The 113,499-nt window shown below is 73.2% G+C and carries 94 protein-coding genes, 2 tRNA genes, 1 other RNA gene, 1 pseudogene and 1 riboswitch (1 of these 99 only partly in view); of the genes and pseudogenes, 31 read left to right on the top strand and 67 right to left on the bottom strand.

Features of this window, described 5'->3' with window-relative positions:
• Both ACZ5WK_RS24895 and ACZ5WK_RS24890 read left to right on the top strand, forming a co-directional pair.
• Positions 1-344, top strand: partial view of an HNH endonuclease signature motif containing protein gene (locus ACZ5WK_RS24895; RefSeq protein WP_465550186.1) — the end only. 418 nt of this gene lie to the left of the window's left edge; only the last 344 of its 762 coding nucleotides appear in the window; its start codon lies off the left edge, out of view; the stop codon is at positions 342-344.
• Positions 345-507: 163 nt separating this feature from the next.
• Positions 508-582 (top strand) — tRNA-Leu (locus ACZ5WK_RS24890).
• 66 nt (positions 583-648) lie between these two features.
• Here the strand turns inward: ACZ5WK_RS24890 and rdgB are convergent.
• From rdgB to ACZ5WK_RS24870, 4 genes are all read right to left on the bottom strand, one after another.
• Positions 649-1,254 carry an RdgB/HAM1 family non-canonical purine NTP pyrophosphatase gene (rdgB, locus tag ACZ5WK_RS24885; protein WP_465550184.1) on the bottom strand — a complete coding sequence of 202 codons (606 nt, stop codon included), beginning with the start codon at positions 1,252-1,254 and terminating at the stop codon, positions 649-651.
• Between the two features lie 20 nt (positions 1,255-1,274).
• The gene (locus tag ACZ5WK_RS24880) at positions 1,275-1,664 is read right to left on the bottom strand and encodes a hypothetical protein (protein WP_396322707.1); all 390 of its coding nucleotides are present in this window, start codon (positions 1,662-1,664) and stop codon (positions 1,275-1,277) included.
• Positions 1,665-1,827: 163 nt separating this feature from the next.
• The gene (rph, locus tag ACZ5WK_RS24875; RefSeq protein ID WP_405359964.1) at positions 1,828-2,553 is read right to left on the bottom strand and encodes a ribonuclease PH; all 726 of its coding nucleotides are present in this window, start codon (positions 2,551-2,553) and stop codon (positions 1,828-1,830) included.
• 227 nt (positions 2,554-2,780) lie between these two features.
• Positions 2,781-3,161, bottom strand: coding sequence for a PTS sugar transporter subunit IIB (locus ACZ5WK_RS24870; protein WP_396322709.1), 381 nt, complete (start codon positions 3,159-3,161; stop codon positions 2,781-2,783).
• 254 nt (positions 3,162-3,415) lie between these two features.
• Between ACZ5WK_RS24870 and ACZ5WK_RS24865 the strand changes: the two genes are divergently transcribed.
• The 4 genes from ACZ5WK_RS24865 (at position 3,416) to ACZ5WK_RS24850 (ending at position 9,563) form a co-directional block, all read left to right on the top strand.
• The gene (locus ACZ5WK_RS24865; protein ID WP_465550181.1) at positions 3,416-4,705 is read left to right on the top strand and encodes a PTS transporter subunit EIIC; all 1,290 of its coding nucleotides are present in this window, start codon (positions 3,416-3,418) and stop codon (positions 4,703-4,705) included.
• An 809-nt stretch (positions 4,706-5,514) separates the two neighbouring features.
• On the top strand, positions 5,515-6,792 hold the full coding sequence (locus ACZ5WK_RS24860) for a PTS transporter subunit EIIC (RefSeq protein WP_465550179.1): 1,278 nt from the start codon (positions 5,515-5,517) through the stop codon (positions 6,790-6,792).
• Between the two features lie 426 nt (positions 6,793-7,218).
• Complete coding sequence (locus ACZ5WK_RS24855; protein ID WP_465550217.1) at positions 7,219-8,280, top strand: LLM class flavin-dependent oxidoreductase; 1,062 nt, start codon at positions 7,219-7,221, stop codon at positions 8,278-8,280.
• A complete protein-coding gene (locus ACZ5WK_RS24850; RefSeq protein WP_465550177.1) occupies positions 8,277-9,563 on the top strand; it encodes an LLM class flavin-dependent oxidoreductase in 1,287 nt (428 codons plus the stop codon). Before ACZ5WK_RS24855 ends, ACZ5WK_RS24850 begins: the two co-directional genes overlap by 4 nt.
• A gap of 140 nt (positions 9,564-9,703) precedes the next feature.
• Here ACZ5WK_RS24850 and ACZ5WK_RS24845 read toward each other — a convergent pair whose 3' ends face one another.
• The 3 genes from ACZ5WK_RS24845 to ACZ5WK_RS24835 all read right to left on the bottom strand — a co-directional run bounded on the left by ACZ5WK_RS24845 (position 9,704) and on the right by ACZ5WK_RS24835 (position 12,395).
• Positions 9,704-11,047: a hypothetical protein gene (locus tag ACZ5WK_RS24845; protein ID WP_465550175.1), complete on the bottom strand. Its 1,344-nt coding sequence runs from the start codon at positions 11,045-11,047 to the stop codon at positions 9,704-9,706.
• Between the two features lie 212 nt (positions 11,048-11,259).
• Positions 11,260-12,006 carry an MBL fold metallo-hydrolase gene (locus ACZ5WK_RS24840; protein ID WP_465550173.1) on the bottom strand — a complete coding sequence of 249 codons (747 nt, stop codon included), beginning with the start codon at positions 12,004-12,006 and terminating at the stop codon, positions 11,260-11,262.
• Positions 12,007-12,203: 197 nt separating this feature from the next.
• Positions 12,204-12,395 carry a MerR family transcriptional regulator gene (locus ACZ5WK_RS24835; RefSeq protein WP_465550171.1) on the bottom strand — a complete coding sequence of 64 codons (192 nt, stop codon included), beginning with the start codon at positions 12,393-12,395 and terminating at the stop codon, positions 12,204-12,206.
• 183 nt (positions 12,396-12,578) lie between these two features.
• Here ACZ5WK_RS24835 and ACZ5WK_RS24830 point away from each other — a divergent pair, with 183 nt between their 5' ends.
• Positions 12,579-13,046, top strand: coding sequence for a type II toxin-antitoxin system PemK/MazF family toxin (locus tag ACZ5WK_RS24830; RefSeq protein ID WP_465550169.1), 468 nt, complete (start codon positions 12,579-12,581; stop codon positions 13,044-13,046).
• A 4-nt stretch (positions 13,047-13,050) separates the two neighbouring features.
• On the opposite strand, the gene ACZ5WK_RS24825 is transcribed toward ACZ5WK_RS24830, so the two are convergent.
• From ACZ5WK_RS24825 to clpS, 7 genes are all read right to left on the bottom strand, one after another.
• A complete protein-coding gene (locus ACZ5WK_RS24825; RefSeq protein ID WP_465550167.1) occupies positions 13,051-14,019 on the bottom strand; it encodes a PLP-dependent cysteine synthase family protein in 969 nt (322 codons plus the stop codon).
• A 79-nt stretch (positions 14,020-14,098) separates the two neighbouring features.
• On the bottom strand, positions 14,099-14,377 hold the full coding sequence (locus tag ACZ5WK_RS24820; RefSeq protein WP_396322717.1) for a MoaD/ThiS family protein: 279 nt from the start codon (positions 14,375-14,377) through the stop codon (positions 14,099-14,101).
• 103 nt (positions 14,378-14,480) lie between these two features.
• Positions 14,481-14,600 (bottom strand): putative leader peptide, encoded by a 120-nt coding sequence (locus ACZ5WK_RS24815; RefSeq protein WP_327677307.1) that lies wholly within the window; start codon positions 14,598-14,600, stop codon positions 14,481-14,483.
• Positions 14,601-14,739: 139 nt separating this feature from the next.
• A complete protein-coding gene (locus tag ACZ5WK_RS24810; RefSeq protein WP_465550164.1) occupies positions 14,740-15,171 on the bottom strand; it encodes a M67 family metallopeptidase in 432 nt (143 codons plus the stop codon).
• Positions 15,172-15,237: 66 nt separating this feature from the next.
• Entirely contained in the window at positions 15,238-16,680 is a 1,443-nt protein-coding gene (locus ACZ5WK_RS24805) for an amino acid permease (protein WP_465550162.1), read from the bottom strand.
• 187 nt (positions 16,681-16,867) lie between these two features.
• Positions 16,868-17,443: a DUF2017 domain-containing protein gene (locus ACZ5WK_RS24800; protein ID WP_465550160.1), complete on the bottom strand. Its 576-nt coding sequence runs from the start codon at positions 17,441-17,443 to the stop codon at positions 16,868-16,870.
• A 59-nt stretch (positions 17,444-17,502) separates the two neighbouring features.
• A complete protein-coding gene (clpS, locus tag ACZ5WK_RS24795; RefSeq protein ID WP_148644646.1) occupies positions 17,503-17,796 on the bottom strand; it encodes an ATP-dependent Clp protease adapter ClpS in 294 nt (97 codons plus the stop codon).
• A 154-nt stretch (positions 17,797-17,950) separates the two neighbouring features.
• Here clpS and ACZ5WK_RS24790 point away from each other — a divergent pair, with 154 nt between their 5' ends.
• On the top strand, positions 17,951-19,267 hold the full coding sequence (locus ACZ5WK_RS24790; protein ID WP_465550157.1) for a nicotinate phosphoribosyltransferase: 1,317 nt from the start codon (positions 17,951-17,953) through the stop codon (positions 19,265-19,267).
• 154 nt (positions 19,268-19,421) lie between these two features.
• Positions 19,422-20,012 (top strand): isochorismatase family protein, encoded by a 591-nt coding sequence (locus ACZ5WK_RS24785; RefSeq protein ID WP_465550155.1) that lies wholly within the window; start codon positions 19,422-19,424, stop codon positions 20,010-20,012.
• A gap of 5 nt (positions 20,013-20,017) precedes the next feature.
• Here ACZ5WK_RS24785 and ACZ5WK_RS24780 read toward each other — a convergent pair whose 3' ends face one another.
• Complete coding sequence (locus ACZ5WK_RS24780) at positions 20,018-21,070, bottom strand: hypothetical protein (RefSeq protein ID WP_465550153.1); 1,053 nt, start codon at positions 21,068-21,070, stop codon at positions 20,018-20,020.
• A 255-nt stretch (positions 21,071-21,325) separates the two neighbouring features.
• Here ACZ5WK_RS24780 and ACZ5WK_RS24775 point away from each other — a divergent pair, with 255 nt between their 5' ends.
• Positions 21,326-21,889 carry a hypothetical protein gene (locus ACZ5WK_RS24775; protein WP_465550151.1) on the top strand — a complete coding sequence of 188 codons (564 nt, stop codon included), beginning with the start codon at positions 21,326-21,328 and terminating at the stop codon, positions 21,887-21,889.
• A gap of 667 nt (positions 21,890-22,556) precedes the next feature.
• Positions 22,557-23,000, top strand: coding sequence for an RNA polymerase sigma factor (locus ACZ5WK_RS24770; RefSeq protein ID WP_465550149.1), 444 nt, complete (start codon positions 22,557-22,559; stop codon positions 22,998-23,000).
• 54 nt (positions 23,001-23,054) lie between these two features.
• On the opposite strand, the gene ACZ5WK_RS24765 is transcribed toward ACZ5WK_RS24770, so the two are convergent.
• Entirely contained in the window at positions 23,055-23,624 is a 570-nt protein-coding gene (locus tag ACZ5WK_RS24765) for a DinB family protein (protein WP_465550147.1), read from the bottom strand.
• Between the two features lie 158 nt (positions 23,625-23,782).
• The gene (locus tag ACZ5WK_RS24760; RefSeq protein ID WP_465550145.1) at positions 23,783-24,205 is read right to left on the bottom strand and encodes a winged helix-turn-helix transcriptional regulator; all 423 of its coding nucleotides are present in this window, start codon (positions 24,203-24,205) and stop codon (positions 23,783-23,785) included.
• Positions 24,206-24,334: 129 nt separating this feature from the next.
• Here ACZ5WK_RS24760 and ACZ5WK_RS24755 point away from each other — a divergent pair, with 129 nt between their 5' ends.
• Complete coding sequence (locus tag ACZ5WK_RS24755) at positions 24,335-24,994, top strand: NAD(P)-dependent oxidoreductase (protein ID WP_465550143.1); 660 nt, start codon at positions 24,335-24,337, stop codon at positions 24,992-24,994.
• Between the two features lie 35 nt (positions 24,995-25,029).
• Here ACZ5WK_RS24755 and mycP read toward each other — a convergent pair whose 3' ends face one another.
• The 4 genes from mycP to ACZ5WK_RS24735 form a co-directional block, all read right to left on the bottom strand.
• Positions 25,030-26,214 (bottom strand): type VII secretion-associated serine protease mycosin, encoded by a 1,185-nt coding sequence (gene mycP, locus ACZ5WK_RS24750; protein WP_465550141.1) that lies wholly within the window; start codon positions 26,212-26,214, stop codon positions 25,030-25,032.
• A gap of 237 nt (positions 26,215-26,451) precedes the next feature.
• Entirely contained in the window at positions 26,452-27,900 is a 1,449-nt protein-coding gene (locus tag ACZ5WK_RS24745; protein WP_465550139.1) for a WXG100 family type VII secretion target, read from the bottom strand.
• Positions 27,901-27,943: 43 nt separating this feature from the next.
• Entirely contained in the window at positions 27,944-28,390 is a 447-nt protein-coding gene (locus ACZ5WK_RS24740; protein ID WP_465550137.1) for a hypothetical protein, read from the bottom strand.
• Positions 28,391-28,517: 127 nt separating this feature from the next.
• Complete coding sequence (locus tag ACZ5WK_RS24735) at positions 28,518-29,222, bottom strand: endonuclease V (protein WP_465550135.1); 705 nt, start codon at positions 29,220-29,222, stop codon at positions 28,518-28,520.
• A 200-nt stretch (positions 29,223-29,422) separates the two neighbouring features.
• Between ACZ5WK_RS24735 and ACZ5WK_RS24730 the strand changes: the two genes are divergently transcribed.
• Positions 29,423-29,749 (top strand): hypothetical protein, encoded by a 327-nt coding sequence (locus tag ACZ5WK_RS24730; protein WP_465550133.1) that lies wholly within the window; start codon positions 29,423-29,425, stop codon positions 29,747-29,749.
• A 33-nt stretch (positions 29,750-29,782) separates the two neighbouring features.
• Here ACZ5WK_RS24730 and ACZ5WK_RS24725 read toward each other — a convergent pair whose 3' ends face one another.
• Positions 29,783-30,514, bottom strand: a complete 732-nt coding sequence (locus ACZ5WK_RS24725) for an RDD family protein (protein ID WP_465550131.1) — start codon at positions 30,512-30,514, stop codon at positions 29,783-29,785.
• A gap of 78 nt (positions 30,515-30,592) precedes the next feature.
• Positions 30,593-32,050: an RDD family protein gene (locus ACZ5WK_RS24720; protein ID WP_465550129.1), complete on the bottom strand. Its 1,458-nt coding sequence runs from the start codon at positions 32,048-32,050 to the stop codon at positions 30,593-30,595.
• Between the two features lie 398 nt (positions 32,051-32,448).
• Between ACZ5WK_RS24720 and ACZ5WK_RS24715 the strand changes: the two genes are divergently transcribed.
• Positions 32,449-32,865 carry an SsgA family sporulation/cell division regulator gene (locus ACZ5WK_RS24715; protein WP_360196882.1) on the top strand — a complete coding sequence of 139 codons (417 nt, stop codon included), beginning with the start codon at positions 32,449-32,451 and terminating at the stop codon, positions 32,863-32,865.
• A 104-nt stretch (positions 32,866-32,969) separates the two neighbouring features.
• Here the strand turns inward: ACZ5WK_RS24715 and ACZ5WK_RS24710 are convergent, their stop codons facing one another.
• The 4 genes from ACZ5WK_RS24710 to ACZ5WK_RS24695 form a co-directional block, all read right to left on the bottom strand.
• Positions 32,970-34,373 (bottom strand): glycosyltransferase 87 family protein, encoded by a 1,404-nt coding sequence (locus tag ACZ5WK_RS24710; protein WP_465550126.1) that lies wholly within the window; start codon positions 34,371-34,373, stop codon positions 32,970-32,972.
• Between the two features lie 260 nt (positions 34,374-34,633).
• Positions 34,634-36,223, bottom strand: coding sequence for a glycoside hydrolase family 18 protein (locus tag ACZ5WK_RS24705; RefSeq protein ID WP_465550124.1), 1,590 nt, complete (start codon positions 36,221-36,223; stop codon positions 34,634-34,636).
• A 276-nt stretch (positions 36,224-36,499) separates the two neighbouring features.
• Entirely contained in the window at positions 36,500-38,095 is a 1,596-nt protein-coding gene (locus tag ACZ5WK_RS24700) for a sensor histidine kinase (RefSeq protein WP_465550122.1), read from the bottom strand.
• Positions 38,092-38,817, bottom strand: coding sequence for a response regulator transcription factor (locus ACZ5WK_RS24695; RefSeq protein ID WP_465550120.1), 726 nt, complete (start codon positions 38,815-38,817; stop codon positions 38,092-38,094). Before ACZ5WK_RS24695 ends, ACZ5WK_RS24700 begins: the two co-directional genes overlap by 4 nt.
• 200 nt (positions 38,818-39,017) lie before the next feature.
• Between ACZ5WK_RS24695 and ACZ5WK_RS24690 the strand changes: the two genes are divergently transcribed.
• Positions 39,018-39,569, top strand: coding sequence for a hypothetical protein (locus ACZ5WK_RS24690; RefSeq protein WP_465550118.1), 552 nt, complete (start codon positions 39,018-39,020; stop codon positions 39,567-39,569).
• 4 nt (positions 39,570-39,573) lie between these two features.
• Here ACZ5WK_RS24690 and ACZ5WK_RS24685 read toward each other — a convergent pair whose 3' ends face one another.
• Positions 39,574-40,104 carry a VOC family protein gene (locus tag ACZ5WK_RS24685; protein WP_465550116.1) on the bottom strand — a complete coding sequence of 177 codons (531 nt, stop codon included), beginning with the start codon at positions 40,102-40,104 and terminating at the stop codon, positions 39,574-39,576.
• Positions 40,105-40,307: 203 nt separating this feature from the next.
• Between ACZ5WK_RS24685 and ACZ5WK_RS24680 the strand changes: the two genes are divergently transcribed.
• A complete protein-coding gene (locus ACZ5WK_RS24680; RefSeq protein ID WP_465550114.1) occupies positions 40,308-40,853 on the top strand; it encodes an Lrp/AsnC family transcriptional regulator in 546 nt (181 codons plus the stop codon).
• 54 nt (positions 40,854-40,907) lie between these two features.
• Here the strand turns inward: ACZ5WK_RS24680 and ACZ5WK_RS24675 are convergent, their stop codons facing one another.
• From ACZ5WK_RS24675 to ACZ5WK_RS24665, 3 genes are all read right to left on the bottom strand, one after another.
• Complete coding sequence (locus ACZ5WK_RS24675) at positions 40,908-41,714, bottom strand: S16 family serine protease (protein ID WP_465550112.1); 807 nt, start codon at positions 41,712-41,714, stop codon at positions 40,908-40,910.
• 24 nt (positions 41,715-41,738) lie between these two features.
• Positions 41,739-42,389 (bottom strand): IclR family transcriptional regulator, encoded by a 651-nt coding sequence (locus tag ACZ5WK_RS24670; RefSeq protein ID WP_380316659.1) that lies wholly within the window; start codon positions 42,387-42,389, stop codon positions 41,739-41,741.
• 622 nt (positions 42,390-43,011) lie between these two features.
• Positions 43,012-44,844, bottom strand: coding sequence for a DEAD/DEAH box helicase (locus tag ACZ5WK_RS24665; protein ID WP_465550215.1), 1,833 nt, complete (start codon positions 44,842-44,844; stop codon positions 43,012-43,014).
• Between the two features lie 333 nt (positions 44,845-45,177).
• On the opposite strand from ACZ5WK_RS24665, the gene ACZ5WK_RS24660 reads away from it, so the two are divergent.
• Positions 45,178-45,651, top strand: coding sequence for an SsgA family sporulation/cell division regulator (locus ACZ5WK_RS24660; protein WP_465550109.1), 474 nt, complete (start codon positions 45,178-45,180; stop codon positions 45,649-45,651).
• Between the two features lie 126 nt (positions 45,652-45,777).
• Here ACZ5WK_RS24660 and ACZ5WK_RS24655 read toward each other — a convergent pair whose 3' ends face one another.
• From ACZ5WK_RS24655 to ACZ5WK_RS24645, 3 genes are read right to left on the bottom strand one after another with little or no spacing between them, the layout of a single operon-like run.
• On the bottom strand, positions 45,778-48,315 hold the full coding sequence (locus tag ACZ5WK_RS24655) for a rhomboid family intramembrane serine protease (protein ID WP_465550107.1): 2,538 nt from the start codon (positions 48,313-48,315) through the stop codon (positions 45,778-45,780).
• Positions 48,312-49,637 carry an alpha/beta hydrolase gene (locus tag ACZ5WK_RS24650; protein WP_465550105.1) on the bottom strand — a complete coding sequence of 442 codons (1,326 nt, stop codon included), beginning with the start codon at positions 49,635-49,637 and terminating at the stop codon, positions 48,312-48,314. The genes ACZ5WK_RS24655 and ACZ5WK_RS24650 overlap by 4 nt, the downstream gene beginning before the upstream one ends.
• On the bottom strand, positions 49,634-50,278 hold the full coding sequence (locus tag ACZ5WK_RS24645) for a class F sortase (protein ID WP_465550103.1): 645 nt from the start codon (positions 50,276-50,278) through the stop codon (positions 49,634-49,636). Before ACZ5WK_RS24645 ends, ACZ5WK_RS24650 begins: the two co-directional genes overlap by 4 nt.
• Positions 50,279-50,693: 415 nt before the next feature.
• Between ACZ5WK_RS24645 and ACZ5WK_RS24640 the strand changes: the two genes are divergently transcribed.
• Positions 50,694-52,001, top strand: coding sequence for a polysaccharide deacetylase family protein (locus tag ACZ5WK_RS24640; protein WP_465550101.1), 1,308 nt, complete (start codon positions 50,694-50,696; stop codon positions 51,999-52,001).
• 3 nt (positions 52,002-52,004) lie between these two features.
• On the opposite strand, the gene ACZ5WK_RS24635 is transcribed toward ACZ5WK_RS24640, so the two are convergent.
• Both ACZ5WK_RS24635 and ACZ5WK_RS24630 read right to left on the bottom strand, forming a co-directional pair.
• Entirely contained in the window at positions 52,005-53,441 is a 1,437-nt protein-coding gene (locus ACZ5WK_RS24635; RefSeq protein ID WP_465550099.1) for an MFS transporter, read from the bottom strand.
• A gap of 94 nt (positions 53,442-53,535) precedes the next feature.
• Complete coding sequence (locus ACZ5WK_RS24630; RefSeq protein WP_396322751.1) at positions 53,536-53,850, bottom strand: DMT family transporter; 315 nt, start codon at positions 53,848-53,850, stop codon at positions 53,536-53,538.
• 43 nt (positions 53,851-53,893) lie between these two features.
• Positions 53,894-53,959: riboswitch (guanidine-III (ykkC-III) riboswitch) on the bottom strand.
• Positions 53,960-54,195: 236 nt separating this feature from the next.
• Here ACZ5WK_RS24630 and ACZ5WK_RS24625 point away from each other — a divergent pair.
• Positions 54,196-54,270 (top strand) — tRNA-Cys (locus ACZ5WK_RS24625).
• 140 nt (positions 54,271-54,410) lie between these two features.
• Here ACZ5WK_RS24625 and ACZ5WK_RS24620 read toward each other — a convergent pair.
• The 6 genes and pseudogenes from ACZ5WK_RS24620 to ACZ5WK_RS24595 form a co-directional block, all read right to left on the bottom strand.
• Complete coding sequence (locus ACZ5WK_RS24620) at positions 54,411-56,738, bottom strand: xanthine dehydrogenase family protein molybdopterin-binding subunit (RefSeq protein WP_465550097.1); 2,328 nt, start codon at positions 56,736-56,738, stop codon at positions 54,411-54,413.
• 704 nt (positions 56,739-57,442) lie between these two features.
• A pseudogene (locus ACZ5WK_RS24615) lies at positions 57,443-58,024 on the bottom strand ((2Fe-2S)-binding protein); the annotation flags it as partial.
• A gap of 71 nt (positions 58,025-58,095) precedes the next feature.
• A complete protein-coding gene (locus ACZ5WK_RS24610) occupies positions 58,096-58,962 on the bottom strand; it encodes an FAD binding domain-containing protein (protein ID WP_396322794.1) in 867 nt (288 codons plus the stop codon).
• Between the two features lie 321 nt (positions 58,963-59,283).
• Positions 59,284-60,894 (bottom strand): beta-N-acetylhexosaminidase, encoded by a 1,611-nt coding sequence (locus ACZ5WK_RS24605; RefSeq protein ID WP_465550095.1) that lies wholly within the window; start codon positions 60,892-60,894, stop codon positions 59,284-59,286.
• An 84-nt stretch (positions 60,895-60,978) separates the two neighbouring features.
• Positions 60,979-61,260 carry a DUF3039 domain-containing protein gene (locus ACZ5WK_RS24600; protein WP_174315682.1) on the bottom strand — a complete coding sequence of 94 codons (282 nt, stop codon included), beginning with the start codon at positions 61,258-61,260 and terminating at the stop codon, positions 60,979-60,981.
• Between the two features lie 63 nt (positions 61,261-61,323).
• Positions 61,324-61,908 (bottom strand): YqgE/AlgH family protein, encoded by a 585-nt coding sequence (locus ACZ5WK_RS24595; RefSeq protein WP_465550092.1) that lies wholly within the window; start codon positions 61,906-61,908, stop codon positions 61,324-61,326.
• A 312-nt stretch (positions 61,909-62,220) separates the two neighbouring features.
• Between ACZ5WK_RS24595 and murA the strand changes: the two genes are divergently transcribed.
• Complete coding sequence (gene murA, locus ACZ5WK_RS24590; protein ID WP_465550090.1) at positions 62,221-63,561, top strand: UDP-N-acetylglucosamine 1-carboxyvinyltransferase; 1,341 nt, start codon at positions 62,221-62,223, stop codon at positions 63,559-63,561.
• Positions 63,562-63,634: 73 nt separating this feature from the next.
• Here murA and ACZ5WK_RS24585 read toward each other — a convergent pair whose 3' ends face one another.
• From ACZ5WK_RS24585 to ftsE, 8 genes are all read right to left on the bottom strand, one after another.
• Positions 63,635-63,916, bottom strand: a complete 282-nt coding sequence (locus ACZ5WK_RS24585) for an HU family DNA-binding protein (protein WP_030059737.1) — start codon at positions 63,914-63,916, stop codon at positions 63,635-63,637.
• A gap of 510 nt (positions 63,917-64,426) precedes the next feature.
• Positions 64,427-65,899: an NAD-dependent malic enzyme gene (locus ACZ5WK_RS24580; RefSeq protein ID WP_465550088.1), complete on the bottom strand. Its 1,473-nt coding sequence runs from the start codon at positions 65,897-65,899 to the stop codon at positions 64,427-64,429.
• A 338-nt stretch (positions 65,900-66,237) separates the two neighbouring features.
• Positions 66,238-68,541 carry a HelD family protein gene (locus ACZ5WK_RS24575; protein ID WP_465550086.1) on the bottom strand — a complete coding sequence of 768 codons (2,304 nt, stop codon included), beginning with the start codon at positions 68,539-68,541 and terminating at the stop codon, positions 66,238-66,240.
• Positions 68,542-68,726: 185 nt separating this feature from the next.
• Positions 68,727-69,108, bottom strand: a transfer-messenger RNA (tmRNA) gene (gene ssrA, locus ACZ5WK_RS24570).
• A gap of 108 nt (positions 69,109-69,216) precedes the next feature.
• Positions 69,217-69,693, bottom strand: a complete 477-nt coding sequence (gene smpB, locus ACZ5WK_RS24565) for an SsrA-binding protein SmpB (RefSeq protein ID WP_396322759.1) — start codon at positions 69,691-69,693, stop codon at positions 69,217-69,219.
• A gap of 70 nt (positions 69,694-69,763) precedes the next feature.
• The gene (locus ACZ5WK_RS24560; RefSeq protein WP_465550083.1) at positions 69,764-70,906 is read right to left on the bottom strand and encodes a S41 family peptidase; all 1,143 of its coding nucleotides are present in this window, start codon (positions 70,904-70,906) and stop codon (positions 69,764-69,766) included.
• 156 nt (positions 70,907-71,062) lie between these two features.
• Entirely contained in the window at positions 71,063-71,974 is a 912-nt protein-coding gene (gene ftsX, locus ACZ5WK_RS24555) for a permease-like cell division protein FtsX (protein WP_396322761.1), read from the bottom strand.
• A gap of 76 nt (positions 71,975-72,050) precedes the next feature.
• On the bottom strand, positions 72,051-72,740 hold the full coding sequence (ftsE, locus tag ACZ5WK_RS24550; protein WP_148644607.1) for a cell division ATP-binding protein FtsE: 690 nt from the start codon (positions 72,738-72,740) through the stop codon (positions 72,051-72,053).
• 349 nt (positions 72,741-73,089) lie between these two features.
• Here ftsE and ACZ5WK_RS24545 point away from each other — a divergent pair, with 349 nt between their 5' ends.
• Positions 73,090-73,284 (top strand): hypothetical protein, encoded by a 195-nt coding sequence (locus tag ACZ5WK_RS24545; RefSeq protein WP_396322762.1) that lies wholly within the window; start codon positions 73,090-73,092, stop codon positions 73,282-73,284.
• Positions 73,285-73,412: 128 nt separating this feature from the next.
• Here ACZ5WK_RS24545 and prfB read toward each other — a convergent pair whose 3' ends face one another.
• The 3 genes from prfB to ACZ5WK_RS24530 form a co-directional block, all read right to left on the bottom strand.
• A complete protein-coding gene (prfB, locus tag ACZ5WK_RS24540; RefSeq protein WP_465550080.1) occupies positions 73,413-74,528 on the bottom strand; it encodes a peptide chain release factor 2 in 1,116 nt (371 codons plus the stop codon).
• 79 nt (positions 74,529-74,607) lie between these two features.
• Positions 74,608-75,864: a serine/threonine-protein kinase gene (locus ACZ5WK_RS24535; RefSeq protein ID WP_465550078.1), complete on the bottom strand. Its 1,257-nt coding sequence runs from the start codon at positions 75,862-75,864 to the stop codon at positions 74,608-74,610.
• Between the two features lie 211 nt (positions 75,865-76,075).
• Positions 76,076-77,959: a serine/threonine-protein kinase gene (locus ACZ5WK_RS24530; protein ID WP_465550076.1), complete on the bottom strand. Its 1,884-nt coding sequence runs from the start codon at positions 77,957-77,959 to the stop codon at positions 76,076-76,078.
• Positions 77,960-78,385: 426 nt separating this feature from the next.
• Here ACZ5WK_RS24530 and ACZ5WK_RS24525 point away from each other — a divergent pair, with 426 nt between their 5' ends.
• Complete coding sequence (locus ACZ5WK_RS24525; RefSeq protein ID WP_465550074.1) at positions 78,386-81,235, top strand: FtsK/SpoIIIE domain-containing protein; 2,850 nt, start codon at positions 78,386-78,388, stop codon at positions 81,233-81,235.
• Between the two features lie 94 nt (positions 81,236-81,329).
• Here the strand turns inward: ACZ5WK_RS24525 and ACZ5WK_RS24520 are convergent, their stop codons facing one another.
• From ACZ5WK_RS24520 to ACZ5WK_RS24490, 7 genes are all read right to left on the bottom strand, one after another.
• On the bottom strand, positions 81,330-82,148 hold the full coding sequence (locus ACZ5WK_RS24520; RefSeq protein ID WP_465550072.1) for a hypothetical protein: 819 nt from the start codon (positions 82,146-82,148) through the stop codon (positions 81,330-81,332).
• A 156-nt stretch (positions 82,149-82,304) separates the two neighbouring features.
• The gene (locus ACZ5WK_RS24515; protein ID WP_465550070.1) at positions 82,305-82,859 is read right to left on the bottom strand and encodes a hypothetical protein; all 555 of its coding nucleotides are present in this window, start codon (positions 82,857-82,859) and stop codon (positions 82,305-82,307) included.
• 95 nt (positions 82,860-82,954) lie between these two features.
• On the bottom strand, positions 82,955-87,919 hold the full coding sequence (locus ACZ5WK_RS24510) for an NAD-glutamate dehydrogenase (protein ID WP_465550068.1): 4,965 nt from the start codon (positions 87,917-87,919) through the stop codon (positions 82,955-82,957).
• Positions 87,920-88,239: 320 nt separating this feature from the next.
• Complete coding sequence (pruA, locus tag ACZ5WK_RS24505; RefSeq protein WP_396322795.1) at positions 88,240-89,871, bottom strand: L-glutamate gamma-semialdehyde dehydrogenase; 1,632 nt, start codon at positions 89,869-89,871, stop codon at positions 88,240-88,242.
• A gap of 144 nt (positions 89,872-90,015) precedes the next feature.
• A complete protein-coding gene (locus ACZ5WK_RS24500; RefSeq protein WP_465550066.1) occupies positions 90,016-90,672 on the bottom strand; it encodes an HAD family hydrolase in 657 nt (218 codons plus the stop codon).
• Positions 90,673-90,748: 76 nt separating this feature from the next.
• A complete protein-coding gene (locus tag ACZ5WK_RS24495) occupies positions 90,749-91,258 on the bottom strand; it encodes a DUF6912 family protein (protein ID WP_465550064.1) in 510 nt (169 codons plus the stop codon).
• A 236-nt stretch (positions 91,259-91,494) separates the two neighbouring features.
• Entirely contained in the window at positions 91,495-92,565 is a 1,071-nt protein-coding gene (locus ACZ5WK_RS24490; RefSeq protein ID WP_465550062.1) for a patatin-like phospholipase family protein, read from the bottom strand.
• Positions 92,566-92,985: 420 nt separating this feature from the next.
• Here ACZ5WK_RS24490 and ACZ5WK_RS24485 point away from each other — a divergent pair, with 420 nt between their 5' ends.
• Entirely contained in the window at positions 92,986-93,567 is a 582-nt protein-coding gene (locus ACZ5WK_RS24485; protein ID WP_465550060.1) for an Rv3235 family protein, read from the top strand.
• 203 nt (positions 93,568-93,770) lie between these two features.
• Here the strand turns inward: ACZ5WK_RS24485 and secA are convergent, their stop codons facing one another.
• Positions 93,771-96,533, bottom strand: coding sequence for a preprotein translocase subunit SecA (secA, locus tag ACZ5WK_RS24480; RefSeq protein WP_465550058.1), 2,763 nt, complete (start codon positions 96,531-96,533; stop codon positions 93,771-93,773).
• A 251-nt stretch (positions 96,534-96,784) separates the two neighbouring features.
• Here secA and ACZ5WK_RS24475 point away from each other — a divergent pair, with 251 nt between their 5' ends.
• Both ACZ5WK_RS24475 and ACZ5WK_RS24470 read left to right on the top strand, forming a co-directional pair.
• The gene (locus tag ACZ5WK_RS24475; protein ID WP_465550056.1) at positions 96,785-97,351 is read left to right on the top strand and encodes a GNAT family N-acetyltransferase; all 567 of its coding nucleotides are present in this window, start codon (positions 96,785-96,787) and stop codon (positions 97,349-97,351) included.
• A gap of 190 nt (positions 97,352-97,541) precedes the next feature.
• Positions 97,542-98,735: a winged helix-turn-helix domain-containing protein gene (locus tag ACZ5WK_RS24470; protein WP_465550054.1), complete on the top strand. Its 1,194-nt coding sequence runs from the start codon at positions 97,542-97,544 to the stop codon at positions 98,733-98,735.
• 36 nt (positions 98,736-98,771) lie between these two features.
• Here ACZ5WK_RS24470 and ACZ5WK_RS24465 read toward each other — a convergent pair whose 3' ends face one another.
• Both ACZ5WK_RS24465 and hpf read right to left on the bottom strand, forming a co-directional pair.
• Positions 98,772-99,530 carry a response regulator gene (locus ACZ5WK_RS24465; protein ID WP_396322777.1) on the bottom strand — a complete coding sequence of 253 codons (759 nt, stop codon included), beginning with the start codon at positions 99,528-99,530 and terminating at the stop codon, positions 98,772-98,774.
• 250 nt (positions 99,531-99,780) lie between these two features.
• Positions 99,781-100,473: a ribosome hibernation-promoting factor, HPF/YfiA family gene (hpf, locus tag ACZ5WK_RS24460; protein ID WP_396322778.1), complete on the bottom strand. Its 693-nt coding sequence runs from the start codon at positions 100,471-100,473 to the stop codon at positions 99,781-99,783.
• Between the two features lie 429 nt (positions 100,474-100,902).
• Here hpf and ACZ5WK_RS24455 point away from each other — a divergent pair, with 429 nt between their 5' ends.
• A complete protein-coding gene (locus ACZ5WK_RS24455) occupies positions 100,903-101,640 on the top strand; it encodes a ComF family protein (protein WP_465550212.1) in 738 nt (245 codons plus the stop codon).
• On the opposite strand, the gene ACZ5WK_RS24450 is transcribed toward ACZ5WK_RS24455, so the two are convergent.
• From ACZ5WK_RS24450 to mtrA, 3 genes are read right to left on the bottom strand one after another with little or no spacing between them, the layout of a single operon-like run.
• Positions 101,637-103,514 carry an LpqB family beta-propeller domain-containing protein gene (locus ACZ5WK_RS24450; RefSeq protein ID WP_465550051.1) on the bottom strand — a complete coding sequence of 626 codons (1,878 nt, stop codon included), beginning with the start codon at positions 103,512-103,514 and terminating at the stop codon, positions 101,637-101,639. The two genes, ACZ5WK_RS24455 and ACZ5WK_RS24450, sit on opposite strands and share 4 nt — an antisense overlap.
• Positions 103,489-105,639 carry an MtrAB system histidine kinase MtrB gene (gene mtrB, locus ACZ5WK_RS24445; RefSeq protein ID WP_465550049.1) on the bottom strand — a complete coding sequence of 717 codons (2,151 nt, stop codon included), beginning with the start codon at positions 105,637-105,639 and terminating at the stop codon, positions 103,489-103,491. The genes ACZ5WK_RS24450 and mtrB overlap by 26 nt, the downstream gene beginning before the upstream one ends.
• Before the next feature lies 1 nt (position 105,640).
• The gene (gene mtrA, locus ACZ5WK_RS24440; protein WP_030061806.1) at positions 105,641-106,318 is read right to left on the bottom strand and encodes an MtrAB system response regulator MtrA; all 678 of its coding nucleotides are present in this window, start codon (positions 106,316-106,318) and stop codon (positions 105,641-105,643) included.
• Between the two features lie 288 nt (positions 106,319-106,606).
• On the opposite strand from mtrA, the gene ACZ5WK_RS24435 reads away from it, so the two are divergent.
• The 5 genes from ACZ5WK_RS24435 to ACZ5WK_RS24415 all read left to right on the top strand — a co-directional run bounded on the left by ACZ5WK_RS24435 (position 106,607) and on the right by ACZ5WK_RS24415 (position 112,181).
• Positions 106,607-107,821, top strand: coding sequence for a DUF7847 domain-containing protein (locus ACZ5WK_RS24435; protein WP_465550047.1), 1,215 nt, complete (start codon positions 106,607-106,609; stop codon positions 107,819-107,821).
• Between the two features lie 5 nt (positions 107,822-107,826).
• Positions 107,827-108,498, top strand: a complete 672-nt coding sequence (locus tag ACZ5WK_RS24430) for a DUF4129 domain-containing protein (RefSeq protein ID WP_465550045.1) — start codon at positions 107,827-107,829, stop codon at positions 108,496-108,498.
• The gene (locus ACZ5WK_RS24425; RefSeq protein ID WP_465550043.1) at positions 108,495-109,802 is read left to right on the top strand and encodes a DUF4350 domain-containing protein; all 1,308 of its coding nucleotides are present in this window, start codon (positions 108,495-108,497) and stop codon (positions 109,800-109,802) included. Before ACZ5WK_RS24430 ends, ACZ5WK_RS24425 begins: the two co-directional genes overlap by 4 nt.
• Positions 109,803-109,903: 101 nt before the next feature.
• Positions 109,904-110,833 (top strand): AAA family ATPase, encoded by a 930-nt coding sequence (locus ACZ5WK_RS24420; RefSeq protein ID WP_465550210.1) that lies wholly within the window; start codon positions 109,904-109,906, stop codon positions 110,831-110,833.
• Between the two features lie 37 nt (positions 110,834-110,870).
• The gene (locus ACZ5WK_RS24415; RefSeq protein WP_405365779.1) at positions 110,871-112,181 is read left to right on the top strand and encodes a DUF58 domain-containing protein; all 1,311 of its coding nucleotides are present in this window, start codon (positions 110,871-110,873) and stop codon (positions 112,179-112,181) included.
• Between the two features lie 26 nt (positions 112,182-112,207).
• On the opposite strand, the gene ACZ5WK_RS24410 is transcribed toward ACZ5WK_RS24415, so the two are convergent.
• Positions 112,208-113,200: an EamA family transporter gene (locus tag ACZ5WK_RS24410; protein WP_465550041.1), complete on the bottom strand. Its 993-nt coding sequence runs from the start codon at positions 113,198-113,200 to the stop codon at positions 112,208-112,210.
• Positions 113,201-113,499 lie beyond the last annotated feature (299 nt).

Here is a 113,499-nt window from a genome sequence, read left to right as displayed (position 1 = left end):
GCTTCCGCGGCGTCATTCTGGCCCTCGGGATGACCGACTGTGGCAGCTCCCGAACACTGGTCAGGGAGAGCATCGCCTTCCACCAGCGCGACACCGGTCACTTCACGGGGCAAGCACACAACAAGGGCCGGAAGACCGGGCCGCGGCGCAAGGCCGAGGAGCTGCTCGTGCAGCGTCCGCCGGGAAGCCACCGCGTGCCGGGCGACCGCCTCCGCGCCATGCTCGTACACATCGGGCACCCCGACATCTGCGAGATGTGCGGCGCCCCTCCGACCTGGCTCGGGCACGCCATGACCTTGGAGGTCGACCACATCAACGGCAACTGGCTCGACAACAGGCGGTAGAACCTCCGTCTCCTCTGCCCCAACTGCCACTCCATCACGCCCACCTACTGCGGGCGGAACAGGAGCCGGGACGCGCGCGCCGAGGGCATCGCGGCGTAGCGCGACCCTCGGCCGGGAAAGGTGCGGCCTGCGGCACAGTCAGCCGGTAGGCTAGAGCCGATGTGCGCCCGTACTCCAGCTGGCTAGAGAGGTGCGGTTTAGGTCCGCAGTGTCGTGGGTTCGAGTCCCACCGGGCGTACCGACTGAAATGGCCCGCCTGCCTTCAAATCGAAGGCAGGCGGGCCATCGTCGTTCCTGCCGCTCGTCAGCCCAGCAGTTCCTTCACCACCGGCACCAGCCCCCGGAAGGCCTTACCGCGGTGGCTGATGGCGTTCTTCTCGTCCGCCGACATCTCGGCGCACGTACGGCTCTCACCCACGGGCTGGAGGATCGGGTCGTAGCCGAAGCCGCCCTCACCGGCCGGCGCGGTCCGCAGGGTGCCGAGGAGGCGGCCCTCGACCACGCGCTCGGTGCCGTCCGGCAGTGCCAGCGCCGCCGCGCAGAAGAAGTGGGCGCCGCGGTGCTCCGCGTCGATGTCGGAGAGCTGGGCGAGGAGCAGGTCCAGGTTGGCGCGGTCGTCGCCATGCTTGCCGGCCCAGCGGGCGGAGAAGATGCCGGGGGCGCCGTTGAGGACGTCCACGCAGAGGCCGGAGTCGTCGGCGACGGCGGGCAGGCCGGTGGTCCGGGCGAGGGCGTGGGCCTTGAGGAGGGCGTTCTCGGCGAAGGTGACGCCGGTCTCGCGGACGTCGGGGATCTCGGGATAGGCGTCGGCGCCGACCAGTTCGACGTCCAGGCCGGCGTCGCCGAGGATGGCACGCAGTTCGGCGATCTTGTTCTGGTTGCGGGTGGCGAGGATCAGGCGGGTCGACATGAACCCACCCTAACCGGACGTCAGCCGGTGCAGACCTGGGTGAGGTTCCCCGCGGCGTCGCCGAGCGGCTTGAGGTCGGGGACCTGCTTGCCGTTGACCGCCTGCTGGACCTTGTCGACCTGGGTGTTGAGGTCGTTGATGGCCTTGACGACGTCGGTGTTCTTGGAGTTCTTGCCGAGCTGGTCGAGGTCGTTCTTCAGCTTCTGGAGCGCCTGTCCGGCGGCGGCCGCGTCGTTGCTCGCGTTGTTGTAGGCGTTGGTGACGTCGGCGATGTCGCCGGTGATGCGGACGGCGGTGTTGCCGCAGTCGAGCGCCTTCTGGGCGGCCGAGCAACTCACCACGCTGAGCGGGAGGATGGCGATCAGGCCGGCCACGGCGAGGGTGGCGGGGCGGGCGATGCTCTGGGGCATCCGGTCCTCCTGGGTGCGCGGGTTCCGTAAGGGGAGGACGCGCGGTGAGGGGTGCGCGGTTCCCGCATTCGGGTGCTGCGGGAACGGTAAGGGCTCCGGGCCCGGCCTGTACAGCGCCGGTGCCCGGAGCCCTCGGTTTTCGGAAGCGCGACCGGACCAGGTCTCAGGCCTCCAGGGCCTTGCGCTGGATCTCGTCGAGTTCGGCGCAGCCGAGGGTGCCGAGGTCGAGGAGGCGGTCCAGGAGGGCGCGGTCGAAGGGGGCGCCTTCCGCGGTGCCCTGGACCTCGACGAAGCGGCCGTCGGAGGTGCAGACGATGTTCATGTCGGTCTCGGCGCGGACGTCTTCCTCGTACCGGAGGTCGAGCATGGGGGTGCCGTCGATGATGCCGACGCTGACGGCGCTGACGCCGCCGGTGATGGGCTGGCCCTTGGCGCGGAGGATCTTCTTGTCCCGGGCCCAGGCGACGGCGTCGACGAGGGCGACGTAGGCGCCGGTGATGGCGGCGGTGCGGGTGCCGCCGTCGGCCTGGAGGACGTCGCAGTCGAGGACGATGGTGTTCTCGGCGAGGGCGCGGTGGTCGATGACGGCGCGCAGGGAGCGGCCGATGAGGCGGCTGATCTCGTGGGTGCGTCCGCCGATGCGGCCCTTGACGGCTTCGCGGTCGCCGCGGGTGTTGGTGGCGCGGGGGAGCATGGAGTACTCGGCGGTGACCCAGCCTTCGCCGCTGCCCTTGCGCCAGCGCGGGACGCCTTCGGTGACGCTGGCGGTGCACAGCACCTTGGTGTCGCCGTAGGAGATGAGGACGGAGCCTTCGGCGTGCTTGCTCCAGCCCCGCTCGATGGTGATGGGGCGGAGCTGTTCGGGGGTGCGGCCGTCGATGCGTGACATAGGAACCGAGCGTAGCCGCTTCTGCCGGGTGGTCCCGGTACGCCCCGACGGGTCCGGATCGGTGCCTGTGGGACCGGGTGGCGGGGTGCCGCCGGGGCTGCGGGTGTTGCCTGTCCGGGGTTGCGGGTGTTGCCCGTCCGGTGCGGCCGGGTTGCCCGGAAGTCCTCGGCCCGCCGCCCCTGGGCGGGGCCGGCGGGCCGGAGGGTGGTGAGCCGGGTGGGCTCAGCTCACATCATGTCTTCGATGTCGGCGGCGATCGGGTCGGCGTCGGTGCCGATGACGACCTGGATCGCGGTGCCCATCTTCACGACGCCGTGGGCGCCGGCGGCCTTGAGGGCGGCCTCGTCGACGAGGGAGGCGTCCTTGACCTCGGTGCGCAGGCGGGTGATGCAGCCTTCGACCTCTTCGATGTTGTCGATGCCGCCCAGACCGGCGACGATCTTCTCAGCCTTGCTGGCCATCTGTTGTTCTCCCTCTGTCTCGGCCCGTCGGCTGCTCTGCCGGGTGCCGTCCTGCGCTGTGCTCGGGTCCCCGGCCGAGGCTGGGGTGGGTGGCTGCCGGTGCTGACGCGGTTTCAGCGGCCGTCGCGCTGCACGGCAGCGCGACAAGCATCACCCGACCAGGACCGATCTGCCACGTTAGTCCACTTTTGGCCCATTCCGGCGCGCACGATCTGGATCTTCGTCCGAGAATGACGATCAGCGGGGCTTGCGCCCCGCCGCGCCCGGCCTGCGTCCCCAAGAGTGGTCTACACCAATATATGGGGTACTCCGATGAACGCGGGAAGGGCCCCCGGTGTTCCCGAGCCCCGCCCGACGGCCCAGGTGGCCAGCGGCCGGCAACTGCTCTCGGAGGGCGAAGGATGAGTTCGGCAGGCGCCACAGCCCCGCGGACCGTGTGGTGGCACAGCTTCTACGGCGGACTCCAGAAGATGGGCCGCTCGCTCCAGCTGCCGGTCGCGGTGCTGCCGGCGGCCGGCATCCTCAACCGGCTCGGACAGCCCGACGTCTTCGGCAAGGACGGGCTCGGCTGGGACAACATCGCGAAGGTCTTCGCGGCGGCGGGCGGCGCGCTGCTGGACTCCTCGCTCGGTCTTCCGATGCTGTTCTGCGTCGGCGTCGCGATCGGCATGGCGAAGAAGGCGGACGGCTCGACGGCGCTGGCGGCCGTGGTGGGGTTCCTCGTCTTCTACCAGGTGCTGCACGCCTTCCCCGAGGACTGCAAGGTGCCCACCGTCCTGGTCGGCAACCAGTGCGTGGACTACACCTCGGCGAAGGCCGCCGCCGCGACGTACCAGAACCCGGGCGTCCTGGGCGGCATCGTGATCGGCCTGATGTCGGCCTGGCTGTGGGTGCGCTTCCACCGCACCAAGCTGGTCGACTGGCTCGGCTTCTTCAACGGCCGCCGCCTGGTCCCGATGATCACCGCCCTGGTGGGCATGCTCGCCGCCTGCCTGGCCGTCTGGGCCTGGCCGCCGATCGACCGCGTGATGACCGACTTCAGCCAGGACCTGGTCGATCTGGGCTCAGGCGGCGCGGGGATCTTCGGCGTCGCCAACCGCGTGCTGCTGCTGATCGGCATGCACCAGCTGCTGAACACCTTCGTCTGGTTCCAGTTCGGCGAGTTCACCAAGCCGGACGGCGTGATCGTGCACGGCGACATCCCGCGCTTCCTGGCCGGCGACCCGACGGCCGGCCAGTTCCAGTCCGGCTTCTTCCCCATCATGATGTTCGCCCTGCCCGCCGCCGCGCTGGCCATCGCGCACTCCGCCAAGGTGCACCGCCGCAAGGAGATCTACGGACTGATGCTCTCGGTCGGCCTGACCTCCTTCATCACGGGTGTGACCGAGCCGATCGAGTACTCCTTCGCCTACGTCGCCCCGGTGCTGTACGCGGTGCACGCCCTGCTGACCGGTGCGTCGATGGCGATCACCTGGGGCCTGGGAGTGCACGACGGGTTCAGCTTCTCGGCCGGCCTGATCGACTACGTGATCAACTGGAGCCTGGCCACCAAGCCCTGGATGATCATCCCCATCGGGCTCTGCTTCGCCGCCGTGTACTACGCGCTGTTCCGGTTCATCATCGTGAAATTCGATATGAAAACACCCGGACGCGAGGACGAGAGTCAGGTCGAGGACGTGACTCGGGCATAAACCCAGCGTCACCACGAGCCCTCCGAAAAGGCCTTCGGACCATAGGCCCGAGGGCCTTTCGGCATATCCGGAACAGGCCGATGGTCCCGATACGGAAGTCCCGCCATCGGCGCGCCGGAAATTCGGCGACCCGGCCGGCCCGTGACCCGTCGCCCCGCCCCGGCACTGCGCGGGCGGGCTGGGTGGTAGCCGCTCGGCGCCCGCCCGCCGGCGCGGCTTCGGCGGGGGCGCCGGGTGGGGGAAAGATCGCCGCGGCGGCGCGGCGGGCCGGCCGGCAAATCCGCCGCAGCCGTTCCGCACGGGCGCCGCCACGGGTTTCTCGCGGCGAATGGGAGGGCGCGACGGAGTGCGGTGACAATCCCGGCGATGACCGGACGGCGGCCGGGGAGGTCGGATCCGCTCGCACCCTCCCCCGCCCGACCGCCCCGGCAGGCGGTCCGCACCCGGTCCCGCCCACTCCCGGGCCCGGCCGGGCCGCCCACGGACACCTCCGCCCGCCTCCGTCCGGTCTCCGCCGAACCGGCCACGGCCTGCGGCCGCCCCGCCGACCGACCCCCGCCGGACGGCCCGCTCTTTTTGTTGCGCAAATAGCCAAAATGCCAATCACGGCGGGTAATCATGATCGTCGATCCGCAAGTAGGTTTCGATTTCATAGCGCTTCTCACCAGCACCGCTTTCAGGGGTTCCCCCCCTTCTCCACCCGTGCTACAAAACTGGTCTACACCACGTGTGGTGTAGACCAGTTCGCGGTTCGGCCCCCTGTGCACCTACCCCCGACCGACCCGCCCTGCCGTTAGGAACCCACCCCCATGAGTCAGTCTGCGCAGGCACCGGCGCCCGCCGCGGCTCCGGCCACGCCAAGCCCCACCAAGAAGTTCGGCCAGAACCTGCTGCAGGGCCTGCAGAAGATCGGCCGCAGCCTCCAGCTGCCCATCGCCGTTCTCCCTGCCGCCGGTCTGCTGCTGCGCCTCGGCCAGGACGACGTGTTCGGCAAGGACGGCCTCGGCTGGAACAAGGTCGCCGCGGTGTTCGCCACCGCCGGTGACGCGGTCTTCGCCAACCTGCCGCTGCTGTTCGCGGTGGGCATCGCGATCGGCTTCGCCAAGAAGGCGGACGGCTCCACCGCGCTCGCCGCGCTCGTCGGCTTCCTGGTGTACAAGAACGTGCTGACCGCGTTCCCGGTCACGGAGGCCGTGGTCGCCGACGGCAAGTACACCGCCGCCACGTACCAGAACCCGGGCGTGCTCGGCGGCATCGTGATCGGTCTGCTCTCCGCCGTGCTGTGGCAGAAGTACCACCGCACCCGGCTGGTCGACTGGCTCGGTTTCTTCAACGGCCGCCGTCTCGTCCCGATCATCATGGCCTTCGTCGGCACCGCCGTCGGTGTCCTCTTCGCCCTGACCTGGGGCCCGGTCGGCGACGCCATCAAGAGCCTGAACGACACCCTGATCGGCGCCGGCGCGTTCGGTGCGGGCGCCTTCGGCCTGGTCAACCGCGGTCTGCTGCCCGTCGGCATGCACCAGTTCGTGAACTCCTACGCCTGGTTCCAGACCGGTGACTTCACCAAGCCCGACGGCACCGTCGTCCACGGTGACCTGACCCGCTTCTTCGCCGGCGACCCGACCGCCGGACAGTTCATGTCGGGCTTCTTCCCGATCATGATGTTCGCCCTGCCCGCCGCGGCGTTCGCCATCGCCCACACCGCCAAGCCGCACCGCCGCAAGGCCGTCACCGGCATGATGCTGTCGCTGGCGCTGACCTCCTTCGTCACCGGTGTCACCGAGCCGATCGAGTTCGCCTTCGTCTTCATCGCCCCGGCCCTGTACGTCATCCACGCGGTGCTGACCGCCGTCTCGATGGCCCTCACCTGGGCGCTCGGTGTGCACGACGGCTTCACCTTCTCCGGCGGCCTGATCGACTACGCCCTGGCCTGGAACAAGGCCACCGACCCGTGGATGATCATCCCGATCGGTATCGCGTTCGCCGCGCTCTACTACTTCCTCTTCCGCTTCGCGATCGTCAAGTTCAACCTCAAGACCCCCGGTCGCGAGGACGACGACGAGATCGAGGACGTCACCAAGGCCTGACGCCGAGGTACGACCCGCAGCACCCCCGGCCCCGCCCTGCCGCTCGCTCCCCCGAGCGGCAGGGCGGGGTCGTTCGCATGCCCCGCCCCTGTCGCGCCGTCCCTCGCCCCGTCCCTCCCTCCCCGTCCCATTCCCGGAGCCCCGCGGTGAGACGACGGTTGACGAACCGGCAGGGCCGCTGGTCAACTGAAGCGGTGAACGCCCGGCGCATCCTGGTCACCCGCAGCCACATCGACTTCGGTCGCGTGTGGTCGGCGGCGTGTTGCGCCTGACCTGACCGTTCCCCCGCCGCCGCCCGGCTGACGCCCCGCCGCGCCCCGGCCACGCTTCCCGTCGCACGTGACCGCCCGCCGCCCGGGCCGCCGCCGCGTGCCCGCCCGCACCGCGCTCACACCGCTCCCGTACGAGGAAAGTCAAGGCCTCGCCATGCCCCGCCAGTTGCACCTGTCCGCAGCCCTCGACAGCCCCGGCCGCTTCGACGCCGGGCACTTCGCCGCTCTCGCCCGCCTCGCCGAGCGGGCCGCACTGGACTTCGTCACCCTGGACGACTCCTACACCCCCGAACCGCAGCGGCTCGACGCACTCGCCACCTTCGCACGGCTCGCCCCGCGGACGCGCGGGCTCGGCCTGGTCCCGACCGTCACCACCACGCACACCGAGCCGTTCCACACCTCGATCGCCGTCAACACCCTGGACTGGGTGAGCGAGGGCCGGGCCGGCTGGCTGGTCGGGGTCTCCGACACCGAGGCGGAGGCCAGGGCCTTCGGCCGCAAGGACGTCGCCCCGGCCGACGTGCTCTGGGCCGAGGCCTCCGACGCCGCCGAGGTCGCCGCGCGGCTCTGGGACAGCTGGGAGGACGACGCGGAGATCCGCGACACCGCCACCGGCCGGTTCATCGACCGCGACAAGCTGCACTACGTCGACTTCGAGGGCCCGCACTTCTCCGTCCGCGGACCGTCCATCACCCCGCGCCCGCCGCAGGGCCGGCCGGTGGTCGCGGTGTCCGTCGCCGCGGCGGACCTCGCCCCGGACGCCTCCCCCGGCGGGCGTGCCCGGGTGGCGACGGCGATCCGCCACGCCGATGTCGTCCTGCTCGACGCCCCCGACCGGGCGACCCGGCTGACCGCCGCCACCGGACTGCGGCTGCGCTCGGGCGAGAGCCTGCGGATCCTCGCCCGGCTCGACGCCGCTCTCCCCGACGGGAGGGCCGTCGCCGCGCTGACCGCCGAGCTCGCCGAGGGGAGCGGCGGCGTCGACGGCTTCCACCTGGTGCCCGCCGACCCGGCCCGCGACCTGGCCGCCCTCGCCGACCGCGTCGTCCCGGCGCTGCGCGGGCGCGGGCTGTTCCGCGCCGGCTACACCGGTCGCACCCTGCGCGACCACCTCGGTCTGGCCCGCCCGGCCGGCCGCTACGCCCCCGCCGCCGAAGCGCCTGCCGCGCCGGCCGCCGCCACCGCTCTGACCAGCGCCTCCGAGGTGACCCGATGACGGACCGACCGCTCAAGCAGATCCACCTCGCCGCGCACTTCCCGGGCGTCAACAACACCACCGTGTGGACGGACCCGGCCTCGCGGAGCCAGATCGAGTTCGCCTCCTTCCGCCATCTCGCAGAGACCGCCGAGCGCGGGAAGTTCGACTTCCTCTTCCTCGCCGAGGGCCTGCGGCTGCGCGAGGTGAAGGGCCGGATCCACGACCTGGACGTGGTCGGCCGGCCCGAGTCGATCACCGTCCTGGGCGCCCTGGCCGCCGTCACCACCCACCTCGGCCTGGCCGCGACCGTCAACGCCACCTTCAACGAACCGCACGAGCTGGCCCGGCGGTTCGCCTCGCTGGACCACCTCTCCGGCGGCCGGGCGGCCTGGAACGTGGTCACCTCCTCGGACGCCTTCACCGGCGAGAACTTCCGCCGCGGCGGCTACCTCGACCGCGCCGACCGGTACACCCGCGCCGCCGAATTCGTCCGGCTGGCCCGGGAGTTCTGGGACGCCGGAGGCAAGACCGTCCGGCACCGGGGCCCGCAGTTCGACGTCGAGGGCCGGCTCTCGCTGCCCCGCCCGCCGCAGGGGCACCCGGTGGTCATCCAGGCCGGGGACTCCGACGAGGGGCGGGAGTTCGCCGCCGCCGCGGCCGACATCATCTTCAGCCGGCACTCCACCCCGGCCGCCGGCCGGGCCTTCCACGCCGACGTGAAGCGGCGGCTGGCCGCGTACGGGCGCAAGCCGGACGAGCTGAAGATCATGCCCGGCGTCACCTACGTGCTGGGCGACACCGACGCGGACGCCGCCGAGCGGGCAGGCGAGATCCGCCGGGCCCAGGTCGGGCCACTGACCACCATCGCCTACCTGGAGCAGGTCTGGGGCATCGACCTCTCCGACCACGACCCGGACGGCCCGCTGCCCACCGTCGACCCGGTGGTGGACAGCCCCCTCGTCCAGGGCCGGACCAGGATCGGCGACCCGCTGGAGACCGCCGCCGAGTGGCGTGCGGTGGCGGCCGCGAAGAAGCTCAGCAGCCGCGAGCTGGTGATCGAGGTGACCGGCCGGCAGTCCTTCATCGGCAGCGCCGGGACGATCGCCGCCCAGCTCGACGAGCACGTCCAGAGCGACGCGGCGGACGGCTTCATCCTCGTCCCGCACCTCACCCCGGGAGGGCTGGACGACTTCGTGGACCAGGTGGTGCCGCTGCTCCAGGAACGCGGGGTGTTCCGCACCGAGTACACCGGGACGACACTGCGCGACCACCTGGGCCTGCCGGTGCCCGGGCGGCGCTGAGGCGTACCGGCAGGAGGCCCGCCACGGACGCCGGGTCTCGGATCCGGCGCGCGGAACCGGCACTGGCCGACCCCGGTGGCCCGAACGGGTCGCCCCCTCCGCCCGGAGCCGGGCGGAGGGGGCGAGGGGGTACCGGGGTGTCAGGCGGAGCGGCGGCGGAGCAGCGCGAACGTGGCGGCGCCGGCACCGAGCAGCAGCGCGGAGGCGCCCGCGAACAGGCCGGTGTGGTCGCCCTCGGCGCCCGTGCTGGCCAGCCGCTCGGCCGGCTCGGGCGCAGCGGCCACGTTTCCGGACGAGCCGGGGGCGGCGGCCGGGGCACTCGGCGCGACCGCGGCGGCCGACGCGGCCGGGGCACTCGGCGCGACCGGCGCGACCGCGGCGGCCGGGGCGGCGGCGATGTCGGCGGCCGGCTTCGGCGCGGATGCGGGTGCGGTGCTCTTCGGCTTCGGCTCGGCCGGGGCGGCGGGGCCGGTGCCGCCCGCCTTCGCCCCGGTGTCCCGGGTGACCTGGACGGTCGCGCTGTCCGAGCACTCCGTGGTGCCGAGGAAGGGCCGGTCGAGCGGCTCGTTGACGAAGACGCAGGGCTGCAGCCGGGTCGGGCCGCTCGGCGTGCCGGCGGGGTAGCTCACCCGGACCCGCTTGGTCTCCGTGCTGTTGGGCGCGGCCGAGGAGTCGAGGCCGTCCAGGTAGAAGCCGACCTGCCCCGGGTCCGCCGCCCCGCGGGGCGCCGGGCGCAGCGCCGTCCAGCGGCCGTCGGTGCCGCGCACCTCGAGCTTGGCGTGCTTGTCGGTGAAGAGCACGTTGCCGAGGTTCACGTAGGCCGACGGGGTCGGGTTGCGCAGCACCGCGTCGAACTCGATGGGCGCGCCGCCGGCGACGGCCGTGTGCGGGACCCCGGTGATGGCGTTGGAGACCGTGCCGACCTTGATCTGGTGGGTGTCGGAGAGCGGCGGCTCGACCGAGTGGTCGAGCCACCAGCCCTTGACGCCGGTGCGGAAGCTGACGACCGGGCCGACGCCGCCGTTGCCGGCGCCGTCGTGGGGCTTGCCCATGGGCGCGCCGAGGCGCAGGCGGACGTCGGTTCCGCCCGGCGGGACGACGATCTTGCCCGCGACGCCCGAGAAGACGATCTTGTCCCCGTGGGTGCGGGACTCCAGCGCGATGTTCTCCCAGTCGCCGAGGGAGTTGACGAACCCGAGGCTGAGTGCGTCCCGCGGCGCCCCGAGGGAGGTCTCGACCGAGAGTTCCAGCGCGACGGCGAAGCCCTGGTCCCCCGGGTTGCCGATGGTCTCGGTGAACTCCACCGGCGCGCCGGCGGCGCCGATCACGGCCGGGGCGTGGACGGCGAGGCTGAGCGGCCCCGCGTCGGCGAACGCCGGCGTGGCGGTCACCGTGGCGCCGGCGACCAGCCCGGCGGTGACGACGACGGCCGGTACGACGCCGCGGATTCGGCGCAGGGCACGGTTGAGCTGCTTCTGACGCATGGCTGTTCCCCCCGGAACCTGCCCGGCCGGCGCGGACGCCTCCGGGCAGCACGATGTGGACGTACTGGTGACATGGGTGGTTGCCGGCCTGACAGGCCCGGCCGTTACGAGCGGCTTCCCCGCCGCTCACTTGGATAGACGTCCGGGGGGACGGGAGGTTGCGGGTGGTTCCGAAGATGTTTTCGTGACCGCGCGAACCGCCGCCGACCTGCTCAGATCTCGTACACCGCGCCGGCCCGGGCGATCTCGACGGGGCCGGTGAAGGCGGCGGCGGCGTCGCGGCGGTTGTGCTCGGCGTCGGTCCACGGCGGGATGTGGGTGAGGACGAGCCGGCGGGCGCGGGCGGCGGTGGCGTGCTCGCCGGCTTCGCGGCCGTTGAGGTGGACGGCCCGGTAGGTGTCGCGGCCGTCGATGTAGGCGGCTTCGCAGAGGAAGAGGTCGGTGTCGCGGGCGAGCTCGACGAGTTCGGCGCTCTCGCCGGTGTCGCCGGAGTAGACGAGGCTGCGGCCTTGGTGTCCGACCCGGAAGGCGAAGGCGTCGACGGGGTGGTTGACCTGGGCGACCTCGATCCGGAACGGGCCGAGGTCGAAGGTGCCGGGGGTGAGGGTGCGGAAGTCGAAGACCTCCTTCATCCCGGGGTTCTCCGGCATGTCGTAGGCGCGGGCGAGCCTCTCGGCGGTGCCGGCCGGGCCGTAGACGGGCATCGGGTCGGGACAGCCCTCGGCGCGGTAGTTGCGGGCGACCCAGTAGGCGCAGAGGTCGACGCAGTGGTCGGCGTGCAGGTGGCTGAGCAGGACGGCGTCGACCTCGTACAGGTCGACGTACTTCTGCAGGGCGCCGAGTGCGCCGTTGCCGAGGTCGAGCACGACGCGGTAGCCGTCGGCCTCCACGAGGTAGCTGGAGCACGGCGAGTCGGCGGACGGGAAGCTCCCCGAGCACCCCACCACGGTCAGTTTCATCCGAGCCCCTCCGCCCCGACACGTCCTGGCTGCCGCTGGTCATGACAGTGCGGGGCCGGTGAACCGGCCGGCAGCGCTGCCCTCGCGTGTGTCGAGGGTAAGGGCGGAGGGGCACTTTGCCCCCGTCTCCGTGCCGCGCTGTGGCTGGAATCACCAGAACGCCGGGGCGGCAGTTCGACGGGGGCCGGGGCGCCGGTTCAGCGGTGGCCCGGGCGCCGACGGGCCCAGGCCTTGATCGAGTCGGGATACCAGCGGGGGTGGCCGCCGCCGTCGACGACGTCCGGGTCGGGGAGCAGGCCGTGCCGGCGGTAGTTGCGGACGGTCTCCGGCTGGACGTTGATGTGGCGGGCGATCTCGGCGTACGACCACAGGTCGGTGCTGCGGCTCACGGGGGCCTCCGGGATGCGTGGGGGCGTGCGTGGTCAGCTTTTCCGGCGCTCGGGGGCGGCTTTACGGCAGATCGGACTCTGTGGTCATTCCGTGACGAACCGGGAGCAGGGTTCGGATAAATGCTCAACCGTCACGGTGGCCACGGTGGTGGGGGCGGGCGCGGTCCCGGTACGGTTCGCCGCATGACTGGCATCTGGGTGGTCCTGGCCGTGGCGGGCGTCGCGGTCCTGGCGTTGGTCGTGTCGGCCCTGGTCCGCCGGGCGCGCGGGGCGTCGGCCCCGGCACCGTCCCGTCCGGCCCCGCGCCCGCGTGAGCGGGCGTCGCGCGGGCAGGCCCCGGCACCGCAGGAGATCTGGTGGGCGCAGGTGCCGTTCGAGGACGGTCCGGGGACGAAGGACCGCCCCTGCCTGGTGCTGCGGGTGAACGGCCGCACCGCGACCGTCGCGAAGATCACCAGCAAGCACCACGCCGACCGTCCGGGGGTCCTGCCGCTGCCGCCGGGCTCGGTGGGCGACCGCCAGGGCCGGACCAGCTGGCTGGAGACGGACGAGCTGCGCGAGGTGGCGCTCGCCGACTTCCGCCGCCGGGCCGGCGTGGTGGACCGGCAGATCTGGGCCCGCGCGCAGCGGGCGATGTCGGCCGGTCGGTGAGGCGTCAGGCCCAGAGCTGGCCCTGGAGCGCCTCGACCGCGGCCTCGGTGGACTCGGCGGTGTAGATGCCGGTGGACAGGTACTTCCAGCCGCCGTCGGCGACGACGAAGACGATGTCGGCGCGCTGCCCGGCCGCGGCGGCCTTGCGGCCGGCGCCGAGCGCGGCGTGCAGGATGGCGCCGGTGGAGACGCCGGCGAAGATGCCCTCCTGCTGGAGGAGTTCGCGGGTGCGGCGGACGGCGTCGGCGGAGCCGACCGAGAAGCGGGTGGTGAGCACCTCGGCGTCGTACAGCTCGGGGACGAAGCCCTCGTCGAGGTTGCGCAGGCCGTAGACCAGGTCGTCGTAGCGCGGCTCGGCGGCGACGATCTGCACGCCGGGGACCTTCTCGCGCAGGAAGCGGCCGACGCCCATCAGGGTGCCGGTGGTGCCGAGGCCGGCCACGAAGTGGGTGACGCCGGGCAGGTCGGCGAGGATCTCGGGGCCGGTGGTGGCGTAGTGGGCGCCGGCGTTGTCCGGGTTGCCGTACTGGTAGAGCATGACCCAGTCGGGGTGCTCGGCGGCGATCTCCTTGGCGATCCGCACCGCGGTGTTGGAGCCGCCGGCGGCCGGGGAGGCGATGATCTCGGCGCCCCACATGCGCAGCAGTTCGCGGCGTTCCTCGCTGGTGTTCTCGGGCATCACGCAGACCATCCGGTAGCCCTTGAGCTTGGCCGCCATGGCGAGCGAGATGCCGGTGTTGCCGCTGGTGGGCTCCAGGATGGTGCAGCCGGGGGTGAGCAGTCCGGAGTCCTCGGCGCGCTCGATCATGTGCAGCGCCGGGCGGTCCTTGATGGAGCCGGTGGGGTTGCGGTCCTCCAGCTTGGCCCAGAGGGTGACCCGGCCGTCGGTGTTGCCGGGGACGCCGGCGGAGAGTCGGGGCAGGCGGACCAGCGGGGTGTTGCCGACGGCTTCGAGCGGGCTGTCGTAACGCAAGGGGGGCCTCCGGCAACGGCGGTGAGGGTCGGGAGCGGCGGCTCTCCCGCCTGCGCGGGGCGGGCGGGAGAGCGGGCGGTCAGCGGGCGCCGCCGGCCACGGCGGGCAGGATGGTGACGCTGTCGCCGTCGGCGAGGGCGGTGGAGATGCCCGCCAGGAAGCGGACGTCCTCGTCGTTGAGGTAGACGTTGACGAAGCGGCGCAGCTCGCCGCCCTCCAGCAGGCGGGCGGCGATGCCCGGGTGGCGGGCGTCGAGGTCCTGGAAGAGTTCCCCGAGGTTGCTGCCGGTGCCCTCGACGGCCTTGGCGCCGTCGGTGTAGGTGCGGAGGATGGTCGGGATGCGGACCTCGATGGCCATGGGTGCGCTCCTGTGCGAGTCGTGAGGTGGGTGGGCCGCAGCGGGCGCGGCAGGGCGGGGTGGGCCCGGGGCACAGGGCGTGCGGCGGGCCTGGGCGGGCGGCTCAGCGAGAGCGCGCGGGCGTGCCGGGACAGATCGCACTGGCGAGCCGGCACAGGTCGACGTGCAGGCGCGCCACGAGGCGGGTGCCCGGGGCCTGGGTGCTCACATCGACGGAACGCATGGGCTCATCGTATAGATTCCCGGCCTGGCTTAGACATGCCCGTCTCGCGATCCGGATGTTTCTGTTTCTGTTGTTGAGATGGCACCGGCCCGCCGACCACGCGTGGGCAGTCGGCGGGCCGCGCCCAGGTGGGTGCTGGTCAGGGCTGGTAGGCCTCGACGACCTGGACGTCTTCCTCTGTGATCTCGCCGTCCACGATGCGGAACGAGCGGAACTGGAACGGATCGTCCGGGCCGTTGCCGTCGGCGGTGGAGACCAGGACGTAGTGGGCGAACGGCTCGGAGGCGTAGCTCACGTCGGTGCGCGAGGGGTAGGCCTCGGTCGCGGTGTGCGAGTGGTAGACGATCACGGGCTCCTCGTCCCGGTCGTCCATCTCGCGGTAGAGCTTGAGCAGGTCGCCCGAGTCGAACTCGTAGAAGGTGGGCGAGCGGGCGGCGTTGAGCATCGGGATGAACCGCTCCGGCCGTCCGGTGCCGGCCGGGCCTGCCACCACGCCACAGGCCTCGTCCGGGTGGTCGGCGCGGGCGTGGGCGACGATCGCGTCGCGCAGTTCTCGGGTGATGGTCAGCATGCGGTCAGGATAGCCACGCCCCGGCGGCTGCCCGCCGGGGCGTCCACGGCGTGGTCCGCCGGGCCGTCAGCCGCCGTTGCGGGCGTGCAGGTGGTCGTGGGCGACGGCGTGGACGGCGGCCGGGCTGCGGCGCTTGAGCACCTGGTAGCCGATCACCAGCACGACGGCCCAGGCGGGGAAGACGTACAGCGAGATGCGGTTGTCCTTGTCCAGGGCGATCAGGACGACGACCAGGACGAGGAAGGCGAGCGCGGCCCAGCTGCTCCAGAGGCCGCCGGGCGCCTTGAAGCTCGGCGGCGGGAGGTGGCCGCCCTTCCAGGACTTGCGGTAGCGGATCTGGCAGATCAGGATCATCGCCCAGGTCCAGAGGCCGCAGACGGTGGCGACCGAGGTGATGTACTCGAACGCCTTGGCGGGGACGAGGTAGTTGAGGACGACGCCGGCGCCCATCAGCAGCGAGGAGAGGGTGATCGCGGCGGCGGGGGTGCGGCGGGAGTTGAGCTTGGTGAGCTGCCCGGGGGCCTGGCCGCGCAGGGCGAGGTCGCGCAGCATCCGGCCGGTGGAGTACATGCCGGAGTTGCAGGAGGAGAGCGCGGCGGTGAGCACCACGAAGTTGATGATTCCGGCCGCGGCGGGGATGCCGATCTTGCCGAAGGCGGCGACGAACGGGCTGACGCCGGGCTGGAATTCGGTCCACGGGACGAGCGAGAGGATGATCACCAGGGCGCCGATGTAGAACAGCATGATGCGCCACGGCAGGGTGTTGATGGCGCGCGGCAGGGTCTTCTGCGGGTTCTCGCTCTCGCCGGCGGTGACGCCGACCAGTTCCACGCCGAGGTAGGCGAACATGACGATCTGCAGCGTCATCACGGTGGCGCCGATCCCCTTGGGGAAGAAGCCGCCGTCCTGCCAGAGGTTGGTGATCGACGCGGTGTCACCGGCGTCGCTGAAGCCGAGGGTGAGCACGCCTATGCCGATCAGGATCATGCCGATGATGGCGGTGACCTTGACCATGGAGAACCAGAACTCGATCTCGCCGAAGAGCTTCACCGAGATCAGGTTGGCCGCGTAGAGGATGACCAGGAACGTCAGCGCGCTGAGCCACTGCGGGATGCCGGGTGCCCAGAACTTCACGTAGACGGCGGCCGCGGTGGTCTCCGCCATGCCCGTGACCACCCAGAACAGCCAGTACGTCCAGCCCGTCACATAGCCCGCGAAGGGGCCGACGAACTCCCGGGCGTACTCGGCGAAGCTGCCGGACACCGGGCGGTAGGTGAGCAGTTCACCGAGCGCCCGCATGATCACGAAGATCGCCACGCCGGCCACCGCGTACGACAGGATCAGGCTCGGGCCGGACTTGGAGATCGCGGTGCCGGCGCCGAGGAAGAGGCCGGTGCCGATGGCGCCGCCGATCGCGATCATCTGGATCTGGCGGCTGCCGAGCCCCCGCTCGTAGCCCTCCTCGTCCGGTTTGGTGTCGACCACTTCGTCGTAGAGCTTCTCGGTCATGGCACACCGTCCTGGATGGGTCTCGTGGGGTGGAGAAGTCGTACCACGCAGACTCCGGATAGCGGTGTCCACCTGAGCGATATTTGAGCATGGAGTGGTATTATTTCGCCCGTTTTGAACGGAAAAGCCCCGACCCCTTGTCCAGCATGCGGACGTGGAGCCGGGGCTGCCCGGAACCGGGCAGGATTCAGTCCGAGACCGCCTCCAGCAGCGACTCCTGGAGGGCCCCCAGCCACAGGTACGCCATCACCAGCGGCTTGCGCTCGTCGGTGTCCGGCAGGTCGTACAGACCCTGCTCGTCCTCCTCGGTGATCTCCAGCCGCACGCCCAGGGTCAGCCGCAGGTCGTTGAGCGCGCCCAGCCAGCGCGGGCAGTCGCCGGAGGGCAGCTTGAGCACCCCTCCCTCACCGCCGAGACCGTCCAGCGCCCGGACCACCTGCAGCGCGTCCTCGCGCTTGCGGGCGCGCAGGTCCAGCTCGGTGTAGCGGCGGAACTCGCCGGAGGCCGCCTTGCCCTCGGCGTCCTGGGGCTTCTCCGGATCCCGGTATGCGTCCGGGAAGAGCCGGGCCAGCGCCGGGTCGGAGGGCGCCTCGCTCGGCCCCTCGGCGAACAGCGCGGCGAGCGGATCCCCGCCCTCACCACCCGGGCCGGGGCCGATCAGCTCCAGCATCTGCACTTCCAGGGATCGCAGGATCGAGGCCTCGACCTCGTCCAGCACGATCGCCGCACTCCCGCCGCCGCCACTCTCGAACAACCCAGCCATCTGTATCGGTCAGCCCGTCTTCGTCGTCTTCGGTGATACCCCGGGGCGCGGCCCGCGGCTCAGTCGTGCTGGAGCGTGGCCCAGAGGCCGTAGCCGTGCATCGCCTGCACGTCGCGCTCCATCTCCTCACGGGACCCGCTGGAGACCACCGCCCGACCCTTGGTGTGCACCTCCATCATCAGCTTCCGGGCCTTGTCCTTCGGGTAGCCGAAGTAGGCCTGGAAGACGTACTGGACGTAGCTCATCAGGTTGACCGGGTCGTTGTGCACGATGGTCACCCAGGGGGTGTCCGGCTCAGCCACCGGTAGGCCTTCGACCTCCGGGCGCTCGATCTCTGCGGGCGCGACACTCACCGCCGGGTCCTCCTCGCCGTTCCTCCGGATACCTGCACCTTCAGCCCCCATGCTGCCATCCGGGGGACCTCCGGGCGATTCCGCCCCATGGCTGCGCGAGCACCCCCCATGAGAAATCGTCAATCTGACGCTAAGTGGTAGTAGCATCATCCTCATGGACGCCACTTCAGTGCGCGCGGCCGGTTCGACCGCGCTCCTCACCGACCGCTACGAGCTCACCATGCTGCAGGCCGCCCTGCAGAGCGGGGCCGCGCACCGCCGCTCCGTCTTCGAGGTGTTCACCCGCCGCCTGCCCGGCGGCCGCCGCTACGGCGTCATGGCCGGCACCGGCCGGGTGCTGGACGCCGTCGAGAACTTCCGCTTCACCGCCGTGCAGCTCGACTGGCTGGCCGCACAGAACGTCGTCGACACCGACACCCTGCGCTTCCTGGCCGACTACCGGTTCACCGGCGACATCCACGGCTACCCGGAGGGCGAGGTCTACTTCCCCGGGTCGCCGCTGCTGACCGTCGAGGGCACCTTCGCCGAGGCGGTGATCCTGGAGACGGTGATCCTGTCGGTCCTCAACCACGACTCGGCGATCGCCGCCGCCGCCTCCCGGATGACCGCCGCGGCCGGCGGTCGCCCGGTGATCGAGATGGGCGCCCGGCGCGCCCACGAGCAGGCCGCCGTCTCGGCCGCCCGGGCCGCGTACGTGGCCGGCTTCTCCGCCACCTCGGACCTGGAGGCCGGGTTCACCTACGGCATCCCGACCACCGGCACCGCCGCGCACGCCTTCACACTGGTGCACGACAGCGAGCGGGACGCGTTCCGGGCGCAGATCGCCTCGATGGGCAAGGGCACCACGCTGCTGGTCGACACCTTCGACCTGCGCGAGGCGGTCCGCACGGCCGTCGAGGTGGCCGGCCCCGAGCTGGGCGCGGTCCGGATCGACTCCGGCGACCTCACCCTGCTGGCGCACCGGGTCCGCCGCCAGTTGGACGAGCTCGGCGCCCACAAGACGAGGATCATCGTCACCTCGGACCTCGACGAGTACGCGATCGCCGCGCTGGCCGCCGCCCCGGTGGACGGCTACGGCGTCGGCACCAGCCTGGTCACCGGCAGCGGCCACCCGACCTGCGCGATGGTCTACAAGCTGGTCGCCCGGGCCGAGTCCGAGGACGGGCCGCTGGTCGCGGTCGCCAAGCGCGCCGCCGGCGGCAAGACCAGCATCGGCGGCCGCAAGTGGGCGGCCCGGCGGCCCGACGCGGACGGCGTGGCCGAGGCCGAGGTGGTCGGCACCGGGCCGGTCCCGGCCGAGCTGGAGCCGCACCTGATGCAGGTGCCGCTGGTGCTGGCCGGCGAGGTGGTCGGCCGGGAGCCGCTGAGCGCCGCGCGCGAGCGGCACGTCCGGGCCCGGGCGGGGCTGCCGCTGTCGGCCACCCAACTGTCCAAGGGCGACCCGGTGCTGGCGACCGAGCTGCTCCTGTGACACCGCTCCGCGGCCGCCGGGCCCCCGGGGGCGCGGACCCGGGTGCTCCCCGGGCCTTCCGCCCCCGGGTGCCACTGCCTACAGTCGACCGTAGAGTTCCCACCGGAAGCGCACAGAACCAGCGCACCACCCCCCACAACCGAGGATGCGAGCCATGCACCGGGCACTGATCGTCGTCGACGTGCAGAACGACTTCTGCGAGGGCGGCAGTCTGGCCGTCGCCGGCGGGGCCGAGGTCGCCGCCTCGATCACCGACCTGATCGCCGAGGCCCGCCCCGGGTACCAGCACGTCCTCGCCACCCGCGACAACCACATCGACCCGGGCGACCACTTCTCGGACCACCCGGACTACGTCAACAGCTGGCCGGTGCACTGCGTGGCGGGCACCGAGGGGGTGGGCTTCCACCCCAACTTCGCGCCGTCGGTCACCTCCGGCGCCATCGAGGCCGTCTTCGACAAGGGCGCCTACGCGGCGGCGTACAGCGGCTTCGAGGGGCTGGACGAGAACAACCGCGGGCCGGTCGACTGGCTGCGCGAGCGTCAGGTCACCGAGGTGGACGTGGTCGGCCTGGCCACCGACCACTGCGTCAAGGCCACCGCGCTGGACGCGGCCCGGGCGGGCTTCACCACCCGCGTCCTGCTGGACCTGACGGCGGGCGTGGCGCCGGACACCACCGCCGCCGCGCTGGAGGAGCTGCGGGCGGCCGGGGTCGAGCTGGTCGGCACCCCGACGGTACGCGGCTGAGCCGCTCAGCCCGCACCGACCAGCAGTTCCACCACGTCGGTGCCACCCTTCCGGAAGGCCTCGCGCAGTTCGGCGCCGACCGCGTCCGGCTCGGCGGCCAGCCTGACACCGGAGAGGTAGACCACCCGGATCCCCAGGTACTCCATCCGGTGCTGGCCGCCGCGCACCCAGGCGGCCTCCCCCTCGCTGACGCAGCGCAGCTCCGGGTCGACCTCCACCGCCACGCCCGCCTGCGGCCAGTAGAGGTCCGGCACGGCGATGTAGGTGCCGCCGCGCATCCGCAGCTCCGGGCCGGCCAGCGGGGCGGGCAGCAGCCACTCGTCGGCGAGCTCACCGAGCCGCGCCAGAACGGCGTCCCGCTCCTCGGAGAGCAGCTCGTCCAGCGCGGCCCGCACCCGCAGGTCGGCCGCGAGCCCGGACTCGGTCAGCTCGGCGACCAGCTCCCTCGCGCTGCAACGGGCATCGGGCCGCCCCACCCGGGAGCCGGGCCGGCCCACGGCCTCCCGCAGCACCTCGCGGACCGGCAGCGCGGCGCCCCCGCCGAACTCCGGCGCCGCGCCCTCGGCCGTCCACTCGCACAGCGCGTCCGCCACCGCCCGGGCGACCGGCGCACAGGCCAGGCCGTGCACCGAGTGGGCCACCAACTCCCGTTCGGTGCGCCGGATCCGCACCTCCCCGGCGTCCTTGAGCCGACGCTGACGGGGCACCAGGACGTCCACCCCCGTGACGGCCGGCAGCCGGGGCACCGCGGCGAAGCCGTACAGCGCCAGTGCGGCGGTGCCGGTGATCACCGCACCCTCGCGGCGGCCCTCCTCACGGCCGTTCTGCGCCGCGTACAGCAGCGCGGCCCACATCCGCTGCTCCGGGGTCGGCTCGCCGGACTGCAGCAGGTAGACCCGGGGCAGCAGGCGCTGCCACGGGCCGCCGCGGCGGCAGTGCCCGCTGACGACCCGGGCCGGCACGCCCCGGGCGCGCAGCTGGCTGGCGGTGATGACGTTCTGCTGACGCTTCGCCAGTTCCTCCAGGGAAGGCGTCGGCGAGGGAATCCGGTAGCTCATGCCGACACCATCCCCAACAGCCCGGACCGGCCATCGGTCGCCTGACGCACTGTTACCCAACCGTCGTGAAACCGGGACCAGCCTGCACTAAAGTCCCCATACCCTCACCCATTCGGAGTAATGGGAGGTCACGGGATTGCCGGCACCGGCCGAAGCCGATCAACGACCAGCGCTTCTGACCGTGAGTGACCAAGGGCATACGCCGAAGCGCCGCCGGGCGTCACTCCAGCTCCCTGGATTGCCTACCCTTAGTTCATGTCACGTGACGAGACCGCCGGCCTCCGCGCGGCCCAGCTCCGCCTTGGCCGCCTGCCCGGATACGTCCGCCGGCCGGACCCGGCCCGCCGCAGCGGCGAACAGGGCCATACGTACAAGAAGGGCTGGGAGGTCCGCTTCACGGCCCGCAGCGAGGCCGAGATAGCCGAGATCCGCGACCTCGTGGTCGCCGCCGGATTCGCCCCGGCCAGACCCTTCTTCAAGGGCCACCAGCTGATCCAGCCGGTCTACGGGATGGCCGCCGTCCAGGCCTACCTGGCCGCGAGACAGGCGGCCGAGGAACAGGCCGCCCGCGCGACCGGGGGCCGGGGGCGGAGCGGAACCGACGGGGCCGACGGGGCCGACGGAGCCGACGGAGCCGACGAGGCCTTCCGGCGGCGCGAGGAGGGCGCGGCGGAGAGTGCGGCGGCAGCAGCCACCGCGGCGGCAGCGGCGGCCGGACCGGCGCGGCGGAGGGCTGTCGATTCGTTTCCCGCCCAGCTCGGGCGGAGCACCGCGGCGGACGACCGGCTCTCCCCCTCGGAGGCCCGGCAACCGGGCTGAAGAAGCGTCACACCGGTTTCCCCTGCGGCTCCTTGCCGTTGCCCTCCACTCCGTACCGCTCCGTCCGGCGAAGGCGGGCGCGGCGGGCGCGAACGGGGGCCGGACGGCGGGTGCCGGATGGCGGGCGCCGAATGGGGGCCGGACGGCGGGCGTGACCGGGGCCGGGCGGCGGGCGTCGGACGGCCCGCCTCCGCCGCCCCGGAACCGCCCCTTCGCCACCCCGGACGGCAGCCCCACCCACCCCGGCGCGCCGCCGCCCGGGGGAGCGCACCACCCACCCGCGCACCCGCCTCCGCGCCCGCTCCCACCCTCCGCGCGCGCGACAGGTGGCGCGCGCGCGGCTTCACGCCTCGGGTGTGGACGCGAGCCACCGGACCGCCTACGGTGGCCCATCAACCGCTCCACCACTCCCCGCCGACCACCCTGGCTGACCGGCCATGACGCTCTCACTCTCGCGACCCTGGCAGCGCTGCGCACCACCCCCACCACCGGCCCCGCGCCACCCCGCCGCCCGTCGACCCGCACCCGGCCACCGCCGGAACCGGCCGAGCGGCGGCACGTTCCGGGCATTCAATCCGATTGGTCACCCAGAGCACCGAGCGCCTACCGTAGAGTGAGCACAGATGATCGACCGTCAGAAGCCCATCTCACTTGCCGAGAAGCCGAGATGACCAACCGTCATGACAGCACCGCCGAGCCTCCCCCGGCGCCCGGCGATCCGTCCGTCGTACCGCTGGAGTTCGCGGCGTTCTGCGAGCTGCACCGGCCGCGTTACCTCAGCTACGCCCGGGTCTGGCTGCCGGACCACGCCGAGGCGATCGGCGCCGTGCAGCAGGCCTTCGCCGAAATCGCCGTCCAGTGGCGCGAGTTGCTGGGCAGCTCCAATCCGACCGCGCACGCCTGGCAGATCCTGCGCGGCACGGTCAACGAGCACACCCTGCGGGCCGACCCGCCGGCCCGGCCCAGCCACCCCGCCGACGACGACCTGGCGATCCTGCACTACATCGTCGGCCTCGCCGCCCCCGAGATCGCCGACGTCATCGGCACCGACACCGCCAGCGTGGCCGGCCGACTCCGCCGCACCATGCTCCGCGAGGCCTCCGGCTGGTGATCCCGGCCGGGCGCCCGCGCCCAACTCCCCCGCGTCGCAGCCCGCTCGGCAGGATCAGACCCGCTCGCCCGTCACGTCGTACAGGTGGTGGACCGGGTCGTGGACCAGGTAGTGGGAGAACGACTCCACCGTGAAGCGCGCACCGTCACTGCGGTTGCCGGTGCGGTGCCACTGGTCGCCGGACACCTGCTCGAACGCGTCCGCGAGGACCCGCGCGGCCTCGGCCAGGTCCGCCGCGACCTCCTCCGGCTGCGCCTCCCAGTAGCGCTCGGCGGCGGCCGTCTCGTCCTGGTCCCAGTTCGGGAAGTCCGGGTTCTCCTGGTCGAGCATGAGGTTCAACCGGAAGTGGAACAGCCGGAAGACGTCCCGCACATGGCACGCGTACTCGAGGTCCGACCAGGTCTCCGGGCGGGGACGGCGGCGCAGCACCTCCTCGTCCCCGGCCAGCACGGCCACCCAGGCATCGGCGTTGTCCCGGATCAGCCCGGGGACGGCCTCGCGGGAGACGGCCGCCGACTCCAGGCCGCAGTCCGGGCAGGGGCGCTCCAGGACCCACGTCCAGTCCTTGGTGTCCGGGACGATGCTGTCGGCGGGGGTAGCGGGGGCGTTCTCGGGAGTGGTCATGTGCCCAGGATGGCCGCCCCGGCACCGGGCCCACCAGCGGTCATAGCGCCAGCGGCCGCCGAAATGCTGCCAGGCTCAGCCGGCCCGCCCGACATCGCACGCGTCCTGCTCTTCCTGCCTGCCCTGCTCGTCCTTCCTGCCTGCTCGTCCCGGGCGTCCTACTCGTCCCGTTCTTCCTGCTCCTCCCGCTCCTCCCGCTCGAACGCCTCGCGGGCCTCCAGCAGGGCGGCCAGGTGCTCGCGGCTCCACGCGCAGACCGCGTCCATCGGCCCCAGCAGCGACTGGCCCAGCGGCGTCAGCGAATACTCCACCCTCGGCGGATTCTCGTCGTAGTCGGTCCGGGTCACCACCCCGTCGTGCTCCATCGCGCGCAACGTCTCGGCCAGCACCTTCGCCGTGATGCCCACCAGCGGCACCCGCAACTCGGAGAAGCGTCGCGGGCCGCCCTCCAGACAGCGCATCAGCTTCCAGGTCCACTTCCTGCCGCCCAGCACCGGCATCGACTGCACCGGGCAGTCCGGGTCGAAGAAGTCCACCGACAGAGGTGCGGACGCCAGGGATTCGAGCACGGTCTGCGACATGGCACCGACGGTAGCGGACCCGGAATCCGTGCAGGCCCCCGCCGGTACCGTTGAAGTAACCGGCACCCCCCGGTCTACCGTCACGGCAACGGTGGCGACAACGCCCCCGGCCAACGGACGGAGACCGTCATGAGCAGCACCCACGAGCAGATCGACCGCAGCATCGTCGTCTACGGCGCGGGCGGGCAGGTCGGCCGCGCCGTCGTCGCCGAGGCCCGGCTGCGCGGGCTGGCGGTCACCGCCGCCGTACGCGATCCCGAACGCCACCCGGACCTCGCCGACGAGGGCATCACCCTCGTCCGCTGCGACGTCACCGACCCCGCCGACGTCGCCTCCGCCGCACACGGGCACGCCGCCGCCGTCTCCACCGTCTACACGCCCGACGTACCCTCCGCGGACTTCTACCGGGCCACCGCCGACGCCCTGGTGACCGGCCTCGGCACCGCCGAGGTCCGCCGGCTGGTCCACGTCGGCGTCGCTACCACCCTGGAGACCGCGCCCGGCACCGCCGTCCACGACGACCCCGGCTTCCCCGAGGCCTACCGAACCTTCTCGCTCGGCCACGCCCTCGCCCTGGACCTGCTGCGGGAGTCCGACACCTCCCTCGACTGGGTCGTCGTCACCCCGCCGCTCGACCTCGACCGCACCGCGCCCGGAACCGGCCAGTACCGGACCGGCGGCCCGCAGGTCCTCGGCGAGCGGATCGCCCAGGCCGACCTCGCGGTCGCCGTGGTCGACGAACTCACCGCCCCCGCCCACCACCGTGAGCAGATCGCCGTCGCCGAGTAGCCGGTGTGGCCTCTCGGCGGAGGTCGGGCTCCGACCTACTGGTACGGGTTACCCGTCGGCGGCACCGGAGGCTGCTGCGGCGGCGGGGCATAGCCGTAGCCCTGCTGCCCCGGAGGACCGGCAGGCGGTGGCACCGGATACGGGTACCCGGCAGCACCGGGCACCGCCACGGCCGACCGCCGCTGCCGCCGACCGCGCACCACCACCAGCACGCAGACGGCGACGAGAACCAGCCCGAACAGCACCCCTGCACCGATCAGCGTGTACGTGATCCCCTGGTTCCCCTCGGCCGCGGCAGCCGGCGCCGCGGGCGGCACCCCGGACGGGTCCTCCGCACCATCGTCCGGAGCCCCCTGCGACTCGGCCCGGCCCAGCAGCGGGTTCTCCTTCGGGCCCCCGTCAACAGCCGGGTTCGGCTCCAGCGCCTTGGCCGGGGACACGGTCCCGTAGCCGTAATGGGCGTTGGGCACCGAGGAACCGTCCGGGGGCGGAGTGGCACTCTTGATCATCCGATTGATGACCTGACCGGCGGAGAGACTGGGGTACTTCGAGCGAATGAGAGCTGCCGTGGCGGAAACATAGGCGGTGGCGCCAGAGGTGCCCTGGCCAATGCCATAGGCCGACGTCGACTTGGCTGCGGCGTGGTAAACCTCCACGCCTGGCGCAGCCAGCGTGGTCTCAGGGCCGAAGGTGGACTTCTCCCATACCTTGCCCTGCTCATCGACCGCCGCCACAGCGACCACCCCGGGGAAGGCAGCCGGGTACTCGACGGGTCTGCCCTTGTCTCCACTGTTTCCAGTGGCTGCTACAACGACGACGTCCTTAGATACAGCGTATTTGATCGCATTACGCACCTCGGAATCGAGGCGCGCATAGCCTCCGAGTGACATGTTGACGACCTTCGCCCCGTGATCCACGGCGAATTTGACGGCCTGCGCAATATCAGACTGTTCGGAGACTGGCGATTCCTCATCGCTTCTGATCTTGATGGGGAGAATCTTCGCCTTGGGCGCAAGGCCCATGATCCCGGCCTGGGAGCCATGCCCGACGCCAGCAATCAGACTGGCCATCCCCGTCCCGTGGCCGTTTGTATCCACCCGGCCATCCGAATTCCCACCCGAGAAATCGGCTCCGGGAAGTACCTGCCCGATGAGATCCTGGTGATCTTCCTTGACTCCAGTGTCCACTACGGCAACAACGATGCCGTCCCCCTGGCTCATGGGCCAGATCTTCGTGTCCGCCTGGTATTTCTTCAGAGGCCACTGTGAATCCCGGATCTGATCCGCAGCTGCCGGAGTAGCCACGACCCCCCACAACAAGGCTCCAGCAGCAAGCACGGCTGCCCCGCGCCCTACTCGACTGCCTGTCAAGCCTGGTCACCCCACTCAGCGAAGCGTCCCGCAGGTCACCGACCTGCGGGACGACCGGTCATCGGCCCGTCCTCTAGCGAACAGGACTCATTCCACCACGTTCGGGTTGGCCGGCTTGTCCGACGCCCAGGTCTCCTCGTCCTCGACGAGATAGTCAGGGCGCTTGCCGTCCTTCTCCTTGTCCTTCTTGCGACGCTGGGAATCCCCGATCGGCATTCCCGGTCCCATGCCGGCGCCGGAGTTCGCACCCAGCTCTCCCCTGGCCCGGCCCCGGGCCCCTAGGCCGGAACCGCCTTCGGTGAAGGCCTGCTTCGCGCCTGACCCGCTGCCGGGACGCGCGCCCCCGCCGACGATGCCTCCGGTCCGCCCCGGCAGGGCGCTTCCGGGGCGAGCCCCTGTGGCGGCGCGGCCTCCCGTGCCGAAGCCGCCTTCATAGCCCTCGCCCACGCCGAAGGCCTTACCCCCGCGGGCGACGGCCTTGCCGGGAGCGCCCGTTGTGCGACCGAAGGCGTCCTTGTTCTGCGTCACGCCGCCCTTGCCGGGGTCGTTGCCCTGCCCTCCCTTCCCACCCAGAATCGGCCCACCTCCGGCCGGGCCGGGCCCGCCCTCGATGCCACCCTTCGGGAGGCCAATGGGCGTACCGGGATTGGACGTCGGGTTAGTGGTATTGGTGGACAGCGGGCTGGTACCGGGCGTACTGGAGGGAGTGATCGTCGTACCGTCGATCGCGGTGCCAGGACCGTAATGGGTAGCGGACGGCGGCTTGGGAACCGGCTGAGCAGTACCTCCCTTGATACCTGAGTCAGTGGGTGCCGCCGGCACCGTATTCGTCGTCGCCGCCTTGGGCGCAGATCTGTCAGCAGACCTCGGAACCCGCGACACGGGGCTGCTCGTGCCTGCCGGAGCCGTCCCGGTGCCGGCGTAGCTGGCACCCGTCATCACAGCGCTCAACATCGGCGCCGCAGTCGAATCGTCAGACGATGTGACGTCGCGAGTGTCTTGACGGACCGGGTTCGGAACCGACGGCGGCGGCTTCAGCATCGGCGTGGCCACCCGGTAGTGCATCGCCAGCGTCTGCATGACCGCCGCCGCTTCGGCCTTCTTCTGCTCGGCGACGGCCGTCTTCGTGTCCTCGTCGTCGCCGCCGAAGATGGACGAGACCGTGTCACCCACGCCGTCGGTGAACTGTTCCCAGCCGCTGGGCTCTTCGGGCATGTCGCGCTTGGCCTGGGAGATGGCCTCGGACAGGTGCTTGAGCGTGTTGGCGGCGTCGTTGGCGTAGGAGGACGCGTTGTTGATGGTGGCCGCGAGCTGGAGCATGCGCTTGTGGAAGGCGTCGCTGGTGCTGCCCTCCCAGCTGACGGCGGCCTCCGTGCTGGCGCGGGTGAGGGTGGCGCGGATGGCCTTGAGGGTGTCGGCGGCGCGGCGCCAGGGGTCGCTGGCGGCCATCACCTCGCCGGGGTTGAGGGCCTGCGCCATCTTCCGGAGTTCGGCGTGGCTGTAGTCGTTGAACTTGGTGTAACCCGAGCCGCTCATCGGTGGCCGTCTCCGTTCTCCAGGGGCTTCCGGCGTGGGGCGCTCATCGCTCGGACTTCCCGCCGGTGTGCTTGGCCGGGGTGACGGTCTGGGCGTAGGCGGCGGTGCTGGTGGCGGAGGGGCTGGCGACCGACCAGCCGTCGTCGCCGAGTTTCAGCTTGCCCGAGGTGCGGTGTTCCTGCTCCTCGTAGTTGGTGGCGGTGAGTTCGGCCTTCTTCTGGGCTTCGTCCACGGCGTCCTGGAGCTGGTTGAGGACGTCGCGCAGGCCGTCCCGCATGACCTCGTAGCGGCCGTGCAGTTCGGTGGCCTCCGCGAAGGTGCCGAGGGCGTTCTTGCCGACGGCGCTCTGGCCGTGTGCGGTGGTGCCGTCGGCGTGGTGCTGGAACTCGGCCAGCAGTCCGCGTACCTGGGCCGCGAAGGCCCGTAGCTGTTCGACCTCGACCTTGTAGCCGCTGCCGGCCCCGCCGGTCGATCCGGTCCCCGTTGCCACTTTCCGGCGCCTCCCCCGTGCGTCCGTCGTTCCGCTGTCCTGTACAGCCCCGAAGACACATGTCTAACACATGGTCCGGGCCGGGAGTATGGCGCTTCGGCCGAACCGCGGGTGGCCTGCTGCGCCGTCAGTTCGCGGGCGTTCCCTCCTGCAGGGCGGTGAGGGTGCGGCGGCAGAGCGAGTCGGCGTGGCGGGTGGTTTCGGGCAGACGGTACTGGCGGGCGAGGGCCAGGGTGGTGTCGACGGCCTCGGCCAGGCCGATGCGGTGGCCGACGGAGACGAAGACCGGTTTGACGCCGGCCCGGGTGCGGACGGCGCGTCCGACCTCCTCGCCGGTGGCGGGGTCGGTGAGCGGGGTCCAGGAGCCACGGGGGGCGTCGGGTTCGCGGTGGTCGAAGGTGAACGGGGTCTTGGCGACGCCGATGCTGCGCAGGCCGGTGAGCACGCCGAGGTGGCTTGCGAGGCCGAGGCGGCGCGGGTGGGCGAGGCCGTAGCCGTCGCAGACGACGGTGCCGGGGGTGTGGGTGAGCCGTTCCAGGGCGCCGAGGACGGTGGGGAGTTCGCGGAAGGCGAGCAGGCCGGGGACGTAGGGGAAGGCGATCCGGTCGACGGCGGTGGTCTCTTCGACGACGGCGAGGCTGTCGAGGTCGAGCACGACGGCGGCGGCGACCACGAGGTCCCGCTCGTCGTCGTAGGCGACGTCGACGCCGGCGATCAGCCGGTCGTCCGCCGTGCCGGACGGGGCGGGGCCGTGCGGCTGGACGAGCGGACGGAGCCGTTCCTGTTCGGCGATCGCCTCGGTCTCGGTGGTGGGCCAGTCGGCGACGGGCACGGCGGTTCCCCCTGGATGTGTGGACGGTCCGGTCGCGATCACCGTACCGAGCGGGGCGGACGACCCCGCGGTGAGCCTGTGCGCCCCTTGTGCCCCGGACCCGGCGGGTTAGGCTGCACTTACCGAACTCCCGTGCCGGGTAGGAACATTCGGTACGGCACCACCCGCCCGTTTCCCCCGACGTGCGAAGGACCGACGCCATGCCGCGCCCGACCACCGCCCAGATCTGCCTCGGTACCTTCACCGTCGTCGCCGCCACCGTGGCGCTGCTGGCCGTCTCGGGCGTCTCGGGCGTCCTGGAGGTCGCGGTGCTGGTGGGGTTCGCGCTCGCGCTCGGCACGCTGGTGACGCTGCTGTCACTGTCCACCGCCGCGCAGCGCGGGGCCCACGCACCGAAGCCGACTCCGACGCCGGGACCGGCACCCGCAGCCACGCCCGCAACCGCCCCCACCCCCGCAACCGCGCCCACGCCCACGCCCACGCCCACGCCCACGCCCACAGGACAGGAGTACGCCCGGCAGCGCTGAGGCGCCACCGGGCGGTACCGGGCTCACCGGCGATCAGACCGTGGAGACCACCACGGTCTTCGCGGCCTTGTCGTGGATGCACTGGCGGTACGGCTTGTCGAAGACGCCGAACAGGCCGTCGATCAGCCACCACAGGGCGGCGCAGCAGATGAGCGCCGGGAGGATGAAGACGGCGGACCTGGTCCAGGCGGCGGACGGGGTCGGCGTGCTGCCGTCGATCAACATGGCTGCGCGGATCTTCATCGCCTTCTTGCCGAGGGTCTGGCCGTCCCGGCTGAGCATCAGACCGTCGTAGACCAGGTACAGCAGACAGGCGAGCCAGAACGCGCCGGCCGAGCCGGAGCGGTCGCTGAGGCTGGCGAAGGGCAGCACCAGCAGGAGTGCGACGACCTGCACCAGCACGTAGTCGATCAGCTGCGCGAGGATGCGGTTCGGCCAGCTGCCGAGGGGTGGCATCCCGGGGACGGGCCCGGCACCCGGCGTGCCGTGGCCGGTGGGGCCGTAGCCGGGCGGCGGCTGGTCGTAGGGCGACTGGCCGGGGCCCTGCCCGTACGGTGGCTGCCCGTACGGCGAACCGCCGGGGGTGCCGCCGTAGTTGCCGCCGTACGCGCCGGGGCGGTCGTCGGGGCCGCTGGGCTGTGGGTTTCCGTACGGGTCCGACGGCGCACCTTCCGGCGTGCCGCCGGCCGGCTGTGGGGGCTGCTTGTCGAAGGAGGGCTTGCCGCCCCCCTCCGGCTCGGGGCCTGAGGGATTGTAGGTGCTCATTCCCCGAGTAGAACATCGCACATTCTCTGGACTTCGGATATTTAGTCCGTTTTGCCCGGCAACCTCCGTGGAGCCCGGTCAGGCCCGGACGACCCGGGTGCGGCCCGCCCGGTCGTGCCAGCCACGCCGGGCAGGGCGGTCGAAGACCGGCCAGACGAGGCCGAGCAGCAGGACCGCCGAGACGTTCCTGACCAGCCATCGGCAGAGCGAGCGGCCGAAGGTCAGCCGGACGCGGGCTGCCGAGGGGGCCGCGTCGATCACCTTGATCCGGGCCAGCCGCTTGCCGAAGGTCTGGCCGGTGCGGGCGGTCGGCAGGACCTCGTAAAGCAGGCCGACGAAGGCGAGGATGCCGACCAGGACGGCGAACTTGCCGACCACCACGCCGTCCACCAGCCAGACGTCGACCTGGCGGCGGGTGAGTGAGCTGGCCATCCGGGCCTGGTCGAGTTTGTCCTGCAGGTGGGTCTGGACTGAGCTGCCGAGCGGGATGGCTGCCGCGATGGCGACGACGGCCAGCACGACGGTGTCCACCAGCCGGGCGGCCAGCCTGCGGCCGAGGCCGGCCGGGACCGGCGGGGCGGGCCGTCGGCGGGCTGCCGGGCGCGGCGCGGACGCGGCGGACGCCGGACGCCCGGCGGGCACCGTGCGCATCGGGCGGGTGGCGGGCACCGGGGCAGGGACGGGCGCGTTGGCCGCGTCCTGCACCGGGACTGGCTCCGGCTCCACAACGGGTTCCGATTCGGCTTCGGGTTCGGGTGCCGACTCGGGCGCCGGCCGGGGCTCCCACCCCCGCCCGGGCTCCGCACCCGGTGCGGTCACCGGAACGACTTCGGCGTCGGCAACGGCCGGCCCGGCCACCGGCCCGACGGCCTGTGCCGCCACCGGATCGCCCGCCTCCGCAACCGGCTCCACCCCGGGCAGCACGCCCCAGGAGACCCAGCGCGGCGCACCGCCCGTCTCCATCAGCCCCCGCTGCGCCCGCGGATCGACCTGCCAGCCGGACGGATCCTCGTCCGTGGCGCCGGACCAGCCCTCCGCCTCACCCTCCGCGCCCGCCGGCCGGAACACCGGCCCGCCGGCCAGCTGCGGCCCAAAGGTGAACGATGCCCCGCCCGCCGTCTGGTCCAGGTACACCGGCCCGGTCTCTCCCGGCAGCGGTTCCGGCGCCCGCTCAGCGACGGCCGCCGCATCCACCCCGCCCCCCGCATCCACCGCGCCCACCGGATCCACCCCATCCGCCGGACTCACCCCGCCCACCTCGCCCACCTCGGCCGCGTCGACCACCGGAGCCACCGGCGGCGGTAGGTGCCGCGCCCCGACGCCCGCACCCGCAGCCCCCGCCGCGCCGCTGCGGCGGGCCACGAACCGCGGCGGCTCCAGCACCTCGCCCTCCGCCGGCGCGGGCCGGCTGGTCCCGGGCACCCAGGCCGTGCCACCCCAGTAACGGACGAAGCCGGGGACGGACGGGTCGGGGTAGTAGCCCGGCGTGGGGCCGACGGCCGTGTCCGCGCCGTCGGCGAAGGGCCGGTCCGTCATGGGGGTCTTCTTTCCTGGCAGGGCCGATGCGGCGCACCCGGCGAGCAGTACACGCGGTGGCGGCTCGGGCGACACGGGTGGCTTCGCCGTCGGCGCGCGCGAGGGTACCGCCGGATGGGCGGACAGTCGCCGGGCAGTCACAAAGGGTAGTACCTCGGAAGCCCCGAGATTGGAACTTGGCCAATCATCGGACGGCCCTGGCCCTGCCGGGGTAAGGACGGGGGCGCGCAGGGGGCGATCACGCGCCTGCGCGCCCGCTTTCACCACAGCCGGTCCGCAAGCCCGCAGAAGTCTGCGAAGAAATCCCGGAAACGTGTGTAAGAACGCCCTCGGCCCGTGCTCTCCAAGGTCACAGGGCCCGAAACCGGGCACGAACCGCAGACAGAGAGGAACCGATCATGGAGCGCCCGACGAGCGTGGTGGAGCACGAGCTGGAGCTCAACCTGGTGCTCTCCCCCGAGCACAGCGTCCCCGTCCCGGCCCGGCTGTCCTACGGCAGTCACGACCCGTACGCCGTGCACATCACCTTCCACCTGGACACGGGCTCGCCGGTCACCTGGGTGTTCGCCCGCGAGCTGCTGGTGGAGGGCACCTTCCGCCCGTGCGGGCAGGGCGACGTGCGGATCTGGCCGACCAGGTCGGGCCGGCGCAGCGTGCTCTGCATGGCGCTGAGCTCGCCGGCCGGGGACGCTCTGCTGGAGGCGCCGCTGCCGGCGGTGGCCGCCTGGCTGGAGCGGGCGCACCGGCTGGTTCCGCCGGGCAGCGAGCTGGCCGCGCTGGACATGGACGGCTCGCTCGCCGAGCTGCTCGCGTGAGTGCGCGCGACCCGGTCGCACGGCGCGGCTCAGGAGCCTCCGACGGCTCGGCAGACCCCGACGGCCACCCGGCAGTCCCCGGTGACCTGGCCCGCGCCGACGACTCAGCGGGCCGCGGGGGCCTGCTGACGGTCGCGCGCGGGGCCCTGGTGGCCGTCGCCCGCCCGCTGCCCGGGCAGCCGGACGAGCGGAGCGCCGGCGGCCCGCCGCCGTGCCCTTATCCGTAGCGCGGCGGCCAGCAGGAAGCAGATCCCGACCAGGGGGTAGACGGAGGTCGGGATCTGGCGGAACGGCGAGAGGTGCAGGACGAGCGCGCCCACCGGCTTCGCGGCCCACATCGCGAAGGAGAGGAAGGCGACCAGCGTGGCCCCGAAGGCGGCGCGCCAGCGCACCTTGCGGACGGCGGCCGGACGGCCCTGCTCGACCGCCGCCTCGCAGGCGAGCAGGGCGAGCACGGGCACGCACCAGACCCAGTGGTGGGTCCAGCTGATCGGCGAGATCAGCACGGCGGTGACGGCGGCGCAGCAGACGCCCCACGCCTCGGCGCGCGGCAGCCAGCGGGAGCTGGCGGAGGCCCAGGCGGCGACGGCGAGGCCGGCCACCGCGACCAGGCCGGCGCCCAGGGTGGCGACGGTGCCGGGGTCGGCGGTGTGCAGCAGCCGGGCGAAGGCGCCGCGGAGCGACTGGTTGTCGACGATCTCGGTCTTGCCGACCCGGGTGGAGTCGTAGAGGTACTTGGTCCAGAACCCCCAGGTGGCGTCCGGCAGCACCAGCGCACCGATCAGGAAGGTGCCGAGGAAGGTGAAGCCGGCCACGAACGCGGCCCGGATCCGGCCGGTGAGCAGCAGGTAGACGGCGAACAGGCCGGGCGTGAGCTTGAGGCCGGCGGCGATGCCGATCGCGACGCCCTTGCTGCGGCGGCCGTCCGGACGGGTGAGGTCCCAGAGGATGAGGCAGGCCAGTGCGAGGTTGATCTGGCCGTAGCGCAGCGTGGTGAAGACGGGTTCGAGCCAGACCCCGGCGCCGGTGACCAGGATCACGCCGATGGGGCGCAGGTCCCGGCGCGGCCAGCCGACGAGCTTGAACGACAGGTGGGTGAGGACCGCGAGCAGCCCGAGGTTGCCGAGCGTGATCGCGACCCGGAGGAACGGGACCGGGAACCAGGTCGTCGGCACGAACAGCATCGCGGCGAACGGCGGGTAGGTGGCGGGCAGGTTCCACTCGGTGACGCGCAGGCCGTAGAGGTCGCGGCCGTCGGCCACTGCGGCGCCCTCGGCCCGGTAGACGATCATGTCGACCATCGAGGTGTGGACGAAGTGCCGGACCACCGCGTAGACCACGAGGGACAGGAGTGCCACGGCGGAGACGGCCAGCAGCGGTCGGCGCGGGGCCTCGCGAAGGGCCCGCAGGGGTGCGCCGAGGGCGCCCGTGAGGCGGTCCGGCCGGGGGGCGAGCGCCGGGTCGGGTGCGGTCTGCACCGGGCTGTGCTCGTCTTGCACCGCTGTCACTGTTCGCTCCGTCCACCGCTGGGCCAACCAGCGACGATACCGGATGCCCGTCGGACAGGCCCGCCGGATCAGTCACGGAAAGTAGTCGCAGGTGGGGCGAGAGCCTGCCCGCGCGCGTGCGCGGGCGGGTAGGCGAAACGCCCCGGCCGGCCGTGCTCCGTTGCAGGCGGAGCACGGCCGGCCGGGGTCCCGGGGAAAGGTCGGGGAAGGGGTGGGACAGGGGCGGGGCCGGGGAAGGCCCGCCGAGAGGGCGGGCGGACTCAGCCGGTGTAGGCGCCGAGGGCCCGGGTGAACTCCAGCGGCTGCTGGGCGATGCTGCTGCAGGAGGCGTCGGCGTAGGCCTTGGCGCCGCCCTCGCAGGCCTTGTCGCGGGTGCCGGACCACATCGCCAGCCAGGCCAGGTGCTTGGCCCGCGCGAAGTCGGCGAGCTGCTTGGCGTCGGCCACTGTGAAGACCTCGCTGGCCACATCGTTGACGCCGATCATCGGGGTGACGGCGACCTTGCGCCAGGCGGTGGCGTCGTCCACGCCGAGGACGCTCTTCACCTGGGCCTGGGTGGCGGTGGCGGCGGCGATGGCGTACTTGCCCATCTGCCCCTGCGGGTTCGGGGCGACGCCGTCGCCGAAGTCCATCGCCATGATGTTGACCGCGCCGATCGCGACACCGTTGTTCTTGGCGTCGGCGACCAGGTTGACGCCCTCCTGGGTCAGGCCGGAAGGCAGCGCGGGCAGGGTGAAGGAGACGTCCAGGGCCTTGCCCTTGGCGGCGGCGTTCTTCTGCAGCTGGGCGATGGCCTGCGCACGGCGCGTGTTGGCCGCGGCGTTGGCGATCGCGCCGCCCTCCACGTCGAAGTCGACCTTGGTGAGGCCGAAGGTGTCGACGGTCTTCTGGTAGACGGCCGTGAGGTCGGCCACCGAGGAGCAGGTGAGGGCCGGCTCGCTGCCGTTGGCGCCGCCGAAGGAGACCCGGACGTCGCCGCCGACGGCCCGCAGCGCGCCGATCTGGGCGGCCACCGCGTCGGCGGCGAGGTCGGTGACGCCGCCCCACTTCGGGGTGCAGCCGCCGCCTGAGACCACGAACGCGAGGTTGAAGTTCCTGACGCCGGTGGCCTTGGCGGTGGCGACGAGGTCGTACGGCGGGTAGAGCGAGGTGTCCACGTACGGGGCGAACCCGGCGCCCCCCGGCGCCGGGGTGGGGGTTCCGGTGGGGCTCGGTGTGGCGCTGGTGGGGGCAGCGGTGGGGCTGGGTGAGGCGGTGGTGGGCTTGGCCGTGGCGGTCGGGCTCGGCGGCGCCGTGGTGGGCTTCGCGGTCGCGGTCGGCGTCGTGGTGGGGGCCGTGGTCGGCGAGGCGGTGGGCGTGGTGGTCGGACGGCCCGAGGGGGTCGGCGCGGGGCCGTCTCCGGCCTTGCAGGAGACGTTGTCGATCAGGCAGTTGCCCGGCTCGGCCTGGGCGGCGCCGGCGCCCTGGGCGACGAAGCCGACCACCACGCTCTTGCCGGGCTCCAGCCGCTTGTTCCACGACTCGGGCCTGACGGTGATGTGCTGCCCGTCGGCGCTGAAGGTGGCGTTCCAGAGCGAGTCGATCTTCGCCCCGGCCGGCAGGTCGAAGGTCAGCGTCCAGTTCTCGATCGCGCTGCCGTCCGGGTTGGTGACCAGGTACTGGCCGGTGTAGCCGGCGTCCCAGGTGCTGGTGCGGCTGTAGACGGCGCCGAGCGAGGCGGCGCTCGCCGAGGAGGCGAGGACGACGACGCCGCCGGTGACCAGCGCGGCGGCGACCGCCGAGGCCCCGATGACGACGCCCTTGCGGCTGCGTCGGCGGTGGCCTGAACGGCGGTTGGGCTGAGTCGTCATGGTGGCGTACCTCCGCGGGTGGCAACTGGGGCCGGATGGGGTCGCCGCGGCCGGGCAGGGGTCCGTGGACCCGTTGCGGGCGGCGTGCCCCGGCTCGGTCGGGTGACCGGCGCGGATGACGCTAGCGGTGCCGGATAGCCGAAACCGGCCCCCTGAGCGAGGGGTACAGCTCCCTTAGGGCCCGCTTAAGAAAGAGAGGGGAGGAGCGGCCCGGGAGAGGCAGACGGCCCGGAACGCGCGGGGGATCCGGACCACGGGCTCACCGCCCGCCGGTGGTCACCGTTGGAACAGCGTGTTGCGGCTGCGCCGGCGGCTGGCGCGGGCCGGGGCGCCGTCGGGCCGGGCCTGGAGCCGCAGCCGGATCTCGGCGCCGCCGAGCACGGCGGAGCGGCCGAGGGCGAGGTCGCCGCCGGTGGCCTCGGCGAGCTTGCGGACGATGTCCAGGCCGAGGCCGGTGGAGCCGTCACCGCCGTGGCCCTCGCCGCGCTGGAGGGCGGACTCGGGATCGGTGAAGCCCGGGCCGGCGTCGCCGACCAGGACGATGACGGCGCTCTCGGTGGCCAGCACGTCCACCGAGAAGGCGGTGCCGACGGTGGTGTGCCGGAACACGTTGCCGAGCAGTGCGTCCACGGCCGCGGCGAGGTCGCCGCGCTGGACCGGCACCGGGACGGGCCGGTCGGCGCCGGCCAGCTGCCAGCGGCGGCCCTCGTCCTCGGCGAGCGCGGACCAGAAGCCGACCCGCTCCTGGATCACCTCGGCGGCGTCGCAGCCGACGGTGACGGCGGGCGCGTCCTCGGGGGCGCGGCGGGCCGAGCGGATGATCTGGTCGACCTCGCGTTCCAGCTGGGAGACGGCGTGGCGGGTGGCGTCGGCGGCGTCGCCCTCGCCGAGCGAGGCGGCGTTGAGCCGCAGCACGGTGAGCGGGGTGCGCAGCCGGTGCGACAGGTCGGCGGCCAACTCTCGCTCGGCGGCAAGCAGTTGGACGACACGGTCGGCCATCGCGTTGAATGCCTGGCCGGCCTCGCGCAGTTCCTCGGGGCTGCCGGCGCTCCGCGGGCCGTCGACCGGCACCCGGACGGCGAGGTTGCCGCCGCCGAGCGAGCGCGCGGCGGCGGCCAGCCGGCGGGCGGAGGCCACGATCCGCGCGCCCATCCGGTCGGCGACCAGCACCGAGATGGCCACCAGTGCGAGTGCGACCGCGGAGAGCACCAGCCAGGCGGTGGAGACGCCCCGGGTGAGGTCACCGTCGGCGACGAACACCTCGACCACCGCGGTCCGGCCGGTGTCGACGGCGACCGGCTGGAGCAGGGCGAAGCCGCCCGGCACCTCGACGGTGAACGAGCGGCCCTGGCCGCCCGCCGTGGCCACGTCGGCGGCCAGGGCGCGGGCCTCGCCGATGGTCGCGCCGCCGTCCGGCCCGACCATCGCCGTCGCGCCGGATGCCGTCACGCCGGGCGGTGTCGCCACGGGCAGGGTCACCACGGCCGGTGTCGCGGCAGGCGGTGTCGCCACGGGCAGAGTCGCCACGGCCGGTGTCGCGGCCGGCCCGCCGGGCGGGGTGGTCGGCGCCGGGGAGGCCGGCGGAGCCGGGGCGCCCGCCCCCGTCGGCAGCGGCAGATGGACCGCCATCCGCCGCTGCGCGCCGGCGTCCGTACTGGCCACCGCGCGGGCGATGGCGTCCTGGCCGGTGGTGATGGCGAGGGCCGGTCCGAGCGCCGCCGCCTGCCGCTCGGCCGCCGTGAACGCCCGGTCCCGGGCGGTCTGTTGGACCATCAGCCCGAGCGGGATGAGGAAGGCCAGCGCGACCATGGTGGTTCCGGCCACGGCGGCCTTGATCAGGGCCCAGCGCAGCGAGTGCCCGGACCTCCTCATGTCCGGCGCTCCGCCGGGCCGGGCCCGGGCCCGGCCGGGTGCTCGGCCGCCTCCAGCCGGACGCCGACGCCGCGCACGGTGTGCAGGTAGCGGGGGTTGGAGGCGGTCTCGCCGAGCTTGCGGCGCAGCCAGGAGAGGTGGACGTCGATGGTCTGGTCGCCGCCGTAGGTCTGGCGCCACACCTCGGCCAGGATCTCCTTGCGCGGGACGACCACGCCGGGCCGGGCGGCGAGGAAGGCCAGCAGGTCGAACTCACGCCGGGTCAGGTCGAGCGGCCGGCCGTCCAGGGCGGCCTCGCGGCGCTGGAGGTCGATGGCGAGCCCGCCGACCCTGAGGACCTGGGCGACCGGTGCGGTGCCGCCGCCGAGCCGGCGCAGCACGGCGGCCATTCTGGCGCTGAGGTGTTCCCCGGAGAAAGGTTTCACCAGGTAGTCGTCGGCACCGTCGTTGAGCAGCCGGACGATCTCGGCCTCGTCGTCCCGGGCGGTGGAGATGATCACCGGCACGTTGGTCAGCCCGCGGATCATCTTCAGCGCCTCGCTGCCGTCCAGATCGGGCAGTCCGAGGTCGAGGATCACCAGGTCACAGCCGACCTGGGCGACCTCGCGCAGCGCCTCAAGTGCCGTGCCCACACTGCGGACCGCGTGACCGGTATCGGTCAGGTGCCGGATGAGGGCGGAGCGTACGAAGGGGTCGTCCTCGACCACGAGCACTGTTGCCATGGCCCTGCACGGTACGCCATCGGCCTCCGGTGGTCTGTACCTCGGGTAGCTCCGGACCGGCGATGCGACCGACCGCGGGAGAGGTGCCGGGGCCGGGCCGGGGCCGTTCCGGTGCGACCCTCGCGGTTTGTGCAACTTCCCTGCTGAATAGCAGGGGTGCCCACCTGCGGTGCCCCGGAATACGGCAGGATGTGCGGACGATGCGGAACGGACTGGTACAGCTCGGCGCCTGGGCGGCGGCCACCGGGGCGGCGGTGGCGCTGTCCTGGTTCGGCGTGCACGCGGTGCTGACCGGAGCCGCGTTCGAGCAGCCGACGGCGCTGCCGCTGCCGTCCCCGGCGTCCACCGGGGCACGGACGCCGACGCCCACCACGACGGTCGAGGCGCAGTCCGCACCCCACTCGGAGCCACCCGCCTCTCCGGCCTCCCCCACGTCCGCCCCGGCCTCGACGGCCGCCTCGCACAGCGTGGCCCCGCCCGCCGGTGCCCCGCCCTCCTCGCGCCGGCCCTCGCCGACCGCCACCGCCACGTCCTCCGTGAGCAGCTACCCGGTGCCGGGCGGCCGGGTGGCGCTGGACCTCAAGGCGGACAGCGCCTCGTTGGTCTCCGCCACGCCGGACCCGGGCTGGCAGATGCAGGTCTGGAACGGTCCGCAGTGGCTGCGGGTGGACTTCACCAAGGGCGACCAGGCCAACTCGGTCTTCGTCGCCTGGAACGGTCACCCGCCGACCGTGGAGACCGCCGTCCGGTGACCGGCTACCACCCCGCGAACGGCACGTACCCGGGGAGGTAGGGGCCGCGGTAGCGGGAGCGGTCGACCAGGGTGTGCCGGGTGCCGCCGGGTACCCCGATCGCGGCGAGCACCACCGTCCCGTTCCGGTCCTGCACCTCGTAGGGCTCGGCGAGCGAGCCGGCGCCGCGGTCCACGGCGTAGTCGTACGCGTAGTAGACGTCGGGCACGGCCACCGCGAGGTCGACCACCCCGTCGCCGTGCCGGGCCAGGTGTCCGGCCAGCTCCCGTCCGCGCGGCCCGATCACCTGGACCAGCGAGGTGATCACGAACCTGGTCCCGGGCGCGTGCAGGACGTAGGAGACGGTCTCCGGCTCGCCGGTCTCGGGGCCGGCGTAGGCGGTACAGCGCAGCCCGAGCGCGGTGGCGTAGCGGCGGGCCGCCCGCGCGGCGTCGCCGACCGCGAAGACCACCGCGTCGGCGCGCCCCATCGGGACGAGGTCGGGTTCCTCCCGGCCCGCGGTGAGCAGCACGGGTTCGGCGGCGGTGTCGGTCATGACGGCCCTCCCGGTAGGCGTACGAGACCACGGTCTGTCCCCGTGGGCCGGTGCGGGTCCCGGCTCACGGGGTTGTGGCTGGAGGGTGGCGCCGCGCCGACCGCCGCGCAACTGTTCCGTTTCCTCCTGGTCAAGGTGTGCGCCGGGGCGGGAGAATCGGCCGCACCGCTGTACAGAATGCCCACCGGAGGACGGAGCCCGCGATGCCCCCCGCCCACTCCCCCAGTGACCCCGACTCCCCTGCCGGGCAGGCGGCTTCCGCCCCGGCGGGCGGCAGCAACGACACGATCGACGTGCTGGACGGCCGGCTGATCCGGCTGCTCGCCGAGGAGCCGCGGATCGGGGTGCTGGAGTGTTCGCGCCGCCTCCAGGTGGCGCGGGGCACCGTGCAGGCCCGGCTGGACCGGCTCCAGTCCAAGGGGGTGATCGGCGGTTTCGGGCCGGAGGTGGACCCGGCGGCGCTGGGCTACCCGGTGACGGCCTTCGCCACGCTGGAGATCTCCCAGGGGCAGGGCTCCGACGTACGGGCGCACCTGGCGGCGGTGCCGGAGGTGCTGGAGCTGCACACGATCACCGGGCGCGGGGACATGATGGTGCGGATCGTCGCCCGGTCCAACGCCGATCTCCAGCGGGTGATCGACCGGGTGGTCGGCTTCGACGGGATCGTCCGGTCGTCGACGGCGATCGCCCTGGAGAATCCGGTGCCGTACCGGATCCTGCCGCTGGTGGACCAGGCCGCCGCCGAATAGCCCCGCCGCACCGGCAGGCGCACCTGCCGATACCGCCCCCTCCGCGCCGACGGCTCAGCAGCCGGGGACGGCACCGCCGGTGCGCAGTGCGTCCAGCGCGGAGACCGCCTCGCCCAGCGTGCCCACCGGGACCAGCCGCAGCCCCTGGGGCGTGTTCACCTTGGCGTCCGCGCACTCGTCCTTGGGCAGCAGGAACACCGTCGCACCGTCCCGGGCGGCGGCCTGGGTCTTCAGCGGCACGCCGCCGACCGCGCCGACCACGCCCTGGTCGTCGATGGTGCCGGTGCCCGCGATCTTCAGCCCGCCGGTGAGGTCGCCGCCCTTGCCGTCGCCGGCGAGCTTGTCCACGATGCCCAGCGCCAGCATCTGGCCGGCGCTCGGGCCGCCGATGTCGCCGAGGTCGACCTTCACCTTGACCTGGGCCGGCGAGAGGTGGAGGTAGGAGAGCGCGGCCGTGGTGGCACTGTCCTGCGACTCCGCCATCTGCTGGGCGGTTACCTCCTCCGCCTTGGCGGGGTCGCCCTGCGGGTAGACCGTCTCGGTCGGCCGGATCGCCTCGTCCTGGTCGAACCAGGCCCGCAGCGAGCGCCAGAAGGTGGTCCGCTCGCCCGGGTTGGTCGCCGAGATGGTGACCATCCGCAGCTGGCCGTCGGTGGTCCGTACCGGCGCACCGGTGATGGTGATCACCGGCTTGTCCTGGTAGGTGCCGAGGGTGTCCGCGGTCACACCCGGCCACGTCAGCGTGTACGGCAGCGGGACGAAGGCGGCCACGCCGAACAGCGCGGCGATCAGCACCCCGCAGAGCGTCAGCGCGCGGGTCCGCGGCGAGGTCAGGGCGTTGGGCAGCTTGGAGTCGGACACAGAGGCATCCAAACACACCGGGGCCTACCGCAGGGCGTCGGCGACCTCCGTCGCGGCTTCCACCACCCGGGGACCGACCCGCTCGGGGACCAGCCCGTTCAGCATCACCACGCCGACACTGCCCTCGATCCCGCTCAGCCCGACCAGCGCGGCGGCCGCGCCGCACGCCCCGGACTGCTCCTCCGCGCGGGTGATGACGAAGCCCTGCTCCGGACGGCGCTGGCTGGGGAAGCCCCGCGCCTCCAGGATCGCCCGCCCGGCGGCGCTCTCGCCCAGCGGGTGGCGCAGCCCGGTCCGGTAGGCGACGTGGAAGTCGGTCCAGCTGGGCTCGACCACGGCCACGGCCAGGGCCTCGTTGCCGTCCACCAGGGTGAGGTGGGCGGTGGCGCCGAGGTCCTCGGCCAGGCTGCGCAGGGCCGGCAGCGCCGCCTCCCGCAGCAGCGGGTGCACCCGGTGGGCCAGCCTCAGCACGCCGAGGCCGACCCGGGCCCGGCCGCCGATGTCCCGGCGGACCAGCCCGTGCTGTTCCAGGGTGGCCAGCAGCCGGTAGACGACGGTCCGGTTGACGGCGAGCCGGGCCGCCAGCTCGGTGACGGTCAGCCCGCGCTCCGAGTCGGCGAGGAGCTTGAGGACCCGGACGCCACGGTCCAAGGTCTGGGAGGTCTCTGCAGTCACGACGCGCAATTCCTTTCCGCGGCGGGTCGCCGGAACGGCGGCGCCGGTCCGGGACTCAAGGTGTCGCACGCAGGCGGGTGGCCGCGCTCGGGCCGCGGTGTGTCGTCCTTGACGTCCTGGCGGTCCTGCGGCGCCCGTCTCGCGGGGGGGTTTCCCGGCGGGAGAGCGTGTGGGAAAGGTAGTGAAGGAATTGTCGCGGCGGAAGTGCTTGTCCAAAATTCGGTCATGATCATTTTCGCCCGGCGTGCCAGATGCGGGCAAATGCCCACAATTCACCGGTGGGGACCGGGCGCAGGTCCGAGCACATTCCGAAGTCCGGACAGCCGGGCCCGGAGGGGCACCACCCGTCCGGGCGGCGGTTCGGAGCAGGGTGCGCAGGACCGGCCGGGCCGGTGCCGGCGGGGCCCCGCGGTGCACAGACGGCCGGGCACCGCGAAGCCGGCCGGCCGGGGACGCGGGCACCGCGAAGCCGCCCCGGCCGGAGCCGGGGCGGCGTGCCGCGAACGGCGCGCGCAGGATCAGCCGCGCGGCAGACGGCCCCGGGGGTCCGTGCGGTCGTCGCCGGCGAGGGAGAGGATGCCGTCGACCAGGACCGGAGGCCGGATGGCCACCTGGCGGACCGTTACTTCGCCCATTCCCGGATGCGGTCGATCCGCGCCTTCAGCTGATTGACGGTCGCCTGCGCGGTGAGCGGGCCACCGCACTGGCGGCGCAGCTCGTTGTGGATGGTGCCGTGCGGCTGGCTGGTCCGGTGATGCCAGGCCGCCACCAGCGCGTTCAACTCCTTGCGCAGCTCGCGCAGTTCCTGGTGGGTGACGACCGGTCGCTGCTCGGCCGGCAGCTCCAGCAGGTCGGCCTCCTCGGCCGGCTTGGCCTTGCTGCGCTGGATCTGCCGGTGCTGGCGCTTCTGCAGCAGCATCTGCACCTGGTCCGGCTCCAGCAGGCCCGGGATGCCGAGGTAGTCCTCCTCCTCCTCGCTGCCCGGGTGCGCCTGCATGCCGAACTCCATGGCGTTGTACAGCACCCGGTCGAAGACCGCGTCGGAGCCGATCGCCTCATAGGAGAACTCGTCGCCGCCGGCGCCGTCCGGCCCGTCGTTGGCCCGCTCGGCCTCGGCGAGCAGCCGGTCCTCCTCGTCGAAGAGCCCCTCGCCCTCCTTCTTCGGCCGGTCCAGCACGTGGTCGCGCTGAAGCTCCATCTCGTTGGCGAAGCCCAGCAGCGTCGGGATGGTCGGCAGGAAGACGGAGGCCGTCTCGCCGCGCTTGCGGGCGCGCACGAAACGCCCGACGGCCTGGGCGAAGAACAGCGGGGTGGAGATCGAGGTGGCGTACACGCCGACGGCCAGGCGCGGCACGTCGACACCCTCGGACACCATCCGGACGGCGACCATCCAGCGCGAGTCGCCCGCCGCGAAGTCGGAGATCCGCTTGGAGGCCTCCGCCTCGTCGGAGAGCACCACGGTGGCCTTCTCGCCGCTGATCTCGCGCAGCATCTTGGCGTAGGAGCGGGCCGTGTTCTGGTCGGTGGCGATCACCAGGCCGCCGGCGTCCGGGATCGCCTTGCGGACCTCGCTCAGCCGGCGGTCGGCGGCCTGCAGCACGCTGGGGATCCACTCACCCTGCGGGGCCAGCGCGGTGCGCCAGGCCTGGGCGATCAGGTCCTTGGTCATCGGCTCGCCGAGCCGCGCCTCCAGCTCGTCGCCGGACTTGGTGCGCCAGCGCATGTTGCCGCTGTAGGAGAGGAAGATCACCGGGCGGACGACGTGGTCCGCGAGCGCGTGCCCGTAGCCGTAGGTGTAGTCGGCGACCGACTTGCGGATGCCGTCGCCGCCCGCCTCGTACTGGACGAACGGGATCGGGTTGGTGTCCGAGCGGAACGGCGTACCGGTCAGTGCCAGCCGGCGGGAGGCCGGCTCGAAGGCCTCGAAGCAGGCCTCGCCCCAGGACTTGGAGTCACCGGCGTGGTGGATCTCGTCCATGATGACCAGCGTCTTGCGGGCCTCGGTGCGGTTGCGGTGCAGCATCGGGTTCACGCCGACGCCCGCGTAGGTGACCACGATGCCGTGGTACTCCCGGGAGAGCGGTCCGGAGGAGTAGGCCGGATCCAGCTTGATGCCTATCCGGGCGGCGGCCTCGGCCCACTGCTTCTTCAGGTGCTCGGTCGGCGCGACGACGGTGATCTGCTGCACCAGGTGGTTGTGGAGCAGATAGGAGGCCAGGGTCAGCGCGAAGGTGGTCTTGCCTGCGCCCGGGGTCGCGACCGCGAGGAAGTCGCGCGGCTGGCTCTCGATGTACTTGTCCAGCGCCCCCTGCTGCCAGGCCCGCAGCTTGCCGGCGGTACCCCAGGGGGCCCGGCCGGGGAAGGCCGGCGACAGGTGGTGCGAAGAGGTGGACGACGCATGGCCGCCGACCCGGACGGGCGCGTGCGGATCCTGCGCGTCGGAGAAGAGCGGCATCGAGGAGGCGGCGGCAGTACTCACGGTCTCCGAGGGGGGATCATCGCAGGTCAGAGGCGGTTTGGCAGCCCTGACCCACGGTCGGGAGGCAATCGGACAACCCGCCCAGCCTACCCGGCCCGGCGCCGTTCGGGCGGCCAGGCCGGGCCCGCGCGCGGCCCGCGCGGCCGGAAATGGATGTGACGCGGGTCACGGCGACCGGCGGGGAAAAGCGGGTAATCGCAGCCACCCCCGCCGACTCTCACCAAGGTGAGGCCGCCCCGTCCTCCACAGCCGTCACCGCGGCCTCACGCCACCGAGAAGGCCCCACACCACCGAGAAAGGCGCCGCGCCGTGCACACCGCCGTCGAAGAGAACGTCCAGGCCCGTCTGATCCTCTCCACCCACCGCTCCGCCCGGCTGCGGGTCACCCTCTCCTACCGCCCGGAGGACCCGCTCGCCGTCCGGATGGCCTTCCCGGCCGAGTTCTCGCTGGACGAGCCGGCCGTCCGGCCCGGCCAGGACGCCGGCACGGACGGCGACTCGGACGGCGACTCGGACGGCGGCCAGGACATCGTCTGGGTCTTCGCCCGCCAGCTGCTCTCGGCCGGCCTGGAGCTGCCCGCCGGCGTCGGCGACGTCCACATCCGGCCCGCGGCCGGCCGGCGCACCATGGTCGAGCTGCGCGCGCCCGAGGGCACCGCACTGCTCCAGTTCGACAGCGCCGACGTCCGCCGCTTCCTCTGGCGCAGCCGGCTGGTCGTCCCCGAGGGCGAGGAGCACCTGCACCTGGACGCCGACCGGGCCCTGGCCGAGCTCCTCGGCTAGGGCGGGTCCCGCCGGAGCCCCGACGCCCGGGAGCGTCCCGGCGCCCCGCCCCTGCCCGCCGTCGGGCCGGGGCACCTCCCGGCCGAAGGCCGGGAGGAGAAGCGGCGGCCGCCCGGCCCGGACGGGTCAGGAGGAGAGCCGGCGCATCAGCCGGACGCCCTGGGCCGCCGTCAGGTGCGGCAGGTACGCCTTGCCGATCGCCCGGGTGATGCTGGGCAGCGCCGCCGGGTCCGGGTACGCCATGAACAGCGGCCGGTACTCCGGCTGGAACTTCGCCTTGAACGCGAGCAGCGAGCGGAACCCGTACACCGGCTCCAGCACCCGGCCCATCCAGTCCAGCATCCGCTCCAGGCCGGTGGGCGCCGCGTCCTTCCCGGAGCGGGCCAGCGGTGCGCCGGAGAGCGAGAGGAAGCGCGCGCCCTCCTCCTTGAAGCCCAGTGCGGCCGAGGCGATCAGGAACTCCGTCACCCCGCGGAAGCCGTCCGAGCGCCGGCGCATGAAGTCCAGCGTCCAGCCGACCGGCGCCCCGTTCTCGTACACCGGCATCCAGCTGGTCAGCCCGTGCACGGTGCCGTCGGCGTCCACGGCGATCAGCAGCCGGACCGCCGGGTCGTCCAGCTCCTCCAGACCGCCGAGGGTGAAGCCCATCTCGGGCAGGCCCTTCTCGGAGACCCACTCCTCCGAGATGGAGCGGATCTGGTCCCGCAGCGCGAGCGGCGCGTCGTGGTAGGACCACCACTCGGCGGTGATGCCCTGCTTGCCGGCCTTGTTGAGGGCGGTGCGGATGTCCTGCCACTTGCGGCCGGTGAAGGCCAGCTCGGGCAGGGCGACCACGGTGTCCTCCGCGACCTGCAGCGAGCGCCAGCCGAGCTGTCCGGCGGCGGCCCTGGTTTCCGGGGTGACGCTGTAGAAGCACGGCGTCCAGCCGCGCGCGTCGCAGTAGCGGGCGAAGCCGGCCACCGCCCGGCGGCGGGCCTCCGGTTCGCCGAACGGGTCGCCGGTGGTCAGCGCCACGGTGGAGAGCACCCGGTAGGCGACGCCCGCCCGGCCCTCCTCGTCGAACCAGTAGTGGTTGCCGTCCCAGGTGGTGACGAAGGAGAGCGTGCCACCGCCGTACGCGGTGAGCAGCGCCCGGGCACGGGCCGCGTCCGCGGCGTCCGCGTGCACCACCGGCCGCCGGAAGGTCACCAGCAGCACGGCCAGCGCGACCACCCAGAAGGTCAGGCCGCAGTACGTCTCCAGCAGCCGGGCCCCCCGGCCGACGGCTATCGGGTAGTCGGGCAGCAGGTCGTTGTAGGCGGGCGGCAGGAACTGCGCCGGCAGCCCGTGGACCAGCCCGCGGAAGGTCGCGCCGGGCTCGAACTGCCGTGCCAGCAGGAGGCCGAGGCCCGCGTACGCGGCGGAGGCGGCCAGCATCGCACCGCCGAGCAGGGCGGCGAGCCGGCCGAGCACCGCGCGCGGCAGCCGCAGGCCGAACCGCTGCCGGGTGGCCAGCAGCAGGCCGCTGGTGAGCAGCGGCAGCAGCAGCGCCTCGACGAAGTACTGCACGACGTCGCCGGAGCCCGTCCCCGTCTCGGTGTACAGCCAGACCAGCAGCGCCGCCCAGAGCAGCTCGGTGGCGACGGTGATCCGCCAGGCGAGGCGCAGGCCGCGCCGCAGCCCCTCGGCGAGGACCAGCAGCAGGGCCGGGAAGAGCGCGGCCATCAGCCGGGCCGGGGTGTCGAAGATCCGCTCGACGGCGTGCGCACGGGCGCAGTCGTGGGCGGAGAGCGCGCAGAAGTCGGCCACCTCGTCGGGGGTGAGCCGGTGGGAGAAGTAGAGCTCGGAGAAGGTGTTGAACGGCCCGGCGGCATTGTCGTACAGCGAGGCGATCAGCGGCCCGAGGGCGGCGGCCACCAGGCAGAGCGCGACCAGCACCCGGGCCTCGGTGTGCGAGGAGCGGTGCCGGCGCAGCTGCCACCGGCCCCGGGCCAGCAACGCGCCGACGCCGAGGCCGAGCAGGGCGCCGGCGAACCGCTGGACGCTCTGCAGGTGGCCGACGTACAGCGTCATCACCAGCGGGACGAGCACCACCAGCAGGTGCAGCCGGCGCCGCCAGAGCACGGTGAGCCGGAATCCGAGCACCCCGGCCAGCGCGAACAGGCCGGTGGCCGGGCCGATGGCGGTCTGCCCGGAGACGGCGGCGGTCCACGGCTCGCCGGTGCGCGAGCCGGCGGCGACCACCGCGGTGCCGAGCAGGGTGCCCACCAGCTGGCCGGCGACGAGCACGCCGGCCGTCCGCAGCTGCCCGAGCCGGTTCTCGGCGGCCGGTCCGACGAGGAGCAGCAACAGGCTGGTGAAGACGTACGAGGTGGGGCTGGGGCACCAGAACAGCGAGGTGAACGGGGTCCACCAGCGCCCCTCGGTGAGCGTGGGCAGGCCGACGCCGACCTCGGCCAGCAGCCCCCGGGAGGGGCCGTGGGCCAGGCTGCCGGTGGCGCCGGCGACCGCCCAGAGGACGGCGAGCAGCGTGAGGGTCAGCGGCGCGGCGCGCAGCCGGGCGGCCGGCCCGGCGGGGGCCCGCCGGCCGGGCTGCGGGCCCGCTTCCGGGGCGGCCTCCGGCACCGGGGCGGCAGGGCCGATCCGCTGGGCGGGCAGCGCCGGGGCCGCTCCGAGGCGTATCACGGGGTCAGCCCGGTCTGCTGGGCCAGCCACGGCAGTTGGTCGATGATTCCGGGCCGGAAGATCACCCAGCCGTGTCCGCCCGGCATCAGGTCGAACTTGGCCTTCATACCCGCCGCCAGTACCGCCTGGTAGACCTTCTCCTGCTGCCCGCGGAACTGCTCGTCGGTGCGTCCGACGACGATCGCGCCGGCGGTGTCCGGGAACTGCTTGCGGGCCATGACGTGCAGGGGGTCGACGGCCTCGAACGCCGCGTTGTCCCCGCCGAAGGCGGCGTCGACGGTCTCCGCCCGGGTGCCCAGCGTGGGCTCGTCCTGGCCGGACATGTCGAGGAAGGAGCCGTAGACCTCGGGGGCGTTGACCGCGAGCTGGAGGGCGCAGGTGCCGCCCATGGAGGCGCCTCCGATCGACCAGGAGCCCCGGCCCTTGGCGGCCTGGAGGTGCTGGTGCACCCAGTCCGGGACGTCCTGCGCCAGGTAGGTCTGGACCTTGGCGATCTTCGAGTCGAAGCAGAGCGTGTTGGCCCAGGTGGAGCCCAGCTGGTCGGGCATCACCACGATCGGCGCCAGGCCCTCGTGTGCGGCGGCGAAGGTGTCCAGCGCCTCGTTCACCTGGGCGGTGTTCACCCAGTCCTCGGGCACGCCGGGCTGGCCGCCCAGCAGGACCACGACGGGCAGCAGCGGCCGGGGCGAGGCCTGGTAGGCGGGCGGCAGGTAGACGTAGGCGTCGCGGGCCTTGAAGCCCGACTTGGCCCCCGGGATCGGTGTCCGGGAGACGGTGCCCTTGTCCGGCAGCCCGGGCGGGGCGTGCCAGACCTCGGACAGCGGCTTTCCGGGCGGCGCCGCCACGGTGTCGGCCTTCTTGCTGGTGGTCAGCTCCTGCGTCTTGTTGAGCCAGGGCGCGAGCATGACCCGGCCGCTGGGGTACTGGTCGAAGCCGCGGTTGACCTGCGAGGAGGACATCAGCAGGACCAGCACCGCGCCGCCGACGGCCAGCAGCTTGCCCCGGCGGGGCAGCCTCGGCGCCCGGAATCCGGCCAGGCAGCCGGCGAGCAGCGCGACGGCCGTCCACCACCGGACGTACCGCGGCAGCCCCTCCGGGAAGGGGTGCCACCAGCCGTCGACGACGGCGTCCACCAGCAGGCTGAGTGCGGCGGCGGCGAGCAGCGCGGCGGGCAGCCGGCGGCTCCACCAGGCGCGGCCGCGGGCCAGCGCCAGCAGGAGCAGGGCTCCCCAGCCGGCGGCGAGCACGGCGTACGGGATCGGGCCGTGCGTCAGCGGCCAGTCGATCGGGTTCCAGCGGACGGCGAGCGAGACGGGCGTCATATCTTCTTTCCCGGCCGGGTGGTGTCGGCCAGGAAACCGTAGGCGACCACGTTTCCCTGGTAGCCGCGTTCCTCGCTGTACCCGCCGCCGCAGGTGATCACCCGGAGCTGGGCGTCGGCGGCCTGGCGGTACACCCGGTCGTCCGGGAAGTCCTTTCGGTCGTGCACTTCGATGGCGTAGAGCTGGTAGACGGCGGTGGCTCCGTCCTCGCGGGCGATCTCGATCCGGTCGCCGCGGTGCAGCGCCCCCAGATGGTAGAAGACGGCGGGCCCGGTCCGGTTGTCGACGTGCCCGGCGATGATCGCGGTGCCGCGCTGCCCGGGGGTGGCGCCGCCGCGGTACCAGCCGGCGAGGTTCCGGTCGGCCTCCGGGGGTGTCTGGAGGTGGCCCTCGCCGTCCAGGCCGAGGCCGGTGACGGGGGCGTCGAGCTTGACGGCGGGGATCCGGATCCGGGTGGGGGCGGAGGGACCGAGCGGTGGGACGACGGAGACCGGGGCGAAGCCGGAGAGGGCCTGGCCGGCGGCCGGGGCCGGGGGCAGTTCGAGGTGACCGCCCTGGTTCAGCAACCATGCCCCGAGGACGAGCGCGGCGCCGACCGCCAGGGTGCCCGGCCACGGGCTCCTGTTCTGCTGGGCGCCCACCCGGCGCTCCCCTCTGCTGACAACGTGCTGGTTCCTGGGAGTTCCCTGGGAACCCATTCAACCGGACCGGACCTTAAGACACATCAATACGATGGTCGTACTGACACCCCCCGATTGGCAGGGCCGGGGGCGCGGGGCGTGCTCCGAGTAAGCCGTCGACCACCCAGAGAGAGCACCGGCCACCGCGGCGACCACCTCGCTCCACCCGCATGGACATCGACAACCTCAGCCGCCAGTCCGGTTGCATCAATCGGGCGATCACTTCCGACCGTCCGTGGTGCATCACCGACCGGTCACGACCGCATGCCATGCTGACCCCGCTCAAGGTCTATCACCGCATTTGTCTGACCGGACGTGCGACCGCCCCCCTCCAGGCTGTCACGCTCCGTCCGCACGCCTCACGAACGGAGTGACCATGGACGCTCTCTCCCGCCGCACCCTACTGGCCGCCGGTGCCGCGACCGCAGCCACCCTCGCGGCCGGCTGCGGCGGAACCGGCGGGCCGGGAGGCGCGCGGGCGGGCACCCCGGTGCCGGTGCCGGCCAGCCCGGCGGCGGACCAGGCCGCACCCGCATCCGAGACCCCCAAGCCCCCCGCCACCCTGATCGGCGACGGCTCCACCTCGGACACCGGCCCGCAACCGGGCCAGCCCACCGCCGAACCGCTGAAGCTCGGCGAGCGGCCGCCGCAGTTCGTGGTCTTCTCCTGGGACGGCGCCGGCGAACTGGACAACGGCCTCTTCCGCCGGTTCCGCAAGCTCGCGCGGGAGCACAACGCGTCGATGACCTTCTTCCTGAGCGGCCTCTACCTGCTGCCCGAGTCCAAGAAGGACCTCTACCGCCCGCCGCAGCACAAGGTCGGCGCCTCCGACATCGGCTACCTGAGCGACCAGCACATCCACGGCACGCTGGAGAACCTGCACGCGGCCTGGCTGGAGGGGCACGAGATCGGCACCCACTTCAACGGGCACTTCTGCGGCGCCACCGGCGTCGGCCAGTGGTCGCCGGAGGAGTGGGACAGCGAGATCCAGCAGGCGATGGACTTCGTCATGAACTGGAAGACCAACACCGGCTTCACCGACCTGCCCGCGCTGCCCTTCGACTACCGCAAGGAGCTGATCGGCAGCCGCACCCCCTGTCTGGAGGGCCAGCGCAACCTGCTGCCGACCGCCGCCCGGCGCGGCTGGAGGTACGACAGCAGCGGCAACGGCACCCAGATCTGGCCGCAGAAGATCCAGGGCGGCGCGCTCTGGGACCTCCCGCTGCAGTCCATCCCCTTCCCCGGGCACACCTTCCAGGTGCTGTCGATGGACTACAACATCATGTTCAACCAGTCCGGCAGCAACACCAAGGCCGACCCCTCGCTGCACGCGGCGTACCAGACGCAGGCCCGGGACTCCTACCTGATGGGCTTCGAGCGGGCCTACACCACCAACCGGGCGCCGTACGTCATCGGCAACCACTTCGAGCAGTGGAACGGCGGCATCTACATGAACGCCGTCGAGGACGCGCTCAGGGCCATCGCCGGCCGGCCCGACGTCCGGCTGGTCTCCTTCCGCCAGCTGGTGAACTGGCTGGAGGCGCAGGACCCGCCGGTGCTGCGCAAGCTCCAGAGCCTCGCCCCCGGCCAGGCCCCGGCCGGCGGCTGGGAGACCTTCCTCGGCTCCCCCGCCCCGGCGAGTGCCCCCGCCGCCGCGGCCTCCCCCGTCGCCGGGGGCAAGTGACCGTCAGCCCTTCCGCACCCGGCCGGCCACCAGCGCGCCCAGCAGCGCCACCCCGGTCATCGTCAGGAAGATCACCGCGAACGCACCGGCCGAGCCGGTGCCCTCGACGCCCTCGTGAGCGGCGGCCGTCGCGCCGCCGCCCAGCGCCGAGAACAGCACCCCCGACAGGCCGACCAGCAGGACGTTGCCGAGCGCGTCGCTCATCTGCAGCGAGGCCGAGTTGGCCCCGGCGTCCTCCGGCGCCGACAGCTTCATCATCAGCACGCTGACGCTCGCCACCATCAGCCCCATGCCGATCCCGCCGACGCCCCAGGCCACCACCGCCGCCCAGACCGGCACCGCCGGCACCAGCACCAGCGCCGCGCCCGCGATCGCCAGCGCGGTCAGCACGAAGCCACCACGGATCATCGCCTCCCGGTACCGCTCCGCGCCCGGCCGGCCCTGCAGCCAGGAGCCCAGCGCCCAGGAGAGGCCGCCGCTGGTCAGCGTGAGCCCGGCCAGCGTCGGCGAGAGGCCGCGCTGGGTGACCATCATCAGCGGGATGAACGCCTCGGCCGCGAAGAACGCCCCCGCCGCCACCCCGCGCAGCAGGATCACCGTCGGCAGACCGCGCCCGGCGCGCAGCGTCCCGGTCGGCAGCAGCCCCAGCACCGCGGGCAGCAGCAGCGCCGCACCCACGACCGCCGGGACCAGCCCGAGCAGGTCGAGCCGCTGACCGGCGTACTGCAGCAGGCCCGCGCCGACCGCGGCCATCGCGGCCAGCAGGGTGCGGCGGCGGTCGAAGCCGGCGCCCTTCAGCACCGGCTGCTCCCTCTCGGAGCGGCGCAGCGCGGGGCCCATCACCGCCAGCGGCAGCAGTATCAGCACCGGGACGGCGAGGAACACCCAGCGCCAGCCCAGGTGCTGGGTGACGAGGCCGGACACCACCGGGCCGACGATCGAGGGCAGCACCCAGGCCGAGGAGAAGGCCGCGAAGACGGACGGCCGCAGCCGCTCCGGGTAGGCCCGGCCGACCACGACGTACAGCGCGACGATCACCAGGCCGCCGCCCAGGCCCTGGATCGCCCGGCCCCCGACGAAGACCCACATCCCGGGCGCCGCCCCGGCCACCACCAGGCCCGCGCCGAACACCGCGATACCGGTGAACAGCGGTTGCAGCGGGCCCCGCCTGTCGCACCACTGGCCGGAGACGACCAGGGCGAACAGGGTGGTGGTGAAGTAGCCGGAGAACGCGAAGGCGTACAGCCCCAGCCCGTCCAGCTGACGGGCCGCCACCGGCATCGCGGTGTTGACGGCCGTCGCCTCGAAGGCGAGCAGCAGGACCACCGAGACGATGCCCAGGGTCAGCGCGCGGTAGCGGCCGCCGAGAACCCCTCCGGAGTCGGTCGTGTCGGGGGGTGTCGGGGCGGCGTCGACCGGGGTGGGGGAGGCTGTGGTCATACGAAACATCGTAAGACCCGTCCGATGGTATGACCCCTGACCCGGGTTGGTGATCGACTACTCCGAGGGACCTAGGACCGGGCCCGCCCCGGCGTCAGTGCAGCACCTTGAGGCCCACCACGCCGGAGACGATCAGCAGCAGGCAGCCGATCCGGGCCGCCGTGACCGCGTCCCCGAGCACCGCCATGCCGTACAGCGCCGTCCCGACCGCGCCGATGCCGACCCAGACCGCGTAGCCGGTGCCGATCGGGATGGACCGCATCGCGTACGCCAGCCCGCCCATGCTGAACGCCAGCGCGACGCCGAAGACGACGGTGGGGACGAGCCGGGAGAACCCCTTGGACGACTCCAGGGCCACCGCCCAGACGGTCTCCAGGACGCCGGAAAGAATCAGAACGAGCCACGCCACGACGACAGCACCTCCGCAGTCAGCAGCGGCGGGTTGCCGCTGTGCTGCGCCGTCTTGTCGTCACCGGGTACGACGCGCTCGTCCGGGGCGGCCGGAAAACGACCACCTGCCTTCGACGGTAGCACAGCCCGCCATGCAGAATTTACAAAGGGATATTGACGTTCCCCCGCCCATTCCGCCAAGATGAATTCACCAACACGGCGAACGACGACAGGAGTCGGCAATGGACAGGAAGACGGCGGCCCCCGCGGCCCTCCGCACCTGCACCCCCGCTCCCCGGTGTTGTCGCGCCTGTCGCTGCTGCCGCTGCGCCTGAGCCGCACCCGCAGTACAGCTCCACCCCATGGCCGTGTGCCCGAGTGGTTGAGGGAACCGCCTGCAAAGCGGTTTACACGGGTTCGATTCCCGTCATGGCCTCCACGAAAGAGAATTGCCGGTCGGCGCCGTTTACGCCGGCCGGCAATTCGCCGTTCCATTTTCCGGAGAAATTCCCGGAGAAATTCCCGGAGAAATTCCCGGGGGTGACTGGCGGGTCGCCCCCGCCGGTCACCCCCGCCGGTTCAGCCGGTGACGGCGTCCTCGGGGCGGATCGGAAGGCGGCCGACGGGGAGCCCGGTGGCGGCGCGGACGGCGGCTGCCACGGCGGCGGGGGCGACCACGGCCGGGGCGGCACTGACCGCCTTGGCGCCGAAGGTGGCGACCACGTCGCGCTCCTCCAGCAGGGCGGCGATCCGGACCTCGGGGGTGTCCAGGGCGGTCGGCAGGCGGTAGCCGGTGAGGGAGGTGTTGACCAGCATGCCGCCCTCGGTGCGCAGGTCCTCCAGCAGGGCCAGGCCGACGCCCTGGGCGACGCCCGCCTCGATCCGGTCCTCGATCTGGCGCGGGTTGAGCGCCCGGCCGACGTCCTGGGCCACCGTCATGTCGACCACCCGGACGGCGCCGAGCTCGATGTCCACGTCCACCACGGCCCGCATCGCGCAGAAGGCGATGGAGACGAAGGCGTCGCCCTGCCCGGCCTCGTCCAGCGGCTCGGTCGGATGCGGGCGGCACTGCGCGGTGGCCCAGAGCTCCTTGCCCTCCAGCGCCTCGGCGACGGGCATGCCGAGCACCCCGTCGTAGGAGGTGATCTTGCCGTCGGAGATCTGGAGCAGCTCGACCGACATCCCGAAGTTGGCGGCGATCGGCTGGAGCAGCTGGTGGCGGACCATCAGCGCGGCCCGCTCGACCGCGCCGCCGGAGACCCAGGTGTGCCGGCCGCGGGCGGAGGGCCCGGCGATCGACTGGTCGCTGTCGGCCGGCGCGATGTACACCTCGCTGACGCCCAGCACCGACTGCACGATCTGCCGGGCCAGGGTGGCGAAGCCCTGGCCGGAGTCGACGGCCGCGCAGATCACCGTGGCGTGGTCGCCGCTGACCCGCACCGTCGCGGTGGAGACCTCGTCCTCGCCCTCGGCGCCCAGCATGTGCACCATGCCGACCGCGTAACCGATGCCGCGCCGCACCGCCGCCGGGTCGCCGGCGCCGCCGGGCCCGCCCGGCAGCAGCCACTCGGCGTCCGGGTCGTCCACCGGCAGCAGCGGCAGCGGCTCGGAGGAGACGGCCTCCAGCAGCGCGGCCACCGGCGCGGGGCAGGTGACGGCCTGTCCGGTGGGCATCGGGTCGCCGGTGGCCATCGCGTTGCGGCGGCGGATCTCCACGGGGTCGACGCCGACCCGGGCGGCCAGCTGGTCCAGCTGGGACTCGTAGGCGAAGCAGGCCTGGAGGGCGCCCTCGCCGCGCATCCGGCCGGCCGGCGGGTTGTTGGTGCGCACCGCCCAGGCGTCCACGAAGACGTTCGGGCAGACGTAGGGGCCGACCGAGAAGGCGGTGGCGGCGGCCAGCGCCTCGGCGGAGACGTCCGCGTAGGCGCCGCCGTCCAGCAGGATCTGCGCCTCGACCTTGACCAGCCGGCCCTCGGCGTCGGCGTGGTGGCGGTAGCGCAGCAGCGCGGGGTGGCGGGAGGTGTGGGTCTGGAAGGACTCCTCGCGGGTGAGCGTCATCTTCACCGGCCGGCCGGTGCGCAGTGCCAGCAGCGCCAGGGTGACCTGGAAGGAGAGGTCCTCGCGGTCCGAAGTGGCGCCGGGCACACCGGTGACGACCAGTCGGACCCGGTCCGGCTCCAGGCCCAGGCAGGTGGCGGTGCGGTCGCGGTCGCCGTGCGGGTCGGTGGAGGAGAGGTGCAACTCGACGCCGCCGTCCGGGCGCGGCACGGCCAGGCCCGCCTCGGCGCCGAGCGGCGCCGGGTCCTGCCGGCCGACCTGGTAGAGGCCTTCGACGATGATCTCGCCGGCCGCCTCCGGGTCCCCGGTGCGCAGCGGCAGGTGGCGGAACAGGTTGCCGTCCGGGTGCAGCGCCGGCGCGGTGAAGGCCTGCTCGGGGTCGGTGACCGCCTCCAGCGGCTCGTAGTCGACGGTGATCAGGCCGACGGCGAGGCGGGCGGTGTCCGGGTGGTCGGCGGCGACCGCGGCGACCGGCTCGCCGTGGTGGCGGACCACGCCGGCGGCGAGCACCGGCCGGTCGGCGACGATCGGGCCGGCCGGCGCGCCGTCGGGGCCGCCGTCCGGGCCGGCCGGCAGGTCGGCGGCGGTGACCACGGCGTGCACGCCGGGCAGGGCGAGCGCGGCGGAGGTGTCGATGCCCTTGATCCGGGCGTGCGGGTGGGGCGAGCGCAGCACCGCGCCCCAGAGCAGGCCCTCCGCCCAGAGGTCGGCGGCGTACGGGTAGATGCCGAGCGCCTTGGGCAGGGCGTCGCTGCGCAGCGGGGAGCTGCCGAGCCCGAACGGCTCCGGTGCGCCGCCCTCGTCGCCGTCCTGCTGGGGTGCTGCGCCGATGTCGGTAGGCGACGTCATGATGCGTGGTCGTCCTCGGGGAGCCGGATGCCGTGGGCGGGGGTGGCGCCGTACGGGACGCCGGCGGGGGCGGTGCCCTCGGCCGGGACGCCGTGCGGGGGCGTGGGGACGAACGGCGTGCCGTGCGCGGGCGTGCCGTCGAAACCGGTCCCGTCGAAACCGGGACCGCCGTAGCCGGGACCGCCGTAGCCGGCGCCTTCGAAGGCGGGGCCCGGCAGGGCGGTGCCGTGTGCGGGGGTCGGTTCGTAGACCGGGCCGTCGTAGTTCGAGGCGGGGTCGTAGGACGGGGCCGCGTCGTAGCCGGGCTGCTGCGGGTAGCCGGTGTCGGGGAAGGCACCGGGCGGGTAGCTGCCGTGGGCCGGGACGTGCGGGCCGCCCTCGCCGTGCCCGCCGGTCGCCTGCGCGCCCGGCTCCTGCCCGCTCATCTGCGGGTAGCCGGCCTGCTCGGGGTAGCCCTGCTGCGGGTAGTAGCCCTGGCTGCCGTCGGCCTGTGCGGGGATGCCCGGGACGGGCGGGAGCACCGCGGTGTCGTAGACGCCGGTGTCGTAGCCGCCGTGGCCGTCCGGCGCGCCGTACTGCATGCCGACGCCGACGCCCGTCCCGACGGTCGTCCCGACGGTTGCCCCGCCGGCCGGAGCCTCCACGGCGGGCGGCTGCGGGACGTGCTCGATCCAGGCGTCCTCGTCGGTGTACACCGGCAGGTCGGCGGCCGGCCCGGGCTCCTCCGGCGCGGCCGGGACGGGGGCCCCGGCGGTGCGGGCGGCGGCCTCCCCGGCCGGCTCCTCGGCGGGCGCCTCGTCCGTGCCCTCGGCCTCCACCGCACGCGCGTCGGCGATGGTCTGGACCGCGGCCAGCACGCCCCGGTAGCCGGTGCAGCGGCAGAGGTTGCCGCAGAGTGCCTGCCGGGCCTCGACCTCGGTGGGCCGGTGGTTGCGCTGGAGCAGGTCGTGCACGGCCATCGCCATGCCGGGCGTGCAGTAACCGCACTGCACCGCGCCGGACTCGGCCAGCGCCTGCTGGACGTCGCTGGCGCCGCCGGCGGCCGACAGGCCCTCGACGGTGTTGATCTCGCTGTCCGCGGCCAGCGCGGCGGGCACCAGGCAGCCGGCCACGAGCTGCCCGTCGACCTGCACCGAGCAGGCGCCGCACTCGCCCTGCTCGCAGCCGTCCTTGGCGCCGGCCAGGCCGAGCCGCTCGCGCAGCACGTAGAGCAGGCTCTCGCCGATCCAGGCGTCGGTGACGGGCCGTTCGAAACCGTTGACCCGCAGCGTGTACGAGGCGCAGGGGCGCAGCTCGCGGCTGACCTGCGGCGCATGGTCGAACAGGCCCGCGTCGAGGGTTTCGATGGGGTCAGTGGTCACTTCAGCGCCCTTCCCAGTGCCCGTCGGGCCAGCACCGATACGGTACGCCGCAGCCGAACGGCGGCCGCGCTCGGCCCCTCGGTCACGGCCTCCCAGGCGCCCTCGGCGCCGTAGCTGTCGGGTACGCAGGCCGCGGCCACGTACTCGCCGAAGGCGGCGGTCGCGGCGGGGTCGATCTCCCGGCTGCCATCCCAGTCGATGCAGCCCGCCACCCAGGCCTCGGCCTCCAGCGGCCGCAGCGGGACGGGGGCGACGGCGCCGACGGCGCAGCGCACGGCGCGCCGGGCGGGGTCGAGGACGAGGGCGACGGAGGCGGTGGCGCGGGCCGGGCCGCTGCGGCCGGTGGCCTTGAGGAAGACCTGCGGGGCGTGCAGCAGCGGGACGCGGACCCAGGTGAGCAGTTCGCCGGGGCGCAGCGGGTCGAGGCCGGTGAGCAGGTGGCTGACCGGGACCTCGCGGGTGGCGCCGGCCCGGGCGAGGGTGACGGTGGCCTCCAGCGCGGTGAGCACCGGGAGGGTGTCGCCGGCCGGCGCGGCGGTGGCGATGTTGCCGCCGAGGGTGCCGACGTTGCGCACCTGCGGGGGTCCTGCGGTGCGGGCGGCGTCGGCGAGGGCGGGGATGAGCGCCGCGAAGTCGGGGCGGTCCATCCGGGCGTGGGTGAGCCCCGCGCCGAGGACGGCGGTGCCGCCGTCCTCGTAGCGCCAGCCGCGCAGCTCGGTGATCCGGCCCAGGCCGATCAGGGCGGCGGGGCGCAGCCGTCCGGCGTTGACGGCCTCCATCAGGTCGGTGGCGCCGGCCACCGGTACTGCGGCCGGGGTGGCGGCCAGCGCGTCGACGGCCTCGTCGAGGGAGGCCGGCAGCATGATCGTCCGGTTCACCTGGGTCCCACCGTGCTCCACTTGCTCATCGATCGCCTGCCGCCCGCGGCCCTCGGCCGGGGTGTCCGCGTCGGCAGCCCGGCCTGGCCCGTAGGGTACGGGCGATCGGGCCGGGTTGGGCAACTCTGGCACACAATGCTCGATGATCATTTCGGGACGGGCGTACGGAACTGCCCGATTGGGACGGATACCGGGCGGTATCTGCTCCAGTCCGGACCGGACTGAAGCAGATGTTCATCTGTTCTTGACGTCAGATGACCGCTCAGAAGTTCCCGGATGCCGCCGTCAGCCCGCCGGCAGCCCGCCTCAGACCGCCGGCGGCGGTCCGTCGAGCGGGCGGCCGGCCACGCCGGGCCGGCGCTGCCACGGGTGCGGCCCGGCCGCCGGGCGGTACTCGACGCCGAGCGCGTCCAGCACGGCGCGGTGCGTCTCCATCCGCCGTTCGAAGCCGGCGTAGTCGCGCGCGGCCGGGTCGGCGGGCAGCGCCGACCAGGCCACCTCGGCGAAGGCGGCGAGCCGGGGGAAGGCCCGGTAGTCGACGTCCCGGGCACTGTCCGCGAACTCGCTCCACAGGTTGGCCTGGGTCCCGATCACCCGGCGGGCCGCGGCCTCGTCCAGCTGCGCCGGCACCGGCTCGAAGCGGTACACGTCCTCCAGGGTGCGGACGAAGCCGACCGGGACCGGCTCCTCCGGGCCCGGCGCCTGCCGGTGGTCGAGGTAGACGTGCTGTTCGGGGCACATCACCACGTCGTGCCCGGCCTCGGCGGCCGCGATCCCGCCCCCGTAGCCGCGCCAGGAGGAGACCGCCGCACCGGGGGCCAGGCCGCCCTCCAGGATCTCGTCCCAGCCGATCAGCCGGCGCCCGCGCTCGGCCAGCCAGCGGTCGAAGTGCCGGATCACATGGCTCTGCAGCTCGTCCTCGTTGGCCAGGCCCAGCTCACGGATCCGTGCCTGGGCGGCCGCGCTGTCCTTCCACTGCTCCTTGGGGCACTCGTCGCCGCCGAGGTGGACGAACTCGGACGGGAAGAGCTCCAGCACCTCCTCCAGCACGCCCTCGAAGAAGCGCAGGGTGCCCTCGGAGGGGTTGAGCACGTGGTGACTGACGCCCCAGTCGGTCCAGACGCCCAGCGCTGCGGTGTCCACCACATCGGTGTTGCCCAGCGCCGGGTAGGCCGCGATGGCGGCCTGCGAGTGACCCGGGAGGTCGATCTCCGGGACGACGGTGACCGCCCGCTCGGCGGCGTAGGCGACGATCTCGCGCACGTCGTCCTGGGTGTAGAAGCCGCCGTGCGGGCGGTCGTCGCGGCGCCCGCCGGCCCGGTAGCCGACCATCGAGCGCTCGCGCCAGGAGGCCCGCTCGGCCAGCTTCGGGTAGCGCTTGATCTCCACCCGCCAGCCCTGGTCGTCGGTCAGGTGCAGGTGCAGCACGTTGAGCTTGTGCGCGGAGAGCTGGTCGACGAAGCGCAGCACGTCGGCCTTGGGCAGGAAGTGGCGGGCGACGTCCAGCAGCGCCCCGCGCCAGGCGAAGCGGGGGGCGTCCTCGATGTCGGTACCGGGGAGCACCCAGCCGCCGTCGCGCAGCGGGGCCCGGCGGTAGGCGTCGGGGCCGAGCAGCCGGCGCAGCGTCTGCGCGCCCCAGAGCGCGCCGGCCGGGCCGCCGGCGGTGATCACGGCGCGGCCGGGGCGCACCGAGAGCCGGTACGCCTCGCCGGCCAGCGACCCGTCGTGGACCAGCTCGATGCCCTCACCGGGCCGGCCCGGGGCGAGCGGCAGTCCGGTCGCGGCGGTCAGCGAGGCCCGCAGCCACCGCTCGGCGCCGGCCAGCGCGGGCCGGGCGGTGAGGGTGGTGCCGCGGTCGAGGGGGAAGTCCTGGTCCTGGAGGCGGACGGAGCTCAAGGGGGCGGGAATGAGGTCCATTCCGCCATCCTGCCCCCGTCCGCTCAATTGGCATAGACCACTTGGCGAAATGGTCCGCTGTGCAAAACGGTCCGGGCCTGCGGGCTACTTGTCGTCGCCGCCCTTGCCGTCCTGCGGCTTGCCGATGCCGTCGTAGATCTCCTTGCACATCGGGCAGACCGGGTACTTCTTCGGGTCGCGCCCGGGCACCCAGACCTTGCCGCACAGCGCCACCACGGGGGATCCGGAGAGCGCGCTCTCCATGATCTTGTCCTTCTGGACGTAGTGCGCGAAGCGCTCGTGGTCGCCGTCCCCGTTGGACACCTGCGGGACGGGCTCGACCAGGGTGCCGGTGCCGAGGCCGCGCTCGGGCTCAAGAGTGCTCATGGGTGCCAAGTCTATGGGGGCTCCGGGAAAGCGGGCCAGTGTCGCGCCCGGGGCGGTCGCACGTCAGTTCAGCGAGGGGTCGTCCGGGTACGTCGCGAGCAGCGCCAGCGGGCCGCGCTGGCGGCGCAGCACCGCGCGCCAGAGCCGCTCCGGCTCCGGGCTGGAGATGTCGCCAGGCTCGCAGTCCACCAGGTACCAGGCCCCGGAGGAGACCTCCGCCTCCAGCTGGCCCGGCGACCAGCCCGCGTACCCGGCGAAGATCCGCAGGCCGCCCAGCTCCCCGGCCAGCACCTCGGGCGGCGCCTCCAGGTCCACCAGGCCGATCGCGCCGTGCACCCGCCGCCAGCCGAGCGGCTCGACGGAGCCGGGCTCCCCCGGCGCCACCGCCAGCCCGAGCGCCGAGTCCAGGGCCACCGGCCCGCCCTGGAACACCACGGCCGGCGGCCCGACCAGTCCGCCCCAGCCGTCCAGCACACTGCCCACCTCGACCGGCGTCGGTCTGTTCAGCACGACGCCGAGCGCCCCCTCGGCGTCGTGGTCGAGGAGGAGCACCACCGCCCGCGCGAAGTTCGGGTCGGTGAGCACGGGGGTCGCGACGAGCAAACGGCCGGTGTGGGACCGGTCTCCGTGCGAATGGGCCGCCGTCATGCCTCACATGATCCCGCAGAACCCCCGGGGGCGGACACCGCAACACGAAGGCCCCGTGACGGCCACCACCGCGCCGCACGAACACCCGTACGGACGCACCGGCGGGCGCGACACCACCCCGAGAGAGCACCATCACGGGAGAGGCTCACGGGAACCACCGGGACGCCCACTACCATCTACTGATGGTGGACGCCCTTATACGGTGCCGACTCGGTCACGCCGGGGGCCCGAACGCGCCCGTACGACCGGTCCACCGCCGGCTCCCCTCCTGGAGCCACACCCACTCCTCTGGCACCCCGGATTGCGAGAACGATGACCGACGACGTCCTGCTGGTCCACGGCGGAAACCCGCTCGAAGGCGAGATCCGCGTCCGTGGTGCGAAGAACCTGGTCCCCAAGGCCATGGTCGCCGCCCTGCTCGGGCAGGGACCCAGCAGACTGCGCAACGTCCCGGACATCCGCGACGTCAAGGTGGTCCGCGGCCTGCTCCAGCTGCACGGCGTGACGGTGCGCACCGGTGACGAGGACGGCGAGCTGATCCTCGACCCGTCCCACGTGGAGAGCGCCAACGTCGCCGACATCGACGCGCACGCCGGCTCCTCGCGGATCCCGATCCTGTTCTGCGGCCCGCTGCTGCACCGCCTCGGCCACGCCTTCATCCCCGGCCTCGGCGGCTGCGACATCGGCGGCCGCCCGGTCGACTTCCACTTCGAGGTGCTCCGCCAGTTCGGCGCCACCATCGAGAAGCACCCGCAGGGCACCTACCTCGTCGCCCCGCAGCGCCTGCGCGGCACCCGGATCGAGCTGCCCTACCCGTCGGTCGGCGCCACCGAGCAGGTCCTGCTCACCGCCGTCCTCTGCGAGGGCGTCACCGAGCTGCGCAACGCGGCCGTCGAGCCGGAGATCGTCGACCTCATCTGCATCCTGCAGAAGATGGGCGCGATCATCACCATGGGCACCGACCGCACCATCCTGATCACCGGTGTGGACGAGCTCTCCGGCTACAACCACCGCGCGCTGCCGGACCGCCTGGAGTCCGCCTCCTGGGCCTGCGCGGCGCTGGCCACCAAGGGCGACATCTACGTCCGCGGCGCCCGCCAGCTCGAGATGATGACCTTCCTCAACACCTTCCGGAAGGTCGGCGGCGCCTTCGAGGTGGACGACGAGGGCATCCGCTTCTGGCACCCCGGCGGCGAGCTCAAGGCGATCGCCCTGGAGACCGACGTGCACCCCGGCTTCCAGACCGACTGGCAGCAGCCGCTCGTGGTCGCACTGACCCAGGCGACCGGCCTGTCCATCGTCCACGAGACGGTGTACGAGTCGCGGCTCGGCTTCACCGGCGCGCTGAACCAGATGGGCGCCCACATCCAGCTCTACCGCGAGTGCCTGGGCGCCACCCCGTGCCGCTTCGGCGCCCGCAACTTCCTGCACTCCGCGGTCGTCTCCGGCCCGTCCAAGCTGATGGGCGCCGAGCTGGTCATCCCCGACCTGCGCGGCGGCTTCTCGTACCTGATCGCGGCGCTGGCGGCCGAGGGCACCTCGACCGTGCACGGCATCGACCTGATCAACCGCGGCTACGAGAACTTCATGGAGAAGCTGCGCGACCTCGGCGCCCACGTCGAGCTGCCCAGCGAGCGGCTGGTCACCGCCTGACCGGCGGCCCCGCACACGGCGAGAGGCCGGGCTCCCCGAAGGGAACCCGGCCTCTCGGCGTTCAAGGGGTTGCTCAGGCGCCCTTGGCGGCTTCCTTGAGCTTGGAGCCCGCGCTCACCTTGGCGCTGTAGCCGGCCGCGATCTGGATCGGCTCACCGGTCTGCGGGTTGCGGGCGGTGCGGGCAGCGCGGTGGGTGCGCTCGAAGGTCAGGAAACCGGGGATGGTGACCTTCTCGTCGCCCTTGGCGACGACCTCGCCGACGATCTCGGCGAAGGCGGCCAGAACGGCGTCGGCGTCCTTGCGGGTCACCTCGGCGCGCTCGGACAGCGCGGCCACCAGCTCACTGCGGTTCATGTGTACTCCTGTGGTCTGTTCGCTTGCGGTGTGCGGGGGCCCATCGGTGCTCCCTCCGGGGGGCACCCGGATAGGCCGCAGGTCCGCACACAGTGCTCATTCAGGCAATGCGTGGTCGCGGGCCGGGTTCGTGCCCCGTGCCGCGGCGCCGGTACCGTCGAAGGCCCGCCTGCCTGCCCGGATACGAATCCTGCCCCGACCGGCCCCGAGAAAGCCAATCGGGCCCCGGCTGCGCCACCCGAACAACGCCCGCCCGCCGGAGGTGTGATGCTCCGTCGGCTCCGGCGGACCGGGCGCGGGCGGCGGTCGGGACGACACGCCGGAAGACCAGGGGGACGTTCCGTACTTGTCGGACACGCCTGCCCCGTGCAGGGCTACCGTACGCCCTAGGCACGACAAGCCCAAACACGCCCCTCGCCCTTGTGTCGCAAGGGTTCGGGGCGGGCTTGGGCGGGTAAGCGCGGTAATCGGTCATTTGACCGATCCGCGACACGTGCCGCGGGGCCGCCGTCAGAGCTTGACGGAGGGGAAGGACGCGGTGTCGAGGGTGCCGACGATGCCCGGGGTCGGGCGGGACGGCTCGCGGTCCTCCTGCGGGCCGGCCAGCGCGGCGTCACGGACGGCGGCGGCCACCGTCTTGGCGACGTCCTTGTGGAAGACGCTCGGGATGATGTAGTTGGCGTTCAGCTCGTCGTCAGCGACGGTGGTGGCCAGCGCACGGGCGGCGGCGATCATCATCTCGGTGTTGACCGTCCGGCTCTGGGCGTCCAGCAGGCCGCGGAAGACGCCCGGGAAGACCAGCACGTTGTTGATCTGGTTCGGGAAGTCGCTGCGGCCGGTGGCGACCACGGCGGCGGTCTGCCGGGCGATCGCCGGGTCGACCTCCGGGTCCGGGTTGGCCAGCGCGAAGACGATCGCGTCCCCGGCCATGGTGGCCAGGTCGTCGCCGTCCAGCACGTTCGGGGCGGAGACGCCGATGAAGACGTCGGCGCCCGCCACGGCCTCCTTGAGGGTGCCGGTGCGGCCCGAGCGGTTGGTGTGCTCGGCGATCCAGCGCAGCGAGTCGTTGAGGTCCTCACGGCCCTGGTGGACCACGCCCCGCACGTCCGCGACGGTGGCGTGCTCGACGCCGGCCGCCAGCAGCAGCTTGAGGATCGCGGTACCGGCGGCGCCGGCGCCCGACATCACCACGCGGATCTCGGAGATGTCCTTGCCGACCACCTTGAGCGCGTTGGTCAGCGCCGCCAGCACCACGATCGCGGTGCCGTGCTGGTCGTCGTGGAAGACCGGGATGTCGAGGGCCTCGCGCAGCCGGGCCTCGATCTCGAAGCAGCGCGGCGCGGAGATGTCCTCCAGGTTGATGCCGGCGAAGCCCGGGGCGATCGCCTTGACGATGGCCACGATCTCGTCGGTGTCCTGGGTGTCCAGGCAGATCGGCCAGGCGTCGATGCCCGCGAAGCGCTTGAACAGGGCCGCCTTGCCCTCCATCACCGGCAGCGCGGCCGCCGGGCCGATGTTGCCCAGACCCAGCACCGCCGAGCCGTCGGTGACCACGGCGACGCTGTTGCGCTTGATGGTGAGGCGGCGGGCGTCCTCGGGGTTCTCGGCGATCGCCATGCAGACCCGCGCGACACCGGGGGTGTAGATCATGCTGAGGTCGTCACGGTTGCGGATCGGCAGCTTCGAGGACATCTCGATCTTGCCACCGAGGTGCATCAGGAAGGTACGGTCGGAGACCTTGCCGATCGACACGCCGTCGATCGTGCGGAGCTTCTCGACGATCTCCTCGCCGTGGGCGACGGAGGACGCGGCGACGGTCACGTCGATCCGCAGCGCCTCCAGGCCGGAGGCGGTGACGTCGAGCCCGGTGACCGAACCGCCGGAGGACTCGACGGCCGTGGTGATCGCACTGACGGCGTTGCCCCTGGCCGGGACCTCCAGCCGCACCGTGATCGAGTTGGAGACACTGGGCACCGTCGCCATCGACGTTCCTTCTTCCGTCCGGTCAGTCGCTTCAACATATTGTTGAAGGCCTTCGCCTGCGCATGCTAGACCTCGATCGTCGCATCTACCAGGCTGAAGCCAGAAATAATGTTCATTGAGTGTGCGAAGTCGACAACTTCTTGCCTCAGCGGGCCGATGCGTTACATTGGACGGGACACCGGCTCGATCCAAGCCCCCGGGCCCAACCTTCGTCCCTTCGAGGGACCACTTGCCGCGAGGCGAGCATGGCGGGTCGGTGTCATCAACGTCTGAAGGCCCCTCACCACCGGTGAGGGGCCTTCTTCGTGTGCCGCCCGTCGTGACGGGCGGTCAGCCCGTCAGCCGTCCAGCAGCGCCGGGACGCCGTCCGCGTCCGGCAGGTCGTCCGGGCCGGAGAGCACGGTCAGCCGCTGGGTCGCCCGGGTCAGCGCCACGTACAGCACCCTCAGGCCCGCCTCCGACTCGCCGGCGATCCCGGTCGGGTCGGCCACCACGGTCGCGTCGTACTCCAGGCCCTTGGCCTCCAGGCTCCCCAGCGCCACCGCCCGCTCGCCCAGGCCGGCGATCCACCCGGCCGCCTCGGCCCGGCGGTCCATCGGCACGACGACCGCCACGGTGCCGTCCACCTCCGCCAGCAGCCGCTCCAGCTCCGCCCGGGCCGCCGCGCCGAAGGCCTCCGGCGACGGGTCCGTGACGGCCGCGAACCGCGGCTCCACGCCGACCCGGCGCACCGCGCTCGGCGAGGGCGTTCCCGGCGCCGCCAGCGCCAGCACCTTGGCCGCCACCTCGGCGATCTCGGCCGGGTTCCGGTAGTTGACGGTCAGCGTGTAGCGGCGGCGCGGCTTGCCGGAGAGCACCTCGTCCAGCGCGGCCTGCGCCTCCTGCGGGAACGGCCAGGAGGACTGCGCCGGGTCGCCGACGATCGTCCAGGTGGCCATCCGGGCCCGGCGGCCGATCATCCGCCACTGCATCGGGGTGAGGTCCTGCGCCTCGTCCACGATGATGTGGGCGTACTCGGTGCGCTCGACCGGCACCCTCTCGCGCTGTCTGGAGTGGCGGTCGGCGAAGGTGGTGACCTCGTCCAGGCCGCTCAGCAGGTCCACCGCGTCCACCTCGCGGACCTTCGGGCGGACCGCCTCGCCGAGCAGTACCTGGAGCTCGTCCACCAGCGCCACGTCGTGCGCCGACAGCTCGCCCTCGCCGCGCTCGGACAGGTGCCGCCAGGAGCCGGCCAGCAGCCGGGCCTCCTCCGGGGTGACGGCGCGCCGGGCGATCCGGTTGGTGTGCCGGGTCTGCTTCAGCGTGCCGAGCACCCGCCGCGGGGTCACCGCGGGCCACCAGGCGTCCAGGAAGTCCAGGAACGACGCCTCGTCCGAGACGTAATCGTCGAAGCTCTCCTTCTCCTCCTGGCGCTGCTCGCGGGCGTAGTGGTCGGCCGGCTTCGGCAGGTGCCGGGTCGCCTCCTGCCACAGGGCGTCCAGCAGCAGCCGGCGGGCACGCGGGCGGAGCAGGTTCAGCGGGGTGCCGCCGGAACCGATCACGTTGCCGCGCACGGCCTTCAGCCGGCCCGCGTCCAGCCGCAGCACCTCGCCGCGGGCGACCACCTTCAGCTCCTGCGGCGCACCCAGCTCCAGGGCCGCCCGGGCGGCCCTGCGCAGCAGCTGCACCATCCGGGCCGAGCCCTTGACCCGGGCCGCCTCCGGGGTGTCGTAGGTGCCCGCCTCGATGCCGTCCACCAGGGAGCCGACCGCGCGGACGGCGACCTGCCCCTCCTCGCCGAGCGAGGGCAGCACGCCCTCGGTGTAGGAGACCAGCAGCGGGGTCGGGGAGACCACCAGGATGCCCCCGGCGTAGCGGCGGCGGTCCTGGTAGAGCAGGAAGGCGGCGCGGTGAAGGGCGACGGCGGTCTTGCCCGTGCCCGGGCCGCCGGTGACCAGGGTGGCCCCGGCCGCGGCGGCGCGGATGACCTCGTCCTGCTCCTTCTGGATGGACGAGACGATGTCGCGCATCGAGTGGCTGCGGGCCCGGCCGAGCGAGGCCATCAGCGCACCGTCGCCGACCACCGCCAGCTCGCGGCCGTCCAGGGTGGGGGTGAGGTCGGGGCGGAGCAGGTCGTCCTCGACGCCGATCACCTTGCGGCCCTTGGAGCGGATCACCCGGCGGCGGATGACCCGGCCCGGCTCCAGCGGGGTGGACCGGTAGAACGGCGCGGCGGCCGGCGCCCGCCAGTCGATCACCAGCGGGCCGTACTCGGCGTCCAGCACCCCGAGCCGGCCGATGTGCAGGGTCTCGGCGACGGCCGGGTCGGCCGGGTCGAGCGGGGTGTCGGAGGGGATGCCGTGCTCCTCCGGCGCGTCGGCCTGCTGGAGGTCGATGCGGCCGAAGAGGAAGTCCTCGAACTCGTTGTTGAGCCGCTGGAGGTGGGCGCCGGCCCGGTAGACCTGGGCGTCCCGCTCGGCGAGCGCGCCGGGGGTGCCGACCTGCACGCGCTTGGCGGCGTCCTCCAGGATGTACTCGGCCTCGGCGAGCTTCTCCTCCAGGCGGTGGTAGACCGTGTCGAGGTGGTGCTGCTCCCCGGCGATCTCGCGCTCGCGGACGGTCTCGGAGTCGGTGGCGGCGGTGGTGTCCGTATTGCTCTGCATGGCCTCGGTGGTAGCGGCGGGAGTCCGGCTCTGGGAAACGAGCGGACGGAAGATCCTACGCCCCCGCCGCTCCGCCGTGCCGCACCGGGACGGGGAAAAACGCGAAGCGGGGGCGCAGCGGGGCGGGGAAACGCGAAGGCCGCCCTCCGCTGAGCGGTGGGCGGCCTTCGCCGTGCAACATGGGGTGGTGGAGATGCCGGGAATCGAACCCGGGTCCAGTGGAGTGGATTCAGGACTTCTCCGAGCGCAGTCCGCTGTGAGTTTCTCGGCCCTGGCAGTCACGCGGACAAGCCGCCAACAGGCCCAGCTGCTGTTTGATTTCCCATCCACCCCCGCAGCCCGGGTGGACGGTTGAGTTCCCTAGATTATGCCAGGGTCCGGGTCGGGAACTCCCCGGTCTGACACCCAAGCACTCTTAGCTGTTATTAGGCAGCGAGAGCGAACTGCTGGGAATCGCGCTTAGAGTTGGCGATTATTTTTTTGCGACAGATGGTTAACGAGATCATTGCCGCGTTCCTCGGCTCGCTTCTCCTGTTTCGACTTCCCCTGTCGAAACCGATCATCCCCATGTTTTGTTGAGAAACAGCTCGGACGGTTGCCGTCCGTGTTGCTGGCGCCATACTACGCGAGGCGACCAGCGGGGGTCCAGCGGATTAACGCCGGCGCCGCCGGGTGTCAGCCCTGACGGCGTCGCGCCGCCGCCACCGCACGGGCCGTCTCGCGGGTGTCCTGCTTCTCGCGCAGCGTCTGCCGCTTGTCGTACAGCTTCTTGCCGATGGCGAGCGCGAGTTCGAGCTTCACCCGGCCGTCCTTGAAGTACAGCGAGAGCGGGATCAGGGTGTGGCCGGCGTCCCGGACCTTGGCCTCGATCTTGTGGATCTCCATCCTGTGCAGCAGCAGCTTGCGCTTGCGCCGCGCGGCGTGGTTGGTCCACGTCCCCTGGGTGTACTCGGGGATGAAGACGTTGTCGATCCACGCCTCGTGGTTCTGGATGTAGGCGTACCCGTCGACCAGGTTGGCCCGCCCCTCGCGCAGTGACTTGACCTCGGTGCCGGTGAGCACGAGACCGCACTCGTAGGTGTCGAGGATGGTGTACTCGTGTCGCGCCTTCTTGTTCTGCGCGATCAGCTTCTGTCCGGTTTCCTTTGCCATAGCGCCGTCATTCTCGCACCTCGGCCCGGTGCCGAGCAGCCCCTTTACGCACGCGTCAGCACCTGGCGCGTCAGGCGCGGGTCCCGAGGCCCGCCAGGACCCGCAGGGCCAGCTCGCCGGCGTCCTCGGAGCCGGACGCGGGCACGTCGGGGGTCAGGCCGGTGCCCTCCGGGGAGCGCCCGGCGGGGGTGTAGTAGCGGCCGACGGTCAGCTCCAGCACCGCGCCGTCGGCGAGCCTGCTGGGCTGCTGGACGGTGCCCTTGCCGAAGGTCCGGCCGCCCACCACGACGGCCCGGCTGCGGTCCTGGAGCGCGCCGGTGAGCAGCTCGGCGGCGCTCATGGTGCCGCCGTCCACCAGCACCACCAGCGGGGTGCGCTGGTCGCCGCCGGGCGGCGCGGTCAGCTCGCGGGTGCCGCCGCGCTCCTGGTAGGAGCCGACCGGGCCGCCGTCCAGGAAGACCGCGGCGGTGCCGGCGGCCTCCTCGACCAGCCCGCCGGAGTTCCCGCGCAGGTCCAGCACCACCCCGGCGTGCGGGCCGCGCAGGGCGGCACTCACCTTCTCGGCCACACCGCTGGTGAAGGCCCGCACGGTGATCCGCACGACGCCCTTCTCCAGGTGCTCGACCGTGACCTGCTGACTGTCCAGCAGGGCCCGGTGCAGCCGGACCTCGCGGATGTCGCCGTCGCCGCGCTGGACGGCGAGGGTGACCTCGGAGCCGACCTGCCGCTCCCCCTCGCGCCCGCGCAGCCGGGCGACCACCTCGGTGACCGGCAGGTGGTCGGCCTGGTCCGGGCCGATCCGCAGCAGGCGGTCACCGGCGGCGATCCCGGCCTCGGCGGCCGGCCCGGCCGGCTGCACCTGCGAGACCGCGGTGGCGCCGTCCTGCCCGCGGCCGACCGAGAGGCCCACGCCGAGGTAGCGGCCGTCCAGGCCCTGGCTGAACTCGGCGTACTCCTGCGCGCTGTAGTAGGCGCCCCAGCGGTCGCCGTTGGCGCCGATCAGGTGCTCGGCCTGCTGCTCGGAGAGCGCGGTCCCGGCCGGGTCCTGCCCGGCCGCGACGGTGGCCACGGACGCCGGGACCGCGTCCGCGGACGGGTGCGCCGGCCTGCTCGGGTCGCCCCAGGCGCCGGTCGCGGCGCCGGCCAGCAGCACGGCGCCGAACACCAGGCTGAGGGTGGCCGCCTGGCGTGCCCTGCGCGGAGTTTCTGGCATGGCATCGGAGTGTAGGCGCAGCGCGCGACGCGGCGGGCCGGAACGGCTGACGGCGAAACGCCGACGGCCCCGGACGGCGCAGTGCCGTCCGGGGCCGTCGCAGCGCCGGGGCCGGACCGGGGTCGGCACTGCGGGGCGGTGCTGACCTTGCCGGTGCTAGACCTTCAGGTACTTCCGGAGGGTGAAGAACGCGGCGATGCCGGCCATGCCCATACCGACCACCACGAGCAGCGGTATCACCGCCAGCACCGAGCCGAGCCCGATGAAGTGGATGAACTGCACCCGGTCGGCCAGCCAGCTGTGGACGAAGAAGTGCCCGCCGAGCAGCAGTCCGGAGGCCATCACCGCGCCGAGCAGCGCGGCGAACGCGGCCTCGGCGATGAAGGGCATCTGGACGTAGAAGTTCGAGGCACCGACCAGGCGCATGATGCCGGTCTCGCGCCGCCTGCTGTACGCCGACACCCGGACGGTGTTGACGATCAGCAGCAGGGCGACGAACAGCATCAGCACCATGATCACGAACGCCGCGGTCTGCAGGCCGTTCAGCAGGCCGAAGAGGTTCTCCAGGATCTTCCGCTGGTCCTCGACCGACTTGACGCCCGGCTTGCCCGCGAAGGCGCTCTGGATGACGTCGTACTTGGTCGGGTCCTTGAGCTTCACCCGCCAGGACTGCGGGATGGCCTCCGGGCCGAGGACGGAGATGAGCGGGTTGTCCGGGTTCATCTCCTTCCAGTGCTTGTACGCCTCGGTGGAGTTCTCGAAGGTCGAGGACTGCACCACCGAATCCATCTTGTCCAGCTGGGACTTGATGTCGGCGATCTGCGGGTCGGTGGCCGCGCCGTTCTGGCACTGCGGCGAGTTGCGGGCGTCCGACTTCGTACAGAAGTAGATGCTCACCTCGACCTTGTCGTACCAGTACCCCTTCATGGAGTTGACCTGGTCACGGACCAGGAGGGAGGCACCGGCGAGGGCGAGGGAGAGCGCGACGCTGACGACGACCGCGATGGTCATCGTCAGGTTGCGGCGGAGACCCACACCGATCTCCGACAGGACGAACTGGGCGCGCATGCGTGTAACAACTCCAGGGTCGGTACTGCTGGTCGGGCGGGACGGGCCGGGGGCCCACGGGATCAGCGCCGGAGAGTCAGTGCTGGTACCCGTAGACGCCGCGGGCCTGGTCGCGGACCAGCAGCCCCTTGTCGAGCTCGATGACGCGCTTGCGCATCTGGTCGACGATGGCCTGGTCGTGGGTGGCCATCAGCACCGTGGTTCCGGTGCGGTTGATCCGGTCGAGCAGCTTCATGATGCCGACCGAGTTCTGCGGGTCGAGGTTGCCGGTGGGCTCGTCCGCGATCAGCAGCATCGGCCGGTTCACGAACGCCCGGGCGATCGCGACGCGCTGCTGCTCACCGCCGGACAGCTCGCCCGGCATGCGGTCCTCCTTGCCGCCGAGGCCGACCAGGTCCAGCACCTCGGGGACCACCTTGTTGATGGCGCTCTTGGGCTTGCCGATCACTTCGAGGGCGAAGGCCACGTTCTGCGCGACCGTCTTGTTGGGCAGCAGGCGGAAGTCCTGGAAGACGGTGCCCAGCTGGCGGCGCATGTGCGGCACCTTCCAGTTGGACAGCTTGCCCAGGTCCTTGCCCAGCACGTGCACCTCGCCGGTGCTGGGGCGCTCCTCGCGCAGGCACAGGCGCAGGAAGGTGGACTTGCCCGAGCCGGACGAGCCGACCAGGAAGACGAACTCACCCTTCTCGATCTCCAGCGAGACGTTGTCCAGGGCGGGACGGTTCTGCTTGGGATAGGTCTTGGAGACGTTGTCGAATCTGATCACGGCTGCATCACGGAGGCCATCCTAGGCGGCGCCAGTCCTCGGTCGGTCCACCCCGGGCGCCCGGCCCGGGGGCGGGCGGCGGGAGCGGAAAGGGCCGCTCCCGGCTTGGGACCATACGCGAAGCGGCGGCCGGCCCGCAGGGGCAGCCCGTGACAGAAACCGAATCCTGGGGGAGAATGACCGGTTATGCCCCGAAAACTGGGAGGCATCTCACAGCCCGGGGGCCGGAACGGCCAGAACCTGGCAGAGTGGAGGTGGCGGCCGAGGTTGGCCGCTCCCCCGCACAGGGCAAGTAAAGGAACCAAAGCCCCGTCCGGTGCGTTGGCTGTAGCAGCGAGGAGGAGATCGCATGACCTGCGACCATCTGGTGTGCGCCAACTGCAACGGCCGCGTGAGCGATGGCCGCTGCCCGGTGTGCCGCGCCAACCGTGCCCGTCTGCAGGACCAGCAGGGGCCGTTCGCCGCGCTCTCCCCCGCGATGCTGCTCGCCCTTCTGACCGGGCTGCTCGCGGTGGCGCTGATCGCCCGGCAGGCGCTGGCCTGATCCCGGCGGACGTACGGGACGGACGTACGAGAAGGCCCCGACGGATCACCGTCGGGGCCTTCTTCGTGTCACTGCCTACCGCGCGGCGGCCTCGACGCCGTGCTCGATGACCGTCGAGGCCGGAGTCCTCACGCCTGGTTCGCGGTTTCCCGCTGCTTCCTCCAGCGGATGCCCGCCTCGATGAAGCCGTCGATGTCGCCGTCCAGCACGCCCTGCGGGTTGCCGACCTCGTACTCGGTCCGGACGTCCTTGACCATCTGGTACGGGTGCAGCACGTAGGAGCGCATCTGGTTGCCCCAGGAGCTGCCGCTGTCCTTGAGCGCGTCCATCGCGGCCCGCTCCTCCTGGCGGCGCCGCTCCAGCAGCTTGGCCTGGAGGACGTTCATCGCGGACGCCTTGTTCTGGATCTGCGAGCGCTCGTTCTGGCAGGAAACCACGACACCGGTCGGGATGTGCGTGATGCGCACCGCCGAGTCGGTGGTGTTGACGCCCTGGCCGCCGGGGCCGGAGGCGCGGTACACGTCGATGCGCAGCTCGGACTCGTCGATGTCGACGTGGTCGGACTGCTCGACGACCGGGAGCACCTCGACACCGGCGAAGGAGGTCTGCCGGCGGCCCTGGTTGTCGAAGGGCGAGATGCGCACCAGCCGGTGGGTGCCCTGCTCGACCGAGAGCGTGCCGTAGGCGTACGGGGCCTTGACGGTGAAGGTCGCGGACTTGATGCCGGCCTCCTCCGCGTACGAGGTGTCGTACACCTCGGTCGGGTACCCGTGCCGCTCGGCCCAGCGCAGGTACATGCGCATCAGCTGCTCGGCGAAGTCGGCGGCGTCCACGCCACCGGCCTCGGCGCGGATGTTGATCAGCGCCTCGCGGGCGTCGTACTCGCCGGAGAGGAGCGTACGGACCTCCAGCTCCTCGACCGCCTTCTTGACGGCGCCCAGCTCGTTCTCGGCCTCCACGCGGGTGTCCGCGTCGTCCTCGGCCTCGGCGAGCTCGAAGAGGACCGCGAGGTCGTCGATGCGGCTGCGCAGGCTCTCGACCCGGCGCAGCTCGCCCTGGAGGAAGGAGAGCCGGCTGGTCACCTTCTGCGCGTTCGCGAGGTCGTCCCACAGGTCGGGGGCGGCTGCCTCCTCCTCCAGACGCGCGATGTCGGCCCGGATCTTGTCCAGGTCGAGGACGGCCTCGATCGACCCCATGGTCGATTCGAGGTTCTTGAGCTCTTCGGAAGGATCGACGGCTGCCACGCACCCAGGGTAATGCCCCCGGGGGGGCTCCTGGCGACACCGGGCGCCTCCGGCTCCCCGACCGGGTGCCCGCCGTCCCCTACGGGGCCCGCTGCGGTGCGGAGCGGACCACCGGGCGGGGCGCCTTCCCGGCGTCGGGGGCGGTGGCGGCGAAGGCCGTCCAGGCGGCGGCCGCACCGGCCAGCAGCAGGACCGTGGCCAGCAGGACGGCCAGCACCCGGCGGCGGCGCAGCAGCGCCTGGCGGTCCCGGCGGTGGGCCGTGGGGGCGGTGCGCTGGGCCCGGGACTCGGCCGCGTAGGAGGCCAGCTCCTGGGCGGAGGGGCGGCGCAGGCTGGTGTGGGTGTCCCGGGTGGAGTCCGGCGCGACGCCCGGCACCAGCGGGACGGCCGGGCCGCGGCGGCGCTTGTGGGTGCCGGGGCCGGCGTCCACCTCGGCGTAGACGGCCTCGCCGGGGGTCAGCAGCTCCTCGGCGGGGGGCCGGCCCTGCTGCGGGACGGCCAGCACCGGGAGCCCGGCCAGTGCGGGCAGCTGCTCGCGCAGCCGCGCGGCCAGCTCGGCGGCGCGCAGCCGGGAGGCCGGGGCCTTGGCCAGGCACTCGGAGATGATCCGCCAGAGGCCGTCCGGCAGGCCGGGGATCGGCGGCACCTGCTCGGTGACGTGGCGGCGCAGCACCGCGCCGGTGTGGCCGCCGCCGAACGGGGTGGAGCCGGCCAGCAGCTCGTAGAGCACGGTGGCGAGGGCGTAGATGTCGACGGCCGCGCGCGGCTCCAGACCCTCGATGATCTCGGGGGCGAGGTAGTCGGGGGTGCCGATGATCCGGGTGGCGCGGGTCCGGCGGGGGGCGTCGACCAGACGGGCCACGCCGAAGTCGGTCAGCTTGGCGCGCGGGGCACCGCCGGGGCCGGGGGCGGCGGCGAGGTCGAGCAGGACGTTCTCGGGCTTGACGTCGCGGTGGACGATCCCGGCGGCGTGCGCGGCGGCCAGGCCGTCGGCGACGTCCGCGATGACCGAGACGGCGGTCTGCGGGGCGAGTGCGCCGTCGCGTTCCAGCCGGGAGCGCAGGTCGGTGCCCTGGACCAGCTCCATGACCAGCGCGAGGTCGCTCCCGTCGACGACCATGTCGCGCACGCCGACCACCCGGGGGTGGTCGAGGCTGGTCAGCGCGGCGCGTTCCTGGACGAAGCGGCCGACCAGCACCTGGTCGGCGGCGAGGTCCTCGCGCAGCAGCTTGACCGCCACCGGGCCGTCCGGCCCCTCGCCGAGCCAGACCGTCCCGGCCGAGCCCCGGCCGATCACCTGGTGGACGGTGTAGCGGCTGCCGATCTTGCGTGCCAATGCTGCTCCGTGGGCGGCGGGAGCGCGCCGGGGGTCCGGTGCGCTCGGTGGGGCGGGACAACAGCGACCAACCTACGCGCCCGGACCCCCTCCGCGGGCCGCCTGAGGGGGTCCGTCGGGCACTGGCGGCCGAGAAATATTGCGAATTATCGACAAAGCGTCAATGTCGCTGCCAGGCCCGGCGCCTGGAGTCCGTTCCGGGCCCGGGCCGTCACTTGTTCGAGTCGAGGAAGCTGCTCACCCAGTCGCTCGCGCTGTTGAACCAGTCCTGGACGTTGGCCCAGTACTGCGGCAGCGGCGTGAAGTTCCACAGCGCCACCGCGGCCACGGCCAGCACCAGCAGGACCATCAGGCAGCCCTTCAGGCAGCCGAGGCCCGGGATGTACATCCGGTTGCGGCTGCGCCGGCGCGGCTCCCGGGGCTCCGGCTCCCGGCGGGCGGGCTGCGGCGGCGCCTCCCGGCGCTGCGGGGGCTCGCGGTGCTGCGGCGCCGGCGGCTCGGCCCGGCGCGGCGCGGCGGGCGGAGCGGACTGCGGCGGCGCGGCCTGGTAGCCCTGCGGCGGTCCGGCCGGCGGCTGCTGCGGGCGGCCCTGCGGCTGCCGGTACGGCTGCGGGGGCTGGTAGCCCTGCGGCGGGCGGCCGTGCTGCGGGGGCTGGTTGTAGCCGCCGGGGGCCGGCTGACCGCCCTGCCCGGCCTGGTAGGGCGGCGGGGCCACCGGCGGGCGCTGGGCGTACCCGGGCGGCGGGGCCTGCCGGTAGCCGCCCGGCGCCTGCTGCGGGTAGCCCTGCGGACCCTGCGGGCGGCCGCCGGCGTGGCCCCCCTGCCCGGCCTGGAAGGGCGGCGGGGCGACCGGCGGGGCGTCGAAGTCCTCCGGGTCGAAGTAGCCGATCTCGGTCTGCTGGTTGCGGTCCCGGGCGGCGCGCAGCTGGGTCTGCCACGGGTGCGGCGCCTCCGGCTGCGGCGGCCCGGGCGGGACGGGCGGCGAGGCCGTGGGCGGCATCAGCTGGGTGCGGTCCCCCGCGCCGTACGGGGCGGCCGGCGGCGGCTGGGTGCTCATCACCGCGGTCGCGGCGGCCGGGTCGTACTGCTGGGCGGACTGGACGTCCGGGCCGGCCGGGAGCACCTGGGTGCGGTCCTCGGCGGGTGCGCCGCCGGGAGCGGCGGGGGGCACCGCGGCCGGCTGCGGGTCCGGCAGCAGCAGCGCGCCGACCGCGAGCGCCGCGTCCACCGCCACCGGCGAGGCGTGCACCCCGACCCCGGCGGCGACCACGCGCAGCGCGCGGGCCAGCGAGACGGCGCTCGGCCGCTGCGCAGGGTCCTTGCGCAGGCAGCGCTCGATCACCGTCCAGAGCGGGTCCGGCATGGTGGACGGGCGCTGCGGCTCCTGGGCCAGGTGCGCCTGGAGGATCGCCAGCGGGCCGTCGCCCTGGAACGGCTGCCGGCCGGTGACCAGCTCGTACAGCATGATGCCGGCGCCGTACACGTCCACCGCGGAGGTCTGCGGGCGGCCCTCGGCGGACTCCGGCGCGACGTAGGCCGGGGTACCGACGAACTCGTGGGTGCGGGTGATGCCCGGGGAGTCGGCGAGCCGGGCGATGCCGAAGTCGGTCAGCATCGGGTGCATCTGCTCGGTGCCGTCCACCATGGTGGAGGCGAGCAGCACGTTGGCCGGCTTGAGGTCGCGGTGGACGACGCCGTCGGCGTGGCTGGCCGCCAGCGCGTCGGCGACCTGGGCCATCAGCAGGGCGCCGGCGATCGGACTGAACGGGCCGTTGCCGCGCAGGTAGCGGGCCAGGTCGGGGCCCTCGACCAGGTCCATCACCAGGGCCAGCAGCTCGCCCTCGACGACGAGGTCGCGGACCTTGACGATGTTGGGGTGGGTCAGCCGCAGCAGCAGCGAGCGCTCGCGCAGGAAGCGCATCACCACGTCCGGGTCGGCCGCCAGCTCCTCGCGCAGCACCTTGATCGCGACCGGCCGGCCGGGCTCGGTGCCGGGCACCACGACGTCCGGGCGCACCCGTCCGCGCCAGACGGTGCCGGTGGCCCCTCGTCCGAGGGTCTCCTCAAGCAGATACTTGCTGCCGACTGGCCGCACCTGTCGCACTCCTCGCCGTGCCGCCCGCGCGGGGCGCTCCTCCGCCGGTGCGGTGAGCCTGCCGGGCCCGTGTTCCGGCCACTCTAACGGTGTCCGTTCACGTTTTTGAGGCGACCGGCGAGGGGTTCGGCGCGGCTCTGCGGGACATCCCTCGAGGGGGTCCCGGGGACCGGCGGCCGGGACCGGGCGGGCGGCGGTTGACCTGACTCCCCGTCGCCCCCACCATGGCGATGATCGCAAGATCGTCAAATCCTGTACCGTGCGCGGACTGTCGGTGACGGATGGCAGGATGACACTTGCCACTCTTGTGGCCCAATGCCGTCGCGGCGGCCCGCAGGGCGCCAGGCGCCGGCGGGCAGGCAGCACAGCCCGGGCAGCAAGCGTCGGCACCAGGCGTCAGCACCAGCAGAAGGGACCGCGGGCGAGATGCAGATCCGGCTGACCGTCCTCCGACCGCGCAGCGGACCGGCAGCCGCCGGATCCGCCATCCCCTACGTGGACGTGCTGGTCACCGCGCCCGTGGGCACCGCGCTCGGCTCCCTCGCGGGCGCCCTTGCGGGCGCCGTGGGCGTGCGCGGCCCACGGGCCGCCACCCATGTGCACCTATACGCCGGGGCGCACCGGGTGGACGAGCACACCCTGCTCGGCCACCCCCCGCTGCTCGACGGCGCCGTGCTCAGCCTCAACGAGCCCGACCCGACCGCCGACGACCCCGACGACGGCCCCGGCGCCGCCGAACTGCGGGTGGTCGGCGGCCCCGACGCCGGCGGCGTGCACCGCCTGCACGGCCGGGAGATCCGGGTCGGCCGCTCCGGCGAGGCCGACGTCCCGCTCGACGACCCGGACGTCTCCCGGCTCCACCTCGCCCTCCACCTCGGCGAGGACGGCCGGGTCACCGTCCGCGACCTCGGCTCCACCAACGGCACCACCCTGGACGGCCGGATCGTCCCGCCCGGACCGGCCGAGGAGGCCGTCCCGCTCGACGGCACCGGCCTGCTGCGGATCGGCGAGTCCACCCTCCAGGTCGCGGCCCCGGAGCTCCGGGACGGATCCGGGGCGCCCGCCCGCTCGGCGCTCCCCGACGGCCACGGCCACCTCCAGCTCGCCCCGCCCGCCCCGCTGCGACCCTCGCCCCCCGTGGTCGAACCGCCCGCCGCACCCGAGCCCGCCGCCGGCCGCACCCGCGGCCTGCTCTCGCTCCGGCTCGGCCGCGCCGCCGCGGAGCCGCCCGGCCAGGAGAGCGCCGAGCGCCACCACGCCGCCGTCCGCACCCGCCAGGCCGCCGCCCAGCGCGAGCGCTGGCCCGACCTCGCCGCCCTGCTGCTCAACGCCCTCGGCCCCGGCCCCCGGCTCTGGGAGCGCGGCCCCGGCCACCCCGACGCGCTCACCCTGCGCCTCGGCACCGCCGACCGGCCGGGCGGCCCCGGCACCACCCCCGGCACCCTCCTGCCCGCCGTCCCCGTCACCCTCGACCTCCAGACCGCCGGCAGCCTCGGCCTCAGCGGCCCGCGCGAACGCCTCGACGCCCTCACCCGCGCCGTCGTCGCCCAGCTCGCCGCCCTGCACCCGCCCACCGGCCTCAGCCTCGTCGTGGTCGACGCCGACCCCGCCCGGCCGGCACAGGACCGCGCCGACACGTGGGCCTGGGCACTCTGGCTGCCGCACCTGCGCCCCGCCGACGGCCAGGACTGCCGGCTGCTGATCGGGCTCGACGACGACCAGGCCACCGCCCGCCTCACCGAGCTCACCGCACGGCTCAGCGGCCCGACCGGCCTCGGCGGCCACCCCGCCACCGTCGTCGTGGTCGACGGCCGCCCGGCCACCGAGGCCGCCCGGCAGGCGCTCGACCTGCTGCTGCGCCAGGGCCCGGCCGTCGGCATCTTCCCGGTCTGCCTCGCCGAGCAGCCCGAACTGCTGCCGCGCGGGCTCGGCGCCACCGCCCTGATCACCGGCGAGGTCGGCACCCAGCTCTCCCTCGACCGGCCCGTCGCGCGCGGCCGCGAGACCCTGCACGAGGTCTCGCTGGACGCCGTCTCCGACACCTGGGCCGAGCGGCTGGCCCGCGTCCTCGCCCCGCTGCGCGAGGCCGTCCCGGCCGCCCGGGGCCCGCTGCCCGACGCGCTGCGCCTGCTCGACCTGCTCCAGCTCGACACCGTCACCCCCGCCAAGCTCTCCGCCCGCTGGGCGGCCCACGCCGGCGGCATCGGCGCCGCCACGGCCCTGCTCGGCACCACCCGGGACGAGCTCTGCACCCTCGACCTGGCCGACCCCGAGCTCACCCTCCCCTCCCCCGACCCGGGCGGCCCGCACCTGCTCATCGGCGGCGCGCGCGGCTCCGGCAAGACCGAGCTGCTGCGCACCCTGGTCGCCTCGCTCGCCGTCTCCGAACGGCCCGAGCGGCTGGCCGTCACGATCATCGAGGGCCGGGCGTCGGAGGACGGCCTGGACGGCTGTACCGAGCTGCCGCACGTCACCGGCCATCTGAACGCCGCCACCGACCCGCGTGCCGCGCTGCTCGCCGCGGAGTCGCTGGAGGACGAACTCGCCCTGCGCGAGCGGCTCTTCGACGGGCTGGACTTCGCCTCCTGGCACGCGGCCCGCATCCTCGACGGGGAACGGGGCCTGGACGCGGAACGGGGCCTGGAGGGGGACGACCGCCCGGCCGTCCCGGTGCCCGCCGCGGTCGGGGCGGCCGGCGCCGCACCCGTCCCCCGGATCATCCAGCCCCGCAGCGGCGACTCCCCCCGGCCGGCCCCCGCCGCCGCACCGGTACCGGCCCGGCTGGTCGTCGTGGTGGACGACTACGACGCCCTGCTCGCCCCCACCTCCCCGGCCGGCCGCCCGCTCGCCCGGGCACTGGCCGCGGTCGCCCGCCGCGGCGGCCCGCTCGGCGTGCACCTCGCCGTCGCCACCGGCCGCCCGGAGGAGAGCGCCGGCACCGAGGTCGACGAGGCCGCCCTGCTCCGGATCGCCCTGCGCACCGACGACCCGGCCGACTCCGACCTGCTCATCCATCTCGGCGACGCGGCCGCGCTCGCCGAGGACACCCCGGGCCGCGGCTACCTGCGGCTGCCCGACGGCGGCGTCACCGCCTTCCAGACCGCCCGGATCAGCGGCCGCATCCCGCGCACCGCGACCCTGCGGCCCACCGTCGTCGCCATAGACCCGCTCCAGCTCGGCGCCCCGCCCGCCCGCCGCCCGGTCCGCGAACTGGGCAACGGGCCGACCGACCTCGCCCTGCTGGCCAGCGCCCTGCAGCGGGCCGCCGGGCGGTAGCCCCAGGGCGGACCGATGGCCCCGGCCGGATCTCACCGGCCGGCGCCGTCCGCCGTCCGCCGCTCGGCCGCGTCCCCGCACGGCTTCCGGATGCTCAGGAGCAGAACGTGCCGCGTTTGACCAGGGCGAGGCCGGCGACCTTCGCACCGTCCATGGTGAACTCGTACATCCAGCCCTCGCTGCCCTGGCGGCCCTCGGCCGGCATCTCGTACTTGCCGGTCCCCTCCTTGGCGGGCTGGAGACCCTTCCCGTCGTAGGCCTGCTTGAGCTCGTCCAGCGTCGAGCCGGCGCCGATGCCCTCGGCGGTCCTCGTCCCGGCCGGGGCGACGAGTTCGCGCAGGCCCTCGGTGCCGAAGCCGACCCGGCCGGTGGTCAGGAAGGTCTTGTCCCGCGTGTCGCGCGCCGTGCCGAGGACCTTCGACTCCTCGGAGAGCCGGGCGACCTCCTTCATGTCGGCGGCGTCCTGGTCGAGCCGGGCCGCCTGGCGCTTGTAGTACTCCTGCATCTCCTTCAGCGACGCGCCCGGCGGCAGCGTCTCCGTCGGCTTCTTCTTGGCCTTGATCTCGTCCAGCTTGGCCATCAGCGCGTCGGACTTGGCGCGGGCGTCCGCCTCGGCCGCCATCCGGACCGGGTCCGGCGCCGGGCCGCCCTTGTAGACGAAGTCGGTGCAGCCGTTGAGCAGCGACACCGGGGCCGCTTCCAGGGCGCCGGTGGCCAGCGCCGCCTCCTTGGTCATACCGGGCTTCAGCCCCTTGTAGCCGCCCGCGCCGAACGGCTCCGGCGGCGGGCTCACGGCGGTGGCCGCTTCGGCGGCGTCGGTCTTGGTCCTGTTGTCGCAGGCCGCCGCGCCGGTCACGACGAGCGCGGCGGTCAGTACGGTCACCGCCAGACGCCCGGTGCGCGTCGTTCCCATGATGATCATCCCCCCTGTTTCCGCAGGCCACCGTACCGAAGCCGGATCCGCGACCCGCATCCGGCACCCGGCCCTGCGAGGGGGGGGTCGGACCGCCCGGAAGTCCGGACCGCCCGAACGGTCCGTCCACCCGGAGGGTCAGTCCGGGCGGAAGGGTCAGTCCACCCGGAAGCCGCCGTGCCGGGCCGTCTCCTGGAGCCAGTCGAGCCAGAGCGGCCAGACCGGGCCGGCCTCCAGCTCGCGGCGGACGGCGGCGGGCGCGGTGGCGTAGCGGGCCAGGGCTTCGGTGATCTCCTCCGAGCCGACCAGCCAGGGGCCGCTCTCCGTCATCTTGAACTCGGGTATCCCCGCCATGCCGAAGACGCGGTGGGCCTGGGCGGCGCGGTCCGCGGCGTTGTGGGCGTCCCGGACGCCCTGGGGTGCGGCGTACCAGTCGGCCATGCCGGCGAACGGCCAGTCGGGGAAGTCCGGTTCGTCGGCCTCGTAGCTCATCCGGGTGCGACGCATGCCCTCACGGCAGACGCCCATCTGGTGGTCGTCGAGGGTCATCCGGTAGTCGGGCACGAGCGCTTCGTACTCCTCCCGGCAGTCCGGTGTGTGCGGGCATTCGGGGAGCCGTTCCACACAGGTCTCGAAGCGTGCGCGGGCGGCGGCCGCCGGCTCCGGCAGCTGCTCCCACTCCAGGTCGTACTCGATGTCCAGGTCGTCCACGGGCTCCCCTTCAGACGGAGCAACAGAATAGGGCGGGACCGCGTCGGGTGACGCGGTCCCGCCCCATCTGACCGGAACTCAGGCTGCCCGGGCCGTCAGCGCATCGACCCCGTGCGGAGCAGGGTGCGGATGACGCGCATGGCCACCGACAGGCTGGACAGCTCGTAGTTGTCCGAACCCCTTATGTCGTCGAGCGTGCTCTTGGCCCGGTTCAGCAGGGTGGCGTTGAGGTCCGCCCACGCGGTGTACCGCTCCTCGGGGGTGGCGCCCTCGGGGCCGCAGGCCAGGATGTCGGCGGTCAGGGCCGCGTGGGCCGCGAAGAGGTCCTCGCGGATGGCGGCGCGGGCCATCGACGACCAGCGGTCGATGCGCGGCAGCTCGATGATGCGGTCGAGCAGGTGGGTGATCTGGAGGCGGTCGGCGAGGTCGTAGTACAGCTCGGCGACCTCGGCGACGTCCTTGCCGGACCGGTCCGCGACCTCGGTGATGTCCAGGGTCGGGAAGGTCGAGGAGAGACCCGCGATCCGGTTGGCCAGGGCCTCCGGGACACCGGCGGCGGCCAGCTCGTCGTAGACCGACTCGAACCAGGCCAGGTCCTCACCGCGCAGCGGCTTGGGCAGCGAGCCCCAGACCTGGTTGACCCGGTCGTGGAAGAACTCGATGGTGGCGGCGATGTCGAGCGGCTGGCGGCGGTTGTTGAGCATCCACCGGGTGGCACGCTCGACGAGCCGGCGCGAGTGCAGCCGCATCTTGGTCTGGGCGCGGGCGGGGACCTGGTTGTCCAGGGCCTCGATCTCGGACCAGATCTCCTCCAGGCCGAAGACGGCCCGCGCGGCGGTGTGCGTCCGGGCGATCTCCTCGTACGTGGCGCCGGTCTCCTCCTTCAGCCGGAAGGCGAAGGTGCAGCCACCGCGGTTGATCGTGTCGTTGACGATCAGCGTGGTGATGATCTCGCGGCGCAGAGCGTGGTTGTCGATCGCGTCGGCGAACTTGGCCCGCAGCGCGCTCGGGAAGTACTCGTGCAGCGCGGTGCGGAAGAACGGGTCGTCGGGCAGCTCGGTGGCGAGCAGCTCGTCGGCCAGCGTGATCTTGGTGTAGGCGAGCAGCACCGACAGCTCGGGCTGGGAGAGGCCGCGGCCGTTCTGCTGGCGCTCGCGGATCTGCCGCTCGGTGGGCAGGAACTCCAGCGCCCGGTCGAGCCGGCCGTCGCGCTCCAGGCGGTTGATCATCCGGGAGTGGACGTTGACCATGCTGACGGCCTGGGCGACCGCGTTGGCCAGCACCACGTTCTGCGCGTAGTTGTTGCGCAGCACCAGGTGGCCGACCTCGTCGGTCATCTCGGCCAGCAGGGCGTTGCGCTGCTTGACCGTCATGTCGCCGTCGGCGACGACCTGGTTGAGCAGGATCTTGATGTTGACCTCGTGGTCCGAGGTGTCCACGCCGGCCGAGTTGTCGATGGCGTCGGTGTTGATCCAGCCGCCGCCCCCCTGACCGACCGAAGGGGCCTCGGGACCGCCGGTGGCCGCGTACTCGATGCGGCCGAGCTGGGTGCAGCCGAGGTTGCCGCCCTCGCCGATGACCCGGGCCCGGACCTGCTCGCCGTTGACCCGGATGGCGTCGTTGGCCTTGTCGCCGACCTCGGCGTTGGTCTCGGCCGAGGCCTTGATGTAGGTGCCGATGCCGCCGTTCCAGAACAGGTCGACGGGCGCCTGAAGGACGGCCTTCATCAGCTCGGCCGGGGTGAGCCGGGGCTCCTCGATGCCGAGCACGGCCCGGACCTGCGGGCTGAGCTGGATCGACTTGGCGCTGCGCGGGAAGACGCCGCCGCCCGCCGAGATCAGCGACTTGTCGTAGTCGTCCCAGGAGCTGCGGGGCAGCTCGAAGAGGCGGCGGCGCTCGGCGTACGAGGCGGCCGCGTCCGGGTTGGGGTCGAGGAAGATGTGCCGGTGGTCGAAGGCGGCGACCAGGCGGATGTGCTCGCTGAGCAGCATGCCGTTGCCGAAGACGTCACCGGACATGTCGCCGATGCCGACGACGGTGAAGTCCTGGGTCTGGGTGTCGTGGCCCAGCTCGCGGAAGTTGCGCTTGACCGACTCCCAGGCGCCGCGGGCGGTGATGCCCATGCCCTTGTGGTCGTAGCCGGCCGAGCCGCCGGAGGCGAACGCGTCGCCCAGCCAGAAGCCGTACGACTCGGCGACACCGTTGGCGATGTCGGAGAAGGTCGCGGTGCCCTTGTCGGCGGCGACGACCAGGTAGGTGTCGTCCTCGTCGTGGCGGACCACGTCGGCCGGGTGCACGACCGCGCCGCCGACCAGGTTGTCGGTGATGTCGAGCAGCGCCGAGATGAACGTCTTGTAGGACGAGATGCCCTCGGCCAGCCAGGCGTCCCGGTCCACCGACGGGTCCGGCAGCTGCTTGGCGACGAAGCCGCCCTTGGCACCGACCGGCACGATGACGGTGTTCTTCACCATCTGCGCCTTGACCAGGCCGAGGATCTCGGTCCGGAAGTCCTCACGCCGGTCGGACCAGCGCAGACCACCGCGGGCGACCTTGCCGAAGCGCAGGTGCACGCCCTCGACCTGCGGCGAGTACACCCAGATCTCGAACGCCGGGCGCGGGGCCGGAAGGTCCGGGATGGCCTTCGGGTCGAACTTCATCGACACGTAGGAGTGCCACTCGCCGGTGCCGTCGTGCTGGAAGAAGTTGGTCCGCAGGGTGGCCTTGATGAGGTGCAGGAAGGAGCGCAGGATGCGGTCCTCGTCCAGCGAGACGACCTCGTCCAGCGCGCCGGAGAGCTCCTCCACGATGCCCTCGGTCAGCTCGGCGGAGCCCTGCTGGTGGCTGGGGCTCAGCCGGGCCTCGAAGAGGTTGACCAGCAGGCGGGTGGTGTGGGTGTTGTTGCGGAGCGCGTCCTCCATGTAGTCCTGGGAGAACGTGGAGCCCGCCTGGCGCAGGTACTTGGCGTACGCGCGGAGCATCATCGTCTGGCGCCAGGTCAGCCCGGCGGTCAGCACCAGCTCGTTGAAGCCGTCGTTCTCGGCCCGGCCGGTCCAGGTGGCGGCGAACGTCTCCTGGAAGCGGTCGCGCGCCTCGTCGGTCAGCTCGACGGCCTCGCGCAGCCGCAGGCCGAAGTCGTACACCCAGGCGGTGGTGTGGTCCGAGCGGGTCAGCGCGTACGGGTGCTCGTCGAGCACCTCGACGCCCAGGCGCTGCAGGACCGGCAGGACCTCGGTGAGCGAGATCGGGCCGCCGACCCGGTAGATCTTGAAGCGGCGCTCGTCGTCGCCCGCGCCGACCGGCTGGTACAGGTTGAGGCGGAAGTCGCCCTCGCCGTGCAGCGACTCGATCTGCTTGAGGTCGGCGACGGCGGTGCGCGCGGTGAAGTCGGCGCGGTAGCCGTCCGGGAAGGCGTTGGCGTACTTGCGGGACAGCTCGGCGGCCCGCTCCTCGCCCAGCTCCAGGTGCAGCTGGTCGTTGAAGCCGTCCATCCAGAACCGGGCGGCCTCGGCGAGCTTGCCCTCGATCCGCTCGATCTCGGCGTCGGTCAGGTGCGGAAGCTCGCTGCCGGGGGTGACCCGGACGACGAAGTGCAGACGGGTCAGCACGGACTCCGTCGACCAGACCGTGTAGTCGATCGAGGCGCCGTTGAGCTCCTGCATCAGGATGTCCATCAGGCGCAGCCTGATGCGGGTGGTGTAGCGGTCGCGCGGCAGGTAGACCAGCGCGGAGAAGTAGCGCCCGTACTCGTCCTGGCGCAGGAACAGCCGCAGCCGGCGGCGCTCCTGCAGGTAGAGCACGCTGGTGGCGATCTGGAGCAGCTCGGCGGCCGGGGTCTGGAAGATCTCGTCCCGGGGGAAGGTCTCCAGGATCTGCAGCAGGTCGCGGCCGTCGTGGCTCTCGGTGGAGAAGCCGGAGCTGGCGATGACGTCCTGGACCTTGCGGCGGACGACCGGGATGCGACTGACCGACTCGGTGTAGGCGGCGGCCGAGAAGAGGCCGAGGAAGCGGCGCTCGCCGATGACCTCGCCGTTGGCGTCGAACTTCTTCACGCCGACGTAGTCGAGGTAGGCCGGGCGGTGCACGGTGGCGCGGCTGTTGGCCTTGGTGAGGACGAGCAGCTTCTTCTCGTGCGCCTTGGCGCGGACCGGCGCGGAGAGCCGGCCGAAGGCCTCGCTCACCGGGTGGTGGTCGTCGTCGTGGCTGATCGGGTCGGAGCGCAGGATGCCGAGGCCGGTGCCGGCGACGGCCTTCAGGACCTCCTCGCCCTCGTGCTCGACCAGGTCGTACTCGCGGTAGCCGAGGAAGGTGAAGTGGTCGTCGGCGAGCCAGCGCATCAGCTCCCAGGCCTCGCCGACCTCCTGCTCGGGCAGGTGGGCCGGGGGCTCCTCGGCGAGCTCGTCGGCGAGCCGGAGCGCGGAGTCACGCATCTTCGACCAGTCCTCGACGACCTCGCGGACGTCGCCGAGCACGCGGCGCAGGTCGGACTCGATCGCGCGGAGGTCCTCGCGGTCGGTCTCGCGGTCGATCTCGATGTGCATCCACGACTCGACCACGGCGTCGGCGGGCCACTCGGCACCGGCGGCCTGGCTGCGGGCGCAGGCGTCGATGTCCAGGATCTCCAGCAGCTTGCCGGTGATGTCACGGCGGACGACCAGCTGGGGGTGGATCACGATGTGGATCGCGCGGTCCTGGCGGGACAGCTCGTTGGTGACCGAGTCGACCAGGAACGGCATGTCGTCGGTGACGACCTCGACCACGGTGTGGCCGCAGGACCAGCCGTTCTCCTCCACCGAGGGGGTGTGCACCCGCACCTCGGCGGTGCCCTGCGGGCGCTTGAGCCCGAGCCGGTAGTGCGAGGCGGCCGCGCCGTACACGTCGACCGGGTCGCGGTAGACCAGGTCCTCGGCCGCGGTGTGCAGGTAGTAGTGGTGCAGGTACGCGGACAGAGCGCCGTTGCTCAGGCCCTCCCCCGGCGCCGCTCCCCCCACCTGGCTGTTCTCAGCGGCTGCTGCTGCCTTCGTGAGCAGTTCGGCCTTGGCTGCGTCCAGCTTGGTCTGCATGACTTCTTGGCTCCTGTCGCGCGCCGTTGCGTGACTCGGTGGTGTGTGGATGTGCACCGCCGGGTCCACCGCAATCCTGCCGCACCGACCGACTGAAAGGCTTCCATGGCACGCATGAAACACCTCTGCAGCGGGTAGGACGAGACGTTCGGCCTGCAGCACCCGACGACGCCAGCCAGCCTAACGGGAGGATTTGAAGGTGTCAGGGGACAGGGAGGCACAATCCTGCAGGAAGATCCCTCCGTCCTGGACACCATGTCCAATCCGGCCCGTCATGTTCGCCATCAGCTGGAATGCGTTCACCCACGGCCGTACTGGGTTCACGCTGAGCCCATGTGCGGGTAGCCGTACGCGGTCGGCGGGACGAAGGTCTCCTTGATCGACCGGGCCGACGTCCAGCGCAGCAGGTTCTGCGCGGCGCCCGCCTTGTCGTTGGTGCCGGACGCCCGGCCGCCGCCGAACGGCTGCTGGCCGACCACCGCGCCGGTCGGCTTGTCGTTGATGTAGAAGTTGCCCGCCGCGAACCGCAGCTCCTCCACCGCGCGGGCGATGGCGTAGCGGTCCTGGGCGATCACCGCCCCGGTCAGGCCGTACGGCGCGCCGGAGTCGACCCGCCCGAGCACGTCGTCCCAGCGGGCGTCCTCGTAGACGTGGACGGCCAGGATCGGGCCGAAGTACTCGGTCCGGAACATCTCGTTGCGGTGGTCGGAGGAGACCAGCACGGTCGGGCGGACGAACCAGCCGATCGCGTCGTCGTACTGGCCGCCGGCCGCCAGCTCCACCGTCGGGTCGCTCTTGGCCCGCTCGATCGCGTCGCGGTTCTTCTCGAAGGCCCGGCGGTCGATCAGCGCGCCCATGAAGTTGGAGAGGTCGGTGACGTCGCCGACGGCCAGTGCGTCCACCTCGGCCAGGAAGTCGTCCTTGATCTTCTGCCAGAGGCTGCGCGGCAGGTACGCGCGGGAGAGCGCCGAGCACTTCTGGCCCTGGTACTCGAAGGCGCCGCGGATCAGGGCGGTCTTCAGGATCTCCGGGTCGGCCGAGCGGTGGGCGAGCAGGAAGTCCTTGCCGCCGGTCTCGCCGACGATCCGCGGGTACGTCCGGTAGCCGCCGATGTTGGCGCCGATGGTCTGCCAGAGCGACTGGAAGGTGGCGGTGGAGCCGGTGAAGTGCAGCCCGGCCAGGGCCGGGTCGGCCAGCGCCACCGCGGAGAGCTGCTGCCCGTCGCCGGTCACCAGGTTGATCACCCCGGGCGGCAGGCCGGCCGCCTCCAGCAGCCGCATCAGGTGGTGGGCGGCCAGTGTCTGGGTCGGCGCCGGCTTCCAGACCACGGTGTTGCCCATCAGCGCGGGCGCGGTCGGCAGGTTGCCGGCGATCGCGGTGAAGTTGAACGGGGTGATCGCGTAGACGAAACCTTCCAGCGGGCGGTGGTCGGTGCGGTTCCACACCCCCGGTGAGGAGACCGGCTGCTCGGCCAGGATCCGGCGGGCGAAGTCCACGTTGAACCGCCAGAAGTCGATCAGCTCGCAGGCGGAGTCGATCTCGGCCTGCTGCACCGTCTTGGACTGGCCCAGCATGGTCGCCGCGTTGAGCGTCTCCCGCCAGGGCCCGGCCAGCAGGTCGGCGGCGCGCAGGAAGACCGCCGCGCGGTCGTCGAAGGAGAGCGAGCGCCACTCCCGCCCGGCCGCCAGTGCCGCGTCCACCGCCGCCCGGGCGTCCTCCCGGGTGGCGTTGCCGAGCACGCCGAGCTTGGCCGCGTGGTGGTGCGGCTGGACGACGTCGATCCGCTCACCGCCGCCGAACCGCTGCTCGCCGCCGATCGTCATCGGCAGCGGGATCTGCTCGGCGGCCAGCTCGTCCAGCCGGCGCACCAGCCGGGCCCGCTCCGGGCTGCCGGGCGCGTAGCCGTGCACCGGCTCGTTCCCCGGGACCGGGACCTGGGTGACTGCGTCGATGGGCATGGCGGCTCCGCTCGTCCTGGTGGCCCGGCCCACAGCGGCCCGGCGTCAATCCAGACTGACCAGCGGCGGGCCGGTTCGCCCGCTCAGACACGCCACCGGCGGACGTGGTTCACGCCACGCCCCGGGCGGCCGCGGGGGTCAGCCCGCCATCCGCCCGGCCAGCTCGACCGCCTCCGCCAGACTGTCCACCACCGGGACGCCGACCGGCTCCAGCTTCTCCCGGGTGTGCGAGCCGCCGGTGTACAGCACGGCCTGGGCGCCCGCGTTCAGCGCCGCCAGCGCGTCGTCCGCGGCATCGCCGATCAGCACCGTACGGGCCGGGTCGACGTGCGCGCCGAGCGCCGCCAGGTGCCGGGTCAGGTGCTCCGCCTTCTGGCCGCCGGACGGGCCGCTGCGGCCGTCCACCCGCAGGAAGTGACCGGTCAGGCCGAACGCATCGACCACCGGCAGCAGCCTCTCGTGGTCGTACATCGACAGCAGCGACTGGCTGTGCCCGGCCGCCTGCCAGTCGTCCAGCAGCTCCACGACCCCGTCGGTCAGACCGCAGGCCACGCTCAGCTCCCGGTAGCGGTCGTGGAACGCGTCGTCCAGCAGCAGCCACTCGGCCTCGGAGGGCATCCGGCCGAGCAGCCGCTGGTAGAAGCGGGGAATGGGGATCTCGTACTGCTCCCGGTACTCCTGCATGGTCATCGGCGCGATGCCGACGGTCGCGAACGCGGCGTTGCTCGCGCCGAGCACCGCCTCCATGTCATGGAAGAGCGTGCCGTTCCAGTCCCAGACGATATGAGTGCGCACGGAGGGAACGGTAACCCCGGCGGCCGACAGGCCGGTAGGACGGGGCTCACGCGGGCCGCCCGCCGGGGCCGGCGGCTCAGGCCAGCAGGGAGGGGATCTCCTGGGTGGCGAACCAGAGCAGGTCGTGGTCCTCCGCGCCGTCCACCGTGAACTGGGCGTCCTGGTCGCCCGCGTCGGCCGCCGCCACGGCGGCCACCGCCGCCTCGACGTCCGTGACCACCTCCTGGTCGGCCACGTCCGCGTGCACGGCGGCCGCCTTCGCCAGCCGCACCGGGCCGGCCAGCACCACGCGGCCCAGCGAGGCCTGGTCCTGGTACTCGTCGCCGGGGAACGGCTCGACCGCGGAGTCGGCGACGTCCAGCGCCACCACCACCCGGCGGCGCGGCGCGTCCGGATCCGCCGCCAGCAGGCGCAGCGAGGACTGGGCGGCCCGGTTGAGCGCCGCGTACTCCAGCTCCTCGATGTCGTCGCTGACGTACCACTCGCGCAGCGCGGGGGTCACGGCGTACGCCGCGGACTGCTCCAGGGCGCCGCCCGGGTGCGCCGCCGCCAGGCCGGTCAGGGTGGTGGGCACGTACACGCGCATGGGTGGCACTCTCCGGTTCGTCCAGCGGCACAGCTTCCAGCGCCCCCAGAATAAGCGCCGGGACGGCGCCCGTGATCACGCGCTCACCGCCGTCCGCGCCCCGTGCGCCGGGTACGGAGGGGGCGACGTGGCCCGACGGTCGCCGCGTGCCCGGTCACGGCACGCCCGGCCGCGCGCCCCTGGGGCGGCCTTCACGCCCGAGCCGCCCTACCCCCGGGGCCCTTCCTCGCGCCTGGTCACCGGACGCCGTCCAGGGCCGCCCGGCTGGTCTGCAGCGCGCTCTCCAGCACCGCGCCGCGGCGGGCCGGGTCCATCATGTTCGGGCCCATCACCACCAGGTCGGCCAGGGTCGGCGCGAGCAGGTGCACCCGGACGCCGCTCTCCCGCAGCACCCTGGCCTCGCGCAGCAGCTGCCGGGTCACGGCCCGGCGGTAGCGGCCGACCAGCTGGGCGAGCACCCCGCGCGGGCGGTCCCGGGCACGCCACTCGCGCAGCGCCGCCAGAGTGCCCCGGCCCGGGCCCTCGGACGACTCGGTGCGGCTTCGGGGGTCCAGGCGCAGGCCCATCGGGGCGAGCACGTAGACCTCGTCCAGGCCGCGGCCGAGCATGAGGTCCGCGTTGGTGGCCGACCAGCAGCCGCCGTCCACGTACGCCGAGCCGTCCACCCTGACCGGGGTGAACCAGCCGGGGATCGCGCAGGAGGCCATCACGGCCTCCGCGACCACCGCGGGCGGCGCGTCCGGGTCGCCGAAGACCACCCGGTGACCGCTGCGGTAGTCCACCGCGGCCACCCGCAGCGGCGAGCCGTCCGGAAAGCCGCCCGGGCCGAGCAGGCCGCGCACCAGGTCGCCGACCGGGGTCAGCGAGCCGCGGCCGTGCGGCGCCATCGCCGAGACCATGGTCAGCAGCGGGTACTCGCGCGGGTGCCGGACGGCGTCCCGGAGCAGGCCCGGCGAGCCGATTCCGGCGCGTGGCCGCGGGGGCAGGGCGCCGCCGACCGCCGTGTCGTAGTCGAAGTCCACCCCGGCGAGCGGGCCGGTGGTGACGGGCAGGCCGCGCTGGTGGTCGCGGAGCTGGTCGGCGCGGACCCCGCCGGCCAGCATCGCGCCGAGGATCGCGCCCGCCGACGTGCCGAGGACCACCTCGGCGCTGCCCGGCTGCCAGCCGGCGGCCTCCTCGACGGCGCAGAGCGCGCCGACCGTCCAGGCCGCGCCGAGCATCCCGCCGCCGCCCAGCACCAGGCCGCGCCGGGGAGCGTCATCGGCGGGGCATGGCGCCGCCCTCGTCTCCGATACCCGTGTCGTCATGCCGGCCGCCTGTCGTCGTCGGGGCGGTTGTCGTCCGTGCCTTGGCTGTCGTCCTGCCGGGGCTGTCGTGCGCTTCGGGCGCTGTCCTCCGTCTCGGGGTGCCGACACCGGCCTCCGCGGCTTCCGGTCCGGATCCGATCGTGCGCGCCGACCGGCCGGCCGCGCAACGCCGCACCCCCGGCGCGACCACCCGTCCCGGCGTACCCGACCGTCCCCTTTCGGGCCTTCCGACCGGGCCCCGCACGTCAACCGCGTGCCCCTCAAGCGGTGCCGACGCCCTTCGCCACACTGGCCCGTTCACCCGGATAGGTGAACCTCCGGAGCGGCCGGGGGCGAGCCGGGAACCCGGTTGCCGACCCGCGCGAAGCACAACTACCAAGGACCCGTCCGTACTCGCACCACCCGCTCCGAGGAGTGCCCATGTCCGCCCGCCCGACCCCCACCGGCCCTGTTCCTGCCGGCCCTGTTCCTGCCGGCCCTGCCCCGGCCGGTCCTGTGCCCGGCGGCCCCGCCGGCCCGCACCACGCCGCCCGGACCGGCCGGACCGGCCCGACGTCGGCCCGCCCGCACCACCCGCACCCCACCACCCGGGCCTGCCACCACCCGCCCGCCGGCCGGCGTCCGCGCCACCCACGGGCCGCCTGCACCACCGCCGGCTCCTCCCCCACCGCCCCGGGCCTCCGCAGCGGGCTGAGCACCCGGTTCGCCCACCAGCTGGTCGAGGTGCTCACCGGCGCCCGGCCGTCCGGCCAGCTGATGCGCCACACCTCGCTGGACGGCTACGGCCAGCTGGCCGCCCTCGTCCGTGCGGGCACACTGCGGCGCGGCGCCGCCGCCGGCCGGCCGCGGCTGGGGCCGGTGCACGACAGATCGCCCTCCCCCGACGCGGTCGAGGCCTGCGTCCGGGTCGACCTCGGCAGCCGGCATCACATGGTGGCGTTCCGGCTGGAGCTGCGCGGACCCGCCGGGCAGTGGCAGTGCACGGCCGTGGAGGCCCAGTGAGCAGGGGGCCGGCGACCGCGCCCCCGGCTCCCGCCGCGCTCGGCCGTCGCGCCCCGGCGGCCGTCACGCCCGCCTGCTCCACCCCGGGCGCCGTCCCCGCCCTGGGCGCCGTCCCCGCCCAAGCCGCCGCAACGGCGCAGGGCGCCACCCCCGTACGGGAGTGGCGCCCTGCGTGGCCGCGGGCCGGGCGGACCGGCCGTGCCTCAGCTCTTGCGACGGCGGCCCTTGGCCGACTTGGCGGCCTTGCGGCGCTCGGCGCGGGTCAGCCCGTCGCCCTCGTCCTCCGGCGCGAGGTCGTCGAAGTCGCCCTCGACGACACCGCCGCCGACCTCGTCCGAGGGGGCCGTGTAGTGCAGCCGCTGCGGCTTGGGGGCCTCCAGGCCCTTGGCCTTGATCTCCGGACGGGCGGCGTCCTTCTCCAGCTTGTCGAGCACCACCTCGGCGTCCTCGACCGGCACCTCCTCGACCTGCTGCTCGACCTGGACCTCCAGGTTGAACAGGTAGCCGACGGACTCCTCCTTGATGCCCTCCATCATCGCGGTGAACATGTCGAAGCCCTCGCGCTGGTACTCGACCAGCGGGTCACGCTGCGCCATGGCCCGCAGGCCGATGCCCTCCTGGAGGTAGTCCATCTCGTAGAGGTGCTCGCGCCAGCGGCGGTCCAGCACCGAGAGGACGACCCGGCGCTCCAGCTCGCGCATGATCTCCGCGCCCAGCTGGTCCTCACGGGCGCCGTACTGCGCCTGGATGTCCTCCTGGATGACCTTGGCGAGGAACTCCGGGGTGAGCCCGGCGGTGCCGCCGGCCTCCTCCTCCAGCTCCTCCAGCTCCAGGGTGACGGGGTAGAGCTGCTTCAGAGCCGTCCAGAGCTTGTCGAGGTCCCAGTCGTCCTCGAAGCCCTCGCCGGTCGCCGCCTTGACGTACGCCTCGACGGTGTCGTCCATGAAGTGGCCGACCTGCTCCTGCAGGTCCTCGCCCTCCAGCACGCGGCGGCGCTCGCCGTAGATGACCTCGCGCTGACGGTTCAGCACCTCGTCGTACTTGAGGACGTTCTTACGGATCTCGAAGTTCTGCTGCTCGACCTGGGTCTGCGCCGAGGCGATGGCGCGGGTGACCATCTTGGACTCGATCGGCACGTCCTCGGGCACGTTGGCCATCGAGAGCACGCGCTCGACCATGCCGGCCTTGAACAGGCGCATCAGGTCGTCGCCGAGCGACAGGTAGAAGCGGGACTCGCCCGGGTCGCCCTGACGGCCGGAGCGGCCGCGCAGCTGGTTGTCGATCCGGCGGGACTCGTGCCGCTCGGTGCCGAGGACGTAGAGGCCACCGGCCTCCTTGACCTCGTCCTGCTCCGCCTTGACGGAGGCCTTGGCCTTCTCCAGCGCGGCGGGGAACGCGGCCTCGTACTCGTCCGGGGTCTCGGTCGGGGTGAGCCCGCGCTGCGCCAGCTCGGCCGCCGCGAGGTGGTCGGAGTTGCCGCCGAGCATGATGTCGGTGCCACGGCCGGCCATGTTGGTGGCGACGGTGACGGCGCCCTTGCGGCCCGCCTGCGCGACGATCTGCGCCTCGCGCTCGTGGTGCTTGGCGTTCAGCACCTCGTGCGGGATGCCGCGCTTGCGCAGCTCCTGCGACAGGTACTCGGACTTCTCCACCGACACGGTGCCGACCAGCACCGGCTGGCCCTTCTCGTGCTTCTCGGCGATGTCCTCGACCACGGCGGCGAACTTGGCCGGCTCCGACTTGTAGATCAGGTCGGGCTGGTCGATGCGCAGCGGCGTCTTGTTGGTCGGGATCGGCACCACGCCGAGCTTGTAGATCTGGTGGAACTCGGCCGCCTCGGTGGTACCGGTACCGGTCATGCCGGCCAGCTTGTCGTACAGGCGGAAGAAGTTCTGCAGGGTGATGGTGGCCAGCGTCTGGTTCTCGTTCTGGACCTCCACCCCCTCCTTGGCCTCGATGGCCTGGTGCATGCCCTCGTTGTAGCGGCGGCCGGCGAGGATACGGCCGGTGTGCTCGTCGACGATCATGACCTCGCCGTTCATCACGACGTAGTCCTTGTCCGCCTTGTACAGCTCCTTCGCCTTGATGGCGTTGTTCAGGAAGCCGACCAGCGGGGTGTTCACCGACTCGTAGAGGTTGTCGATGCCGAGGTAGTCCTCGACGCGGGAGACACCCTCCTCCAGCACGCCGACGGTGCGCTTCTTCTCGTCGACCTCGTAGTCGCGGTCGATCTTCAGGCGCTGCACCAGCTTGGCGAAGTCGGCGTACCACTTGGTCGCCTGGTCGGCCGGGCCGGAGATGATCAGCGGGGTACGGGCCTCGTCGATGAGGATCGAGTCGACCTCGTCGACCACGGCGAAGTTGTGGCCGCGCTGGACGAGTTCGTCCTTCGACCAGGCCATGTTGTCGCGCAGGTAGTCGAAGCCGAACTCGTTGTTGGTGCCGTACGTGATGTCCATCCCGTACTGGCGCTTGCGCTCGGCGGGCGTCATGTTGCCCAGGATCACGCCAACTTCCAGGCCCAGGAAGCGGTGCACCCGGCCCATCCACTCCGAGTCGCGCTCGGCGAGGTAGTCGTTGACGGTGATCAGGTGCACGCCCTTGCCGGTCAGCGCGTTGAGGTACGCGGGCAGGGTGCCGACCAGGGTCTTGCCCTCACCGGTGCGCATCTCGGCGACGTAGCCGTGGTGCAGCGCGGCGCCGCCCATGAGCTGGACGTCGTAGTGCCGCTGGCCGAGCACGCGCTTGGCGGCCTCGCGGACGGTGGCGAACGCCTCGGGGAGGATGTCGTCCAGGGTCTCGCCGTCGGCGAGTCGCTGCTTGTACTCGTCGGTCAGCGCGCGCAGCTCGGCGTCGGTGAGGTTGACGAAGTCCTCTTCGATGGAGTTGACCTGGGCAGCAATCCGCTGCAGCTTGCGAAGGATCTTGCCTTCGCCGGCGCGCAGGATCTTGTCGAAGACGGACACTTGAGCGGGCTCCTTGCCTGTATTGGCACTGGACGACTGCACGGGGGGTCCACCCCACCGCACGGGCCATCGTATGCGAGGAGTCCAACGCCCCGGGAGGTGCGTCAGCACGCTATTCCCGTGTCACTCGTGCGAGCACATGACCCGATAGCACCGCCCACCGGGGCAAAACGGTCAGCACTGCGGGCAGTTGGGCGGTTTAGCCGGTTAATCGGATGCTCCCATTCCTCCCTGCACGGAATAATCCGCACATGGCAGCGCGACCCGACACCCCCGCCCTCGTCACCCTCGGCACCGAGCGTCTGGTCCTGCGGCCGCCGCAGCAGTCCGACGTCGACGCGATCTTCGAGGCCTGTCAGGAGGCGGAGATCCAGCGCTGGACGGTGGTCCCGAGCCCCTACCGGCGCGAGGACGCGGAGTACTTCGTCAACGACCTGGCCGCCAACGGCTGGCGCACCGGCGACAACCTCATCTGGTGCGTGCTCGAGCGCGAGACCGGCGCCCTGGTCGGCACCCAGGGGCTCGTCAGCTGCCCCGGGCGCCCGGGTACCGCCGAGGTCGGCTGGTGGGCGGCCAAGGAGTTCCGCGGCCGCGGGTACACCGCCGAGGCCGCCCGCGAGGTGGCCCGCTACGGGCTCACCGAGCTGGGCCTGCGCCGGCTGGAGTGGGTGGCGTACGTGGGCAACGAGGGTTCGCGCGCGGTCGCCGAGAAGGTCGGTTTCCGCTTCGAGGGCACCCTGCGTTCGTTCGCGGAGCAGCGCGGCGAGTTCCGCGACTCCTGGGTCGCCGGGCTGCTCGCCACCGACCTCGCCGGCTGAGTTCACCGACCGAGTTCACCGGCCGGGCTCACCAGCCGGGTCCGCCGACCGGTCCGCCGCTGGAGTCCCGCACCGCCCGCGCCCGCCCGCCGCGCGCATGGACGGGCGCGCGCATGGACGCGGGCAGGCGAGCGCGGGCGGGCAGGCAGGCGGACGCGCGTTGTCAGTGCCCCGGTCTACGCTCGCCGGCATGACCGCCTCGACTCCCGCCCCGGCCCCCGTCGCCGCCCTCGGCGCCGACGACGCCCGCCGCATCGCCCTGCGCGCCCAGGGCCTGCTCGGCGCGCCGGACCGCCGCGGCGGGGTCCGCGGAGTACTGCGGCACCTGGGCGCCGTCCAGCTCGACACCATCTCGGTGCTGGCCCGCTCGCACGAGCTGATCCCGTACGCGCGGCTCGGCGCGGTCGGCCGCCCGGCCGTCGAGGCGGCGTACTGGGGCTCGGGGGCGAGCTTCGAGTACTGGTCTCACGCGGCCTGCATCCTGCCGATCGAGGAGTGGCCGCTGTTCGCGTTCCGCCGCCGGCGCTACCGCGAGCGCGCGCACGTCTGGGGCAAGCAGGTGGACGAGGCCACCTACCGCTCGGTGCTGGACCAGCTGCGCGCCGAGGGGCCGCTCACCTCCACCGAGCTGGGCGGCGCCAAGAAGACGGCCGACTGGTGGGACTGGTCCGACACCAAGATCGCGGTGGAGCGGGCGCTGGCCTTCGGCGACGTGGTCTGCGCCGAGCGCCGGAGCTGGAAGCGGCTCTACTCCCTGGCCGAACAGGCCGTCCCCGCCGGGCTGTTCGAGGCCGAGCCGACCGACGAGGAGTGCCTGCGCACCCTCGTCGCGCAGTCCGGCGCCGCGCTCGGCGTGGCCACCCGGGCCGACCTGCTCGACTACCACCGGCTGCGCGCCGACCAATTGGACGCGGTGCTGGCCGACTCCGGCCTCGTCCCGGTGGAGGTGGCCGGCTGGGGTCCGGCCGGCGCCCCCGCCGCCGCCTGGGCCGATCCGGCCGCCCTCGCCGCCCCGCCGCGCGGGCGCCACCGCACCACACTGCTCTCCCCGTTCGACTCGCTGGTCTGGGACCGCGCCCGCACCGAGCGGATCTTCGGCATGGCGCACCGGCTGGAGGCCTACACGCCCAAGCACAAGCGGGTGCACGGCTACTTCGCGATGCCCTTGCTGGCCGGCGGGCAGCTGGTCGGCCGGGTCGATCCGGCCCGTGAGGGAAGGACGCTGGTGGCCCGTCAGATCTCGCTGGACTCCGCACGGCACGTCGGGGCACTGGCGGCCGCCCTGCGCGAGGCCGCCGAGTGGGTGGGCTGCGACGCCGTCCGGGTCGAGGCGCTGCACGACGAGTCCTTGCGCCCGGCTCTGGAGAAGCTGCTCACGAGCTAGGGCCGGCGCGCCCCGGGCCCACAACTGCGGCCCGTGTCACCCTATTTCGAGGATCTTCTCCCGCATCGCGTAGACCACGGCCTCCATCCGGGAGTGCAGCTGGAGCTTCTCCAGGATGTTGCGCACGTGGTTCTTCACGGTGTTCTCGCTGATGAACAGCTCCTTGGCGATCTCCCGGTTGTTCATCCCGGTGGCCACCAGCTTGAGCACCTCCAACTCCCGGTCGGTCAGCCGGGGCGCGGGCACGAGGTCCCGGTCGTCGGAGCGGCGCTGGATCATCGACTTGAACTCGGTGAGCAGCTTGGAGGCCATCGACGGGCTGATCTGGGACTGCCCGTCGGCGACCGCGCGGATCGCGGTGGCGACCTCGTCGGTGGAGATCTCCTTGAGCAGGTAGCCGGTCGCACCGGCCTTGATCGCCTCGTAGAGGTCGGCTTCCTCGTCGCTTATCGTCAGCATGATGATCTTGGTGCTGGGCACCACGTCCTTGATCGCGGTGCAGGCCTCGATCCCGCTGCGGCGGGGCATCCGGACGTCCATCAGGATGATGTCGGGCAGCAGGTCGGCCGCCTTCAGCACGGCCTCGGCGCCGTCCCCGGCCTCACCGATGACCTTGATGTCCTCCTCCTCCGCGAGCACGATCTCCAGCCCGCGGCGGAACAGCGCATGGTCGTCCACCACCAGGACGCGGATCGGCTCCCGCCGGTGCGGGGCGTACTCGGACTCGTCCCCCCGCCCGGGCGCCACCCCCGTGACCGGCCCCGTAGCGGGCCCCAGCCCGAAGTGATCCCCCATCCGCTCCTCCCCCGTCGCCGGTCGTCGTGCGCCAATCATTCCACGGCCCGGACACCCTCCGGTCACCCTCCGACGCCGAATCCTCTGCAGCGGGTGACCCCGAGGGCACCGGGGGGACGGCCCGGGCGCGCCAGGGGCAGGTCAAGGGCTGGCCAGGGGCAGGTCCGGGGACGCCGCCCCCACCCCGGAACGCCGGTGACCCCGGCGGCAACGGCCGCCGGGGTCACCTCTCCCAACAAAGCTCGGACGGTCAGTCCTCGTCGTCGGACCCGCCGATCGCACCGCCTGCGCCACCACCGGCCGTGGACGAGCCGTCGGCCTTCAGGTGGATGACGCCGTAGTTGTAACCGTGCCGGCGGTAGACGACGCTCGGCAGGCCGCTGTCCTTCTCCACGAAGAGGTAGAAGTCGTGGCCGACCAGTTCCATCTCGTAGAGCGCCTGGTCCAGCGCCATGGGGGCGGCCGGGTGGGTCTTCTCCCGGACCACCAGCGGGCCTTCGCCCTCCACTTCCAGGGATCCCATCATGGTCTTGCGGACGGCCCCGTTGGTCTCGCCCTCCTGCTGCGTCGTGGCGGGCAGCGCGGCCAGGGCCGCGGTCGCCTCGGCGACGCTGATGGGGGTGCGGCCGTTGCCGCCCTTGTGCACCCGGCGCCGGTCTGCGGACTTGCGCAGCTGCGCGTCGAGCTTCGCCGAAGCCAGGTCGAGCGCCGCGTACGGGTCTCCGGCGGCGGCCTCGGCCCGGATCACGGGCCCACGGGTACGGAGAGTGATCTCCACCCGCTCGGACCGGTCGGCCTGACGCGGGTTGTGCTCCTTGGACACCTCGACGTCGAGGCTGATCACCTTGCCGTCGAACTTCTGGACCTTCTCCAGCTTCTCGGCCACGTGCTCGCGGAACCTCTTGGGCACCTCGGTCTTGCGGCCCTTGACGACGATGTCCACGCAGAACTCCGATCCCTCGTGCTGACGCCGATCCGGGTGCTACCGGATCGGGCTGAGACCCAGCCGGACCAGCCCATCCACTGCCGGCCCTCCGCCCCCGCCGCGAGCGACGGAAACGACTGGCCCTCACCTCACTTCCTCCCCACCAGGGACGGTTGAAACCCCCTGGAGCCTCATCGAACACCTCACACGGGGTTTTCGCCTCCCCAGGCGGGGGAGCGGGTATGACCCGATGCCGCGGGCTGGCGGTCAAGCTGTTGCACCCTGTCTACCCTCCCGCGAGTGAAACATGGGTAAATGCCTGGACAACACCCCCCGTACGGCGCATTCTTTGCTCACTCTCCGTGCCTGCCGTCGCCAGGAGCAGCCGTGCCGCCCACCCCCAGCGCCGCCCACCCGCAGACCGCCCAAGGGCCGTTCGCCAACGCACTGGCCGGGCTGCTGGACGTGCTGCTGCCGGCCCGGTGCGCCGGCTGCGGCGCCGACCGCGCGCAGCTCTGCCCGGCCTGCCTCACCGCCCTGGCCACCGCCCGCCCCGGCCCGACCGCACTGCCCTGGGTGCACGCCGCCGCCCCGTACGCCGACCCGGTCCGCCAGCTGCTGCTGGCCCACAAGGAGCGCGGCGCGCTGCGGCTGGCCGGCCCGCTGGGCGAGGCGCTCGCCCGGGCCGTGCGCTCCTCGCTCGGGCCGCGCGCCGGGCTCGCGCCGCTGCTGCTGGTCCCGATGCCCTCCGCCCGAGCCGCCGTCCGCGCCCGCGGGCACGACCCGACGCTGCGGCTGGCCGGCGCCGCCGCCCGGTCGCTGCGCCGGGCCGGGCTGGACGCCCGCGCCGCGGCGCTGCTGCGGCACACCCGGCCGGTCGCCGACCAGGCCGGCCTCACCGCCGCCGAGCGCCGGCGCAACCTGCACGGCGCGCTGACCGTCCTGCCGGGCGCGCACCACCGGCTGACCGGCCGTCAGCCGGTCCTGGTGGACGACCTGGTGACCACGGGTGCCAGCCTCGCCGAGGCCGCGCGGGCCCTGGCCGCCGCCGGCCTTCCGCCGAAGGCCGCCGCCACCGTCGCGGCCGCCGTCCCGCACCTGCCCGCCGTCCCGCACCGCACCGCCGGTCCTGCGCGCCACCCGGCCCGTACGGGCCCCGCCGGCCGGGCCTGGTCCAAGCCCTAGCCCGGGTAGATGAAGGAGGTCGCCCGCAGGTTCGGGTTGACCTCCCGCCACTGGTTGTTGGTCAGCCGGAAGATCGTGCCGGTGGAGGTCTGCCGTGCGATCACCGGCGGCACCTGGTTCGGGGACTCCGCGCGGAACTCCGAGGCCTCCGCCGAGGACATGCCCTCGCCGCCCTGCAGCGAGGCGTCGCTGCTCTGCGAGCCGTCGGTGCTGATGTAGTGCAGCTGCTGGATACGGCCGTTCTCCTTGCCCAGCACGAGCAGCTGGTCGGTCTCCGCCCAGGACACCGAGGTGATCTCGGTGAGCAGCGGAGCGGCCGAGCGCAGCCCGGTGATCCGCGCGGTGGGCGCCTCCTTGGTGCCGCCGTGCACCACCAGGCCGAGCCAGAGCGACCGCACACCGGCCGGGTTCCTGAGGACCAGGGCGATCCGGACGCCGTCCGAGGAGACCTTGAGGTCCTGCACGACCTGCCCGTCGAGGCCGTCGACGGGCACGGTGTACACCTTGCTGCCGCGCACCATCAGGACCCGCCGGTTCTGCGGGTCACGGTCCACCAGCCAGAGGTCGCCGCGGCCGTCCCAGCTGGGCGAGGCGAGCGCGTCCTCGGTGCGGTCGCCGGACCGGGCCGGGGTGGCGAGCAGCGGTTCGGGCATCGTCGGCATGCTGTCCGAGAGGGCCACCGAGTAGAGCTGGTGGCCGTTGCCGCTGATCGCCGCGGCGCGTTCGCCGTCCCGTGCCACCGCGATCGGGCCGAGCGCCGGCTGCTTGTTGGGCTGGGGCTTGCCGAGCGGGCCGCGGACGGCGGTGCCGTCGGTGTCGCGGGCCTCCATCAGCACGCCGTCGTCGGCGCGCTGGAAGTACTGCCTGGCCGCGGCCGAGCCGGCCAGCGCACCGGGGCCGGTGACGGGTACGTCGAGGCTGGCGGCCTGGCAGCCGTTGCCGTGCGAGCTCTTCAGCTCCACCCGGTCCACCTGCCCCTTGCCCTGGTCGGCGAGGGTGTAGAAGAGCTGGGTGGCCATCTGCCGGCAGGCCGTCTGGTTGGCGAGGTCGGCGCCGTTGAGCACCACGTGGGCGGTGCGGCCCTCGTCGACGCCGACCCGGTCGACGGTCGCTCCGGTCGGGAAGGCGGTCCGTGCCACCGGCGAGAGCCAGTCGGACGCACCGGCGACCACGGCCTTGGCGGCCGAGGTCAGCGTGTCTATTCGGCGCCGCAGGTAGATCGGGTCGGCGATCAGCACGTCCTGGGTGCTGACCGCCGTGGTGCCGGCCGCCGACGGGTCCTGGGCCGCGTAGAAGAAGCGGTCCACCTGGCGGAAGCTGTTGCGGAAGTTGGTCTGGTTGATGATCAGACCGTCGGGCAGCTTGGCGATGCGCCACTCGCCGCCCTTCTCCCGGACGAACGTGAACGGGAGGTCCACGTCCAGCTGCCCGCCCGAGAAGGTGTAGGAGTGCTTGTCGTCCACCTTGGCGACGACCTTGCCGGGGACCTGGGTGGAGTACGACGTGTCGGCGTCCGTCACGGTCTGGTTGGACCGCGGAATGGGGTTGGCCTCCAGCACCTGGATGCCGGCGTCCGGGTTCCAGTGCGCGGCCGCTTCGTCGGTGAGGTACTTGCGTGCGGTGTCGTAGCTCTCGTCCGCGGTCAGCGCGTCCAGGAAGCCGGTGAGCAGGCCGTCCGGCTTGGCGCCCTTGACCGGCCCCACCGGGAAGACCCTGACCTGGAGGTTCTTGTCCGCCGAGCCCTGCGCCAGCTCGACCTTGCCGATGCCGCCGGAGTCCGGCATCGCCGCGCAGCCGCCCGCCAGCAGGGCGACCAGCACCGTGCCGGTCACCGCGGCCGTCCGCGGTTCAGTACTGCTGCTGGTCCTTCGCACGCTGCGACCCCTCCGTGTCCGTCCCGCCCGCACCGACCGCGGCCTCCGCCGCACCCGCAAGGTCCGGCTCCGCCGTCCGCTGCGCCATCGACGGCCGTCCCGGCGTCGGGTCCACCATGACCTGGGCTCCGGTGGCACCGTACCCGGCCCCCACGGTCCGCACGTCCGAGGGGTCGGAGCGCGGCCCCTCCGGCAGCCTGGGGCTGCCCAGCCCGGGGCCGATGCTCAGCACGCCGCCCAGCCCGCTGCCGAACCCGTTGCCGGCGCCCTCCGGGGTCTCCGGCACGCCCTGGTCCTCGGTGACGGTCAGCGCGGTCGCGCCGGACGGGCGGATCGCCCGCCGGTACGGGGTCCCGTAAGAGCCGAGGCCCCGGTTGTTGCGGGAGTCCTCCGGCTCCAGCCGGAACGGCGCCCGGCTGATCTCGCCGCCGCGGGTGCGCGGCAGGGTGAGCCGGAAGTGCGAGCCGCCGCCGGGTTCGCCCCAGGCCTGCAGCCAGCCGCCGTGCAGGTGCGCGTCCTCGACCGCGATGGAGAGGCCGAGCCCGGTGCCGCCGGTGGTCCGCACCCGGGACGGGTCGGCCCGCCAGAAGCGGTGGAACACCCGGGACGCCTCGCCGGGCTTGAGTCCGATGCCGTAGTCGCGCACGCCGACCGCGACCGCGCCGTCGGCCGAGCCCAGCCGGACCACGACGTCGCGGCCCTCACCGTGCTCCAGCGCGTTGACGACGAGGTTGCGCAGGATGCGCTCGATCCGGCGGGAGTCGACCTCGGCCAGGACCGGCTCGCCGTCGCCGCGGACCACCACAGCGCTGCCCTTGGCCTGGGCCAGCGGGTCGGCGGCCTCGATCACCCGGCCGACGATCTCGCGCAGGTCGACCGGCTCGGCGTCGAGGATCGCGGCGCCCGCGTCGAAGCGGCTGATCTCCAGCAGGTCGGCGAGCAGCGACTCGAAGCGGTCCAGCTGGCCCTGGAGCAGCTCGGCCGAGCGGGCCGCCATCGGGTCCAGGTCCTCGCGGCTGTCGTAGATGAGGTCGGCGGCCATCCGCACGGTGGTGAGCGGGGTGCGCAGCTCGTGCGAGACGTCCGAGACGAAGCGCCGCTGCACGCGGGAGAGCTCCTCCAGCTGGCGGATCTGCGCCTGCAGTGCGTTGGCCATCCGGTTGAACGACTCGCCGAGACGGGCGATGTCGTCCGTCCCGGTGACCTTCATCCGCTCCTCCAGGTGCCCGGCGGCCAGCCGCTCGGAGATCCCGGCGGCCATCCGGACCGGGGTCACCACCTGGCGCACCACGAGCCAGGCGATGCCGCCCATCATGATCACCACGAAGACGCCGGCGGTGGCCAGCGTGCCGGTGATCAGGCCGAGGGTGTCGGTCTCCTGGCCGAAGGAGAAGACGTAGTAGAGCTGGTACGGGGCGCCGGTGGGCCCGGAGAACTGCATGCCGACGGCCAGCCCCGGCTCGGTCCGGCCACCGCTCTCCGGGGCGCGCCGGATCACGGTCGGCTGGTCGAAGATGCCGGCCTCGGACGTCACCTTGGCACGCAGGGAGTCGGGGATGCTGCTCGGCTGGATGTCGCCGGAGTAGCGCGGCCCGAGGCCGGTCTTCTCCAGCGAGAGGTGCTGCTCGCTGTCGGGCATGATCGCGATCACCGAGTAGACGTTCTGCCCGCTGGCCGCGAGGTCGCCGACCTGCTTCAGCAGCCAGGTGCCGATCTCCTCGGTGGTCGGGTCGGCGATCGGAGCGACCTTGAGGCGCAGTTCCTTCGCCTCGTCGATCTTCTTCTGCTCGGTCTGGAAGCCGGCCCGGGCCTGGCTGCGCGCCGAGTCCCGCTTGGTGTTCAGCAGCCCGTTGCGGACCTGGGCCACCACCACGACACCCAGCACCAGCACCACGACGACCGACAGCATCAGGGTGGCCGCGACCACCCGCAGCTGGATGGAACGCCGGTACAGCGCCAGGACCCGGTTCACGGGCCGGCGCAGCTGACGGATCACGGGTGCGAGCAGGCCCGCGGGGCCGCGCCGGCGGCGGCTGCGCGTGGTCGAGCTCAGCACGTCCCCGCGCACGGCGGCGCCCCCGTCGGTCGCGGTACCCGACGGGGTCTCGTCAGCCTGGTACGTCACGTCAGCTGGGTCCGGCCTTGTAGCCGACGCCGCGGACGGTCACCACGATCTCGGGGCGCTCCGGGTCCTTCTCGATCTTGGAGCGGAGCCGCTGGACGTGCACGTTGACCAGGCGGGTGTCCGCCGCGTGGCGGTACCCCCAGACCTGCTCCAGCAGCACCTCGCGGGTGAACACCTGCCAGGGCTTGCGGGCCAGCGCGACCAGCAGGTCGAACTCCAGCGGGGTCAGCGGGATGCCCCGGCCGTCCCGCTTCACCGAGTGGCCGGCCACGTCGATCACCAGATCGCCGATGGTCAGCTGCTCGGGCGTCGGCTCCTCGGCACGACGCAGCCGGGCCCGCACCCGGGCCACCAGCTCCTTGGGCTTGAACGGCTTGGTGACGTAGTCGTCGGCCCCCGACTCCAGGCCGACCACGACGTCCACGGTGTCCGTCTTGGCGGTCAGCATGACGATCGGAATGCCCGACTCGGCCCGGATCTGCCGGCAGACATCGATGCCGTCCCGTCCGGGCAGCATCAGGTCCAGCAGGACCAGGTCGGGCTTGGTCTCCCGGAAGGCGGCTAGCGCCTTGTCCCCATCCGCGACGAAAAACGGCTCAAAACCCTCACCACGCAGCACAATGCCGAGCATCTCGGCCAGTGCGGAGTCGTCATCAACGACGAGGACACGTCCCTTCATGCATCCATCCTCTCATTACCGGATTGTGACCTGCCGCACAGCAGTCCCATTGCTCCAGAACGGCCAAGTCCCCGCCCGGGCGAATTCCGGCCATACCGGACGAATATCCCGGCCCGAACCGTCACCCGAGCCCCGCTGACCTCCCGCCGGCCGGCCGCCGGCCTCCCGTTGCGGTTCAGCAACCGGATACCCCTGGGGCCCGTCCGACCACCATGGCACGATGGGCGCTGCGCGCGGGTGAAGATCCACCCGGCCCCGCGAACCCTGACGCCCCTCCGAGGAGCAGTGATGACCGACACCCCGGGCTGGGCCTCGCCCAGCTCGTCCGAGCCGCCCCGCGACGAGGCCCGGCCCCCGGCCGACGCATCCGCCGCCGTGCCCGGGCAGTCGGTACCACCCCACGGCGCGCCCGCCGCGCCCCCGGCCCGGGACGCCGGCCACGGCGGCCCGCAGCAGGGCAGCGGCCCCCAGTACGGCGGTCCCCACTACGGCGGCCAGGGCCCCTACGGACAGCCCGGACAGTACGGCTGGGGCGCCCCGGCCAGCCCCAAGCCCGGCGTGATCCCGCTGCGCCCGCTCGGCCTCGGCGAGATCCTCGACGGAGCCGTCTCCACCATCCGCAAGCACTGGCGCACCACGCTCGGCCTCTCCCTCGGCGTCGCCGTGGTCCAGGAGGCCGCCGTCGTCGGCACCCAGCTGGCCGTCGACGGCAACACGGGCGACCTCACCCCCGTGGTGTCCGCCCTGATCAGCCTGCCGGTGGCGATGCTGCTCGGCGTGGTCGCCGCCGCCCTGCTGACCATGGTCGTCAGCCGCGCCATCCTCGGCCAGGCCGCCACCGTCCGCGACGCCTGGCGCGACGCCCGCCCCCGGCTGCTCCAGCTGATCGGCCTGACCCTGCTGACTGGCCTGATCAGCGCCGGCATCGTCCTGCTCGGCTTCGCCCCGCTGATCGGCTACCTGCTGGCCGGCGCGGACGAGCCCATCATCGTGGGCCTGCTGGCCGTGGTCGGCATCCTCAGCATCCCGGTCGCCTTCTGGATCTGGATCCAGCTCAGCCTGGCCGCCCCCGCCCTGATGCTGGAGAAGCAGGGCGTCCTGCCCGCCCTCTCCCGCTCCCGCCGCCTGGTCCGCGGCTCCTGGTGGCGGCTGTTCGGCATCAACATCCTCGGCCGGCTGCTGGCCGGCCTCGTCGCCGGAATGCTCAGCATCCCGTTCGCCGTCATCGGCCTGGTCCTCGGCTTCGACGACCTCTCCGACCAGCTCGGCTCCGGCGAGCCGGCCACCCTGCCCGTCGCCATGCTGATCAGCAACGCGATCGCCGGCGTGATCTCCTCCACCCTCACCATCCCGTTCACCGCCACCATCGGCGTCCTGCTCTACGTCGACCAGCGGATCCGCCGCGAGGCCCTGGACATCGAGCTGGCCCGCGCCGCCGGCCTGCCCGAGTACGGCGGCACCGGCTGGAGCGACCCGGTCGGCCAGAACCCGGCGAGGCTCTGAGCCGGATGCCGAACTGGGGGGAGAAGGTGCTGGCCGCGGGCGGGGCCCCGGTCACCACCCCGCGTGACCCGGCCCGCGACGCCGTCCGCGACGAACTGCTCAAGGCCGACTACCACCGGCACGACCCGAGCCTCCAGGAGCGGGTCCTCGACTGGATCACGGAACGGATCGACGACGCGCTCAACGCCATCACCGGTGACGGCACCACCGGCACCACCGGCCTGATCCTCTTCCTGGTGGTCGCCGTCGTGATCGCGGCCTCCCTCTGGTGGCGCCTCGGCGCGCCCAAGCGGGCCGCCCGCACGACGCTCGACGTCTTCGGCGCCGCCGCCCCGCGCAGCGCCGCCCAGTACCGGGCCGACGCCGAACGGCACGCCACCGCCGGCCAGTGGGCCGAAGCCGTCCGCGAGCAGATGCGCGCGGTCGTCCGGGCCCTGGAGGAGCGCACCCTGCTCGACACCCGCCCCGGCCGGACCGCCGACGAGGCCGCCACCGAGGCGGGCCGCATGCTGCCCGCGCACGCCGCCGCCCTCACGACGGCCGCCCGCACCTTCGACGACATCGCGTACGGCGAGCGCACCGCCGACCACGCCGCGTACCAGCTGCTCCGCGACCTCGACCAGGCCCTCGAACGCGCCCGCCCGGCCCTCGCCGCGGCCCCGGGAGGAGCGGCATGACCACCACCACCCCCGGCGCCTCCCCCGGCCCGGCCGCACCGCCGACGCCCACCGGAGCACCGGCCGTACCGCCCGGCGCCACGGCCACCGGAGCGCCCTCACCCGCCGGGCCGCCCGCACCACCCGAGCCCCGCGTCAGCCCCAGCAGCCTCGCGCCCACCGGCCGCAGCCTCTGGTACCGCTCGCGCTGGTTCCTGCTCACCGCCGTCCTGGTCCTGGTCGCCGGCGCCCTCCTGGCCGCCCTGAGCCAGGACCGCCGCTACCCGCCGCTGGACCCGCGCTCCTACGACCCCTCCGGCGCCCATGCCGTGGTCGCCCTGCTCCAGCGGGAGGGCCTCAAGGTCGACATCACCACCGACCCCACCGCCCGCACCACCGGCAACGACACCCTCGTCGTCCCCGAACCCGACCTGCTCAGCCCCGAACAGCTGCGCACCATCGCCGCCGCCAAGCACGCCCGGCTGATCCTCCTCTCCCCCGGCCCGGCCGCGCTCAGCGCGCTGGCCCCGGGCGTCCGCACCTCCGACGAGGGCGGCGGTGTGCCGTACGCCGGGGTCCGCAGCACCGCCGCCCAGTGCGCCCTCACCGAGGCCGTCCGGGCCGGCACCGCCCACCTCGGCGGTCTGCTCTACACCACCGGCAGCCGCGGCGAGGGCTGCTACCCCCGCGGCCACGGCTACCCCCTGGTGGCCGTGCCGACCGGCAAGGGCACCGAGGCCGTCGTCCTCGGCAGCGGCGACTTCCTCAGCAACGAGCTGATCAAGAAGGACGGCAACGCCTCGCTCGCCCTCGGCCTGCTCGGCTCCCAGCCCAACCTGACCTGGCACCTGCCCGACTACTCCGCCCCGGTGGCCGCGGGCGGCGACAAGCGGTTCACCGACTACATCCCCGACGGCTGGCGCTGGGGCGCGTACCAGCTCGCCATCGCCGTCCTGCTGGCCGCCGTCTGGCGCGCCCGCCGGCTCGGCCCCGTCATCAGCGAGAACCTGCCCGTGGTCGTCCGCGCCGCCGAGACCACCGAGGGCCGGGCCCGCCTCTACCGCCGGGCCAAGGCCCGTGGCCGTGCCGCCGACGCCCTGCGCCGCGCCACCGTCCACCGCCTCGCCCCCACCCTCGGCCTTCCGCTCAGCGCCGGCGCCCCCGACCCGACCGCACTCTGCGCGGCGGTCGTCGACCGCCTCCCCGACCGCCCCGCCGGAGACGTACGGACCCTCCTGTACGGCCCGCCCCCGACCGACGACGCCGCACTGCTGCGACTCGCCGACGACCTCGACGCCCTCGAAAGGCAGGTACGGAAGCCGTGACCGAACAGGCCACCGCCCAGCTCCGCATCACCCCCGGCACGGCACCCGCCACCCCCGGCACCACCGTCACCCCCGGCACCGCGGGCGACCCCCGCCAGGCGCTGACCGCCCTGCGCTCCGAGATCGCCAAGGCCGTGGTCGGCCAGGACGCCGCCGTCACCGGTCTCGTGGTCGCCCTGCTCTGCGGCGGCCACGTGCTGCTGGAGGGCGTCCCCGGCGTGGCGAAGACCCTGCTGATCCGCACCCTCTCGACGGCGCTCAGCCTGGACACCAAGCGCATCCAGTTCACCCCCGACCTGATGCCCGGCGACGTCACCGGCTCGCTGGTCTACGACGCCCGCACCGCCGAGTTCTCCTTCCAGCCCGGCCCGGTCTTCACCAACCTGCTGCTCGCCGACGAGATCAACCGCACGCCGCCGAAGACCCAGGCCGCCCTGCTGGAGGCCATGGAGGAGCACCAGGTCACCGTCGACGGCGAGCCCCGCAAGCTGCCCGTCCCGTTCCTGGTCGCCGCGACGCAGAACCCGGTCGAGTACGAGGGCACCTACCCGCTGCCCGAGGCCCAGCTCGACCGCTTCCTGCTGAAGCTGATCCTGCCGCTGCCCGACCGCGACCAGGAGTACCAGGTCCTCGCCAAGCACGCCTCCGGCTTCGACCCGCGCGACCTCGCCGCCGCCGGCGTCCGCCCGGTCGCCGGACCCGAGCACATCGCCGCCGCCCGTGAGCAGATCGCCAGGCTCACCGTCTCGCCCGAGGTCCTCGCCTACATCGTCGACCTCTGCCGGGCCACCCGGCAGTCCCCGTCGCTCTCCATCGGCGTCTCCCCGCGCGGCGCCACCGCCCTGCTCGCGGCCTCCCGCGCCTGGGCCTGGCTGGCCGGCCGCGACTACGTCACCCCCGACGACGTCAAGGCGCTGGCCCTGCCCACCCTGCGCCACCGCGTCGCGCTCCGTGCCGAGGCCGAGATGGAGGGCGTCACCGCCGACTCCGTCATCCAGGCCGTCCTGGCCCAGACGCCCGCCCCCCGCTGACCGCCTCCACCGCCTCGCTCACGAAGGAGCGCACCGCATGGCCCTCACCGGGCGAACCGCCCTGCTCGCCGCACTCGGCGCGCTCGTCGTGGGCCTGCTCCTGCCCTCCTGGGGCGGGATCGCCGCCGTCACCGGCGCGGTCCTGCTCGCCGTCGTGACCGACCTGGTCATCGCCGCCCCGGTCCGCCGTCTGCGGATCACCCGGGGCGGCGACACCACCGTCCGGCTCGGCGAGCCCGCCTCCGTCGAACTGACCGTCACCAACCCCGCCGGCCGCCCGCTCAGAGCCCGCGTCCGCGACGCCTGGGCCCCCTCCGCCTGGCGGCCCGGCAGCGAGATCGCCGCCTCCCGGCACACCCTGAGCATCCCCGGGCACGAACGACGCCGCGTCACCACGGTGCTCACCCCGACCCGGCGCGGCGACCACCACGCCCACAAGGTGACGATCCGTTCGCTCGGCCCGCTCGGCCTGGCCGGCCGTCAGGGCTCCCACCTCGTCCCGTGGACGGTCCGCGCCCTGCCGCCGTTCAACAGCCGCAAGCACCTGCCCTCCCGGCTCGCCCGGCTGCGCGAACTCGACGGCCGCACCTCCGTCCTGACCCGCGGCCAGGGCACCGAGTTCGACTCCCTGCGCGAGTACCTGCCCGGCGACGACATCCGCTCCATCGACTGGCGCGCCAGCGCCCGCCGGCACACCGTCGCCGTCCGCACCTGGCGCCCCGAACGCGACCGCCACATCCTCGTCGTCCTCGACACCGGCCGCACCTCGGCCGGCCGGGTCGGCGACGCGCCCCGCCTGGACGCCTCGCTCGACGCCGCACTGCTGCTCACCGCGCTCGCCACCAAGGCCGGCGACCGGGTCGACCTCCTTGCCCACGACCTGCGCAAGCGCGTCTCGGTGGCCGGCCGCGCCCCCAACGAGATCCTGCCCGCCTTCACCACCGCGATGGCCACCCTCGAACCGGCGCTCTACGAGACCGACATGCGCTCGCTGGTCGCCACCGCGCTGAAGATGGCGCCGCACCGCTCACTGATCGTCCTGCTGACCGGGCTCGACGCGGCCCCCGTCGAGGACGGCCTGCTCCCGCTGCTTCCGCTCCTCACCAAGCGCCACGAGGTCGTCCTCGCCTCGGTCTCCGACCCGCACCTGGACGAGCTGGCGGCCGGCCGCGGCACCGTCGAGGCCGTGTACGGCGCGGCCGCCGCCGAACAGACCCGCGCCGACCGCCGACTCACCGCGGACCGGCTCACCCGCGCCGGCGTCACCGTCCTCGACGCCCCGCCCGCCGCCGTGGCCCCCGCCCTCGCCGACACCTACCTCGCTCTCAAGGCCGCCGGCCGCCTCTGACGGCCGGCGGCTCTGCCCGCTCCCGGCTACCGCTCTGCCTGCCGCTGCTGCCGCTCTCCGCGGCCGGTGCGCTTGCCGCCGACCGGAGCCGTGAGGAGGGCCAGTCCCAGGGCGAGGACGGCCAGCCCGCACCAGGAGGCCACCGGCAGACGCTCACCGAGGACGGTGACACCCAGGACGGCCGCCACGGCCGGCTCGGCGAGGGTCAGCGTCGTGGCCACCGAGACGCCGGTGTGCCGCAGGCCGCGTCCGAAGAGCCGGTAGGCCAGGTAGACGGTGAACACGGCCAGGTGCAGGGCCACCGCCGCGCCACGGACGCTAGCGAGCCACTGCGGCCCGGCGGACAGCACGATCGGCAGGACGAGCAGCGCGGCGGCGCCGAACAGCACCCCCATCACCGCGTCGGAAGGATGTCCACGCGTGATGAGCCGGCCTCCGATCAGGGAGTACACGGCGTAGGACAGCCCGGCGGCCGCGGCGAGCGCGATTCCGGTCGGGTCCACGGGTGTGGCACGGCCGGTCAGCCCGGGGCCCAGCACCAGGAGCGTGCAGCCCAGAACGGCGGCCGCGGTGGCACCGGCCCAGCGCGCGGCCGGCCGGCCGCCCCCGGCGATCCAGGACAGCAGCCCGGCGAAGACCGGCGCGCTGCCCAGCGCGATCACGGTGGCCACGGCCACGCCGGTGCGGCCCACGGCCGGGTAGAAGGTCACCGGGTAGCCGGCCACCGCCGCCGCACCCACGGCGAGCAGCCAACGCTCGGTACGCGAGCAGGCCGCAGGCAGCGCGCGGGCACCCAGGGACGTCAGGAACAGCAGCAGACCGCCGAGGGTGAGGCCGGCACAGCCGACGGCCGCCGCCGGCACACCGGCCGGGGCCATCGAGCCGGCGGTCCCGGTCGTCCCCCACAGGACGGCAGCGGTGAGGATGGGGACCGGCCCGCCCAGGAGGGCGGCGCTCTTCGTCTGCGAGGCGTCGCTGGTCGGGCGGGCGGGAGTTCGGGGAGAAGTGCGGTTCGGCACAGTCGTGGTCTTCCGTCGTCGAATACGTCAAGGACCGGATTCGAAACAGGCGCACGACAGGAACCCCTGACCACCCTGCGGGCCGGCCGGGATCCCGGGTCAAACCATCAGCGTCGGCGCCCGGTCAGGCGCCGAGCGGCGGCAGAACGACGTGCCAGTAAGCGTTCACCCGACGATCGTACCTGCGGGGAGTCTCCGGGAAATGCAAAGAACCCCCGATCCGTGACGGATCGGGGGTTCTTTGTGAATGATTGTTCGGCGGCGTCCTACTCTCCCACAGGGTCCCCCCTGCAGTACCA

The organism is Kitasatospora sp. NPDC032757, from assembly GCF_055579305.1.
Note: the sequence above shows the minus strand (reverse complement) of the source record. Positions and strands in the feature narration are given on the sequence as shown.

Coding starts and splice junctions, on each gene's coding strand:
- rdgB (WP_465550184.1), bottom strand. CDS start 1,254: ATGTCGACCCGCCTGATCCTCGCCACCCGCAACCAGAACAAGATCGCC.
- ACZ5WK_RS24880 (WP_396322707.1), bottom strand. CDS start 1,664: ATGCCCCAGAGCATCGCCCGCCCCGCCACCCTCGCCGTGGCCGGCCTG.
- rph (WP_405359964.1), bottom strand. CDS start 2,553: ATGTCACGCATCGACGGCCGCACCCCCGAACAGCTCCGCCCCATCACC.
- ACZ5WK_RS24865 (WP_465550181.1), top strand. CDS start 3,416: ATGAGTTCGGCAGGCGCCACAGCCCCGCGGACCGTGTGGTGGCACAGC.
- ACZ5WK_RS24860 (WP_465550179.1), top strand. CDS start 5,515: ATGAGTCAGTCTGCGCAGGCACCGGCGCCCGCCGCGGCTCCGGCCACG.
- ACZ5WK_RS24855 (WP_465550217.1), top strand. CDS start 7,219: ATGCCCCGCCAGTTGCACCTGTCCGCAGCCCTCGACAGCCCCGGCCGC.
- ACZ5WK_RS24850 (WP_465550177.1), top strand. CDS start 8,277: ATGACGGACCGACCGCTCAAGCAGATCCACCTCGCCGCGCACTTCCCG.
- ACZ5WK_RS24845 (WP_465550175.1), bottom strand. CDS start 11,047: ATGCGTCAGAAGCAGCTCAACCGTGCCCTGCGCCGAATCCGCGGCGTC.
- ACZ5WK_RS24840 (WP_465550173.1), bottom strand. CDS start 12,006: ATGAAACTGACCGTGGTGGGGTGCTCGGGGAGCTTCCCGTCCGCCGAC.
- ACZ5WK_RS24830 (WP_465550169.1), top strand. CDS start 12,579: ATGACTGGCATCTGGGTGGTCCTGGCCGTGGCGGGCGTCGCGGTCCTG.
- ACZ5WK_RS24820 (WP_396322717.1), bottom strand. CDS start 14,377: ATGGCCATCGAGGTCCGCATCCCGACCATCCTCCGCACCTACACCGAC.
- ACZ5WK_RS24815 (WP_327677307.1), bottom strand. CDS start 14,600: ATGCGTTCCGTCGATGTGAGCACCCAGGCCCCGGGCACCCGCCTCGTG.
- ACZ5WK_RS24810 (WP_465550164.1), bottom strand. CDS start 15,171: ATGCTGACCATCACCCGAGAACTGCGCGACGCGATCGTCGCCCACGCC.
- ACZ5WK_RS24805 (WP_465550162.1), bottom strand. CDS start 16,680: ATGACCGAGAAGCTCTACGACGAAGTGGTCGACACCAAACCGGACGAG.
- ACZ5WK_RS24800 (WP_465550160.1), bottom strand. CDS start 17,443: ATGGCTGGGTTGTTCGAGAGTGGCGGCGGCGGGAGTGCGGCGATCGTG.
- ACZ5WK_RS24790 (WP_465550157.1), top strand. CDS start 17,951: ATGGACGCCACTTCAGTGCGCGCGGCCGGTTCGACCGCGCTCCTCACC.
- ACZ5WK_RS24785 (WP_465550155.1), top strand. CDS start 19,422: ATGCACCGGGCACTGATCGTCGTCGACGTGCAGAACGACTTCTGCGAG.
- ACZ5WK_RS24780 (WP_465550153.1), bottom strand. CDS start 21,070: ATGAGCTACCGGATTCCCTCGCCGACGCCTTCCCTGGAGGAACTGGCG.
- ACZ5WK_RS24775 (WP_465550151.1), top strand. CDS start 21,326: ATGTCACGTGACGAGACCGCCGGCCTCCGCGCGGCCCAGCTCCGCCTT.
- ACZ5WK_RS24770 (WP_465550149.1), top strand. CDS start 22,557: ATGACCAACCGTCATGACAGCACCGCCGAGCCTCCCCCGGCGCCCGGC.
- ACZ5WK_RS24765 (WP_465550147.1), bottom strand. CDS start 23,624: ATGACCACTCCCGAGAACGCCCCCGCTACCCCCGCCGACAGCATCGTC.
- ACZ5WK_RS24760 (WP_465550145.1), bottom strand. CDS start 24,205: ATGTCGCAGACCGTGCTCGAATCCCTGGCGTCCGCACCTCTGTCGGTG.
- ACZ5WK_RS24755 (WP_465550143.1), top strand. CDS start 24,335: ATGAGCAGCACCCACGAGCAGATCGACCGCAGCATCGTCGTCTACGGC.
- mycP (WP_465550141.1), bottom strand. CDS start 26,214: ATGAGCCAGGGGGACGGCATCGTTGTTGCCGTAGTGGACACTGGAGTC.
- ACZ5WK_RS24745 (WP_465550139.1), bottom strand. CDS start 27,900: ATGAGCGGCTCGGGTTACACCAAGTTCAACGACTACAGCCACGCCGAA.
- ACZ5WK_RS24730 (WP_465550133.1), top strand. CDS start 29,423: ATGCCGCGCCCGACCACCGCCCAGATCTGCCTCGGTACCTTCACCGTC.
- ACZ5WK_RS24725 (WP_465550131.1), bottom strand. CDS start 30,514: ATGAGCACCTACAATCCCTCAGGCCCCGAGCCGGAGGGGGGCGGCAAG.
- ACZ5WK_RS24720 (WP_465550129.1), bottom strand. CDS start 32,050: ATGACGGACCGGCCCTTCGCCGACGGCGCGGACACGGCCGTCGGCCCC.
- ACZ5WK_RS24715 (WP_360196882.1), top strand. CDS start 32,449: ATGGAGCGCCCGACGAGCGTGGTGGAGCACGAGCTGGAGCTCAACCTG.
- ACZ5WK_RS24705 (WP_465550124.1), bottom strand. CDS start 36,223: ATGACGACTCAGCCCAACCGCCGTTCAGGCCACCGCCGACGCAGCCGC.
- ACZ5WK_RS24700 (WP_465550122.1), bottom strand. CDS start 38,095: ATGAGGAGGTCCGGGCACTCGCTGCGCTGGGCCCTGATCAAGGCCGCC.
- ACZ5WK_RS24695 (WP_465550120.1), bottom strand. CDS start 38,817: ATGGCAACAGTGCTCGTGGTCGAGGACGACCCCTTCGTACGCTCCGCC.
- ACZ5WK_RS24690 (WP_465550118.1), top strand. CDS start 39,018: ATGCGGAACGGACTGGTACAGCTCGGCGCCTGGGCGGCGGCCACCGGG.
- ACZ5WK_RS24685 (WP_465550116.1), bottom strand. CDS start 40,104: ATGACCGACACCGCCGCCGAACCCGTGCTGCTCACCGCGGGCCGGGAG.
- ACZ5WK_RS24680 (WP_465550114.1), top strand. CDS start 40,308: ATGCCCCCCGCCCACTCCCCCAGTGACCCCGACTCCCCTGCCGGGCAG.
- ACZ5WK_RS24665 (WP_465550215.1), bottom strand. CDS start 44,844: ATGCCGCTCTTCTCCGACGCGCAGGATCCGCACGCGCCCGTCCGGGTC.
- ACZ5WK_RS24650 (WP_465550105.1), bottom strand. CDS start 49,637: ATGACGCCCGTCTCGCTCGCCGTCCGCTGGAACCCGATCGACTGGCCG.
- ACZ5WK_RS24640 (WP_465550101.1), top strand. CDS start 50,694: ATGGACGCTCTCTCCCGCCGCACCCTACTGGCCGCCGGTGCCGCGACC.
- ACZ5WK_RS24635 (WP_465550099.1), bottom strand. CDS start 53,441: ATGACCACAGCCTCCCCCACCCCGGTCGACGCCGCCCCGACACCCCCC.
- ACZ5WK_RS24620 (WP_465550097.1), bottom strand. CDS start 56,738: ATGACGTCGCCTACCGACATCGGCGCAGCACCCCAGCAGGACGGCGAC.
- ACZ5WK_RS24610 (WP_396322794.1), bottom strand. CDS start 58,962: ATGCTGCCGGCCTCCCTCGACGAGGCCGTCGACGCGCTGGCCGCCACC.
- ACZ5WK_RS24605 (WP_465550095.1), bottom strand. CDS start 60,894: ATGGACCTCATTCCCGCCCCCTTGAGCTCCGTCCGCCTCCAGGACCAG.
- ACZ5WK_RS24600 (WP_174315682.1), bottom strand. CDS start 61,260: ATGAGCACTCTTGAGCCCGAGCGCGGCCTCGGCACCGGCACCCTGGTC.
- ACZ5WK_RS24595 (WP_465550092.1), bottom strand. CDS start 61,908: ATGACGGCGGCCCATTCGCACGGAGACCGGTCCCACACCGGCCGTTTG.
- murA (WP_465550090.1), top strand. CDS start 62,221: ATGACCGACGACGTCCTGCTGGTCCACGGCGGAAACCCGCTCGAAGGC.
- ACZ5WK_RS24585 (WP_030059737.1), bottom strand. CDS start 63,916: ATGAACCGCAGTGAGCTGGTGGCCGCGCTGTCCGAGCGCGCCGAGGTG.
- ACZ5WK_RS24580 (WP_465550088.1), bottom strand. CDS start 65,899: ATGGCGACGGTGCCCAGTGTCTCCAACTCGATCACGGTGCGGCTGGAG.
- ACZ5WK_RS24575 (WP_465550086.1), bottom strand. CDS start 68,541: ATGCAGAGCAATACGGACACCACCGCCGCCACCGACTCCGAGACCGTC.
- smpB (WP_396322759.1), bottom strand. CDS start 69,693: ATGGCAAAGGAAACCGGACAGAAGCTGATCGCGCAGAACAAGAAGGCG.
- ACZ5WK_RS24560 (WP_465550083.1), bottom strand. CDS start 70,906: ATGCCAGAAACTCCGCGCAGGGCACGCCAGGCGGCCACCCTCAGCCTG.
- ftsX (WP_396322761.1), bottom strand. CDS start 71,974: ATGCGCGCCCAGTTCGTCCTGTCGGAGATCGGTGTGGGTCTCCGCCGC.
- ACZ5WK_RS24545 (WP_396322762.1), top strand. CDS start 73,090: ATGACCTGCGACCATCTGGTGTGCGCCAACTGCAACGGCCGCGTGAGC.
- ACZ5WK_RS24525 (WP_465550074.1), top strand. CDS start 78,386: ATGCAGATCCGGCTGACCGTCCTCCGACCGCGCAGCGGACCGGCAGCC.
- ACZ5WK_RS24520 (WP_465550072.1), bottom strand. CDS start 82,148: ATGGGAACGACGCGCACCGGGCGTCTGGCGGTGACCGTACTGACCGCC.
- ACZ5WK_RS24510 (WP_465550068.1), bottom strand. CDS start 87,919: ATGCAGACCAAGCTGGACGCAGCCAAGGCCGAACTGCTCACGAAGGCA.
- ACZ5WK_RS24495 (WP_465550064.1), bottom strand. CDS start 91,258: ATGCGCGTGTACGTGCCCACCACCCTGACCGGCCTGGCGGCGGCGCAC.
- ACZ5WK_RS24490 (WP_465550062.1), bottom strand. CDS start 92,565: ATGACGACACGGGTATCGGAGACGAGGGCGGCGCCATGCCCCGCCGAT.
- ACZ5WK_RS24485 (WP_465550060.1), top strand. CDS start 92,986: ATGTCCGCCCGCCCGACCCCCACCGGCCCTGTTCCTGCCGGCCCTGTT.
- ACZ5WK_RS24475 (WP_465550056.1), top strand. CDS start 96,785: ATGGCAGCGCGACCCGACACCCCCGCCCTCGTCACCCTCGGCACCGAG.
- ACZ5WK_RS24470 (WP_465550054.1), top strand. CDS start 97,542: ATGACCGCCTCGACTCCCGCCCCGGCCCCCGTCGCCGCCCTCGGCGCC.
- ACZ5WK_RS24465 (WP_396322777.1), bottom strand. CDS start 99,530: ATGGGGGATCACTTCGGGCTGGGGCCCGCTACGGGGCCGGTCACGGGG.
- mtrA (WP_030061806.1), bottom strand. CDS start 106,318: ATGAAGGGACGTGTCCTCGTCGTTGATGACGACTCCGCACTGGCCGAG.
- ACZ5WK_RS24435 (WP_465550047.1), top strand. CDS start 106,607: ATGACCGACACCCCGGGCTGGGCCTCGCCCAGCTCGTCCGAGCCGCCC.
- ACZ5WK_RS24430 (WP_465550045.1), top strand. CDS start 107,827: ATGCCGAACTGGGGGGAGAAGGTGCTGGCCGCGGGCGGGGCCCCGGTC.
- ACZ5WK_RS24425 (WP_465550043.1), top strand. CDS start 108,495: ATGACCACCACCACCCCCGGCGCCTCCCCCGGCCCGGCCGCACCGCCG.
- ACZ5WK_RS24415 (WP_405365779.1), top strand. CDS start 110,871: ATGGCCCTCACCGGGCGAACCGCCCTGCTCGCCGCACTCGGCGCGCTC.